The sequence below is a fragment of the Mammaliicoccus sp. RAM2 genome, assembly GCF_045897195.1.
Classification (GTDB): Bacteria; Bacillota; Bacilli; order Staphylococcales; family Staphylococcaceae; genus Mammaliicoccus; species Mammaliicoccus sciuri.
In genome coordinates, this window is the sequence record NZ_JBJNWI010000003.1 from 115,343 (window position 1) to 230,685 (window position 115,343).

108 protein-coding genes and 1 riboswitch (1 of these 109 cut by a window edge) are annotated in these 115,343 nt (G+C 32.7%); of the genes, 40 read left to right on the forward strand and 68 right to left on the reverse strand.

The genetic code is table 11. The features are described from left to right. On the reverse strand, positions 1–816 hold the beginning of the coding sequence (locus tag ACJTHF_RS05715) for an SdrD B-like domain-containing protein (RefSeq protein WP_232156863.1). Its footprint begins 3,630 nt before the window's first position; 816 of the gene's 4,446 nt are visible here — the first part of the coding sequence; its start codon is at positions 814–816; its stop codon lies beyond the left edge, outside the window. A 359-nt stretch (positions 817–1,175) separates the two neighbouring features. After that, positions 1,176–2,615, reverse strand: a complete 1,440-nt coding sequence (locus tag ACJTHF_RS05720; RefSeq protein WP_232156865.1) for a 6-phospho-beta-glucosidase — start codon at positions 2,613–2,615, stop codon at positions 1,176–1,178. 143 nt (positions 2,616–2,758) lie between these two features. Here ACJTHF_RS05720 and ACJTHF_RS05725 point away from each other — a divergent pair, with 143 nt between their 5' ends. After that, complete coding sequence (locus ACJTHF_RS05725; protein ID WP_106417598.1) at positions 2,759–3,460, forward strand: GntR family transcriptional regulator; 702 nt, start codon at positions 2,759–2,761, stop codon at positions 3,458–3,460. A 40-nt stretch (positions 3,461–3,500) separates the two neighbouring features. Here the strand turns inward: ACJTHF_RS05725 and ACJTHF_RS05730 are convergent, their stop codons facing one another. Next, a complete protein-coding gene (locus ACJTHF_RS05730) occupies positions 3,501–4,091 on the reverse strand; it encodes a histidine phosphatase family protein (RefSeq protein WP_199186580.1) in 591 nt (196 codons plus the stop codon). A gap of 171 nt (positions 4,092–4,262) precedes the next feature. Between ACJTHF_RS05730 and ACJTHF_RS05735 the strand changes: the two genes are divergently transcribed. The 5 genes from ACJTHF_RS05735 (at position 4,263) to ACJTHF_RS05755 (ending at position 9,168) form a co-directional block, all read left to right on the forward strand. Continuing rightward, positions 4,263–4,898, forward strand: a complete 636-nt coding sequence (locus ACJTHF_RS05735; protein WP_025906904.1) for an FMN-dependent NADH-azoreductase — start codon at positions 4,263–4,265, stop codon at positions 4,896–4,898. A gap of 299 nt (positions 4,899–5,197) precedes the next feature. Continuing rightward, positions 5,198–6,046 (forward strand): AhlS family quorum-quenching N-acyl homoserine lactonase, encoded by an 849-nt coding sequence (gene ahlS, locus ACJTHF_RS05740; protein WP_232156867.1) that lies wholly within the window; start codon positions 5,198–5,200, stop codon positions 6,044–6,046. Between the two features lie 26 nt (positions 6,047–6,072). Beyond that, positions 6,073–7,203, forward strand: a complete 1,131-nt coding sequence (locus tag ACJTHF_RS05745; protein WP_208182632.1) for a zinc-dependent alcohol dehydrogenase family protein — start codon at positions 6,073–6,075, stop codon at positions 7,201–7,203. Positions 7,204–7,479: 276 nt separating this feature from the next. Beyond that, a complete protein-coding gene (kynU, locus tag ACJTHF_RS05750) occupies positions 7,480–8,763 on the forward strand; it encodes a kynureninase (RefSeq protein ID WP_078355200.1) in 1,284 nt (427 codons plus the stop codon). Between the two features lie 27 nt (positions 8,764–8,790). After that, a complete protein-coding gene (locus tag ACJTHF_RS05755; protein ID WP_058590670.1) occupies positions 8,791–9,168 on the forward strand; it encodes a GtrA family protein in 378 nt (125 codons plus the stop codon). A 51-nt stretch (positions 9,169–9,219) separates the two neighbouring features. Here the strand turns inward: ACJTHF_RS05755 and lrgB are convergent, their stop codons facing one another. The 4 genes from lrgB to ACJTHF_RS05775 form a co-directional block, all read right to left on the reverse strand. Beyond that, positions 9,220–9,921: an antiholin-like protein LrgB gene (lrgB, locus tag ACJTHF_RS05760; protein ID WP_058612607.1), complete on the reverse strand. Its 702-nt coding sequence runs from the start codon at positions 9,919–9,921 to the stop codon at positions 9,220–9,222. Continuing rightward, positions 9,918–10,334, reverse strand: coding sequence for an antiholin-like murein hydrolase modulator LrgA (gene lrgA, locus ACJTHF_RS05765; RefSeq protein WP_058590672.1), 417 nt, complete (start codon positions 10,332–10,334; stop codon positions 9,918–9,920). Before lrgA ends, lrgB begins: the two co-directional genes overlap by 4 nt. 120 nt (positions 10,335–10,454) lie before the next feature. Next, positions 10,455–11,177, reverse strand: a complete 723-nt coding sequence (locus ACJTHF_RS05770; RefSeq protein WP_058612605.1) for a response regulator transcription factor LytR — start codon at positions 11,175–11,177, stop codon at positions 10,455–10,457. Continuing rightward, positions 11,177–12,931 carry a sensor histidine kinase gene (locus ACJTHF_RS05775; protein ID WP_232156869.1) on the reverse strand — a complete coding sequence of 585 codons (1,755 nt, stop codon included), beginning with the start codon at positions 12,929–12,931 and terminating at the stop codon, positions 11,177–11,179. The genes ACJTHF_RS05770 and ACJTHF_RS05775 overlap by 1 nt, the downstream gene beginning before the upstream one ends. Positions 12,932–13,063: 132 nt before the next feature. On the opposite strand from ACJTHF_RS05775, the gene ACJTHF_RS05780 reads away from it, so the two are divergent. Further along, the gene (locus ACJTHF_RS05780) at positions 13,064–13,846 is read left to right on the forward strand and encodes a putative hydro-lyase (RefSeq protein ID WP_107609314.1); all 783 of its coding nucleotides are present in this window, start codon (positions 13,064–13,066) and stop codon (positions 13,844–13,846) included. 242 nt (positions 13,847–14,088) lie between these two features. Here the strand turns inward: ACJTHF_RS05780 and kynA are convergent, their stop codons facing one another. The 5 genes from kynA to ACJTHF_RS05805 all read right to left on the reverse strand — a co-directional run bounded on the left by kynA (position 14,089) and on the right by ACJTHF_RS05805 (position 19,318). Continuing rightward, on the reverse strand, positions 14,089–14,931 hold the full coding sequence (gene kynA, locus ACJTHF_RS05785) for a tryptophan 2,3-dioxygenase (protein ID WP_025906919.1): 843 nt from the start codon (positions 14,929–14,931) through the stop codon (positions 14,089–14,091). 2 nt (positions 14,932–14,933) lie between these two features. Continuing rightward, the gene (locus ACJTHF_RS05790; RefSeq protein ID WP_078355204.1) at positions 14,934–15,554 is read right to left on the reverse strand and encodes a cyclase family protein; all 621 of its coding nucleotides are present in this window, start codon (positions 15,552–15,554) and stop codon (positions 14,934–14,936) included. A 125-nt stretch (positions 15,555–15,679) separates the two neighbouring features. Continuing rightward, entirely contained in the window at positions 15,680–17,041 is a 1,362-nt protein-coding gene (locus tag ACJTHF_RS05795) for a gluconate:H+ symporter (RefSeq protein WP_075578381.1), read from the reverse strand. Positions 17,042–17,065: 24 nt separating this feature from the next. Beyond that, on the reverse strand, positions 17,066–18,433 hold the full coding sequence (locus tag ACJTHF_RS05800; RefSeq protein ID WP_232179843.1) for a four-carbon acid sugar kinase family protein: 1,368 nt from the start codon (positions 18,431–18,433) through the stop codon (positions 17,066–17,068). Positions 18,434–18,442: 9 nt separating this feature from the next. Then, the gene (locus ACJTHF_RS05805) at positions 18,443–19,318 is read right to left on the reverse strand and encodes an NAD(P)-binding domain-containing protein (protein ID WP_107602961.1); all 876 of its coding nucleotides are present in this window, start codon (positions 19,316–19,318) and stop codon (positions 18,443–18,445) included. Positions 19,319–19,432: 114 nt separating this feature from the next. Here ACJTHF_RS05805 and ACJTHF_RS05810 point away from each other — a divergent pair, with 114 nt between their 5' ends. Both ACJTHF_RS05810 and ACJTHF_RS05815 read left to right on the forward strand, forming a co-directional pair. Then, the gene (locus ACJTHF_RS05810; RefSeq protein ID WP_058590681.1) at positions 19,433–20,035 is read left to right on the forward strand and encodes a GntR family transcriptional regulator; all 603 of its coding nucleotides are present in this window, start codon (positions 19,433–19,435) and stop codon (positions 20,033–20,035) included. A 69-nt stretch (positions 20,036–20,104) separates the two neighbouring features. Then, a complete protein-coding gene (locus ACJTHF_RS05815) occupies positions 20,105–21,313 on the forward strand; it encodes a S41 family peptidase (RefSeq protein WP_158259754.1) in 1,209 nt (402 codons plus the stop codon). A 95-nt stretch (positions 21,314–21,408) separates the two neighbouring features. Here ACJTHF_RS05815 and ACJTHF_RS05820 read toward each other — a convergent pair whose 3' ends face one another. The 3 genes from ACJTHF_RS05820 to isaB form a co-directional block, all read right to left on the reverse strand. Next, entirely contained in the window at positions 21,409–22,620 is a 1,212-nt protein-coding gene (locus ACJTHF_RS05820; protein ID WP_078355210.1) for an MFS transporter, read from the reverse strand. A 502-nt stretch (positions 22,621–23,122) separates the two neighbouring features. Continuing rightward, positions 23,123–24,736 (reverse strand): ribosomal protection-like ABC-F family protein, encoded by a 1,614-nt coding sequence (gene abc-f, locus ACJTHF_RS05825; RefSeq protein ID WP_078355211.1) that lies wholly within the window; start codon positions 24,734–24,736, stop codon positions 23,123–23,125. A 233-nt stretch (positions 24,737–24,969) separates the two neighbouring features. Beyond that, the gene (gene isaB / locus ACJTHF_RS05830; RefSeq protein ID WP_078355212.1) at positions 24,970–25,482 is read right to left on the reverse strand and encodes an immunodominant staphylococcal antigen IsaB family protein; all 513 of its coding nucleotides are present in this window, start codon (positions 25,480–25,482) and stop codon (positions 24,970–24,972) included. A gap of 614 nt (positions 25,483–26,096) precedes the next feature. Between isaB and ACJTHF_RS05835 the strand changes: the two genes are divergently transcribed. Continuing rightward, positions 26,097–26,834, forward strand: coding sequence for a transglycosylase family protein (locus ACJTHF_RS05835; protein ID WP_058590686.1), 738 nt, complete (start codon positions 26,097–26,099; stop codon positions 26,832–26,834). 79 nt (positions 26,835–26,913) lie between these two features. Here the strand turns inward: ACJTHF_RS05835 and ACJTHF_RS05840 are convergent, their stop codons facing one another. Continuing rightward, positions 26,914–27,474 carry an RBBP9/YdeN family alpha/beta hydrolase gene (locus ACJTHF_RS05840; protein WP_058590687.1) on the reverse strand — a complete coding sequence of 187 codons (561 nt, stop codon included), beginning with the start codon at positions 27,472–27,474 and terminating at the stop codon, positions 26,914–26,916. 18 nt (positions 27,475–27,492) lie between these two features. Beyond that, on the reverse strand, positions 27,493–27,855 hold the full coding sequence (locus tag ACJTHF_RS05845) for a helix-turn-helix domain-containing protein (protein WP_048540757.1): 363 nt from the start codon (positions 27,853–27,855) through the stop codon (positions 27,493–27,495). Positions 27,856–28,123: 268 nt separating this feature from the next. Between ACJTHF_RS05845 and ACJTHF_RS05850 the strand changes: the two genes are divergently transcribed. Continuing rightward, entirely contained in the window at positions 28,124–29,041 is a 918-nt protein-coding gene (locus ACJTHF_RS05850) for a nucleoside hydrolase (protein WP_058590688.1), read from the forward strand. Positions 29,042–29,549: 508 nt separating this feature from the next. Here the strand turns inward: ACJTHF_RS05850 and ACJTHF_RS05855 are convergent. Continuing rightward, on the reverse strand, positions 29,550–30,932 hold the full coding sequence (locus ACJTHF_RS05855) for an amino acid permease (RefSeq protein WP_058590689.1): 1,383 nt from the start codon (positions 30,930–30,932) through the stop codon (positions 29,550–29,552). Positions 30,933–31,145: 213 nt separating this feature from the next. Then, entirely contained in the window at positions 31,146–32,336 is a 1,191-nt protein-coding gene (locus tag ACJTHF_RS05860) for a CynX/NimT family MFS transporter (protein ID WP_107602964.1), read from the reverse strand. A 116-nt stretch (positions 32,337–32,452) separates the two neighbouring features. Here ACJTHF_RS05860 and ACJTHF_RS05865 point away from each other — a divergent pair, with 116 nt between their 5' ends. Then, positions 32,453–33,013: a helix-turn-helix domain-containing protein gene (locus tag ACJTHF_RS05865; RefSeq protein WP_107602965.1), complete on the forward strand. Its 561-nt coding sequence runs from the start codon at positions 32,453–32,455 to the stop codon at positions 33,011–33,013. A gap of 32 nt (positions 33,014–33,045) precedes the next feature. On the opposite strand, the gene ACJTHF_RS05870 is transcribed toward ACJTHF_RS05865, so the two are convergent. From ACJTHF_RS05870 to ACJTHF_RS05880, 3 genes are all read right to left on the reverse strand, one after another. Further along, the gene (locus ACJTHF_RS05870) at positions 33,046–33,906 is read right to left on the reverse strand and encodes a fructosamine kinase family protein (protein ID WP_058590692.1); all 861 of its coding nucleotides are present in this window, start codon (positions 33,904–33,906) and stop codon (positions 33,046–33,048) included. Positions 33,907–33,982: 76 nt separating this feature from the next. Then, positions 33,983–34,282 carry a winged helix-turn-helix transcriptional regulator gene (locus tag ACJTHF_RS05875; RefSeq protein WP_078355218.1) on the reverse strand — a complete coding sequence of 100 codons (300 nt, stop codon included), beginning with the start codon at positions 34,280–34,282 and terminating at the stop codon, positions 33,983–33,985. Between the two features lie 45 nt (positions 34,283–34,327). Next, positions 34,328–35,242: an LCP family protein gene (locus tag ACJTHF_RS05880; protein WP_078355219.1), complete on the reverse strand. Its 915-nt coding sequence runs from the start codon at positions 35,240–35,242 to the stop codon at positions 34,328–34,330. 163 nt (positions 35,243–35,405) lie between these two features. Between ACJTHF_RS05880 and ACJTHF_RS05885 the strand changes: the two genes are divergently transcribed. Genes ACJTHF_RS05885 through ACJTHF_RS05895 form a run of 3 tightly spaced genes read left to right on the forward strand, consistent with a single transcriptional unit; the run spans position 35,406 to position 37,675 of the window. Next, on the forward strand, positions 35,406–35,981 hold the full coding sequence (locus ACJTHF_RS05885) for a phosphatase PAP2 family protein (protein ID WP_078355220.1): 576 nt from the start codon (positions 35,406–35,408) through the stop codon (positions 35,979–35,981). Positions 35,982–36,031: 50 nt separating this feature from the next. Next, the gene (locus tag ACJTHF_RS05890; RefSeq protein WP_078355221.1) at positions 36,032–36,724 is read left to right on the forward strand and encodes a GNAT family N-acetyltransferase; all 693 of its coding nucleotides are present in this window, start codon (positions 36,032–36,034) and stop codon (positions 36,722–36,724) included. Between the two features lie 57 nt (positions 36,725–36,781). Next, positions 36,782–37,675, forward strand: a complete 894-nt coding sequence (locus ACJTHF_RS05895) for a VOC family protein (RefSeq protein ID WP_058590697.1) — start codon at positions 36,782–36,784, stop codon at positions 37,673–37,675. 47 nt (positions 37,676–37,722) lie between these two features. On the opposite strand, the gene tenA is transcribed toward ACJTHF_RS05895, so the two are convergent. The 6 genes from tenA to ACJTHF_RS05925 form a co-directional block, all read right to left on the reverse strand. Continuing rightward, complete coding sequence (gene tenA, locus ACJTHF_RS05900; protein WP_106417401.1) at positions 37,723–38,400, reverse strand: thiaminase II; 678 nt, start codon at positions 38,398–38,400, stop codon at positions 37,723–37,725. Between the two features lie 258 nt (positions 38,401–38,658). Next, entirely contained in the window at positions 38,659–39,390 is a 732-nt protein-coding gene (locus ACJTHF_RS05905; RefSeq protein WP_232157074.1) for an epoxyqueuosine reductase QueH, read from the reverse strand. A gap of 106 nt (positions 39,391–39,496) precedes the next feature. Further along, positions 39,497–41,110, reverse strand: a complete 1,614-nt coding sequence (locus tag ACJTHF_RS05910; protein WP_107601798.1) for a poly(glycerol-phosphate) alpha-glucosyltransferase — start codon at positions 41,108–41,110, stop codon at positions 39,497–39,499. 73 nt (positions 41,111–41,183) lie between these two features. Continuing rightward, entirely contained in the window at positions 41,184–43,214 is a 2,031-nt protein-coding gene (locus ACJTHF_RS05915) for a Mur ligase family protein (RefSeq protein WP_107602967.1), read from the reverse strand. A gap of 137 nt (positions 43,215–43,351) precedes the next feature. Further along, positions 43,352–46,138 carry a YSIRK-type signal peptide-containing protein gene (locus ACJTHF_RS05920; RefSeq protein WP_407812599.1) on the reverse strand — a complete coding sequence of 929 codons (2,787 nt, stop codon included), beginning with the start codon at positions 46,136–46,138 and terminating at the stop codon, positions 43,352–43,354. Between the two features lie 374 nt (positions 46,139–46,512). Continuing rightward, entirely contained in the window at positions 46,513–47,031 is a 519-nt protein-coding gene (locus ACJTHF_RS05925; RefSeq protein WP_153654030.1) for an NUDIX hydrolase, read from the reverse strand. 134 nt (positions 47,032–47,165) lie between these two features. On the opposite strand from ACJTHF_RS05925, the gene ACJTHF_RS05930 reads away from it, so the two are divergent. Continuing rightward, positions 47,166–47,945 carry a class I SAM-dependent methyltransferase gene (locus tag ACJTHF_RS05930; RefSeq protein WP_107602969.1) on the forward strand — a complete coding sequence of 260 codons (780 nt, stop codon included), beginning with the start codon at positions 47,166–47,168 and terminating at the stop codon, positions 47,943–47,945. An 86-nt stretch (positions 47,946–48,031) separates the two neighbouring features. Here ACJTHF_RS05930 and ACJTHF_RS05935 read toward each other — a convergent pair whose 3' ends face one another. The 13 genes from ACJTHF_RS05935 to ACJTHF_RS05995 all read right to left on the reverse strand — a co-directional run bounded on the left by ACJTHF_RS05935 (position 48,032) and on the right by ACJTHF_RS05995 (position 62,662). Further along, a complete protein-coding gene (locus ACJTHF_RS05935; RefSeq protein WP_107602970.1) occupies positions 48,032–48,379 on the reverse strand; it encodes a DUF2200 domain-containing protein in 348 nt (115 codons plus the stop codon). A 68-nt stretch (positions 48,380–48,447) separates the two neighbouring features. Next, the gene (locus tag ACJTHF_RS05940; protein WP_107602078.1) at positions 48,448–48,843 is read right to left on the reverse strand and encodes a PTS sugar transporter subunit IIA; all 396 of its coding nucleotides are present in this window, start codon (positions 48,841–48,843) and stop codon (positions 48,448–48,450) included. 18 nt (positions 48,844–48,861) lie between these two features. Then, the gene (locus ACJTHF_RS05945; protein ID WP_232156874.1) at positions 48,862–49,719 is read right to left on the reverse strand and encodes a PTS system mannose/fructose/sorbose family transporter subunit IID; all 858 of its coding nucleotides are present in this window, start codon (positions 49,717–49,719) and stop codon (positions 48,862–48,864) included. After that, positions 49,706–50,608, reverse strand: a complete 903-nt coding sequence (locus tag ACJTHF_RS05950) for a PTS mannose/fructose/sorbose/N-acetylgalactosamine transporter subunit IIC (RefSeq protein ID WP_048540851.1) — start codon at positions 50,606–50,608, stop codon at positions 49,706–49,708. Before ACJTHF_RS05950 ends, ACJTHF_RS05945 begins: the two co-directional genes overlap by 14 nt. 27 nt (positions 50,609–50,635) lie before the next feature. Beyond that, positions 50,636–51,112 carry a PTS system mannose/fructose/N-acetylgalactosamine-transporter subunit IIB gene (locus ACJTHF_RS05955; RefSeq protein ID WP_048540849.1) on the reverse strand — a complete coding sequence of 159 codons (477 nt, stop codon included), beginning with the start codon at positions 51,110–51,112 and terminating at the stop codon, positions 50,636–50,638. Continuing rightward, a complete protein-coding gene (locus ACJTHF_RS05960; RefSeq protein WP_107602971.1) occupies positions 51,113–52,897 on the reverse strand; it encodes a glycoside hydrolase family 35 protein in 1,785 nt (594 codons plus the stop codon). A 22-nt stretch (positions 52,898–52,919) separates the two neighbouring features. Beyond that, on the reverse strand, positions 52,920–53,861 hold the full coding sequence (locus ACJTHF_RS05965; protein ID WP_078355226.1) for a tagatose 1,6-diphosphate aldolase: 942 nt from the start codon (positions 53,859–53,861) through the stop codon (positions 52,920–52,922). Next, entirely contained in the window at positions 53,858–54,793 is a 936-nt protein-coding gene (locus ACJTHF_RS05970) for a 1-phosphofructokinase family hexose kinase (protein WP_107602972.1), read from the reverse strand. Before ACJTHF_RS05970 ends, ACJTHF_RS05965 begins: the two co-directional genes overlap by 4 nt. 12 nt (positions 54,794–54,805) lie before the next feature. Then, on the reverse strand, positions 54,806–55,906 hold the full coding sequence (locus ACJTHF_RS05975; RefSeq protein WP_078355228.1) for an SIS domain-containing protein: 1,101 nt from the start codon (positions 55,904–55,906) through the stop codon (positions 54,806–54,808). Positions 55,907–55,961: 55 nt separating this feature from the next. Next, complete coding sequence (locus ACJTHF_RS05980) at positions 55,962–56,672, reverse strand: GntR family transcriptional regulator (protein ID WP_058592184.1); 711 nt, start codon at positions 56,670–56,672, stop codon at positions 55,962–55,964. Between the two features lie 98 nt (positions 56,673–56,770). Beyond that, entirely contained in the window at positions 56,771–57,949 is a 1,179-nt protein-coding gene (locus tag ACJTHF_RS05985; protein ID WP_088592144.1) for a YbfB/YjiJ family MFS transporter, read from the reverse strand. 387 nt (positions 57,950–58,336) lie between these two features. After that, positions 58,337–61,465 carry an NEAT domain-containing protein gene (locus tag ACJTHF_RS05990; protein ID WP_232156875.1) on the reverse strand — a complete coding sequence of 1,043 codons (3,129 nt, stop codon included), beginning with the start codon at positions 61,463–61,465 and terminating at the stop codon, positions 58,337–58,339. 195 nt (positions 61,466–61,660) lie between these two features. Next, positions 61,661–62,662 carry an NADP-dependent oxidoreductase gene (locus ACJTHF_RS05995; RefSeq protein ID WP_048540835.1) on the reverse strand — a complete coding sequence of 334 codons (1,002 nt, stop codon included), beginning with the start codon at positions 62,660–62,662 and terminating at the stop codon, positions 61,661–61,663. A gap of 259 nt (positions 62,663–62,921) precedes the next feature. Between ACJTHF_RS05995 and ACJTHF_RS06000 the strand changes: the two genes are divergently transcribed. Together ACJTHF_RS06000 and ACJTHF_RS06005 are read left to right on the forward strand one after the other, a co-directional pair. Further along, positions 62,922–64,301 (forward strand): amino acid permease, encoded by a 1,380-nt coding sequence (locus ACJTHF_RS06000; RefSeq protein WP_078355231.1) that lies wholly within the window; start codon positions 62,922–62,924, stop codon positions 64,299–64,301. Between the two features lie 97 nt (positions 64,302–64,398). Continuing rightward, positions 64,399–64,686 (forward strand): putative quinol monooxygenase, encoded by a 288-nt coding sequence (locus tag ACJTHF_RS06005; RefSeq protein WP_058592180.1) that lies wholly within the window; start codon positions 64,399–64,401, stop codon positions 64,684–64,686. Positions 64,687–65,743: 1,057 nt separating this feature from the next. Here the strand turns inward: ACJTHF_RS06005 and ACJTHF_RS06010 are convergent. Further along, positions 65,744–67,237 (reverse strand): CoA transferase, encoded by a 1,494-nt coding sequence (locus tag ACJTHF_RS06010; RefSeq protein WP_232156877.1) that lies wholly within the window; start codon positions 67,235–67,237, stop codon positions 65,744–65,746. A gap of 126 nt (positions 67,238–67,363) precedes the next feature. Here ACJTHF_RS06010 and ACJTHF_RS06015 point away from each other — a divergent pair, with 126 nt between their 5' ends. Beyond that, positions 67,364–67,954, forward strand: coding sequence for a TetR/AcrR family transcriptional regulator (locus ACJTHF_RS06015; protein ID WP_142242764.1), 591 nt, complete (start codon positions 67,364–67,366; stop codon positions 67,952–67,954). Between the two features lie 27 nt (positions 67,955–67,981). Here ACJTHF_RS06015 and ACJTHF_RS06020 read toward each other — a convergent pair whose 3' ends face one another. From ACJTHF_RS06020 to ACJTHF_RS06035, 4 genes are all read right to left on the reverse strand, one after another. Beyond that, entirely contained in the window at positions 67,982–69,301 is a 1,320-nt protein-coding gene (locus ACJTHF_RS06020) for an Nramp family divalent metal transporter (protein WP_048540826.1), read from the reverse strand. Between the two features lie 129 nt (positions 69,302–69,430). Then, the gene (locus tag ACJTHF_RS06025; RefSeq protein WP_107602977.1) at positions 69,431–70,699 is read right to left on the reverse strand and encodes an MFS transporter; all 1,269 of its coding nucleotides are present in this window, start codon (positions 70,697–70,699) and stop codon (positions 69,431–69,433) included. A 196-nt stretch (positions 70,700–70,895) separates the two neighbouring features. Beyond that, complete coding sequence (locus ACJTHF_RS06030; protein ID WP_078355234.1) at positions 70,896–71,714, reverse strand: MetQ/NlpA family ABC transporter substrate-binding protein; 819 nt, start codon at positions 71,712–71,714, stop codon at positions 70,896–70,898. An 82-nt stretch (positions 71,715–71,796) separates the two neighbouring features. Beyond that, positions 71,797–71,902, reverse strand: a riboswitch (SAM riboswitch). Between the two features lie 598 nt (positions 71,903–72,500). Beyond that, positions 72,501–73,211 carry a MerR family transcriptional regulator gene (locus tag ACJTHF_RS06035; RefSeq protein ID WP_232156888.1) on the reverse strand — a complete coding sequence of 237 codons (711 nt, stop codon included), beginning with the start codon at positions 73,209–73,211 and terminating at the stop codon, positions 72,501–72,503. 287 nt (positions 73,212–73,498) lie between these two features. Between ACJTHF_RS06035 and ACJTHF_RS06040 the strand changes: the two genes are divergently transcribed. From ACJTHF_RS06040 to ACJTHF_RS06075, 8 genes are all read left to right on the forward strand, one after another. Then, positions 73,499–75,127 (forward strand): APC family permease, encoded by a 1,629-nt coding sequence (locus ACJTHF_RS06040; protein ID WP_078355236.1) that lies wholly within the window; start codon positions 73,499–73,501, stop codon positions 75,125–75,127. 305 nt (positions 75,128–75,432) lie between these two features. After that, complete coding sequence (locus tag ACJTHF_RS06045) at positions 75,433–77,460, forward strand: BglG family transcription antiterminator (protein WP_058592175.1); 2,028 nt, start codon at positions 75,433–75,435, stop codon at positions 77,458–77,460. A gap of 19 nt (positions 77,461–77,479) precedes the next feature. After that, positions 77,480–77,947 (forward strand): PTS sugar transporter subunit IIA, encoded by a 468-nt coding sequence (locus tag ACJTHF_RS06050; RefSeq protein WP_048540813.1) that lies wholly within the window; start codon positions 77,480–77,482, stop codon positions 77,945–77,947. 57 nt (positions 77,948–78,004) lie between these two features. Then, positions 78,005–78,283, forward strand: a complete 279-nt coding sequence (locus ACJTHF_RS06055) for a PTS sugar transporter subunit IIB (protein ID WP_078355238.1) — start codon at positions 78,005–78,007, stop codon at positions 78,281–78,283. Between the two features lie 84 nt (positions 78,284–78,367). Then, a complete protein-coding gene (locus ACJTHF_RS06060) occupies positions 78,368–79,627 on the forward strand; it encodes a PTS galactitol transporter subunit IIC (RefSeq protein WP_048540810.1) in 1,260 nt (419 codons plus the stop codon). Between the two features lie 20 nt (positions 79,628–79,647). Further along, a complete protein-coding gene (locus ACJTHF_RS06065) occupies positions 79,648–80,679 on the forward strand; it encodes a zinc-binding dehydrogenase (RefSeq protein WP_058592173.1) in 1,032 nt (343 codons plus the stop codon). 41 nt (positions 80,680–80,720) lie between these two features. Next, positions 80,721–80,879, forward strand: a complete 159-nt coding sequence (locus ACJTHF_RS06070; protein WP_088592136.1) for a hypothetical protein — start codon at positions 80,721–80,723, stop codon at positions 80,877–80,879. A gap of 26 nt (positions 80,880–80,905) precedes the next feature. Continuing rightward, the gene (locus ACJTHF_RS06075) at positions 80,906–81,943 is read left to right on the forward strand and encodes a galactitol-1-phosphate 5-dehydrogenase (RefSeq protein ID WP_078355239.1); all 1,038 of its coding nucleotides are present in this window, start codon (positions 80,906–80,908) and stop codon (positions 81,941–81,943) included. A 743-nt stretch (positions 81,944–82,686) separates the two neighbouring features. On the opposite strand, the gene ACJTHF_RS06080 is transcribed toward ACJTHF_RS06075, so the two are convergent. Together ACJTHF_RS06080 and ACJTHF_RS06085 are read right to left on the reverse strand one after the other, a co-directional pair. Then, on the reverse strand, positions 82,687–83,565 hold the full coding sequence (locus tag ACJTHF_RS06080) for a nuclease-related domain-containing protein (protein WP_119650233.1): 879 nt from the start codon (positions 83,563–83,565) through the stop codon (positions 82,687–82,689). A 104-nt stretch (positions 83,566–83,669) separates the two neighbouring features. Next, positions 83,670–84,176 (reverse strand): hypothetical protein, encoded by a 507-nt coding sequence (locus ACJTHF_RS06085; RefSeq protein WP_075578358.1) that lies wholly within the window; start codon positions 84,174–84,176, stop codon positions 83,670–83,672. Between the two features lie 117 nt (positions 84,177–84,293). Between ACJTHF_RS06085 and ACJTHF_RS06090 the strand changes: the two genes are divergently transcribed. Beyond that, positions 84,294–84,878, forward strand: a complete 585-nt coding sequence (locus ACJTHF_RS06090) for a LysE family translocator (RefSeq protein WP_232156891.1) — start codon at positions 84,294–84,296, stop codon at positions 84,876–84,878. A gap of 43 nt (positions 84,879–84,921) precedes the next feature. Here ACJTHF_RS06090 and ACJTHF_RS06095 read toward each other — a convergent pair whose 3' ends face one another. Beyond that, positions 84,922–85,707, reverse strand: a complete 786-nt coding sequence (locus ACJTHF_RS06095; protein WP_078355241.1) for a MurR/RpiR family transcriptional regulator — start codon at positions 85,705–85,707, stop codon at positions 84,922–84,924. A 112-nt stretch (positions 85,708–85,819) separates the two neighbouring features. Between ACJTHF_RS06095 and pfkB the strand changes: the two genes are divergently transcribed. The 3 genes from pfkB to lacD are packed head-to-tail and all read left to right on the forward strand — an operon-like array spanning position 85,820 to position 89,567. After that, the gene (gene pfkB / locus ACJTHF_RS06100) at positions 85,820–86,755 is read left to right on the forward strand and encodes a 1-phosphofructokinase (RefSeq protein ID WP_078355242.1); all 936 of its coding nucleotides are present in this window, start codon (positions 85,820–85,822) and stop codon (positions 86,753–86,755) included. 5 nt (positions 86,756–86,760) lie between these two features. Further along, complete coding sequence (locus ACJTHF_RS06105) at positions 86,761–88,635, forward strand: fructose-specific PTS transporter subunit EIIC (protein WP_232156893.1); 1,875 nt, start codon at positions 86,761–86,763, stop codon at positions 88,633–88,635. Beyond that, on the forward strand, positions 88,632–89,567 hold the full coding sequence (lacD, locus tag ACJTHF_RS06110) for a tagatose-bisphosphate aldolase (RefSeq protein WP_078355244.1): 936 nt from the start codon (positions 88,632–88,634) through the stop codon (positions 89,565–89,567). Before ACJTHF_RS06105 ends, lacD begins: the two co-directional genes overlap by 4 nt. Before the next feature lie 198 nt (positions 89,568–89,765). On the opposite strand, the gene ACJTHF_RS06115 is transcribed toward lacD, so the two are convergent. Next, on the reverse strand, positions 89,766–91,409 hold the full coding sequence (locus tag ACJTHF_RS06115) for an alpha-keto acid decarboxylase family protein (protein ID WP_232156895.1): 1,644 nt from the start codon (positions 91,407–91,409) through the stop codon (positions 89,766–89,768). A 214-nt stretch (positions 91,410–91,623) separates the two neighbouring features. Here ACJTHF_RS06115 and ACJTHF_RS06120 point away from each other — a divergent pair, with 214 nt between their 5' ends. Next, complete coding sequence (locus ACJTHF_RS06120; RefSeq protein ID WP_025906982.1) at positions 91,624–92,070, forward strand: MarR family winged helix-turn-helix transcriptional regulator; 447 nt, start codon at positions 91,624–91,626, stop codon at positions 92,068–92,070. A gap of 56 nt (positions 92,071–92,126) precedes the next feature. On the opposite strand, the gene ACJTHF_RS06125 is transcribed toward ACJTHF_RS06120, so the two are convergent. Both ACJTHF_RS06125 and ACJTHF_RS06130 read right to left on the reverse strand, forming a co-directional pair. Then, a complete protein-coding gene (locus ACJTHF_RS06125) occupies positions 92,127–92,348 on the reverse strand; it encodes a hypothetical protein (protein WP_048540559.1) in 222 nt (73 codons plus the stop codon). A gap of 7 nt (positions 92,349–92,355) precedes the next feature. Further along, the gene (locus ACJTHF_RS06130) at positions 92,356–93,531 is read right to left on the reverse strand and encodes a DUF418 domain-containing protein (protein ID WP_119650232.1); all 1,176 of its coding nucleotides are present in this window, start codon (positions 93,529–93,531) and stop codon (positions 92,356–92,358) included. A 134-nt stretch (positions 93,532–93,665) separates the two neighbouring features. Here ACJTHF_RS06130 and ACJTHF_RS06135 point away from each other — a divergent pair, with 134 nt between their 5' ends. From ACJTHF_RS06135 to ACJTHF_RS06145, 3 genes are read left to right on the forward strand one after another with little or no spacing between them, the layout of a single operon-like run. Beyond that, positions 93,666–94,325, forward strand: coding sequence for a response regulator transcription factor (locus tag ACJTHF_RS06135; protein WP_078355247.1), 660 nt, complete (start codon positions 93,666–93,668; stop codon positions 94,323–94,325). A gap of 4 nt (positions 94,326–94,329) precedes the next feature. Continuing rightward, positions 94,330–95,793, forward strand: coding sequence for a sensor histidine kinase (locus ACJTHF_RS06140; protein ID WP_078355248.1), 1,464 nt, complete (start codon positions 94,330–94,332; stop codon positions 95,791–95,793). 13 nt (positions 95,794–95,806) lie between these two features. Then, a complete protein-coding gene (locus ACJTHF_RS06145; protein ID WP_078355249.1) occupies positions 95,807–96,160 on the forward strand; it encodes a hypothetical protein in 354 nt (117 codons plus the stop codon). 224 nt (positions 96,161–96,384) lie between these two features. Here ACJTHF_RS06145 and yidC read toward each other — a convergent pair whose 3' ends face one another. Together yidC and ACJTHF_RS06155 are read right to left on the reverse strand one after the other, a co-directional pair. Beyond that, positions 96,385–97,143: a membrane protein insertase YidC gene (gene yidC / locus ACJTHF_RS06150; RefSeq protein WP_048540554.1), complete on the reverse strand. Its 759-nt coding sequence runs from the start codon at positions 97,141–97,143 to the stop codon at positions 96,385–96,387. Between the two features lie 29 nt (positions 97,144–97,172). Continuing rightward, positions 97,173–97,442 carry a hypothetical protein gene (locus tag ACJTHF_RS06155; protein ID WP_037590157.1) on the reverse strand — a complete coding sequence of 90 codons (270 nt, stop codon included), beginning with the start codon at positions 97,440–97,442 and terminating at the stop codon, positions 97,173–97,175. A gap of 169 nt (positions 97,443–97,611) precedes the next feature. Here ACJTHF_RS06155 and ACJTHF_RS06160 point away from each other — a divergent pair, with 169 nt between their 5' ends. Beyond that, the gene (locus ACJTHF_RS06160) at positions 97,612–98,535 is read left to right on the forward strand and encodes an ABC transporter substrate-binding protein (RefSeq protein WP_232156897.1); all 924 of its coding nucleotides are present in this window, start codon (positions 97,612–97,614) and stop codon (positions 98,533–98,535) included. Between the two features lie 160 nt (positions 98,536–98,695). On the opposite strand, the gene ACJTHF_RS06165 is transcribed toward ACJTHF_RS06160, so the two are convergent. The 6 genes from ACJTHF_RS06165 to ACJTHF_RS06190 form a co-directional block, all read right to left on the reverse strand. Beyond that, on the reverse strand, positions 98,696–100,060 hold the full coding sequence (locus ACJTHF_RS06165) for an MFS transporter (RefSeq protein WP_078355251.1): 1,365 nt from the start codon (positions 100,058–100,060) through the stop codon (positions 98,696–98,698). Between the two features lie 16 nt (positions 100,061–100,076). Next, positions 100,077–100,640: a cysteine hydrolase family protein gene (locus ACJTHF_RS06170; RefSeq protein WP_048540551.1), complete on the reverse strand. Its 564-nt coding sequence runs from the start codon at positions 100,638–100,640 to the stop codon at positions 100,077–100,079. 117 nt (positions 100,641–100,757) lie between these two features. After that, complete coding sequence (locus tag ACJTHF_RS06175; protein ID WP_078355252.1) at positions 100,758–101,729, reverse strand: FecCD family ABC transporter permease; 972 nt, start codon at positions 101,727–101,729, stop codon at positions 100,758–100,760. Next, positions 101,726–102,712, reverse strand: a complete 987-nt coding sequence (locus tag ACJTHF_RS06180) for a FecCD family ABC transporter permease (protein ID WP_078355253.1) — start codon at positions 102,710–102,712, stop codon at positions 101,726–101,728. Before ACJTHF_RS06180 ends, ACJTHF_RS06175 begins: the two co-directional genes overlap by 4 nt. A gap of 70 nt (positions 102,713–102,782) precedes the next feature. Further along, positions 102,783–103,721, reverse strand: a complete 939-nt coding sequence (locus ACJTHF_RS06185) for a helical backbone metal receptor (RefSeq protein ID WP_078355254.1) — start codon at positions 103,719–103,721, stop codon at positions 102,783–102,785. Positions 103,722–103,931: 210 nt separating this feature from the next. Next, positions 103,932–105,281 carry an amino acid permease gene (locus ACJTHF_RS06190; RefSeq protein ID WP_119650230.1) on the reverse strand — a complete coding sequence of 450 codons (1,350 nt, stop codon included), beginning with the start codon at positions 105,279–105,281 and terminating at the stop codon, positions 103,932–103,934. 242 nt (positions 105,282–105,523) lie between these two features. On the opposite strand from ACJTHF_RS06190, the gene add reads away from it, so the two are divergent. After that, entirely contained in the window at positions 105,524–106,501 is a 978-nt protein-coding gene (gene add, locus ACJTHF_RS06195; protein WP_119649068.1) for an adenosine deaminase, read from the forward strand. Positions 106,502–106,541: 40 nt separating this feature from the next. On the opposite strand, the gene ACJTHF_RS06200 is transcribed toward add, so the two are convergent. From ACJTHF_RS06200 to ACJTHF_RS06210, 3 genes are read right to left on the reverse strand one after another with little or no spacing between them, the layout of a single operon-like run. Further along, positions 106,542–106,931, reverse strand: coding sequence for a hypothetical protein (locus ACJTHF_RS06200; protein WP_232156899.1), 390 nt, complete (start codon positions 106,929–106,931; stop codon positions 106,542–106,544). A gap of 30 nt (positions 106,932–106,961) precedes the next feature. Continuing rightward, positions 106,962–107,351 carry a hypothetical protein gene (locus ACJTHF_RS06205; RefSeq protein ID WP_058592154.1) on the reverse strand — a complete coding sequence of 130 codons (390 nt, stop codon included), beginning with the start codon at positions 107,349–107,351 and terminating at the stop codon, positions 106,962–106,964. A 27-nt stretch (positions 107,352–107,378) separates the two neighbouring features. Further along, positions 107,379–108,008, reverse strand: a complete 630-nt coding sequence (locus ACJTHF_RS06210; RefSeq protein ID WP_078355258.1) for an NDxxF motif lipoprotein — start codon at positions 108,006–108,008, stop codon at positions 107,379–107,381. Between the two features lie 173 nt (positions 108,009–108,181). Here ACJTHF_RS06210 and bioB point away from each other — a divergent pair, with 173 nt between their 5' ends. Together bioB and ACJTHF_RS06220 are read left to right on the forward strand one after the other, a co-directional pair. Further along, complete coding sequence (gene bioB, locus ACJTHF_RS06215) at positions 108,182–109,144, forward strand: biotin synthase BioB (protein WP_078355259.1); 963 nt, start codon at positions 108,182–108,184, stop codon at positions 109,142–109,144. A 148-nt stretch (positions 109,145–109,292) separates the two neighbouring features. Further along, positions 109,293–110,654: a CitMHS family transporter gene (locus ACJTHF_RS06220; protein WP_106417845.1), complete on the forward strand. Its 1,362-nt coding sequence runs from the start codon at positions 109,293–109,295 to the stop codon at positions 110,652–110,654. Positions 110,655–111,121: 467 nt separating this feature from the next. On the opposite strand, the gene ACJTHF_RS06225 is transcribed toward ACJTHF_RS06220, so the two are convergent. From ACJTHF_RS06225 to ACJTHF_RS06240, 4 genes are all read right to left on the reverse strand, one after another. Further along, the gene (locus ACJTHF_RS06225) at positions 111,122–112,060 is read right to left on the reverse strand and encodes a mechanosensitive ion channel (RefSeq protein ID WP_048540541.1); all 939 of its coding nucleotides are present in this window, start codon (positions 112,058–112,060) and stop codon (positions 111,122–111,124) included. A gap of 206 nt (positions 112,061–112,266) precedes the next feature. Beyond that, the gene (locus tag ACJTHF_RS06230) at positions 112,267–112,596 is read right to left on the reverse strand and encodes an excalibur calcium-binding domain-containing protein (RefSeq protein ID WP_107609107.1); all 330 of its coding nucleotides are present in this window, start codon (positions 112,594–112,596) and stop codon (positions 112,267–112,269) included. Between the two features lie 154 nt (positions 112,597–112,750). Continuing rightward, positions 112,751–113,230 (reverse strand): GNAT family N-acetyltransferase, encoded by a 480-nt coding sequence (locus tag ACJTHF_RS06235; RefSeq protein ID WP_058592150.1) that lies wholly within the window; start codon positions 113,228–113,230, stop codon positions 112,751–112,753. 112 nt (positions 113,231–113,342) lie between these two features. Then, positions 113,343–113,672 carry a DUF4889 domain-containing protein gene (locus ACJTHF_RS06240; protein ID WP_025907313.1) on the reverse strand — a complete coding sequence of 110 codons (330 nt, stop codon included), beginning with the start codon at positions 113,670–113,672 and terminating at the stop codon, positions 113,343–113,345. A 192-nt stretch (positions 113,673–113,864) separates the two neighbouring features. On the opposite strand from ACJTHF_RS06240, the gene ACJTHF_RS06245 reads away from it, so the two are divergent. Continuing rightward, entirely contained in the window at positions 113,865–114,755 is an 891-nt protein-coding gene (locus ACJTHF_RS06245) for a fructose bisphosphate aldolase (RefSeq protein ID WP_058592149.1), read from the forward strand. 88 nt (positions 114,756–114,843) lie between these two features. Here ACJTHF_RS06245 and ACJTHF_RS06250 read toward each other — a convergent pair whose 3' ends face one another. Beyond that, complete coding sequence (locus ACJTHF_RS06250) at positions 114,844–115,272, reverse strand: IS3 family transposase (RefSeq protein ID WP_107609106.1); 429 nt, start codon at positions 115,270–115,272, stop codon at positions 114,844–114,846. Positions 115,273–115,343: the final 71 nt, after the last annotated feature.

Below are 115,343 nucleotides of genomic sequence, written 5' to 3' on the forward strand. Positions count from 1 at the left end.
TTTGTCATTTACTTCATTTGTTAATTGTTCTTCAGTAAAATTACCAAGTTGGTTATTTATTTTTGATTGTTCAATTGGCGTTTTCTCTGTTGTCGATTTTTCTTCAGTAGTTAGTGCTACTGTTGTAGGTTGCGATTCGATTTTTGGTTCTTCTTCTGGTGTTTTAACCATGGATACTTTTTCTGCGCTCAATCTTTCTTGTGTTTTAGCTTCTGGTGCTTTTTCTTCTATGCTCACTTTTTCTGATGTCTTAGTTTCTGGTGCCTTTTCTTCTGTGCTCGCTTCTTCTGGTGTATCAGTTTCTGGTGCTTTTTCTTCTGTGCTCGCTTCTTCTGGTGTCTTAGTTTCTGGTGCCTTTTCTTCTGTGCTCGCTTCTTCTGGTGTCTTAGTTTCTGGTGCTTTTTCTTCTGTGCTCGCTTCTTCTGGTGTCTTAGTTTCTGGTGCTTTCTCTTCTGTGCTCGCTTCTTCTGGTGTCTTAGTTTCTGGTGCTTTTTCTTCTGTGCTCGCTTCTTCTGGTGTTCTAGTTTCTGGTGCTTTTCCTTCTGTATGCTCTTGATTCAAAATTTGTTCTTCTGTTGATGTTTGTTTTTCTATATCCTCATCAGAATGACCATCGTCTTTTAAATTATTTGACTGTGATTGTACAGAATTACTTTGTTGCTCATCTGCTTTTGCCTCTTCACCTATCCCAAAAAGTAAAGTAGCACCAACCAAAATTGAAGCAGTACCAACAGTGAATTTTCTAATAGAATACTTATTGAGTCTATTAGGGATAAAATCAAGTCTTCTACTTCCTGATTTCCCTTTTTTGTTCATTCCACATTCCTCCTAAAATATCAATTAAATTATTGATAAGTCTTATTTATATTTGAGCACTTATCACAAAATATTATATTTTGCGATTTTAAATTATTCAATACTTAATTTTAAAAGAAAATATTTTAAAATAAAATTTGTGTTGTACAATGTTGTAATTTACAAATAATTATCTTGAGTATTTGTAAATTACATAAATAGAAGAAATTATAAAGTTAAATCTCCAATAAACTTGTGTGTATGTTTCAATCAAAAAAGAGCTCAAGACATTATTTACTGTCTCAAGCTCTATATTAAATTAGCAATATTGCCACATATGAAATTTCTGTACGTATACTTATATACATTTAATTATTTACTTAAAGTTCTTCACCGTTTGTATCGATGACATTTTTATACCAATAGAATGAGTTCTTTTTAGTACGTTTTAATGTTCCTTTTCCTGCATTATCTCGATCTACGTGAATTAAGCCGTATCGTTTTTTCATTTCACCAGTTGTAAATGACACGATATCAATTATACCCCAAGGTGTATAACCCATTAGTTCAACGCCATCTTCATCAACCGCTTCTATTGACGCTTCTATATGTTCTCTCAAGTAATCGATTCTTTCTTGGTCATCTATCGTACCGTCTTCTTTAAATTCATCTGTTGTACCGAAGCCATTTTCAACGATAAATAATGGTAACTGATAGCGATTGTACAAAGCATTTAAAGTATATCGTAAACCAATTGGATCTATTGCCCAACCCCATTGACTAACTTTAATGTATGGATTCTCTACTGAATTTGGTAATCCACCATTCACAATATTACCATCAACACTTTGTTCTGCATCATGTTTAACGACTGTAGACATATAGTAACTGAAGCCGATATAATCAACCGTTCCATTTCTTAAGATTTCATCATCGCCTTCTTGCCACTTAATGTCGTAACCTTTTTTCTCGAACATTTTTAATGCATAACCTGGGTAATATCCTCTTACTTGAACATCTAGGAAGAAATATCTCAAACGACTTGCAACTTCCGCTTCTAAAATATCTTTAGGATTACATGAATATGGATAAATAGGTACGTGAGAAATCATGTTCCCAATAACAAAGTTTGGATTAATTTCTTTACCCTTTGATACAGCAAGTGCACTTGCGATTAATTCGTTATGCGCAACTTGATATAACACTTCTTCAGCATCATCTTCTTCTGTTAAAGTGACACCAGAATTCGTCCATAAGAAAATAGGATTACTTGTATCCATTTGGTTATTAATCTCATTAAATGTCATCCAATATTTCACTTTATCTTTATAACGATTGAAGACAGTTTCAGCAAAATGCACGAAAAAGTCTACAACTTTACGATTTCTAAATCCACCATATTCTCTTGCTAAGTGTAATGGCATTTCAAAATGAGATAACGTTAATACAGGTTCAATGTTATATTTTAAAAGCTCATCTATCACATTATCATAGAACTTTAGACCTTCTTCATTCGGCTCTGTTTCATCACCATTTGGAAAGATACGCGTCCATGCAATAGATGTTCTTAAACACTTTAATCCCATTTCATTGAACAAACCAATATCTTCTTTATATCTATTGTAAAAATCAATACCTTCATGATTAGGATAATATTTGTCCGCTTCAACCTTTTCAGTAATTTCACGTGCTTTACCATGCTCACCAGCAGTCATCACATCGTGAACACTTAACCCTTTACCACCTTGATCATATCCACCTTCAAATTGATTAGCAGCTAAAGCGCCACCCCATAAAAAGTCTTTGTTTAATTTAGCCATTTAAATACCTCCGCATATTTTGTATACACTTACATTATAATTATACCGGTACAATTTGTAAAGATAGGTATAGATTTAGTTGGTGTTATTAATTTAACAAGTGCTATAATATGGGTAATATCTATCATAAAGTGGGGATTAATATGCTTAAGTACGAGCTTATTGCTGAACGTATTGAGTCGCTTATCAATAATGGGCATTATGAAGCTGGGGATAAATTACCAAGTGTTGAAGTTTTAAGAAGTGAATTTAACGTGAGCAAGAGTACGATTATCAATGCTCTCAAAAATCTAGAAAAAACAGGTTTAATCTATCAAGCTAGAGGCAGTGGCATCTATGTAAGAAATCCGAAAAGAGATGGATTTGTTAACTTATTTACTGCTGATGGATTTTCAGATGAATTTAAAGGGCACGATGTAACGAGTAAAATCTTAAAAGTCGTGGAAATTCAACCTGAAGATGATATTAAACAACAATTAAAGTTAAAAGACAATGATACTGTTTATCTTGTAGATCGCATTAGATATCTTGATGGAGAAGTATTCTGTATTGAAACTTCTTATTTTAGTAAAAATGTTGTCTTATACATGAATGAAGAAATCGCCAATGGTTCTATCTTTCATTACATTGAAAATAACTTAAAAGTCAAAGTAGGATTCACTGATATATATTTCAATATTGGTAAATTAAATAAAGAAGATGCGACACACTTAGAACTAAATGAAGGTGATCCTTCGTTAGAATATGAACAAATATTCTACACTAGCACAGGTATTCCTTTCGACTACTCTAAAATCATATTCCATTATGAAAATTCTAGATTCTATATACCTTCAATTAAATAATAGAACGGGACAGACATCATGAGCGATGACTGTCCCTTTTTTATGCCATTTCTGTCGGATTAATGGCTTGTACAAATTTAAATGTATTGTCTTCAAATTCAAATTCTAGTATGCAACAATTGGAGAATTTCACTTCTTTAACTTTTTCAAATGGTAACCATAATTGTAAAAACATATATAATGCTCCCCCATGACTTACTGCTAAAATTGTATTGGCTTCGTCTGTATTCATAATTTCTGTTAATGTTTCATTCATCCTACTTTGCAGTTCTTCACTAGACTCACCGCCATAATCAACAAAGAAGTCTCCATAAGAAGTTTCACCTGGCTTATGTGGAGGATTTAATGTTTCACTTTCAGCTTCATAAAGTCCGAAGTTCCATTCTTTCAATCCTTTTAATCTTATATATGGCCTTTCTGGACATATAATTTCAAGCGTATCACTCGCGCGTTCTTGTGTAGATGAGTATAACGATTCAAATGTAATATTCGATTCATCGAAATATTTTTTTGCCATACGTGCTTGTTCAATTCCTAATTGTGTTAAAGGTGAATCAGATGCACCTTGAATTTTTTTCTTCTCATTAAATAATGTTTGTCCATGTCTCATTAAGTATAATTTCTTACTCAAAAACCATCATCCCTCTTATCAAATTATCTTTCATTACATTTATCCTACCATTATTAAAACTTAAGTGTAAAATAACATTTATTTTCATGAGCATTCCTATTGATTTGCTAAAAAAAATAAGTATAATAATTATAGTTAGTTTAATTTTTATCGCAGAGGAGAAATATTATTATGTCACAAGTATTATTTATTACAGCTCATCCACATGATGAAACTGTTTCTTTTTCAATGGCAACAGCGAAATCATTTATCGAAAGTTATAAAGCTTCAAACCCAAATGATGAAGTCGTTCATATCGATTTATACAATTCATACATTCCACAAATTGATGCAGATGTATTTGCTGGTTGGGGTAAATTACAATCAGGACAAGGCTTCGAAGAACTTTCAGAAGGCGAACAAGGTAAAGTACGTCGCTTAAACGAATTAAGTGATCAATTTGTTAATGCAGACAAATATGTATTCGTTACACCTTTCTGGAACTTCTCATTCCCACCAGTTATGAAAGCATACTTAGATTCAGTATCAGTAGCTGGCAAAACATTCAAATACACAGCTGAAGGTCCAGTTGGTTTATTACCAGATAAAAAAGCATTACACATTCAAGCACGTGGTGGATACTATAGTGAAGGTCCAGCAGCTGACTTAGAAATGGGTCACCGTTACATCGGACAAATGATGAACTTCTACGGAATTACTGACTTTGACGGTTTAATTGTTGAAGGCCATAATGCTAACCCAGAAAAAGCAGAAGAAATCAAAGCAGACGCAATCGAACGTGCAAAAGCATTAGGACAAACATTCTAATTTAATATTGTAATATTGAACCTGAGTCATCATGCGATGACTCAGGTTTTCATTTATCGGCCTGTAAAGCTCGTTTTCGGGTCGATATTTTATTTTATCGGCCTGGTAATCCTTTTTTCGGGTCGATATTTTTATTTATCGGCCTGGTAATCCTTTTTTCGGGTCGATAAATTTTTTTATCGGTCCATATTCCAACCTCATCACCCTATTCATTCTCTTTTACATTTGTCTTTTTGATTGTTCTTGAAAACGATTACAACTATAATGTAATTATACACTAAAGATTGAGGTGATGATTTATGGTAAATGTAAATAATCAAGGAATAAAGCTTTATGTGCTCGATAATGGTCGTATGAGAATGGACAAGAATCTAATGATTGCTGGGTCTAATCAAGCTACTTTGGATAATCCTAATGCACCTAATGAAATGTTTGAATTCCCTATTTACACCGTATTTATTGATCATCCTGAAGCAAAGATTTTGTTCGACACAGCTTGTAATCCTAACTCTATGGGGGAAAACGGTAGATGGATTAACCAAACTCAAAAAGCATTCCCTTATACTGCTGATGAATCTTGCTACTTACCTAATAGACTTGAACAAATTAATGTCGATCCAAGCGAAGTTGATTATGTCGTAGCTTCTCACCTTCATTTAGATCATGCGGGTTGTCTTGAATATTTTACAAACGCAACTGTAATTGTGCACGATGATGAACTTAATGGAACGATGCAGACTTATGCGCGTAACCAAAAAGCTGGTGCTTATATTTGGGCGGATATTGATGCTTGGATTAAAAATGATTTAACATGGAAAACGATTAAACCTTATGAAGATAATTTAGAAATTGTTAAAGGTGTTAAAGTGCTGAATTTCGGTAGTGGTCATGCATGGGGCATGATTGGATTAGAAGTAGAAACTCAAGAACTCGGCACACTTATACTGGCTTCAGATGCTATTTACACAGCTGAAAGTATGGGAGACATTTTAAAGCCACCTGGTATTTTATATGATTCAATTGGCTGGGCAAGATCTGTTGAAAAGATTAAAAAACTCGCTAAAGAGAAAAATGCACAAATTTGGTTCGGCCATGATGGCAATCAATTTGAAGACTTTAGAAAATCAACAGATGGATATTACGAATAATGTTAATCATATAGGAGTGAAAGCTAATGAAGACACGAGCAGCGGTATTGCACGAAATGGGTTTACCTAGTCCATATTCAGAAAGTAAACCGTTAAAAATTGAAACACTTGAATTAAATAAACCGAATCAAAATGAAGTGCTCATTAAAATTGGAGCGGCAGGTTTATGTCATTCAGATTTATCTGTTATTAATGGAAGTAGACCACGCCCTACTCCTATGGCACTTGGACATGAAGCGGCAGGAGAAATTATTGAAATTGGAGACAACGTAACAAACTTTGAAGTTGGTGATCATGTTGTCTGTACATTTATTCCAAACTGTGGTCATTGTCTACCATGTAGTGAAGGTAGACCTGCACTATGTGAGAATGGCGCCGCTTCTAATGAGCAAGGAGAACTACTTGATGGTGGCATAAGACTACATAATGATGAAGATAATATGCATCATCACTTAGGAGTTTCTGGCTTTGCAGATTATGCTGTTGTTTCGCAACACTCTATCGTTAAAGTTGATAAAGACATTCCTCTTGAAAAAGTAGCCATATTTGGATGTGCTGTTATTACAGGTATAGGTGCAGTTATTAATACAGCACAAGTAAAACCTGGCAGCTCAGTTGCAGTTGTTGGATTAGGCGGTATCGGTTTGAATGCAATTTTAGGCGCTAAATTAGCTGGAGCAGGAGAAATCATTGCATTAGATATTAATCCAGGTAAATTTGAATTAGCTAAAAAACTCGGTGCAACTGCAACTTTTAATTCAGGAGACGATGATGTTGTTGAACAAGTTAAAGAATATGTAAAAGGCGGCGTTGAATATGCATTTGAAACTGCCGGTGTAGTGCCAGCAATGGAGGTTGCTTACAAAATCACTAAACGTGGTGGATCAACAGTAACAACAGGATTACCAGACCCTAAACATGAATTTTCATTTCCACAAGTTACTTTAGCAGCAGAAGAAAGAACCATCAAAGGTTCATATGTAGGTAGCTGTGTACCAATGAGAGATATCCCAAGATTTATCGCGCTTTATAAACAAGGTCGCTTAGATATTGATTCATTACTAACAGACACGTTGGCTCTAGATGAAATTAATGAAGGATTCGACCGACTAGCAAAAGGAGACGCCGCAAGATTAGTAGTCAAAATGAATAATTGATAACTGAGATACAAAATATGGACCGATAATTTTTCGTATCGGTCCAGAAACTCCATTTTCGGGTCGATAATTTATTTTATCGGCCTGAAAACTCCATTTCCGGGTCGCTATTTTTATTTATCGACCTGAAAATCCCAATCCCAACCTCACACTTCCTGATCTCACACCCTTATCCTACATCCACCCATCACAAATATCATTATCTTTGTGACTTTTACATGGAAAGTATACAATTATATTTAAAGAATGATTCATTATTTATAAGGGGATGAACAAATGGATACTTCATTTAATACAACAAAAGAATTTGCCGAAGCTTTGGATAAAGCGGATGTGTTATATCATGTTCGTGATCGATTTTATATACAGCCTAACGAAATTTACATGGATGGGAATTCTTTAGGTCTTGCTTCTAAAGATGCTGAGGCATCATTACTCAATGCGTTAGAAGATTGGAAAAAAGAAGGTATCAAAATTTGGAATATTGAAGACAGCAAATACTATCATTATTCTAAGCACATTGCTTCAAACATGGCGCCATTAATTGGTGCCAGTCCTGAAGAGGTAGTTGTCGTTGGTAGTACGACATCCAATATACATCAAGCTATCAGTACTTTTTACGAACCGACTAAAGATAAATACAAAATTTTAGTTGATGACTTAAACTTCCCTACTGATCGTTATGCAGTAGATAGTCAAGTACGTCTAAAAGGATTAGATCCAAACGATGCAGTTAAAGTTGTTAAAAGTTCAGATGGTGTATTCATTGATGAAGATGCCATTATTGATGCAATGACGGATGATGTTGCACTTATTCTATTGCCTACTGTACTCTATCGAAGTGCCCAAGTATTAGACATGGCAAAAATTACAATGGCTGCAAAGGAACGTCAAATCATCATTGGATGGGACTTATGTCATGCAATCGGCGCGATTGAAATGGACTTAACTCAAATTGATGCAGATTTTGCTGTATGGTGTACATATAAATATTTATCAGGTGGACCTGGTTCAACTGCCGGATTATATATCAATAAGAAACACTTTAATCGCAGTCCTGGTACTGCCGGTTGGTTTGGGAATAAAGACGAAACACAATTCCAACTTAATCATACATTTGAACATCAACGAGATGCTTCAGGGTGGCAAGTTGGAACGCCAAATATTCTATCTATGGCACCATTAGAAGGTGTGCTTAACATTTTCAACGAAGTTGGTATGCATGCTATTAGAACAAAATCACTTCATATTACGTCATACTTAATGTATTTAATTGATGAAAAGTTAACCGATTATGGTTATTCAGTTGGGAACTTACGTGATGATTTTAAACGAGGTGGACATGTATGTTTAGTACATGATGAAGCATATAGAATCAGTTTAGCGTTGAAAGATAAAGGCGTCATTCCTGATTTCAGAGAGCCAAATGTTATTCGATTAGCACCTATTGCTTTATATACATCTTATGAAGAAGTATATAAAGTCGTTGAGATTTTAGAAGAAATTGCACAAGACCATTTATACGAACAATATAGTACTAAACGTGGCCTGGTCGTATAATAAATCGCGTACTTAAGGAGTAACTATATGTTCAAGAAACACGGTGAAATGATTCGATTTATACTTGTAGGTGGCATCAATACAATTAATTATTATTGGATATATTTATTATTATTAAAAGTGCTCGACATTCAATATTTAGTAAGTCATATATTGAGTTTCATAATAAGCTTTATCATTTCATTTTATTTGAATTGTTATTTTGTTTATCGTGTTCAACCTACCGTAAAAAAATTCATTCAATTTCCTATTACTCAAGTTGTAAATATAGGATTACAGACATTATTATTATTTGTGTTTGTAGAATTACTTCATGTAAACGAAACTTTTGCACCATTTATCGGATTAATTTTTACAATTCCTATAACGTTTATATTATCTAGATGGATTTTAGTAGATAAATAAAACGACAAGCGCCTGTAACATGTTTATGTTACAGGCGCTTGTCATTTTTTCCTATAATAAGAACATAACAAAGAATGGAACGACTGCTACCACTACAATACCAACTAGAACAAGTGAAATACTGGCCATTGATTCTTCTACTTCACCTAATTCTTTTGCTGCAGCGACACCGAGTGTGTGTCCACTTGTACCTAAGGCTAATCCTCTCGCAATCGGATTTGTAATATTAAAGAGTTTCAATAATTTATTACCTAATGCCATAATAATAACGGCGTTTAAAATTACGGCTAATGATGTGAGTTCTTTAATACCCGAAATACCTTCAGAAACTGGCAATGCAATTGCAGTTGTTGCTGCTTGTGGTAACATTGATGCGATAATATCATCACCAAATTGGAATGATTTCGCTACAATATAAATAATAACAAGTGCTGCTACTGTTCCAATCGCAATACCACCCATGATATGATGCCAATGTTTTTTAAGTACTTCACGTTTTTTGTATAAAGGAATTGCGAAACAAATTGTTGCCGGTTCTAAGAAGAAATTAATAATATCTCCACCTATTTTATAATTTTCATATGGTATACCTGTCGCTTTTAAAAATACAATGCCACCAACCATACTGAAAAATAATGGTGCAAACAAGAAGAATCCATTTGATTTTTTAAATAAATAAGTACCGACTAAGAATAATGTTACAGATAATCCGATACCGAAATATGGTGTATTAAGGCCAAAATGTTCCATCATGCATAATCACCTGCCACGCGTTTATTGTTAATTTCTTTCGTACTTTTAGCTGATTTTTCACTTGGTTTAATAATCATTTGTGAAAAGATACCCGTACAAACAAGTAATAAAATTGTAGAAATAATAATCAGTAATATGATAAGTATTGGACTCGTACTTAAAATTCCTAATGAGTTGATTACTGAAATACCCGCTGGAACGAATAAGAATCCGATATTATTCGTCAATGCTGTACCAACCGCTTCTACTTGTTCTAACTTGATAACACCTGTCGTCAATGCGATAAACATCAGCACTAATCCGATAACAGATGCCGGCATTGGTATAGGCATAAAGCTTTCTATGACATGTGAAATTAATAATACAATTGATATTGTTAATACTTGATGAAAGAAGTTATTGACTTTTTTCATTTTGACAACCTCCCGAAGTAATCTCTTAAGGTTATCTTAATATGAAAATCATTTTTTAAAGCGTTTTCAATGCGAAATGCAATAATTGACCTCTAAGTTACAAAATTTATACTCTGAAAATTATACTAACCCTATTTCTGATTTAAACGACTTCATATATGATCGACTAACTTGTAATTTGATGTTCCCCGTCAACGTCACTTGATACGTCGAATTAAACCAATGTTCAACCGATTGTATATGCCATTTATTGATAATACTAGCACGATGAATACGAATAAATTTAGCGTGACTGAGCTTTTTCTCATAGAAACTGAGTGGCTCGTTTGTCGTATATTCATTGTCAGTCGTATTAATCGTCGTAATACCTTGGTTGACAGATATCGCAATAATATCATCTACATTCAATACATAAATACGATCATCGATTTCAATAGGTAAGACTTCATCATGATTGACCGGTTTCGGATCAACCGATTGTTGTGTCTCGATATTCGTGATTTTGTTAATCGCTTGTTCAATTCTTGATTTCTCAAATGGCTTCAAGATATAGTCTGTTGCTTCTAATTCAAATGCTTGTACAGCATATGTGTCATGAGCAGTTGCAAAGATAATATGCGGAACATGTTTCATTTTATTGATTTTCTTCGCTAAATCTAATCCACTTTCTTCCATCAAATTAATATCTAAAAATATAACATCAAATTCGTATGACAATAGCTGTTCCAATGTCTCTTCAATATTCTCTGCTTCTTCAATTTGACTAAATGAACCAATTTGATTCAATAAATATTTCAGTTCATTACGTGCTAAAGGTTCATCATCAACAATTAACGCATGCATTACATTTCCTCCTCTCGATATTTGTGTGGAATAATCGTACATACTTTCGTTCCTTTATCACTTGAATCGAATTGTAATTCTGCATGATTTCCAAATAATCCTATTAATCTTCTATTTAAATTCTCTAACGCACTTCCAGTTCCAGACTGAGAGGCAACCGTTGTCTTACCTAAAATAGCGATTTTATCTTCATGAATACCTTGCCCGTTATCTCTTACACATAATTGAATCGATTGATGATTACGAATCACTTTAACCCAAATACGATTATCATTTTTTCTACTTGTAAAGGCATGTTTAATCGCATTCTCCACTAATATTTGTATAACAAAAGGTGGCACAAGTGCAGAATAATGTTCTTCGGGTATATCAAATTCAATTTTAAAGTGATCGGGATATCTCGCTTGTTCTAAAGCAATATAAGCACGTACTTGTTCTAATTCTTTTTCAATAGTAATTGTATTATTTCTCGCACCTTGTAAATTCGAACGGAAGAAATGACTCAATTGTAATAGTAATTGACGTGCTTTCTCATGATCAATTCGAACCAATGCTGAAATCGTATTAATCGCATTAAAAAAGAAATGTGGATTAACTTGAGCTTGTAACGACTTAATTTCAGCATCTTGTAATAATTTTCGTTGTGTTTCAACAGCACCAAGTTCTAACTGACTAGAGAATATTTTAGCGAGCCCTTCAGCTAGTTGTTTCTCTACAAATGTTAAATCATGATGATCTGTAAAATATAACTTCAATGTTCCTACAATATCATCATGTACATATAACGGAATAACGATCGCCGCTTCAAGTGGACAGTTCGGATGTTGGCACCCTATATCTTTACTAGAATAGACTTCTTTTTGTTGACCTGTTTCAATAACCTCTTTAGATAAATCGGTAATAATCGTCTTATCAGGTGTGTGATGATCACTAGCTACACCAACATGTGCCAATATATGCGTCTTATTTGTAATAGCAACAGCAGAAACTTTCATGAGATCTTTGATAACTTTTGCGGATTGATGTGCAGATGATTCTGTTAATCCTTCTTTAAAATAAGGCAATGTCTGATTGACGAGCTTTAATACATCATGCGTTTGGATTGCTCTCATTTGTTCTTCTTGTTTAACTGTCGAAATAATTATAGACATAAATATCGCAGTACCTAATCCATTAATGATAATCATTGGCAATGCAATGAGTTGAACAAGTTCCCATGCATCTGCTTTTTGAGATGAGAATATCAATATACAAATCATTTGAATAACTTCCGTAGATGCACCAACTAACGCACTTTGTTTCACTGATAAATAACTTTTAGACTTCATTGCTTGTGCACCAAAGTAACCAGCGACAAGTCCAATGACGATAGATGATATTAAATATGTATATGCATCTGCACCGCCAATATAAACTCTAAAAACACCTGATAGCACACCTACAAACAGACCTACAAATGGACCACCTATCAATCCTGAAACGCCTATAGTTAACACACGTGTATTCGCAAGTGATACTTCCGGACCGAGATGTAAATAAATCATACTCGAAACAATTTCACCATTATGAATCGCTACACCTGTAAAATTAGATAGTAATGCAAATGATGAAAATACAATAATCAATCGCCATTTTACATACCATTTATCACGCTCACCCATCATATTTTTAAAATAAGTGGTATTCATTAATATGTATGCGACGAGTATAATTAAACCAACACGTTCTAATAATAAGACAAATAAATTTAACATATAAACACCTATCGTTTCTTTACTATTCTATACGTTCATACCAACAAATAGTTTACCATATGATTGTTAGAAATCTCAGAATAATGTTTAAATGATATAATAAGATGAACCATGCAGAAAGGGGATAATATGATGAATTTACAAACTGCATCACCAAATGAAATTAGAGCAAGTATAAGACAACGCGCCTTAACACGACCAACTAGTGGGATGGCTAAAGGGTATGTCCAAGCAAATGTCGTCATCTTGCCTTCTAAATATGCCTATGATTTTTTGAAATTTTGCTTTAAAAATCCTAAGACATGTCCATTACTTGATGTATCCGAAGTAGGATCACCGTCATTTAGTAAATATGGAAAAGAAGCGGATATTAGAACAGATGTTGGATTGTACAGACTTTATAAAGATGGCAAATTCGTACAAGAATACGAAGATATTAAAGCGTTGTATTCAGATGATATGGTCAGCTTCTTAATTGGATGTAGCTTTACATTTGAACATGCTTTGCTTGAAGCGGGTATTCCAGTACGTCATATTGAAGAAAATCATAACGTTCCGATGTACATAACAAATATACCTGCTGAACCAAGTGGTACTTTTAAAGGAAACATTACAGTAAGCATGCGACCTATGACGATGGAAGAAGCAATTAAAGCTACTGAAATCACAACACATTTCAAAGAAGTACACGGTACACCAATACATATTGGAAATCCAAGTGAAATCGGTATCGGAAACATTGACCAACCTGATTTCGGTGAAGCTGTAACAATTAAAGACGGAGAAGTTCCTGTATTCTGGGGATGCGGTGTAACACCACAATCCGTAGCATTAGATGCCAAACCAGACATCATGATTACGCACGCACCCGGACATATGTTTATAACAGATATTAAAGACAGTGAAATGAGCTAGAATTAGAAGGACTTTGAAAGCAGAAAGCTGAGGCAACGTTAATTGTCTCAGCTTCATTTTGTTTCTGGACCGGTAATATTTTTTATCGGTCCATATTTCTTGTTTCTGGACCGGTAAATTTTTTTATCGGCCTGGAAATCCCATTTTCGGGTCGCTACTTTTATTTATCGGCCTGATAATCTCGTTTTCGGGTCGATATTTTTATTTTTAGGCCTGGAAATCTCTATACTTCTATTCTCAACTTATAGTTCTGTACGCAATTCCCACAATTCAGGAAAGAAGTTCTGGTCAATAACGCGCTTTAAATAATTTACGCCTGAACTTCCACCCGTTCCTGTTTTGAACCCTATTATTCTTTGTACGGTTTTCATATGTCTAAATCGCCATTGACTATATCTATCTTCTACATCTGTTAATTTCTCTAGTAGTTCATACAATTCAAAGTATGCGTCTGATTGTAAATATATTGCTTTAAAAGCTTCTTTGACTGAATCATTTCTCATATAATTCTGTGTAACTTCCCTATTTAACACTTCGGAATCTATGTTAAATCCTGCTCTATGTACTGCTTTAATTGTTTCATCATAAATACTTGGTCGTTCTAGTTGTGTTTTCAGCTGCTGATAAATATTTGGGTCTTTTTCATAGATTTTTAAAGCATGTGTTGTTTTATATCCTAAGCTATATTCAATCATTCTATTTTGAAAAGATTGAAATCCTGAAGAATTTCCTAAATCATCTCTAAATTTCAAATAATCACTTGGTGTCATGGTTGATAATACTTCCCATACTTGAATGAGTTGTTTTTGTATATTACCTACACGAGCTAATTTTTTAAATGCTTGTTTATATTGATCAGATTTAATATCATCACTTGCAGAATTTAATTCATGAATAATCAAGTTCATCCACAGTTCTGATACTTGATGGACAATTATGAATAATTTCTCATCGTGCGCATCTGTTAATGTATGTTGTGCTGATAATACTTTATCTAAACCTAAATATTCACTATAAGTCATGTCCTTCGAAAAATCCGTCTTCACACTTTCCCCTTTAAGTGATTCATCTTGAAATTCGCTCACAACTACTCCCCCTTTTTAGAAATGACCGCTCTTATTGGTGACCCGTCTGCACCTACTATATTTAAAGGTAATCCAATGAAATTATAATAACCTTCTGAAACATTTTCTAATAATAGATTTTCAATATTAATGATGTCGTATTGATTAAATGCATGATGATTGTCTAAAGTTTTAGAGTCGATATCATCTACTGATGGCACGTCTATACCAAATACTTTAATCCCTATTGAAGATAAATATTGAATGGCGTCTTCTGTTAAGACAGGTACTGACTCTGGGAACACTTCAGAATGTGCTTCTGATTTAGTCTTAATCATAATAATAGTCCCTTTAATCTCAAATTGCTTGAGTATTTCCTGGGTTATTAATGTTTCATCCATAATTTCAATTAATGTTGCATCCCCAATTAAACGATTGACGTCAATTTCATGAACCTTGATACCTTTTTCATCAAAGTGATATGGCGCATCCATATGTGTGCCTATATGTGTGCTTGTTGAAATACTACCAATATTTACAGAACCCGTTTCTTCTTTAGTCGCTGAAAGTTTAAAATGAAAAGGCTCATCACCTGGCCAGTGTGCAATATTGTTCGTCAATTGCTGTGTAATATCAATCCACATAATCATGCTCCTTTATTAATGTAATCGCTACCATATTACCTTTTAATACAACTTTTGTACATTAATTTGTAATGATGAAAAAAGTAAAGGCCAGGACATTTACCTATGTCCCAGCCTTTTTATAGTTATACGATTAAATTGACAATTAATATTAATATCAATCCTAATACAGAAAGTACAGATTCTAGAAGTGTCCATGTTAAGAATGTTTCTTTAATTGTTAAACCAAAGTATTCTTTGAACATCCAGAATCCTGCGTCGTTTACATGTGAGCAGAATATACTGCCTGCACCAATAGCAAGTACGACAAGTGAAATATTCACATCTGAAGCTTGTAATAATGGTAATACAATACCTACTGAAGATATTGCTGCTACTGTTGTTGAACCAAGTGCTACCCTTAATAAAGCAGCAGCTAACCATGCTAAAAATATTGGTGACATTTCTGTACCATGGAATATTTCTGAAATTGTGTCACCAACACCACCATCAATGAGGATTTGTTTAAATGTACCGCCCCCACCGATAATTAAAAGTAACATTGCTATTGGTCCAATAGCTTCTTCAAATGATTTCATAATCGTTGTCATATTCTTAGATTGTTTAATACCCATTGAATATATCGCAAATAATACAGCTAATAACATTGCTGTAACTGATGAACCTAGTAGGTACACGATAGATTCAAACCAGTTTGTTGGTTCTTGATCATGACCAGTTATGAGTTGAACTACCGTAGCAAATAACATTAAGATAACTGGGAATAATGCTGTTAATAAACTGATACCAAAGTTCGGTAATTTTTCATTACTAAAATCATTAATTTTCCCAATACTTGCTGTGTTTCCTTTCTTTTCAAATGCTACAGGTGCTATAGCATAAGCAAATTTAGGGAAGATCCCTCCAACTATGATTGCTAAAGGTACACCGATGATAAGACCATACATCAGCACTTCTCCAATATTGGCATTAACCGCTTCTGATATCGCTACTGGACCTGGATGCGGCGGTAGGAATCCGTGCGTTACGGCAATTGAAGTCGCCATTGGAATACCAACTTGTAAATTAGATATTTTCATTCTTTTAGCCAACGTAAACACTAAAGGAATTAATAACACAAATGCAACTTCTAAAAATAAAGATATCCCGATAATAAATGATGCAATAATCATTGCCCAAGTTACATATTTTTTACCAAACGTATTAATCAGTGTATCTGCAATTCTTGTTGCACCACCACCGTCAGATAATAACTTTCCTAAAATCGAACCTAATCCAAAAATAATCGCAATATGACCGAGTGTATCGCCCATACCTTTTTCAATGGTTTCCACAATTTTATCAAGTGGCATACCTAAAATAATACCTGTTAACATTGAAGTGATAATTAAAGCAACAAACGTATTTAATTTAAAGTACATAATAAGCGCTAATAAAATTAATACACCAATTACAACACTAATCAGTGGCCAGTATTCTCCCAACATTTGAATCCCTCTCTCTTTATATATTTAACGATTTAATTCATATACACTGCTTAAAGTTTCTTCATCTCCGACATTTCCTGGGAATATAACATAAGGTATATTTTGATATTTCGCTTCAGGACCTGTTAGCCATACTGGAACCCCTTGTGTAATTTGACCGATGACTTTTGCTTTTTCAATTTTTAACCCTTTTGTCGCAACATCGCTTGAAGTTATACCACCTTTAGCGATAATAAACTTCGGCTGTACATCTAAATTTGAAACGATTGATACTAAACTATTTGAAATTGCAGTAGAAATACTTAAATTATGTTGCAAATTCTCAGTTCTAATAACATCTCTTGACGTATAAATGACAACATCTTCACCGTTATCAATGTATCTTTCAACGAGTTGTGTCATATCATCAACATAAGCTTGTAAATTGGATGACGCTATTTGCGTAACGTCAAATTCTATTTCACTAATAAATGAATGGTCTAATAAATATTTCAGTTGATCTGATGACTTTTTAACATGTGAACCAACAACAATAATGCCACCATTATCATTTTCTTTATACGAATTTAAATTGATAATTTCTCCAGGTGTTTCACAAATTGCTTTAACAAAAGATGCTGCTGTTCTAAAGATAAAGCGTTTATCATGTTGTGCTAAAAATACAGTCAAACAAGCTACAAAGAAATCCATATCCTCATCATTTACAGCATCTACAACGACTAGATCAAAGTCATTTAAATTTGAAAATACATTAAAAATCGTTTCTTTATCTCTTTGTCGTATGTTTTCTAATGTGATGTGATAAACTTCGTCAGATTGAATTTCGCCATTACTTTTTTCGCTTATAAAGTCATTCATATGTTTAGACTTAAATCCAAATGTTGTATCTTGTGCAAATTCACTTCCAGATACCGGGATATATTGCTCGCCTTCTTTAAGATAATGAATGCCTTCATATGTATATCTACTACCTTCAAAGAAAGCTGGAATATAGAATACAGCATCAAAAGCTTGGTCACTAGACTCACTTAACACTTTAGGTTCTATATAGAAATGACCTCTTAATGTAGAATCTCCTCTACTAATAATTAAATAAGGAATATCCAATTTATTAGCTACTTTTTGTATGTTAGCGCTTACCTCTTGGTGTAAAGAAATCGTCTCTTGCTCGTTTAACGCTCTAGAATTTGTCAAAACGTAAAACATATTATGGGATTGAAGGAAGCCATCTTCAATCCATTCCTCAGTCCACTTCGTATATACAGGCAAATCTTTAACTGTTTGAGTGCCTGTAGGATCATCATCTAGTACGATAATTTTATATTTTAAATCTGCTAAATGCTTGTTTATATCATCATGCTTAAATTCATTTATTAATTCTTTTGTTAACATCATTATCACCTACATATTATTTATTTTTTCGAAGTATTCAATGATACCAGAATGGTCATTTAAACCATTGCCTTGTGCAACTTCTGATTTATAAATTTCTTTAATTTGATTAACAACTGGTAATGTTAATCCTGCTGTATCTGCTGTTGACGATACATTTTTCAAATCTTTTAAATTAATATTTAAAGTGCCACCTGGTTTATAATCTTGTTCAATCATTTTAGGGAATTTCGCTTCCATAACTGCTGAACCTGCTAAACCATTTTTGATTGCTTCATGCATTTCTGTCAGGTCAATATCAAATTTCTTAGCGAGTACTACCGCTTCAGACAATGCTGCAATATTTGTATTCACGATAATTTGATTTGCCAATTTAACGACACTACCAGAACCAACGTGACCAACTCTTACAACAGATCCAGCAATTGGACGAAGCACTTCTTTAATATCTTCTAATAATCCTTCATCACAACCTACCATTACAGCTAGTTCTCCTGTAATCGCAAGTGGTTCTCCTCCACTAACTGGTGCATCTACATACTGAATATCTTTTTCCCCAAGTACTTTACTAATTTCTAAAGATTCATTGGGTGTTAATGAACTCATATCAATAACCATTTTGACATTCATTTCACTTTGGTTTAATACTGCCGTTTCACCACTGTATAAAACTGATTTAACAATAGCGCCATTAGGCAACATCGTAATCATCACTTCAGCATCTCTAGCCATTTCTTCAATAGATACAACTTTCGCACCTAATGCTGTTACCTCTTTTTCAGCTTCTTTATTTAAATCATTTACTAATACATCTTTATTAGCTTTGATTAAGTTTTTCACCATTGGCTTACCCATAATACCTAATCCAACAAATCCAATTTTCATTTTTATGCTCCTCTTCTGTAAACGTTTACAGGTATTGTATACCAAAAATTAATAAATGTATACATTTTATTTCAATTTTTTTTATAGTAAGATGAAGTTAACGAGGTGAGAACGATGGCAAATAAGGAATTATCCATATATCAAAAAATTAGAAATGACATTATAAATGGTGACTTAACACAAAATGAAAAAATAACAGAAAGCAAACTTGCACAGAGATATCATGTTAGTAGAACACCGATAAGAGAAGCTATAAAACAACTAGAATTAGAATACTTCATAAGAGACGGTTATATTTATGTACCAACAGTAGAAGAATATCGAAATATCTTTGAAATGCGTATTTTAATAGAAACACACGCAATTAAAAAAGCGAGTATCGTATTCACTCAAGGCGATATTGAAGAATTAAAAAGCTATGCATCAATTGGAGACGACAAAACTGAAGAAGAAATCATACAAATTAACGATCAATTCCATCAAAAAATTATGAGCGCCACAAAAAATAGTTTTATAATAGATACGTATAGTAAATTAAAAAGTTATATATACCTATTCAGTAAAACAGTTATCAATAAAAAGCGCCCAGGTCTTATAGAAGAACATCAAAAAATAGCAGAAATGCTAGAAAAAAGACAAACCGAAGCGGCAATAGAACTCATGAAAGAACACTTATTAAACGACTTAGAATTCAGTCTATACTATTTGAAATCATAGGAAGAAATAGTGTGGGAAGAAGGTTAATAAACAATAATCAACTATATTAAAATGAATGGAGTGCATCATATGACATTAAAAGAATTTAACATCATTGAAAATCAACTCATTAATGAATATGCAGGTTACTTTGATAAAAAAGAACTTATAACACAATTTCCATCTAAACTTTCTAATATAAATGAAGAAGAATTTTATTTTTACATGACTAAATATTTGAATAAATTTCACGATCCACATCTTAAATTAGTTGATTTTAACGGACTTTATCCAAATATAAGAGTCCAATTATATAATGATCAATTATATGTAATAGACTCCAGAAATCCACAAATTCCAACGGGTACTGTAATTCATAATTTAGGTTCATACTCAATCGATTATATACTTGAAAATGATCATGATTTATTAAAATCAAGTAACCCAGAAAGAATGGAATGGTCAGACGTACTTAAAAAATATAAATATATCGTATCGGATTCTAAAGAAATATCTATTTTACAAAAAGATAAACCGGATTTCTTTGAACAATCATACATTATCGAAAATAAAAGCACCTATATTTATATAAAATTCACCGACTTTATTGATCATTTAAAAATCTCTAATTTAATAGATAAGCATAAAAACCTACTTTTAAATGCGAAACAAATCATTATTGATGTGCGAGGTAATCGCGGTGGTTCAGATTTAGCTTATTTAAAGTTATTACCTTATTTAACAAGCGAAAGTATTACAATAACTGATGATACGCCTTATTATCATAGATTTACAAAATCTTATTGCGACGAAAGAATACATACAATTTCTGAACTCATAAAACAAATGCCAGATTCAGATGATCTCGATGAATATAAATCAATTTTAAATCTATATAAAGATAACTACGATAAAGGGTTTGTTAATATCAATAACAATCCAGAATCTGACACAATTAAAGGTATTCAAGAAAAGTGTCCAGATGTAAAGGTACTAGCGGATTTTGAATGTGGAAGTTCAGGAGATAACTTTGTGAAATTTGCACATGAATTTAAAAATATCGAAATTATAGGTAGACCTACTAAAGGTATGAACGATTATAGTAATATCATGTTTATCGATATTAACGGTAAATACAAATTAAGCGTCCCACACTCTAAAGACGGAAATGTAGATTTAGGTAAAAGTATGGGAAAAACAGGTATACCAGTAGACCACTATATTTCATGGACACCAGAAGAACTAGAAAAAGATATTATCTTAGAAATAGCTATAAATAGATTTACTTCGCTTACATAAATGAGAAATGTTGGTCTAACGATCTTGTTTTTGTTTTATTCAAACATAAAATAAATGGTTGAAAATGATTAGTCTCTTACATTAATTATTAAGGATTATTCATTTCCAACCATCTTTTTTTGTCTTTTTATAAATACAAATGTAGATAAAATTATGGTAATACTATTTATAATAATTGCAGCGTAAGCTATATTTAAAATGTCGACTAAGTAACTAAAAATCATAACTATTATTGGAGGCGGTATTCTTAGTGCTAGTGACCTAAAACTACTAACTCTACCTATAAATTCATTGCTTGTTTCTCTTTGAATAAACGTATTAATAAATATGACACTTAAACTTGAAGTTATACCTGTTAAAAATATTAACAATACTACAAGTATTGTATTAGATATTAATACTGTTAATATCACTAATACTGAATACATCACGATTAATAAATAATTTATTTTGCTTTCTTCAACTATTTTTAAAATATATGATGCGCAAATTGTTCCTATTATTGAGCCTATAGAAAAACTAATCATTAAAACTGATAAACCTATTGACCCTAATTTTAATTGATCAGACATTAAGACAAATATTAAACTAATAGGAGCAACAGATATATTAATAATGATTAAATAATATATAGATTGTTGTAATAAATTTGAACTTCTTCTTAAGTAACTAAAAGATTCTGATATACTTCCTTTAATTTTTTTATCAATGATTTGTTGAGAAAAAATTGGAATATATGCTATTTTCATAAGTATTGCTCCACCTAAAAATAATAAGCCACCTAGAAAAAGTGTGTTAATTAATCCTAGTGAATCAACAAGTAATCCCCCTAATAATAATCCAAAAATATTACAAATATGTTTGATAAATTCAGCCGAGCTATTAGCATTTATAAGTTTTTGATTACTTATCGTTTTCTTAATTGTTGCTTGGAAGCTTGGAAGATAAAAAGAAGTTAGTATAGCCAAAATAAAAACTAATATGTATAACAATATAATGTTTAACAAATCACTTTGAATAATATAAAAAATTAGCCCTGATAGCATTAGAAGAATAAAGCGTGATAGATTCGTTATGATTAAAATTGATTTATTATTATATGAGTCAGCCAGTGCACCAGAATAAAAAGAAAAGATTATAATTGGTAAAACTTGAAAAAGTGTTAATAAGCCCACTAAATACACTGAATCTGTATAAACATATAAGCTCCACAATACAGCTATGCCTAATAAAGATTCACTAATTCTCGTAAGAGCTAAAGAAGATAATATCAAATAAAAATCATTAATTTTTAAAAATTTCTTCATATATACTCGCTCCATTTCTGATAAAAGTGAGTGTTACCAGCCTGTTGAATTCGTTAGACTTCTCTATATTCCAACTATATATTTAATTTTACATATACGTTTGCATATAGCATAAAAAAATTATTTGATTATACAAAAGCATATAAAATCGTTACTTCTTAAAAAATATAATAGACTAGAAACATGATTTGTTCAAATCATCTTAGAAACAGCTACAAATACATTTACTTCGCATTAAATTTAAATAAAAATGTTGGTCTAACGATCTTGTTTTCCACTCTTGAACGTTAGAATTTCTAACGATCTTGTTTTCCATTCTTGAGCGTTAGAGCGACATTTTTTCTGTTTTTTTGCTGGTTCTCACGCTCTAACGATCTTGTTTCGTTTTCTTGGACGTTAAAATTTCTAACGATCTTGTTTTCCACTCTTGAGCGTTAGCCTGTCCAAAATCCTATACAAAATATGAAAAGCGACGCCTATTTCGGGCGTCGCTTTATTTGTATCATGATAACTTCTCTTTTACGTAATCATAATTTCCTTCATATTTTGTTAATTGTTTATCTTGTAGTAAATACGTTATATCAAATAGTTTATTTAAAAAATATCGATCGTGTGATACGGCTATTATGGTACCTTCGTATTCTAACAGTGCTTCTTCTATTGTTTCTTTTGAATCTATATCTAAATGGTTTGTTGGTTCATCAAGTATGAGCACGTTAAAGTCTTGATTAACGATTTGTGCCCACCTTAGTCTCATTTTTTCTCCACCACTTAAACTTTCAACTGTGTTAAATACATCTTCTCCATAAAACATAAATTGTGCAAGTATGTGTCTTGCTTGTCCTTCTGTTACATTCACAACATCTCTAAAGGTTTCTATGACTGTTTGATTTTCTATATTTTCAAATGTATGTTGAGATAAGTAACCTATTCTTAAGTTTGAAGCACAATGAACTTCTCCATCGTCTGGTTCTATTTGCTGCATCATCATTTTCAATAGTGTACTTTTCCCTGTACCGTTGTTACCTATAATGGATACGTGTTCTTTTCTTCTAATAAGTAAATCGATATCTTCGAATAGTATATCTTCATACATTTTAGAAACTTTTTTGAATTCAATCACATCGTTTGAGACACGTTGTCCTTCTGTTAAGTTTACATTCATTTTTTTATTTTCTAGTACTGGCTTATCTAACCTCTTGATTCTATTTAATGCTTTTTCCATACTTTTCGCACGTTTATACATTGCTGCATTGGGTGGCTTTGCTTGACTCGCCCATAACCTTAATTGTTTAATGGAATCTTCCATTTTTTTAATTTTCTTCTGTTGTGTCTGATATGCTTCAAATTCACGTATTATGCGTGCTTCTTTTTCTTTAACAAAATAACTATAATTACCGTGATAAATGTGCAGATGTCCTTGATCGATTTCTAATATTTGATTGACTGTTTCATCTAAGAAGTATCGATCATGTGATACGATCATAACTGCACCATTATATTGTTTAATAAAATCTGCTAGCCAATCAACAGAGGAAATATCTAAATGATTGGTTGGTTCATCTAATAATAGTAGTTTAGGCTGTTGCAATAATATTTGAGCAAGGCCAACTTTAGTACGTTCTCCTCCAGAGAGTTTCCCCCACGTTTGATTTAATAATTGATTAATTTTCAAACCATGACTGACTCTTCTTATGAGTGCGTCTCTTTCATACCCACCTATTTCTTCGAATGTTTCCTGTAATGCGCCATATTGTTTTAATAATCGTTCTAAATCATTCGTATTATTTGCCATTTCATCTTCTAAAAATTTCATTTTTTGAGAGATGTGATTAATTTCTTTAAATACTTCTGATAAACATTCATAAATTTCTTTATCTTCTTCATACTGTGGTAACTGGTTTAAATAACCAATTGAAATGTTCTTTTGCCAGCTTATTTGCCCCTCTGTCGGCACTTCGACACCAGCCATCAATTTCAATAATGTACTCTTACCCTCACCATTTCTTCCAACTAGTCCTACACAATCTCCTTCATTTAAGTCATATTTAATATCCTCAAAGATGAGATCACCTGTGTAAGACTTTGATAGTTTAGACATATTAATAATATTCATTTTGCTTCCTCCAAAATCGGTCTATAAGGAAGCTGGTGTTAGACATTCCTTATAGCTATATTTTTCTTCAAAAAAGACATACTCCGCCAATTTTGGAAGAACATCCGCAAATTTGTTGCGTACGATTAAGAAAAATCTGCAACTATGAGCTAAAAGAAACATCTAAAACACCTCCGTTCGTTTAAGTTAGTTTCATTATATAGTTGTGTAAATAATAATTCAATGTCTTTATGCTATTTTAAATTCTCACCAATATTAACAGTTGTGACGTAATTATTATCTATTGTAAATATGATAAGATTGCCACCTACTAGAAATCTATATTCTTCTCCGTTACGAGTTTCTTCTATAGTATAATCATTTCCGTAAGCTTTAAGAATTTGTGCTTTTGAAATGTGATGCTTTTTCACTGGGAATTTAGCACTTGCAGCATATTCTTCTTCATATTTTCCACCGAAATAGAATGTTTGATCATATGATGTTCTATGCGTATAAATATTTCCTTCATAAGATTGTGGCTGAACGATTCTATAATTATTCATTGTAACGTTCTTATACACTAAAGCATTGATGAAAGCTGAATCTAAAATAAAACTACCGTCATGGCCAGTGTAACCTTTATAAGTGTAGTAAGGTGTTGTTGCTGCTTCAACCTCATGACTGTCTTGACCAGGAAAATCTACAATACCAAAAATTGTTCCGAAAGAAATTCCTGTTGCAATTGTTAATTTAGTTAATTTATTCATTATCATCACTTCCTTTTGGTATAATTGTACACCTTAATATTACAATAATATTACAAAGTTATCAAAATCATTACACAAAGGGATTGTAGGTATACCATCAGTAATATTACTGACAATTCAGTCTATTGTCGACATAATCACTCTGAAGCATACGCGGACTAAATATAGAAGCATTATAGAAAACATCCAATTCTTACTATGAACTTTTTATAAACAAAAAAATATTGATTCATTTTACATATCTAAAATTTTACATTTTTATTCTCTGAACTTATTTCTTAGTAATGAAATCGAATTTAAAATTTTATATACCTCCTTTCAAAACCGACATGAAAGGATTCTATTTCATTATATAAAATCCGACTATTTTATCATCCAATTGTATACAATCGGTAAATATAAGTGTAATATTACAAAATATAACAAGTGTAATTTATTATTACATTATTTCTTCTACATTGTAATCTTTTGTTATTTGACTGTAATTTACAAAGCCTCTATATATGTTATTGTTGTCTTGTCCCATTTTTAGGGAAGAATTTTTAACTAACAAAGAAATTATCATCTTAAAAAAGATACTATAAATAAAAAATTATTCGGAGGGTTTTAAAATTATGAAAAAAGCATTTTTAACTTCATCATTAGCAGTAGCAATCGGAGCAACAGGTGTTGCATCTACACAAGTAGCAGACGCAGCTGAACAGGACGTAAATAAAGAGCAATTAGCTCAATTAGCTCAATCTAATGCACCAGAACTTAATGAACATGCGATTCAAGAAGGCGCATATAACATTAACTTCACATTAGAAGGTTACGAGTATAACTTCCAATCAGATGGTCAAAACTTTACTTGGGAATACCATGCAACTAATGCAGCTGACTCTGAAAGCACTCAAGCTCCTGTAGCTGAGCAACAACAACCAGTAGCTGAAGAAAACGTAGCTGAACAAACTCCAGCTCCAGCAGCAAACAACACAGCTAATGAACAAGCAACTCAAGAAGCACCTCAACAAGTAGAAGCACCAAAACAAGAAACACAACAAACACAAGAAACTACTACACAAACAACGCAAACATCTACAACTTCATCTTCAGCTTCTGAAGGTTCAAGTGTAAATGTTAATGATCACTTAAAACTTATTGCTCAACGTGAATCTGGCGGAGACTTAAAAGCTGTTAACCCATCTTCAGGTGCAGCAGGTAAATACCAATTCTTACAAAGCACTTGGGATTCAGTAGCACCAGCAGAATATAAAGGTGTATCTCCAACAGAAGCTCCAGAATCAGTACAAGATGCAGCAGCTGTTAAATTATACAACACTGCAGGCGCTTCACAATGGGTAACTGCATAATATAAAAGCAGTATTAAAATTTTATTCAACACATTAATCCAACGCCCCCGGCAATAGCCGGGGGCGTTTTTTGTATATTTTATTTATTAAACATATCATTTACGATTTCAGCAACTTCTGGAAACTCAGTATAACCGTCTGAATCACAGAAATGGCCAACATGCTGAATGATAACTTCTTCAGATTGAAGTCTTTCTGCTAATCGCTCACTTAAATGACGTGGAACTAAACGATCATGAGATGCTATGACACTTACAATGTTTGGGACTTGTTTAATAATCTTTTCAAAATCTACTTGTGTTTGATCCATATAAGCATCAATTTTATTTAAGTTAGGAATCTTTTCATAAAAGCCTGCTACAAGAACAAGTCCTTTAACATTCCATTCTCCTTCATATCTAGATAGGTAATCTAATACCGTCACTACACCTAAACTATGTGCAACGATTACATTATTTCCACTCGATATATCTACTTCATCTAATAAAGTTTTATTCCAATCTTCTAACACAGGGTTTGATGAATTAGGAAAGTCTAAAATTTTACTATCTATATCTTCAAATTGTTCTGTTAACCATTTAAACCAATGCTTTTTACTGTCTGCAGTATAGCCATGTGCTATATATAATTGTTTATCCATATTCATCACCTCTTCTGTTTATTGTACGAGTGCATTAATGATACCTATTATAATACCTCCGAATGGAAATACGAGCCACCAAAATCTTGATAAGAACTCCCATCCGTTCATCGGACGATCGTAATAATTTTGATTATGATTAGGTTCATTTCGATAAGTCTCAATAATCGTGTGCTTTAAATTTTTATCCCCTTTGATTAACTCATCTAAAGATACATCAAAGATATCACTCATTTGCACCAATATATCTATACCTGGATATACTTTACCGAGTTCCCATTTAGAAACACTTTGTCTTGTGACATGTAATTTGTTAGCGAGTTCTTCTTGAGACCATCCATTAATTTCTCTCTCTTCTTTAATTTTAGCTCCAATATTCATATCAACCAACTCCTTATGTTTACTATATAACGACTACTTTAAAATATCCCGATACTATAGTTTGCACCCCAAGCAACTTGAAGTTGCAAACGCATAATAATAACCTTTAACACCATTATATACTTTTTTAACAATACGTCATTTATTTTTAAGAGGGTACTCTGCCTTCTGTCTTATTTTCAAAAAGGGTTAATAATCGTTCATTCCGTAATTATAATTGTACTTTGTTATACTATATATATATCATACCGATAAAGGAGCGAACAACATGACAATCCCGATTATTATAGACACGGACCCTGGAATAGATGATATTATAGCGATTTCTGCAGCACTACATAGTAAAGAATTAGATGTTAGATTAATCACAACTATTGGAGGTAATGTAGGCATTAAACGAACAACTCAAAATGCATTAGATATTGTAAATTACTTTCATTCAAATACGCCAGTCGCTAAAGGTGTAGATAAACCACTCATCAATACACTTGAAACAGCAGAACATGTACATGGTCAAAATGGTATAGGTAATGCTCAAATTAAGACCACTTTACATAATGAATTACTAGAAGAACATGCTGTTATCGCAATGAGAGATACTATCTTGAATTCTGAAGAACCTATTACGCTCGTACCAATTGGACCACTAACTAATATAGGGCTGTTATTCTCACTATTTCCTGAAACTAAAAAAAACATTAAACGAATCGTGTTAATGGGCGGTGCAGCAGTTGGTGGAAATGCTACGCCAGTTGCAGAATTTAATATTTTTGTAGACCCACATGCAGCAAAAATTGTCTTTGATCAAGATATTCCCATCGTAATGTGTGGACTTGATGTAACGAGAGAAACTATGATCAATAAAGATGATTTAAATATCATTCAAACACAAGGAGATTTTGGTAACATCATTATAGATATGTTATCTTCATACAACGATGTAAATGCCGGCGAAGAACATGAACATATCATTCATGACTTATGTACAATTTTCTACTTATTATATCCAGAAATGTTTACAACACAACGTGCCAATGTATCTGTCATAACTGAAGGACAAGCAGCAGGATGTACATACACTGAATTTAGCGATGAAGGAAAAGTCGAAGTATGTATGCATGCACAAAATAAACAATTCCGAGAAAAATTTGTAGACTTTATTAAAGCAATACATCAAAATCAATGACCATACATTATTCATATTAAAAAAAGAGACAGGTGCATTAAATGTGCCAGTCTCTTTCATATGGAAAATGTGAGGATGAGGAGTGAGGAGGCTCTAAGTTGCTTGTTTGGGCAGTCTTGATAAATACAAGGTCCTGAACATTGCTTGTCACGCCTCACTTGCAATATTCAGCCTCCCAACATTGCTTGTCACGCCTCACTTGCAATATTCAGCCTCCCAACATTGCTTGTCACGCCTCACTTACAATATTCAGCCTCCCAACATTGCTTGTCACGCCTCACTTGCAATATTCAGCCTCCCAACATTGCTTGTCGCTCCTCACTTGCAATGTTCAGACCTCCAACATTGCTTGTCACACCTCTCTTGCAATGTTCAGCCTCCCAATATTGCTTGTCGCAGCCCACTTGCAATGTTCTCCTTCCTATCAGCATCGCCCTCACCCCATATTTCTGAAAAATACGAAAAAGCGTCTAGAACATTTCTGTTCCAGACGCTTTATGTTAAAGGATTAATATTCACCTTTATCTTCTTTATGATAACCTCTTAAGAAGTATATGATTGCCATTACTGATAAGAATACAATACCGATAATAACAGAAACTCTTGTTTCTGAATTGAACAACATACCAATTAATACTAAGATAAAGAATCCTAATGTTAAATAGTTAGAGTATGGTGCAAATGGCATCTTGAATGGATGATCTTTAATTTCATCTGAATGATGTCTTCTAAATTGAATATGACTAAATAAAATCATAAACCAAGGAACCATACCGGGTAGTATTGATGCACTGTATACATATACAAAGATATTTTCAGAACCATCAATTACTAATGGTAATACGATATTTAAAATAACACCTACAAAAATACCAATTGAAATAGCTAATACTGCAAAGAATGGTACCCCTGTTTTCATTACTTTAGTGAAAATACGAGGCATTTGTCCTTTTTGAGCTAATGTATAAACCATACGGCTTGAACTGAATATACCTGAGTTACAACCTGACATTGCTGCTGTTATAACAACGAAGTTAATTAATCCTGCAGCAATCGTAATACCTACTTTTGCAAATGTTGCAACAAATGGACTACCTACGTTACCTAATTGATCCCATGGATAAACTGTTACAATAACGAAAATTGCACCTATGTAAAAAATTAAAATACGCCAAATTACACCATTAACGGCTTTTTTAATATTTTTCTGTGGATCTTTCGTTTCACCAGCTGTAATACCTATTAATTCAACACCTTGATATGAACCTACAACCATTGATAATGCAAAGAAGAAACCTACGATACCTTTAGGGAAGAAACCACCATGTTCTGTTAAGTTTCCTAATCCTATAGCATTCCCGCCATTTCCAAGTCCAAAGAAGATTAGACCGAAACCAGCTATAATCATTAAAATAATTGTTACAACTTTAATCATTGCAAACCAGAATTCAAATTCACCGAAAGCTTTAACTGACGCTAAATTTGCTGCAGCTAAAGTTACAACTACTATTACCCCTGGTATCCACGTTGGTAGATCTGGCCACCAGTATTGCATATATTGACCAACAGCGATTACTTCACTCATACCTACTACTATCCACTGGAATATGTTACTCCAAGCTGTCACATAACCAGCTACTGGATGTAAATAATCACTCGCATAGTTGGCGAATGATCCTGTAGTTGGATACAAATAAACTAATTCTCCCATTGCTCTCATTACTAAATACAAGAAAAGGCCTGCTACTAAATAAGCGAGTATTGCAGATGGTCCCGACCATTTTATAGTGCTTGAAGCACCCATAAACAAACCAACACCTATTGTTCCACCAAGTGCAATCATCTGTACTTGACGTGAACTCAGACCCCTTTTTAAATGATTGTCTTCCATTCTTTCGTGTCACTCCTCATTAAAACTTTTCAGTTAAGATTTATCTATTTAATTTTATTCAAACTTCATGGGACAATTATACTATAAATAATCAGAAAATAAAGCACTACTAGAAAGCGTTTTCCTTTTTTTATAAAATTATATGTATTTTGTTCATAATATTGTAATTTATTTATAATTAATTAATAGAAATAAAGAAAACGAGACATTAATTTAATGTCTCGCTCCTAAAGTTTGTTCTATTGTGATGTTTCTACCAGCACGTGATCCTATAATCATAATGATAATTGAAGTAATAAGCAGTATTCCAAACGACGTATTCCAACTGTTTGTAGCATCGTGCAGTATACCGAATAGTAATGGACCAATCGCAGCAAATAAATACCCTACAGACTGTGACATACCTGATAATTTGGCTGCCGTTAAACCATTTTCTGTTCTTAATCCAAAGAATGTATTTACAAGACCAAATGCCAAACCACTGGCAACACCAATCAATATAATACCTAAAAATGCCCAGTTAGGTTGTAACATTAATGTTAATATACCTAATACGAAGAGTAATCCCGTCACAAAAGTAATCAGAACTTGGTTCTTCAATTTTTCAGCAAATATAGGTGTGACAAAAGTTAATGGAATAATGGCTAATTGAAGAATAGATAAATAAATCCCCGCTTCATTAATCGGTGTACCATGACTTAATAAAAATTCTGGTAACCAATTTATCAATGAATAAAATATCATTGACTGACCACCCATTAATAGCGTAATTTGCCATGACAATGGTGATTTCCAAACATTTATATTTGTCGTGGTTTGAGAACTATTAACCGTTTCATGTTTATTTAACTGGAATGACCATGTAATAATACCTATAAACGTTACAATACCTATTAAACTGATTGCTATGTTGTAGTTAAAATGTTTAACAAGTGGTGCTGTAACATATGATGAAACACTTCCAAATATATTCATCACAACTGTGTAATAACCTGTCATGATACCTATACGTAAAGGGAAGTTCATTTTAATAATACCTGGCGTTAACACATTTCCAAACGCAATACCTACACCTATTAATATCGTACCGACATATAACCAAGACACGCCTGTAATCGCTCTTAAAGCAATACCTACACATATTAATATAAGTGCTCCAAAAACTGTACGCTCTAATCCGAATTTGTGGCTAATTTTAGCAGCGAATAGTGAAATAACCGCAAATGAAAGTAACGGAATAATCGTAATTAAACTGACAGATGTATTGGATAAATTTAAAGTATCTTTAATTGAAGGTAGCGCAATCCCTACTGAAGTAATAGGTGCTCTTAAACTTGCCCCAATTAATAAGATGCCAATAAATAATATTAAACTTTGTTTTTTATTTCTATTTATATGATCCATCTTTTTATTATCTCCTTAAACTGAATTTCTGTTATACTGTTCTTAACGTTCGTTATAAAGAACACATTATATTGTACATCGCGTTCGTTATAAAGTAAATAGGAGTGTTTATATTTATGAAAGATATCCATACAATTGTTGCGCATAATTTATCACAGTACCGAACATCGCAACAATTAAGCCTAAGTACAGTATCTAAATTGACAGGTGTTAGTAAAACAATGCTCAATCAAATTGAGAATGAACAATCTAATCCTACCATTACAACTTTATGGAAAATAGCAAATGGCTTACATTTACCTATATCCGATTTAATTTCTAACAAAGAAGATAACATTAATTGCGTGTCTAAATCAGACATCACACCTATATATAACGATAATCAATCCGTCACAATATACCCATATTTCCCATTTAATATAGATAAAAATTTTGAAATGTTTAATATGATTTTACTCAGTGGAGCTGAAATGATATCAGAAGGACATCACAATGGATCTGAAGAATATATCATTGTTCATAGTGGCATACTTGAAGTCGATATCAATGGCGTTAAACACACAGTTCGTCAAGATGATGCTATCCGTTTTGAATCTGACGTTACACATACTTATCGTAATATCGGTAAAGAGGATGTTCATTTAACAGCAACTATACAATATCAACAACATAAATAAAGGATTGGGATAAATTTTTATCCCAATCCTTTTTACTTATCATTTAATATATCATCCATTGTTCTCTGAACACTACCTGCATACATTGAACCAAACTTCACTAAGTGCACCATTAATAAGTATAGTTCATAAAATTTAATTCTTTCATTTGCACCCTTACTTAATGGTAATGCTTCATCATAAGCTTTATAAAAGGCTTCCGTGAAACCACCAAAGACTCTCGTTGCTCCTAAATCAAATTCACGATCTCCGTATAATGGAGAAGGATCAAATAATGCAGGTTCCCCGTTAGATAAGAACATATAATTGCCTGCCCACAAGTCTCCATGTAGTAATGAAGGTTTGCTTTTATGTTCTGTTAAGGCTTCAATAATGACTGTACGTACTTGTTCAAATTGTTGAAGTTCGTCCTTGGACCAAAGTCCTCGCCTTACAATTTCGTCTCTCAGTTGATCTAAGCGTTGCTCGACAAATATATTAATCCATGTATCTTTCCAACCATTTTCGAACGTAATATCACTACCATGATAAGGTAAATGAAATCCAAATTTATCATCCTGTTGATAATGACTATGCAATTTCGCTACAAGTTTGCCGAGTTCACTTTGGCTACCTCGACGACCTTCTTCAAGATAACTCAATATTAAATATGCATCTCCTTTAATTTGACCATAACCTTTAACGACAGGTGCCGTAACGCCCGCTTCTTCAAATGCTTCTAATCCAGCAATTTCTGCAGCATAAAAATCTTCGCTTCTATTATGTTGAACAAGTAGAAAATCCGTTCCACTTTGCCTTTCAATTCTATATGCTTCATTCACATCTCCACCACTAACTGGTATGAGTTCTTTAATATCATCTATAGGTAATTGTGATTGCCAATCTTTATTCATGACGATCCCTCCTATGTGTTATTGTATTAAAAATTAATCAAACTTCAAAACAACAGCAATTTTATTATTATGTACCCTACTCAAAGTTTAATGATTCGAACTTATAAATCATCTGTAAAATCAACTCGCCATCTTTCGTAAGATGATAATAGATGTTCGGGGGCATAATCTCTTCAGTTCTAATATTTATAAGATTATTTTGCTTCAACAATTCTAGAGATGCTTTAATAATTTGATCATCCACTTTATCAAACACTGAAAGTAATGATTTTTCATCTCTTTCACAATCACTCATATAATTTAATAACTGAATACCGTAATTTTGAATAAGATGATTTATATTTTGTTCAATCTTCACTTCATTAATTGAAGTCACTTAAATAACCCCATTTCATATTAAGTATATTGATACATCAATATGTTAGCTTTTTAAATTATTTTTATACGTTTTCACAATTTGCTGTTTCGCATCTTTATCTGCTTCGAAATACCAAATACCATCACTCTCTATTTGATTCACACCATCGATAGATAACTTCTCAAAATATTCTGTAGCACTTTTATAGTCAGTGATCAGTTTTCTCGTGTCATTTAAATTAAAGCTTGTTGTAATGTTATCTTGAGCGACATTCATTAACTCATTAAAATTATTGACATTTAAATTATTTTTAAGCTTTTTACTTGTTGCTTCTATTACAATACGTTGTCTTTCTTGTCTTCCTTCATCATCTCCAGCACCCGCTTCTTTACGACTTCGTACAAAGTCTAATGCTTCTTGACCATTTAATTTCACTTTCTCTCCAGCTTTAAATTTTGTACCGTTAAAAGTAAATGATTTATTACTTTTAACATTTACACCGTCTAGGGCATCGATTGTCTTTTTAAAGCCATCCATATCTACTGTTATATACCCATCTATCGGTATATTGAATTCATTTTTTAATGTTTGTACTGCTGTTTTTGAGCCACCGTATGCATATGCATGTGCGACTTTATCATGACTACTATATCCAGGAATATTTACTGCCATATCACGTGGAACACTAACGAGTTTCGTTGTTTTAGTTTTAGGATTGATTGAAGCTAACATAATTGAATCCGTTCGTTCACCTATATTTTCAGATTCTCTTTCTTTGTTAGAATCTACACCAAAAATCGCGATAGAAATCGGTTTATTGTTTTTAATTTTTTCTTTCACGTGTTTTGTATCTTGTTTATTAATCGGTTGATAAACTTTGTTATTTATATTAATGGCCTTTACTGTTACAAATATACCAGTAATTAAGACGAGAGCTGCAATTATAAGTGTTACTTTACCTTTTCTTGTTAGCTTCATAGCCACACTCCTATTTTTTATTTATAATTACCATGATAGCACTTTTAAGTAGATTACTAAATGATATTTAGGTAGTCCTAAAGTCCTATTGTCTAAAATTATTTTTATATTTACAATAGAAAATAAAGTCTAAATATTCACGCTCAAAGGAGCTTTACGCACAATGAAGAAAGATTCCAAGCTCATTATTTGTTATGCTATTTTATTAATTTTAATCGTGTCATTGATTTTTACAAATTATATAAATCCTATTGATCAGTATGTCTATCAATTTATACAAACCGAAACATTAGCATTTAGATTACATAATTACTTATCGATTATTTCATTTTTATTTTCACCTTTACATAGTGGTATATTAATATGCATATTATTAATTGGATTATACTTTTATAATAGAAGAAATTTGCTTCAGTATTTCATTTTCTCTTTCTCATCACTATTTATCGGAACAGCGTTAAAGTATATTATTCAACGACCAAGACCATCTGATTTAATTGATGGATACAGCTTTCCAAGCATGCATACACTAACGTTATTTGTAGCTATTTTTCTAATACTTGCGTTATACAATCATGTAACGGTCAAATGGATTACTGCTATATTAATTTTATCTATGATGTGTTCAAGAATTTATTTAAGTGCACACTTCTTTTCTGATACTGTCGCAAGTCTAATCATTGTTCATTTAGTTTACTTAAGCGTTACTAAATTTATGCATCAGTCCTCGCGCTTGTAAATTTCACCTCCTTTATTTTATGCTATGATAAAAATAAAGGAGGATTTTTTATGAGATATAATACTTTTAATCAACCAATTGGTGATGAAATCGAATCATTTAAAGAACCAAATATGCCTAGTATTGATATGCTTGAAGGTAAGTACAGTAAACTTGAACATTTAAATGAAAGTCATATCGATCAGTTATTTCCTTTATTATGTTCATCAGAAAATGATGCAAACTGGACTTATTTACCTCATGAACCGATTCATGATAAAGCTTCATTTACTCAATTAATCGAAGAAAGAATCATTTCTAAAGATCCTTATTTCTTTGCGATTGTCGACAAAGAAACACATCAAGCATTAGGAATAATGTCACTTTTAAGAATTAATCCTAAAGCTTCAACGATAGAAGTTGGCCACATTCATTATTCATCACTACTAAAAAGAACGCGAATTGCTACTGAAGTACAATATTTACTTGCTCAATACGTTTTTGAAACTTTAAAATATAGACGCTATGAATGGAAATGTGATAGTTACAATGCACCTTCAAAACACGCTGCCGAAAGACTTGGTTTCAAATATGAAGGTACTTTTCGACAAGCACTCGTATATAAAGGAAGAAACCGCGATACAAATTGGTTCTCTATCATAGATAAAGGATGGCCATCTATCAAAAAGCAATATGAAGAATGGCTAGATGAAAGTAATTTTAACCATGATGGTACACAAATCAATAAACTCTCAATGAACTAAATGTTTATATTTATCACGATGGGTATAATAAATAAAAAGGATTGAGGAGATGAAGAAATGAATAATCAAAGAATTGTTCCGCATTTATGGTTCGATAATGAAGCGCAAGAAGCCGTCGATTATTATATGCAAACTTTTCCAGAATCAGAAATCATTTCAGATGTAACGTTTACAGATACACCATCCGGAGATGCAAAACAGCTCACTTTTAATATTTTTGGTTATAAATTTATGGCAATCAATGCAGGTCCTTATTTCACAAAAAATCCTTCCATATCATTTACAGTTCTTTTCAATCAATCTGAAGCAGCATTGCTCGACAAGGTTTGGACTGCACTTGCACACAACGGGAAAATTATGATGGAACTTGATACTTATGACTTTAGTGAAAAATATGGCTGGTTGGAAGATCAGTTTGGTGTTTCATGGCAACTCCTCATTACAGATCAACCATTCGACGATCGTATTAGACCATCATTTATGTTCATTAATAATAATGTAGGTAGAGCTGAAGAAGCGATTAACTACTATACAAGCGTATTTAAAAATAGTGGTGATATTAGTAAATTTTATTATCCAGAAGGCATGGATCCAGACAAGCCAGATACACTCGCTCATGCCGAATTCAAATTAGAAGACCAATATTTTGTCGCACTTGATAGCGCACATAAACATGAATTCAACTTAAATGAAGGTATTTCATTAATGCTATTTTTAGAAGACCAACAAGAAATTGATTATTATTGGGATAAATTATCTGCTGTACCAGAAGCAGAACAATGCGGATGGGTTAAAGATCAATTCGGTGTATCTTGGCAAATTGTCCCTAAAATCATGGATCAAATGGCAGAAGAAGGAACACCAGAACAAATCAGTAACGTTACAAAAGCATTTCTTAAAATGAAGAAATTCGATGTAGAAACTTTAATAAAAGTCTATGAAGGCAAATAATAGTATTAAAAAGACAGAAGCGTTGTGCACGCTTCTGTCTTAATTATTTATTTAACCGGTACTGGCCATGTTTCTAGATGTTCAGCCATATCCCAGAACATATATTCATAGTAGCTTGTTTTAACGATAATGTCTTCTAAGCGTTGTAATTCTGCTTCAGTCTTACCTTCTGCAACTTGATCCATCAACTGTATACAATCTTCCTTGTACTGACTAAATTCGTCTGAAGCATACATATTGATCCATTCTCCATATAAAGGATGGTCTGATGCTCCTTCAATTTCAACTAATTTTAACCCTATATAATTATAACTCCAAGTACATGTCAAAATTGCTGCAATAACATTCTCTATACCACCTTGTTGTGCCATATTCAACATATAACTCGTATAGCCAACAGTCGTTTGAGCAGGTTCTGTCTCTTCTAATTCCGCTTCTGTAATACCAAATTGCTTAGCATAACCTCGATGTAATGACATTTCAGTATTTAATGTACCATTCGCTAAATCAGCATAAGTCGCCATCATTTTTAAGTCAGTTGATTTAGCTGCACCGATTGAAAATAGTCTCGCATATTCGATTAAATATATATAATCTTGTTTCAACCAATGTTTAAATTTATCTTGATCTAACGTGCCATCACCTAATCCTATAATAAAAGGATGTTCCATATAAGATTGCCATATGGGTTCAACTCTATTGAATACTCTATCTGTAAATTTCATTTATAAATCCTCCTTAATAATAAAAACGTCTGGGACATAATATAGATACCCAGACTTATTATATATATATTGGCAGTAGATGACTGAATTGAAATGCGCTTGTACCAAACTTTTTCAACTCTAGTCATCCTTGCCAGGGCGGGACTACGAAATCTTTTTATATAAATTAGATTTCTGTCCCGCTCCCCAGTGGTTTAAAATTATTTAATTTCTATACTCTTTCAACATATCTGTTTTATCATAGGATTGCAAATAAAATTACATGCAACTTTTATTACATGATTCTAAATAAGCTTTAGCCTGTTTATTCACTTCTTTAAAATCTATACCTTGCTTCATAGCTGCAAACACACAACCACAATAGCATTGTCTAAAAATTTCATACTCATTGCACATTTTAATCGATCTTTCATACCCCTTGTTTTTCTTAAAATCACTCGGTAAATAGTAAACATGATATAAATCTTGAACATCCATACCAAGTTCATTTATCAATTGTGCATTTTTCTTAGGTGATAACGTTAACGCACTTGCGAAATAATCATATCCAAGATCAGCTGCCGCTTCTGCAACGAGTACTAAACGCATTTCGAAACAAGCCGTACATCTTAGCCCACCTTCATTTTCATCAGCTAACTCTTTACTTTTAACCATTTTCATAAATTTATGAGGTTCATAAGCCGATTCAATATATTTAACATTTGAATTTGTACGCTCATTAAACTGTTCAACAAACGTTTCTTGAACTCTCGCCCTACGTTCATATTCACTTTTCGGATGAATATTTGGATTAGCAAAATAAATCGCAACATCTGCATATTGTGTTAATAACTCTAACGTATAAGTACTACAAGGTGCACAACAACTATGAATTAAAATAGACGGTCTTGTTTCAGAACGTTCCCATTCAGAAATCATTTTACGCATAACCTTATCATAATTAATCTTTTGATTTTTCATCTTAGCAATAATACCATCAGCTGAAATCACCATATCCCTAACCATTCCTTTATACAAAAATTGTCATTTTTACAATATTTTATAACATACAAAAGATGATAGCAATATGATGATCACAGATAGTGAGGGGATTTATTTATCCTTTAAAAACTTTCTGATATTGTACATATCCAGATAAGTAATGTTCAATGTCATCAATTCTTACTCTATAGCCATGGTGTTTAATAAAGAATGAATGAAGTATCCTTGAAGGATTCTTAAAATACATCGCAACTTCTGGATAGAAAAACCCTGTTCTTTGATAATCTGCACGTTTATGAATGGTAGCTATAAATTTCTTTTCATCTAAATGTTGTTCTACTAAAGATTCATAACCTGATTCTTTAGCATATTCAACTAAGTGATATGTAGCCATCAACATTTCTAAAAATGTTGGGAAAGTTGTTTCTCTTTGGTACATATAATCTAAATAGCTAGACACATTCTGTATACCGAATTTAAAATATTTTTCTTGTGGATCGATTTGTACAAGTTCATTCGTACAATAACCTAACCAATGATCGTGATACTTCCAATAATCTTTTTGAATAAAACGTTCAAATAGATTTTTAACGATATTTAACCATTTTTCATTATGATCTATTTGGTATAACCTTAATAAAGCTAATGCTGCTTCTCCATCGTAATATATAATTCTATATTGTTCCTTTACAGTTAATTCAGGGTAGTTAATAACATGTACTGTTTTATCATCTTCGCCTATCATCGTTTCAATACCACGTGCCACTTTTTGAGCAGCTTCAAGATATTCTTTTTTATTTGGATTATGTTTTAAATATTCACAAATTGCGAATATAAACGCAGCATTCTGACCTAATTTAATTTCATTTACATTTTTAGTATCGTCAAATATATGACCTAAGCCATCTGTTTCATATAAATAATGATTGATTAAATAATCTATAGCTTTTTCTGCAATTGTGATATCTTCATTTAAATATGTTAAGCCTTCTATTAAAGCATATGTTGATGATGAATGTCTTAAGTTATTGTAAAATGCTATGTTTTTATCGAAATGTGGAAAATACCCGTAATGGTACTTGCCATCTTCACCAATTTCATTACTTAAATAATGTGTACTATGTTCAATCATCATATCGATTTCACTACTTAAGTTGTCTATTTCTCTTAGACCTTTTGTGTAACCTCGCTCATCAAGAGCATACACATCATTATCCTCTATAATATAACCTTTTGTATAAAATTTTCGTACACGTTCACCTTCGTATTGTTGATGACTATAACGTACTTTAATACCTTTATACTTTTTCAAATAATTATTAATATTGTCTTCAGATAAAATGAATGATTTTTTATCTTTTGATAGTCTAACAAAAGCATTTGCATTAATTTCATCTGATAAAAATGCATATTCCCAATTGTCATCTAATGCTATTCCGTAATCAATATAGTTTCTTCTTGTATTGATTAAATCGTCTTTTAATATATCAAAATCTATCACTTCTTCTTCTATAACAAAATCAAGCTTTACCCAATTAGCGCTCTTTCCAGTTTTCTTTCGAAATTCTTGCGCTAACTTCAAAATATTTATTTTAATATTATTTTGAGTCTTAAAAACTCTTACGATTGCCTTTTGGTACTGATTGCCTATACTTACAAAGCTAACATCATGTTTAGGATATGTTTTATGCATCTCAAGAATTCTATCTATATCTTTACTTAAATTCATATTTAATCCCCCATTATTTGTGCTTTTATACTATTATAGCAATTCTATTCAATAACCTTTAAATATTTTTATATTATTTATCACTGATGTCTGAAGTATAAATTAACGTATAATCACCTTTATTAATAATTCCGTGTTTGTATTGATCTCCGAAAACAAATTTATGATCGTTACTTAATAAAATATCTTTATGTTTAATATATAAGTTGTATAAATCATAAACAGTGAAGGATTGTCTTTCTTTTTTTCTATACCTACCTGTTAAATTAACGACTGCAGATTTTGACAAATTATAATTATGAACAAATTCATTTATAACCTTCAATCTATCCTTTTCTTTATCAAATAATAAATCTGACAGTTGATAAATTAGTGAAGGATGAGGAGAATCAGACATCGCATTAATAACATCATTCACTGAAAATGATGCACCTTCTATGTAACGCCCTTTATTAGTTGCCCATTTTTTTAATTGTACATTTTTATTCTCAATATTTTTACCTTTTGCATAGATGTAATAAAGTACTGACGCTATTCCACTTATTGTTGAAGAATTTTCAGCATTGTATGTTTCGACTATTTGATCAGTTTTATTTGAAATTTTTAGATATGCGTATTGATTGAACTTCTTACCTGTAGGATAATCATTCTCTGACAAATCTGTATTAAATTTTTTAAGTTCTATAGGTAACTTTTGAGCAATTTTAGGAAACTGAGTATCAGTAACTGATGATTTTAGTAAAATCAATGAATCTTTGTTAGCCATGTATAATAAATCTTTCAACAATAAATCAGGAGCGTTATACCACGTTATATTTTTATTCTTTGTATTATTTACAATTACTCTCGTTTCATCATCTAAACATAATACATAATCTGCTTTCGACTCTTCGATATATTTAATTAACTTTTTATGGATTTCTTTTGATTGAGCACCTAAGTCACTTATTTTACCAATAGCTATTATTTTATTACCTGAGAAATACTTACATTGACTGTTAAAAGCTTCAATTGCATTAATCATTGCTGGTAATGACGCATTGTGTGTATCATCAATCAAAGTAATTGTATTATTCTGTGATTCTACCTCTTTTATTTCAAGTACTTTTTTGAATGATTTAAATTCTTTTAAATGGTTTAAACAACTTGATAAATCTACTTTTAAATTCATTAAACACAGAACTACTGCTATTGAATTTTCAATCATTCCTAAACTTAAAGATGATAATTCATAATTAATGTTCTCTTCTTTAACTTTTAATTTAATATCTGCGTAACCTTTTTTAATTGAGTATCCTACAATTTCTATAGTTCCTTTATTCTGCTCCAGATCATAAGTCATGATATTATCTGTTGCTTTCTGTGCATTTACTATTAAAATATCTGAATGCATTGTACCTTGATTAATGATTGCTATACCTGAATCCTTCAATCCATAAAAGATTCTACTTTTAAAGTTTGCTATATCAACCTCACTACCTATAGTCGATAAATGCGCAGAACCTATTCCCGTTACAATAGCTATATCTGGTTTTAATATTAATGAAAAATTGCCTCTATTATTTAAAGCATTTAACGAAACTTCAAATATTGCAAAATCAGGATTACTTGCTAATTTGCACATTTGTAATAAAACAGCACTTCTCGTATTACTATTAGCTCTATTTTCTAATACTTTATAATTTTTCAAAGCTTGCGCAACCATAAGCCTTGTAGAACTTTTACCCATTGATCCTGTAATAGCTATAATCGGATTCTTATAATTTTCTCTTATTGTTACAGCCAAAGTTTTGAGTGCTTCAATACTATTTTCAACTATGATTTGAGGAATTTTGAAATTGAGTCCCTCTATGTATTCTTCGGTTATGATAAGACCGATATTTTTAATGTTTTTATTAATTTGTTTATTCCCATCTGTTAATTTACTTTTTCTTCCAAGAAAATTTGACCAAGAATTTGAACTAATTGAAAAGAAAGCTGTTTCTGTATTATTTAAATGGATAGCTTGATATTCAAAATTAGTAATAATTTGTTCTTCTTTACCTGAAGGATCTAATATAGGTGAATTAAGAATATTAGAAATTTCTTTTATTGTGTATTTCATTAAATAAACACCCCTAAATATTAATAGATAATAGCAATCATAGGTTTAGATTATATGTAACTATAAATTCAATTGTTATAAAAATTGAGGCCAGGACAAACTATGTTGTCCTAGCCTCAATCAAGATTCAGCAATCATTATTCTTTCTTTTTATATCTTCTTCTACTGAATAAGATAATCGATCCCAATCCTGCTAATAATGTTGCAAATAAAGTACCATTGTTAGATTTTTCTTCTCCCGTATCCGGTAATTTATCATCATTTTTCTCGTTATCAGTAACTTGACTTTCTGAGTCAGTACTTGTAACAGAAGTAGAAACATTACTATTAGCCGAATTAACATTTCTTAGATCTTGGCTATATTCATTATTGTTTGTAGTTAAACCAGAATCTCCATCTAAGTCACTAACATCAACTAAGTTATCATTTGCATCTAAATCATAACCACTGCCAGCGTCATTATCGACATTAGAAGTTGCCTCCAAATCACTGTCTGCGTCCGAGTCACTATCGGCATCCGAGTCACTATCGGCATCTGAATCAGAGTCTGCATCAGAATCGCTGTCCGCATCTGAGTCACTGTCCGCATCTGAGTCGCTATCTGCGTCGGAGTCACTGTCTGCATCGGAATCACTATCTGAGTCAGAATCACTGTCTGCGTCGGAATCACTGTCTGAGTCTGAGTCACTATCTGCGTCGGAATCACTGTCTGAGTCTGAGTCACTATCTGCGTCAGCATCTGCGTCAGCATCGGCGTCGGAATCTGCGTCGGCATCCGCATCCGCATCCGCATCTGCGTCGGCGTCGGCATCTGCGTCTGCGTCGGCATCTGCGTCAGCGTCAGCATCGGCGTCTGCATCTGCGTCGGCGTCAGCGTCGGCATCGGCATCTGCGTCTGCATCGGCGTCAGCGTCGGCATCTGCGTCGGCGTCGGCATCTGCGTCAGCATCGGCGTCTGCATCGGCATCGGCATCTGCGTCAGCATCGGCGTCGGCATCTGCGTCGGCATCTGCGTCGGCATCAGCATCGGCGTCGGCATCTGCGTCAGCGTCGGCATCGGCGTCGGCATCGGCATCCGCATCAGCGTCGGCATCCGCATCGGCATCTGCGTCGGCATCGGCGTCAGCATCGGCGTCAGCATCGGCGTCGGCGTCGGCATCTGCGTCAGCATCTGCGTCAGCGTCAGCATCTGCATCAGCGTCCGCATCCGCATCTGCGTCGGCATCGGCGTCAGCGTCTGCATCGGCATCGGCGTCTGCATCTGCGTCTGCATCTGCGTCAGCGTCGGCATCTGCGTCAGCATCTGCGTCGGCATCGGCGTCGGCATCCGCATCGGCGTCGGCATCTGCGTCAGCGTCGGCGTCAGCGTCAGCGTCGGCATCGGCGTCGGAATCGGCATCGGCATCGGCGTCGGAATCGGCATCGGCATCAGCATCGGCGTCGGCATCTGCGTCAGCGTCGGCATCTGCGTCAGCATCGGCGTCGGCATCTGCGTCTGCATCCGCATCGGCATCCGCATCGGCGTCATCCTCAATAATTATTGAATCCGAATCACCACTACTTGCTAATAAATCAACATTTATGAGCCCTGATCCAACTGCTGATTTAAAGTTATATTCATGTCTTCCTGGTTGATCAGAATCTGGCAAAATACCACCAGCTGTTAGTGCATTTAAATCTAAAGTTAAAGTATAAGTTATTCTACTAGCCAAAGATATTGCTGCTAATCTTGGTGCTTGACCATATATTACCCCTGTGTTTGGATCAATATTTATATCATTCCCTGTTATTGATCCTGTTCTTCTTGGCCCTACTAACAATGTGGGGGGTAAATCATAATCAATTTTTACAGCGTTTCTAAAATTAGGGTCTGACATTAATGTTCTAAATTGAGGTGGCAATTGAAAAGTCGGATAAGTAGAGCCTAATGCTACATTTAAGAGTGGACTCCCTTCTAATTTCAATTGTAACTTCCCATCATTATGGGATGCATCTAAATTCATATCACCAAGTAAATTTACATCAATTAAAGCATTTGTGCTAATATTCCCTATTCTCTTATTTGAAGCTTCGGTTTGTGTATTATTTGTCATAACTTTTGATGAAGATTCATCTTTTGATGTTTCTACTTTTTCGGTTGTATTTTTTACAGACTCATCTTCTTTGGTTTTATTATCAGAAGCAACATCTTTTTCTGAGTCTTTATTTGCATCTATGTCTTCTTTTGTTGCATCTTCTTCATTACTTGATTCATCAGCATTATCACTATCTGTTTCCTCTGAATTATCTTCTAAGTCACCTTTTATAGTTGTATCATCTTCAGATGTTTCCTCAGAGTCAGTTGCACTATCTTCATCTGCTTCTGATGTAGTAACTTCTACATTTTGCTCATCAGTTGAAGAATCTTCTGATTCATTCCCTAGTTCAGTTTGATCTACTGTTGTTTCTTCTGAATTTTGATTATTTGAATCTTTTAAGTCATTATTACTTAATGGATGCTCTCGAGACGGTTGACCGTCATATGTAGCTTCCCCTTGATCATTCGTTACTTCTTCATTATTTATTGCTTCGGATGAACCTTCTGCAACATCAGAGGTATTACTATTCTCTTGTTGTGAAGTTGGTTCTTGAACTTCTGATTCATTTATTTCAATTCCCGTATTATTGCTCGTAACATCGACTTTCGAATCTTGCTCAGTTGATTTTAAAGTCGATTGTTGTTGTTCAGAATTTAAACTCCTTTCTTTTATTGAATCACTATCATCAGAATCATCTGATGCATTACCCAAAATCTTGAAAGATGTTTCATAATTATTTTCGCTTGCTTCTACTGTATTTAAACCTGAGTACAGCGTTAAACCTATTAAAACTGATCCTGCTCCTACTGTGAATTTGCGTATTGAGTACCTTCTCTTTTCTCTCATATATTACTCCTCCCAAATTATTTAAATACAACTTAATATTACTATAAAATTTTAATTTTGCACCATATTTTTTTATTTAAAAACTAACATTATACAATGTAACTATATTTATATAAGTTATTTTAATTGTTATAAAATTACATTTAAGGAGTAAATAAAATTAATTAGACCATTTAATAGTATTTATATATTTCTAAATATATATCATTTTATATATTTAGAAAGAATTTTTTATATATACAAATTCTGCGCGAGACATATTTTGAGCGAGTGAGTACTAGTATAATAAGTTAACTAATAATAATCATATTATTTTGAAAACTTTATCTGAATAATAAAATTTTCAAAAAAAAAAGAAACAGCTAAACTGTTTCTTACTCACGTATTGTTCCTAAACCGATATTCATTTCAAATATAAATTCTATAAGACTATTCCTATATGGAATAAATAAACCTTCTTTAATCATGTCTAATAATTCATATTTTGTAACCCATTTTACTTCTTGTACTTCTTCTGTTGGAAAGCTTAGTTTCTCTATATTTATATCTTGATGCACTATGAAAAAATCATCATATCCGTCGTCAAAATTAATTGTGAAATGTGGTCTTCGATTAGTTAAATCTAATTGAATACCTAGTTCTTCATATGTTTCTCGTTCTGCTGCATCTCTATTTGTATCACCTTGAACAGCACTACCTCCTGCTGAAAAGTCCCACTTACCTGGCCATCCTTGTTTGTCATCTCTTCTTTTTTGTATTAGCAATTGTCCCTGTTTATTAATAATACAAACATGAATCACAAGATGATATCGATTAGCAGGCACTTCATTTCCTCTTGTCATCGTTTCATTTAATAACTGCCTATTTTCATCGTATAAATCCCAATTCTCCATTCTCACCACTCCGTAATCATAGTAATCATATTTTATCATATTGAAATTAACACCTTGTTATAGCTATTCATAAGTTATGTGTATTATTACAACCATTCATTTAGGTGTATGGTGTATGGAAAGGGGATGATATTTTGAATAATATTTTTCATGATGAGCAGAATAAGTATATGTATAGTGGACGAAAGGTTGATTATAAATGGGTATCTTTGATAAGTAGCATCATCAAACAATCTAATGTTGATATGGATGATGCACTAGACATTGGTTCTGGTGGCGGCATTTATACAAATCAATTAAGTGAATTTGGATTCAAGCATGTCTTAGGTATAGACCAATCTGAAGTAATGATCGCATCAGCTAATGAACAAGCTTACAATAACCATATACAATTTGAAGTTGGAGATATTTTCAATAATCATTTAGCCAACCAGTCACAGAATTTTATACTTTCAAGAGCACTCATTCATCATATTCAAGATTTACAAAAAGCTTTTTTAGAAACAAAGCGTATTCTAAAAGATAACAGCATATTTGTTATTCAAGATCGAACTATTGAAGATTTAGCGATTCCTGCTTCTTCAAACAATCTACGCGGATATTTATATGAGCATTTTTCAAGACTTCGGGATTTTGATTCAAAGAGAAGACATTCAGAAGTAGATGTTACAAACGCATTGTATGATGTTGGATTTAATAATGTTGAAACTTTAAAAATTAATGAAATTAGACAATCATATGCAACGATAGAATCCTTACAGCATGATTATTTATCAAGAAAAGGTCGTAGTATTCTATTTGAATTATCAGACCAAGAATTAAAATCATTTGTAGCACAATTTCCCAAATATGTAGGAGACGATTCTCCCATAATAGAAAAAGATCAGTGGACACTTTGGGTAGCATATCATTAAAAAAGCATGGGATATTATCCCATGCTTTACACTTCTTCGGACTTTTGTTACTAACGGCTGCCTTATCCCATGCTTTTACTACATATTCACCTAAATATGTTTTCTTTTTTCTTACCTCTTGCTAACTCATCTATTAATTTGTCTAAGTATCTAATTTCTTGCATAAGTGGTTCTTCGATTTCTTCAACTCTTATGCCACATATGACGCCTTTGATCAGTTTTCTATTTGGATTCATATTTGGTGCTTCTTCAAAAAATGTTCTAAAATCAGTTTTGTTTTCTAATTTCTGATCTAATGATTCTTGACTATAACCTGTTAACCAAATGATGATTTCATCTACGTCTGCTTTTGTTTTACCTTTTTTCTCAGCTTTTGTGACGTAATGTGGATAAACATTTGATACTGGCATGTCATATATTTTTTCATTCTTCATTATGCATCCCTCATTTTTATCTTTACTCTATTATAAAGGTAACAGCATTTCTTGACTAATTTTTATCGTTATTCATCATCTTCATCTAAGCCTTGTAGTAAATCATTTACTTTTACGATACTTTTTTGTGTTTCATTAATGATGTCCGCTTCTTGATTCAGCATTTCTCCATTTAAATATGCAATAACCATAGGCAAGTTCATTCCAGCATATAAATCAAACTGTTTTCCAGTCATTAAAGTTTTAGAAATGACATTGGCTGGTGTACCACCTAGTAAATCTGTAAATACAGTTACTTCTTCATCAGTGATTGCTGCTAGTAATTTCTTTTCAAAGTCTTCTTGTCCTTCATCAGGCAAAAGTGCAACAGTTTCAATATTATCTTGTGGTCCTAATATCATTTCAACACTTTCTTTTAAACCTTCACACATTGAACCATGACTTGCTAAAATTAATTTTCCCATTGTGAAAACTCCTATTGATTAAATTTTTGCTAATACGCCTAATGCAGATAATATAACCGTTACAATGATAACGATAAAAATTGCACGCGTTGAATTCATATGTTTTTTGCCTAATAACCAATAAACACCTAGTACAATTGCTAATGGTAATAATTTTGGTAAAATCATATCGACATTATTTTGAATATTAACGGTTAAATCACCAATTTTTGGTTCCCATGCAAATTGAACTTTAACCATCGTGGCGACGAGTGCTCCGACCATAAATACTCCGAGCAATGTAGCAGCATTTGTTAATGATTCGAGTTTATGTTGCATCGTTGTTACTAAAGATATACCTTCTTTGTATGCAAATTCTAATTGTTTCCATCTAAAGACCATAACGGCAATTTGTGTTGCTAACCATATAAAAGCACCAAAAGGATTTCCGTTAATCGCCATATTGGCAGCTAACGCCCCAAATATAGTTGGAATTAATGAACCGAATATAGAGTCACCTACTGCTGCGAATGGTCCCATTAAACCTACTTTCATACCACTTACAGATTCTTTAGATTTAATCTGTTCTTGCTCTTCCATCGCGACATCAATACCCGTCACAATTGTGTTGAAAAAGTTACTCGTATTGAAGAACTGAGCATGTGTATGCATCATTTCTTTTAGTTCTGGTGTATTGTCACCATAAATTTTACGTAATTGTGGAAGCATAATATATAAATAACCAGAACCTTGCATACGTTCATAGTTCCATCCGGCTTGGAACCCTAATAAACTTCTTCTATTAATTTGTCTAAAATCTTTTTTAGTTAATTTATACTGACCTTCTGATATGACATTTTGTTCTTTAGGATCAACATTTTGATTATAGTTCGTCATCTTCAATCTCCCCTTCATCATCATTTTGAGAATTAGAAGTATTCATTTCTCCAGGTTGTACTGGTTTTGCTAAAGAAGTACGTTTGTATTCCATTGCAGCAAACGAAAATCCAATTAACGCAATGGCTAACATAGGTAGAGGATTGAATACAGTATCAAATTTCTTATCAAGTCCTGAAACAGCTGTACCTAAACCGCTCATACCATCAAATACTGTAGCTAATAACGCTGTTAATACAAATCCTAAAATGAAATACATATAATGTTTCTTAATAGGTAAGTATCTTAATAAGATTGCAAAACCGACTGCTGGTAGTACAGCTCCTGCAGTTGTTAATCCATCTCCTAGCCACTTTAAGTCGGAGTTTAAATAGTTCACAACTGTCTTAACGACAGAACCGCCGAAAGCTAATGCTAAGAATACTGGAATCATTCTTGATAATGCCCATGGAATAATACCTGCAATATAATAACGTTCAATGCCTTTATAATCCATTTGTTCGATTTTTGCGTCTATACGATGTGCAAAGAATGTGTTTGTAAATCGAGCTAGAATATCTGTTTGAATCATCAAACTCGCAACAGGTACAGCTAATGTTGCAATTGCTTGAGTCGGCTGCATACCTAATGCAACTGAGAAAGCTACCGCTAAAATTGTACCTGAGTTCGCATCAATTCTAGATGCACCACCGAATGTACCAACACCTAAAATAGTTAACTGCATGCTACCACCGATAATTAAGCCAGTTGTTACATCTCCCATGATTAACCCTGCAATTAAACCAGCGAATACGGGTTGACTTATTGAAGAATAAAGATGAAGTTCATCCCATATTTGATAACCCGCATATAATGTTAAAAGCAGAACTTGCCACCATAATATTTCCATAATTAAAAACCCCTTTTTGTTTGAATATTATTTAATCAATGACATGAAATCCTCACTGTTATCATTTGGAACCATTTGCGAAATAATTCGAATACCTTTGTCGTTAAGCTGTTTAAACATTTCTATATCTTTATCCGTAACATTAATCGAACGCTTGATTGATCTTGTTTCCTTCGTTTGAGACATATTACCAACATTTAACTCATCAATTTTCACACCGTAGTTTACAAGTTCTAAAAATTGATCAGGTCCTTTGGCAATCACCATTAATCTTTGAGAGTCATATTTACCATTTAATATGTTATCCGCAGCCTTTTTAACAGGTAATACACTTAATTTAACACCAGCTGGCGTTGCTAATTTAAGCCCACTTTTATCCACTGTACTTTCTGCGACAACATCATCAATAACCATAAGTCTTGTAATATCTAGCTTTGTCGTCCACAAATTTGCTACTTGCCCGTGAATCAGCCTACCATCAATTCTATTCGCTATAATTGTCATTTAAATCTCTCCCTTTTTTTGAATAAATTTAGGTTCTTTCACCAAATTAATTTCTTGGTTATATGTTCCTTCAGTATCAAAAATAATAATTTCATTTTCCCCTTCATGAAGCAGTGTTTTTGATATATATAGGGATGCTGTTGGTCCAACATTCCAATATCTACCTATATTCACGCCATTCACTAATACTACGCCTTTAGAGAAAGCGCTTACATCAATGTGCGTATTGTTTGCTTCATTTAACATAAACACATACCTGTAAAATGCAGGTGTATCTTTAATCCATTCTTCTTCAAAATGCTCCTTGTTTAGTTGCTCTAATTGAATATGGAATTGTTCATAGTCTTGAACAAAGTGCAAATCTTGCATTAAACCTTGTCCTAAACCTTTTCTTTGTGTACTTGCAAGCAATTTATATCCATAATTTACACGTCCCATATTTTCAACGAGTATATCAATTTGAGGGTCTTCTGATTGTAATTCAGCTTCAAAAGTATCCCCGATTTCTTGTTGATAGGCCGTATAAACATGTTCACCATCTATATACATCTTTACTCTATCTCTTGCATCAACAATTCTAAATTTTTCAATGGATGAATCTTTGTGTACTTTCGTGCGATAAAGCATGTAACCAAGTCCATCACCCGCTTCTTCCATCGTTTCTGGATATTTAGAAGTCGTCTTGTACGATATTTCATCTAGAACATTAAACAAACTGACTTTATCCTGTAGTTGAATATGTTTCAATTCAATAAAATCTTTTATTAACGGTTCTGCTTGTTCAATATGTGGTATTTCTTCTTTGAGCATTTTCTGCAAATCATAATACTTTTGAGTCGGATTGCCCATTTCATTAAGCGGTGCATCATAGTCATAAGAAGTAATTTGAGGCAAGTCTACCGAACCTCTAGCTGAGCAACCGTTCCAGAATCCATAATTCGTACCACCATGAAACATATATAAATTGATATGTCCTTGTTGAACGGCAGTTCTTACTTCAGCAACTAAATCATCACTTTCTCGTTTAATAATGTCGTCGCCCCATCGATTAAACCAACCATCCCAAAATTCCATACACATGAGCGGCCATTTTTTCTGAAATTCATCATGGAATGATTTTAAATTTTGAAAGTTTATATCAGTCTTAGATCCAAAGTTAGCGGTTGGTAAAATATGATCTTCAGCCATACTGCCTGCCCTCAAAGTTTGTGCCCATCCGCCATCAGATGTAAATAGTGGCACTGTTGTACCATGTTTAATCATTAAACCTTTAATCATATTTAAATATGATTTATCTTCACCGAATGAGCCATATTCATTTTCAATCTGCATCATAATAATCGGTCCATTATGATCAATTTGTAACGGCTTTAATATTTTAAATAATTGTGCATAATATCGATCTACTTTATCGATAAATCTTTGGTCTGATGAACGAATTCTCATGTCTTTGTAATTGAGCAACCATGAAGGTAAACCTCCAAACTCCCATTCTGCACATATAAATGGAGATGGTCTTATAATCACGTATAGACCTAATTCTTCAGCCAACTGAATAAAGTGTTGAATATCTTTTTCGCCACTAAATTCAAAGTGTTCTTCCCGAGGCTCGTGATAATTCCACGGAATATAGGTTTCAACTGTGTTAAAACCGAGTGCCTTTAAATTGTATAATGAATGATACCAGTCATCCTTAGGTACTCTAAAATAATGAATAGCACCAGACAATATTTGAATAGGCTTATCATCTAATAAGAAATCAGTGTTAATTTCAAATTTATGCATCTTTACACCACCTGTTCTTTGTTTATCTTATTGGAGTTGCTGTCTTCTGTATGATGTTATTGAGCGTCTCTAAATTATGAATGCCTTCACTGTTCAACCATTCTTTAGCAGCTTCTTGACCTTGTTCTTTGAGTACAACAGTTCCACCTTGCCATGTTGCACGTCCGCATAATACACCATTGAAATGCGCACCACTTTCATGTGCAAAGACAAGTGTATCTTTAAATTGTTGTGAAGTTAAACCCCCACTTAAATATATGTAAGGTATTGAAGTTGCTGTCTCTTGCTCTTTAAAATATGATGCCGCTTCATCTTTACTAAAGACATATTCTTCTGCAAAACCTTCGACATAGTTCATATTAACGGGTGTTTCAACTTTAAGTACATCGACGTTATACTTTTCATCACTAAAAGCTTTCATCGCCTCTATCACTTTATGTGGTCTTACTTTAGCAAATGACCCGCCTTTTACATCACCTATTTGATCATCATAAGTTAAGATTTCTAATAGGAACGGAATATTCTCTTCGACCGTTTCTTGTCCAACTTGTTGTACTAAATCTTTCTTTACATTGTTAATATCGTCCGGTTCATCAACATCATAATAGATGAGTAATTTAATACCGTCAGCACCCATCTCTTTTAATTGTTTAACAGATAAACCTTCAACTAATCTTGGTAATCTACCAACTACTGATTTATCGTATCCTGTTTGTTCATAAGCTAAAATTAATCCAGCGTCTTTAGCCTTAGCTTGTATGCCCTCTTTACCATATTCAGGGTCTAATAAAATACTAGAACCACTTGGTGAAAGTGTTTCAGATACAAGTTTTTTAAATAATGCAATATTGTCATCCGTTCCTTGTTCACCTAGTAATCTTTTGAGTGCACCTCTTTGGTCAACAGCAATTGCAGCGAATATCCCTTTGTCATCGACGAGTTTATTAATATCTTTAATTGTCATCCTAATTTCTCCACTCCCACTTTTTTGATTAAATCATCCACTTCTTGTTGAATGATTTTTCCCGTTGTAGCTTGCATCGCATTTGAAGTACCACATGCTAAAGCTGTTTGAATTGTCGTTACAGGGTCTAAATCATGCTCCACACTATAAGCGATACCTGCTACAGTAGCATCTCCTGAACCTACAGGATTAACCGCATTTATGTTTGGTAAAGTTGCTTTGTAAATCGACTGTTTCAATTTAATAATCGCACCTTCAGAACCAAGCGTTACAAATACATCCACTTCTTTAAATAACTGATTTGTTTTTAGAATCTTGATAATGTCTTGGTGACTTAACTTCTTTTGATGAACTAAGTCTTCAAATTCTGATTGATTAGGTTTTATCGCATGAATATGAGCACACTGTCCTAAAATTCCTTTTAACGATTGTCCATCTATATCGACAATGTTATAACTATTCGTTAATGTATTTAAAATTTTGATCATATATGCGGTCTTTGACTGATTTATTAACTTTGGTGTACTTCCGCTGATGGTTACAACTTTGTACTGATGCGCAATATCCGTTAATTGCTTAAGATACAATGCTTGGGATGCTTCAGATATTTCAGGTCCAGCTTGAAGAATTTCAGTTTGATGTTCACCATCGTTAATCGCGATACACTGTCTTGTATTGCCTTCTATATCTATGAATTGAAGTTGAATATTTCTTTGTTCGAGTTGAGTTTGGATCCATTGTCCATTCGCTCCACCTAAATAACCTGTAGCTGTCACGTCTGCACCTAAATCATTCAGTACTTTCGTCACATTTATACCTTTACCGCCAGCATTTTTAATCATTTGTGTCGGTCTATGCACTGCCCCAATTTCAAGACTTTCAACTTGATAGCTGATATCAATAGATGGATTTAATGTATTTGTCAAAATCATTCTTCTCACCCTTTAGCTATATGGATATATTGTTACCCCTTTAACAACACGATTGATAAAGCCATCTGGACTCGGATTATCAGGATTCAAGCCAAGTTCGACAGATTTTTTGCTTGCTAGTAATTGACCAAACATTAAATAAATCAGCCCTATTTCAAAGTCATTATAATCCTCGATATTTGGTATTTGTGTACTTTCATCTGAAGATTGACCATCTAAAATAAGCAACTGGTACTTATCTTTAACTTTGTTTACTTCATTTAATAAGTCACTTTCATAGTCTCGTTTATATGTTTCATTACTTCTAAGTAATATAAAAATAGAACCTTTCTTTAATCCTGCTTTTGGACCATGTCTAAACCCTAATGTCGTTTCTCTAGCAATCTCAACATGACCACCTGTTAGTTCATTTAATTTTAAGCTGACTTCTTTAGTAAGCTCACCTAACAAGCCAGTTCCTACGTAGAATACTTTTTCAAATGATTTTTGTAATGTTTGATCTGCTAGTTCTTCCAAATATTCGAAAAGCGAATCTGCAGTATCATAAAAGTCATTTGTAATCGATCCGTTAAATAATAAATAACCTGCTACAAGCATTGAAGAAAAGCTTGATGTCATGGCTAATGATTTATCATTTGTTTGTTTAGGAAGTATGACTTTAAAAACATGTTTTAAACTTTCTTCAGTTGCTAAATAACCACTTTTATTATTTGTGATAAATAAATGATGTACTTTATCTGATAACTGCTCGATTAAATCAATCGTTGCTTTCGTTTCAGGACTGTTACCAGATCTAGCAAATGACACAATTAAATACGTCGTTTCTGAATCTATATACGTATTCGGACTCGTAACAAAGTGTGTCGTTGGCACAGATTCAAAATCCCACTTAGGCATTTGTTTCGTATCAATTGCTGTTTTTAAAATATCACCGACATACGCAGATGACCCTGCACCCGTAAATAGTACCTTTAACTTCCCAGTTGTATTTTTCTCTATATCTTTAATGAATTCATCAAAATCTAATTTAGTGTCTCTAATAATCTCTTCTGTTAATTGCCACATTTCAGGTTGTTGTTTTATCTCCGAATATGTGTCTGTAGTGTTTAACAATACTTTCCCCTCCAATATTGGTAATGTTGTCATAACCAGTTTGTATGTATAAAGACTATATTAAGTCTACTGTGTACTTATAGTCTTTACCGCTTGCAACACTCTCTGTGTATTCAATAATCTCATCATTTACAAAACTATATCTTTCAATAAACATACATGGATCATTAACATTTTTCTCTAAATGTTGCGCTTGTTCTTTAGTTATATTTTTTGCTGTTAATGTTTCATAAGCATGATTGATTTGAATTTGGTAATGATTGTTTAATGTTTCGTATAATGAAACTTCATTAAAATCAAATCGATCTAACCCTTCGCAATTCTTTAAAGGTAAGTAACTAGTCTCAAATACTAACGGTTTATCGTTGGCTAATCTTAACCTCTTAAGTTCATACACTTCTTGAAATGATTTGAGCTGCATTTTTTCTTGAATATATATACTTGGCTTTACTCTTTGAATACTTATTACCTTTGTACTTGCTTTGTCACCACTTTTTTCAACTTCATCTTTGAAGCTATAAAGATTGTTCATCTTCTGATTATATTGATTACCTAATACAAAAGACCCTTTACCATGCTCTCTTTGAATTAAACTTTCTGCTTCTAAGTTATCAAGCGCTTCTCTAATCGTGATTCTGCTAACATCGTATTCATCGCAAAGCTTTCGTTCTGAAGGTAACTTGTCGCCTTCTTTGTATTCACCAGAAATAATCTTATCTTTAATTTTTGCATAAACTTGATAATATAAATGTGTATTTTTTAACATCTCAATCATTCCTATTCTAACTGGTTATAACCAGTTTTAATTATAAATCATTTTCTTTAAAATGTAAACGCTTTATAAAAATGTATATTTGCACTACTCTAACTTTTAGGTTGATATGGTCTTATGCTCATAAATATCGCTACAAGAGCGAGTATTAATAAGGAAGATGCAAATATCAATGCACCGTTATAGTTATTAGAACTTCCGATAAGGATACCTGCAAAATATGGTGCCACAACTTGTCCGAGACTATATATAAATGTAAGTAAAGCGACTAAATTTCTTCCTGAGACAGCACTCATGAGTTGACCACGAGACATAAATAAAGTCGTTAATCCTAAGAATGTCCCACCAAACAGACATGAACTTATGATTAAGGCTATAATATTATGCGAAAACACTGGTAAAATCACGCCGATAATTTGAAGAATGAAAGCTAAATATATCGCTTTAATAAATCCAATCTTATTGCCTAAAATAGACCACAATACACATGAAGGTATTGCTGCCATACCAACAAACATCCAACTAAGTGCTGCGTATTCTTTTAAATCAGGAATAGATTCAACAATCGCAACTAAGAACGTACCTGTGACAATATATCCTGCACCTTCTAATAAATAAGCAATTGAAAAACATACCATAAACCATTTTGTATATAATGCGCTATTTTGATCATTTATATGTATTGCCTTTTGTTCTAAGTTGACAGGTTCTTTAATTTCTTTCATAAAGAATATAACTATAAAACCTAATATTAATGAAGCGATGCCTAAGATAATCCATGTTGATGCCCAAGTATTATAATCCGTATAAATTTGAATAAATATACTACTTGTAAATATACCAATCCCTACACCACTATATAAGAATCCAGATAAATGAGATTTCCCACCTTTATTTAAAGACTCGAGCACAACATTTGAAGCTAACACAAATACAGTACCACTTGTAATGCCAGCAATGAATCTTAAAATATTCCATACAAGAAAACCTTGCGTAACACCCATTAATAGAACAGAAATAATATTGATTAATAAATAAATTTTTAAATCCACCACTTTACTTTTAATAATTAAAAAGGTCGGAATCATCGCACCAATTAAATATCCTAAGTAATTTACCGTAGCCAGTAAACCAGCATTTTGGTTTGTTAAATGAGTCGCCTTTTGCATAAAAGGTAAAATAGGCGTGTACGAAAATCGCCCAATTGCCATGACAATAAATAGTGATAACATTCCTAGTAGTAATTGTTTATATGCTTTATTTGCTGACAATTTATGCACCTCATTTTCTATATTTAAACATTATTATCCTCCTCATAGCATTAATATACAAGATGAATTTATAGCAGAAATATGAGGAAAATGAGGAGAATTATTGGTAATGAGTGTGGTAAGGGCTCTTGTGAACACTTCTGGCTAACTTGTTCATAACGGGGGCGTTAGTTACAAAACTCGAACGAAGTGTTACTATGGATAGCCTTAATTACAAAACTCGGCTAAAGTGTAACTAACACACTCAGTATTTGCACTTTCAGCCAAAACTGCTCGTAACGGTATCAGTATTTGCACCTTCAGCCAGAACTGCTTATAAAAAATGCCAACAAAATCACAGTTGTGACTTTGTTGGCATGATACGAGACTATTATTTAGGTCTCATTTTTATTTACTATTTTTTGTTTTTCTTCTACCTATGAAGAACAATGAAGCTAATCCAGCTATAAGTGATCCAAATAATGCATATTGTGTATTATCAAGCTCACCTGTATTTGGTAATTCATTTTTATTTTCTTGTTTCTTAGCTTGTTCTTTTGGTTGCTCAGTTGTCGCTTTATCTTTACTTAATTCTTGTTTTGTTGATTCAGTTTCTGCTTTTTCTTTATTTGGTTCTTGTTTTGTTGCTTCAACTTTATCTTTGCTTGCTACTGGCTCAACTGATTTTTGTTCTTCTTTATTTGTGTTAACTTGTTCTTTTGCTGGTTTAGTTGTTGATTTAGTGCTTACATTAACAACAGGCTCAGCTTTTTGATCTGGTTTAACTGTTGGTTGTTGGTCTTTAGTTGGTTCTTGTTTTTGATCAGTTGTTGGAGCTGTTTTTTGATCCAGTGTTGCTGTTGATGGCTGATCTTTTGTTGGCTCTTGTTTATTATCTGGAGCTGGACTTGGTGTTGGTTCTGGACTTGGTTCCGGACTTGGTTCTGGTGTTGGTTCCAGACTTGGTTCTGGTGTCGGTTCTGGACTTGGTTCAGGAGTCGGCTCTGGACTTGGTTCTGGTGTCGGTTCCGGTCTTGGTTCCGGTTCTACTACTGATACCCCTGGAATAGCTTTATCAAAAATAACACGTGTTGTGTATTCTTTATCAGTATTATCATAAGGATTGACGATACGTGATTTAGATATTAGTGATGTCACACCTGATGGTACTTCAACTTTCACAATACGCTTCTCACTATCTTCTGCTAATATTGTTGTATTTAGTTTTTCTTCACCATTATATAATTCGAAATTTTTCCAGAATTCAGGACGTAATAATGTGAACTTAATAAATGTTTTTCCATTTTCATGGCTTACTTTTGAAGGATGTTCAAAAAATCGGTCTGTTATTGAAGTTGAATCATTATTTTCTTTTTTTACAACGAAACCAAAGTCTTCTCCTTCATTGTCTGCAGATACAGTAGTTCCGTCTGTATTAGTTGGCTCCGAACTTGGTTCCGGTGTTGGTTCCGGACTTGGTTCTGGAGTCGGCTCCGGACTTGGTTCTGTATTGTCAGTAGCTTCTCCTAAGTCTTTAATTCTTACATGGTATGAACCTTCGTAATCAATATTTGGTGTTATTAAATGAATTTTAATGATTGCATTATAGAAATCTTTACCTTCTACAATTGGGAACAAGATTGTTCTTGTATCTTTTTCACCATCTTTGTTAATTGTGATTGGGCGTTTATAACCATCTTCACCTTCAACTTGGAAATCTTTCCACATTGAATCATGTTTTAAAGTAATGGCTAACATTTTCTTACCGTTATGCTCAACTACTTTAGCAGGATGTTCAACTTCAAAGTCCATATGAGATTGATCTTCCTTAGAACTATGTAATACTTTAAAGTTTCTGTCTTTCGCTTTTGAAGTATCTACATTTGTAACTGGTGCTTTTTCAAATTCTGTTACTGCAGATTCTAATTCTTTAGCTAATTTATCTTTAAGTCCTTTTAATTCTTCTTGAAGTTGTGGTTTTTCTTCATCAGAAACTTTATTGATTAATTTCTCTAGCTCACGAACTTTATCTTCTAAAGTAATAGCTTTATCATATTTCTCTCTATCTTTCTGTTTCTTATAATCATCTGCCGTGGCATAATTAGATGCGTCTTTAGTTATTAGTTTATCAAATACTATATGACCAAGTTCAAGTTCAGTCTTACTATCAAGTGCAAGTGCAGTCCCTTTTACTTTTAATTCTTGCGTATTTTTATTAACTTTAACTCTTATAGTTGCTACTTCGTTATTAGTATCATATGAAACAACTTCATAGTCTAACTTTTTATCGCCATCAAATAAATCAAACTCAAGCCATGTAGAAGGTGCATCTACTCGTAATTCTAGAAGAGGTTGATCACCATCAAAAACAATATTTGCCGGATCTTTAATCATAGCACTATAGTAGAACATTTCTGAATTATCTTTAGGATTAATAACTTTAAAGTTAATTGGTCGTTTTTCACCATCAACTGGTTTATTATGAATTTCTTTGTTTTTAACACCTTCTCTTAATTTAGAAGTTTGCTCTTGATCTGCTTTAGGTGCCTCTGTATCAGATTTTGGTGTTTCCTCTTTCGGTGCTTCTGGTTCTACTTTTGGTGCTTCTGGAACAGCTTCATCAAAAATAACGCGTGTTGTATATTTGTTATCATAATTAATAAATGGTACAACGATATGTACTTTTGATGTAAGTTCTGAAACGCCTGATGGTACTTCAACTTTAACAACACGTTTATCATCATTTTCTTCTAATGTTGTCATATTAAGTTTTTCTTCACCATTATATAATTCGAAATTTTTCCAGAATTCAGGACGTAATAATGTGAACTTAATAAATGTTTTTCCATTTTCATGGCTTACTCTTGAAGGATGTTCTAAATAATCATCCATTACTGATTTTGCATCTTCTGCTTCTTTCTTTACAATAAATCCAAAGTCATGTGCTTCATTTTCTTCAGATACAGCACTTTCCTCTTTATCGGTAGTCGCTTCAGTTGTTGCATTGTCTTCCGCTTCATCAGATCCAACGGCTGATTCTAGTGTTTCATCTTCATGAGATAGGCGTGTTTCATTACTTGAATCTGTTGTATCAGATTCTTCTTTTGCTTCAGATTCTTCTCCCGAAGTTGTTCCATCATCTGCAGTTGAATCGTCTGCAGATACACTATTTGCACTTGCATCATCTGCATTTACATCTGATGAGTCAGTCGCATCAGAACCTTGAATTTCTTCAGTTACACCGTCATTACTTTCTGTTTCATTAACTACATTTTCTGCAGCTGGTGCTTCTGCTGTTTCAGCAGCCGAAGCATCGTCTGCCGCTACTGGCTCACTTTGACTATCTTCAGTAGTAGCCGCCGCTTCATTTACTGTATCAACTTTATCTTCCATTGCATTAGCTGTTTGACCTGCTCCCAAAAATAGAGTCGCACCAATAGCAATAGAAGCTATTCCTCCCGACAATTTTCTAATAGAAAAATGATGTTGCTTCTTAATTGTTGAACGATTCTTGTTGTGCTCGTGTTGTGTTGTCATATTCATCTCTCCCGTAAATTAAAATCGATAATGATAATCGTTATCATTTGTCAATTCAAAATTATACCATCTAATCAAAATTTTAGGAATATACAAATGGATATTTTTGTCATTTTTTGTTAGATTATACTCGTCTAAATGAGGCATAAAAAAATCAGCTTAGGATATGTTCATCCTAAACTGATTTCACATTTTTTATTCAGCTACTTTTATAACTTGTTTACCAAAATTATCACCAGTAAATAACTTACGGAATGCATTTGGAATTTGATCAAACCCTTCGTCTATTGTAACTTCGGATTTAATTTTCCCTTCTTGTACCCATTGTGCTAACTGTTCACTTGCTTCTTTAATATCTTCATTAAATTGTGCAACAATGAATCCTTGCATCAATGCTTGGCTTTTAATCAATGTTTGTTGAATACGTGGTCCAATGTCTTCGCCTTTAAGATTGTATGAAGAAATTGCGCCACAAACTGGTATACGTGCAAATTTATTTAAATGTTTAAACACTTCATCTGAAAGTGCACCGCCAACATTTTCAAAATAAACATCTATACCATTTGGAACTGCTTGTTCTAATGCCTCAGCAAAATTATCTTTCTTATAATCTATACCTTCATCAAAACCTAATGTTTCAGTTAAGTAATTTACTTTCTCTGATCCACCTGCAATACCTACTACGTGCGCACCTTTCAACTTAGCAATTTGTCCTACGACAGATCCAACCGCACCGGATGCAGCTGAAACTACAACTGTTTCTCCTTCTTGAGGTTTACCAATTTTCAAGAGTCCTTGATAAGCTGTCATACCAGGCATACCGAGTACACTTAAGTATAGATATAACGGTACTTCATTTGATGGAATTTTAGTAACATATTTTTCATTGATTGTTATATATTTTTGCCAAGGTAAAATACCTGTTACAATATCGCCTTCTTTAAGGTCAGAAGCATTTGATTGAACGACTTCTGCAACGATATGGCCGTTAAATGGTTTATCTAATTCATAAGACTGCGTATAACTTTTAGAATCATTCATACGTCCTCTCATGTATGGATCTACAGAAACATATATTGATTTTAATAACACTTCTTCATTATTTGGTTCTTTCACTTCTATTTCTTCATAACGAAATACATCATCTTGAGGGATACCTTCAGTTCTTTTAGCTAATACAATTTGTTCATTTTTCATGGATTATCCTCCTCATTTATAAAAAGTAATTACTTACTTTACGCTTGTAAATATTAAACATGATTATGAATTGAGTCAAACAGTCTGTTCGTAATTTAATTTTTTTATAACTTTTATCATATTTTATTTATAATTCACTAAATCTTCAAATTAAATACATAATAATTCCTTTTTTAAGACAAAATTACACTAATTGAATTATTTAAACATATAGAATTTTTAGACAAATCTCTGTATAATTGTCTGCCGGAGGTGCAACATGAATCAATTTTTCAAGAAGAAAGAACACCTTTCTTCTCAATCAAATAAAAAACTTAAAAAAACACTCGGCGCTTTTGATTTAACCATGCTTGGAGTCGGAGCTGTTGTTGGTAGTGGTATTTTTATTTTACCTGGTGAAATATCTTCAACAATAACTGGACCTGGAATTATGCTTTCATTTATTATCGCTGCAATTGGATGCGGTTTAGCAGCTTTATGTTACTCTGAATTTTCATCAAAAATTCCTCAAGCTGGTAGTGCCTATACATATAGTTATTATGTTTTTGGTGAAGGTATTGCATGGATATTAGGTTGGGCATTATTACTTGAATATGGTTTAGCAATCGCAGCAGTCGCAAGTGGCTGGTCTTCATACGTCGTTAATTTACTATCTGGTATGAATATCCATATTGTAAAAACATTATCTGGTTCATATGACCCATCTAGTGGTCATTATTTTGATTTACCAGCATTTATTATCATTATGATCATTGGCGCATTATTAATTATTGGCGTAAAAGAATCTACACGTATCAATAATATTATGGTTATTGTCAAAATAATGGTTGTCCTACTCTTTATAATAGTAGGTATTTTTTATGTTAAACCTGATAATTGGAGTCCTTTCTTACCATTTGGTTTCAATGGTGTGTTAACAGGTGCTTCAATGGTGTTCTTTGCGTATATTGGATTTGATGCAGTATCATCTGCAGCTGAAGAAGTTAAAAATCCTCAAAAGAACATGCCAATCGGAATTATTGGTGCATTAACGATTTGTACCATTTTATACATTATTGTTTCAGCTGTACTTACAGGTGTCGTACCATATCAAAATTTAGAAGGTGTCGGTGCACCAGTTGCATATGCATTACAATCCATTAATCAAAATTGGATAGCTGGATTCCTGTCAGTAGGTGCAATCGTTGGTATGACAACAGTTATCTTCGTCATGTCTTATGGTGGAACGCGTTTAATATTCGCGATGAGTAGAGATGGTTTACTACCAAAAGTCTTCTCTAAAACGAATCAAAAACAAACACCCGTACAAAATACTGTCATACTCACGTTATCTATGGGAATCGTATCAGGTCTTGTACCTTTATCGGAACTCGCTTCACTAATTAATATCGGTACATTATTTGCATTTTGTACAGTTTCAATAGGCGTTCTGTTCTTAAGAAGAAATCGATCATTACCATCAGAAGGTTTTAATGTACCTTTATATCCCGTATTACCAATCGTATCCTTTATAATCTGTTTATACCTGATGACAAACTTAACACGTACAACTTGGATTGCATTTATTATATGGTTTATTTTAGGTATTATCATGTACTTTACGTACGGAATAAGACACTCAAAATTAAGAACCAAATAAAATTTTCAATTCCAAGATTTCAAAATTTACAATTCTATCGCTTTCTGTCATGATTCAAATATAGAAATCAAATTGATAGAGAGAAAGAGGTTATCTTATGTTAATCATAAATGCGAAGTTTGAAGTTCAAGCACAAGCAGTTGAACAATATGAAGCATTGATTAAAGATTTAGTAGCATCATCAAGACAAGAAACCGGAAATATCGGTTACGAACACTTCAAATCAACTGAGTCAGACAATACTTATTTAATGTATGAAATTTGGGAAAGCCAAGAAGCTATAGAAACACATAATAATAGCGAACACTTCCAACAATTTATTAAAAGTGTGAAACCATTATTAGCCGGCCCTTCAGATATTAAAGTAAGTGCAAGCAAAGAATAGAACCTATTCGTAGCTGAAGAATTCTATAAATAAGCGAATAAGCATACCACTTATCTGAGAAACTCAGAAAACAAAGTGATATGCTTATTTTTGTATGATTATGTTGGACTAACTATCATTATTTCGAATTCTGGTAATTAGGTGGGCGCTCACTTAGAGACATTTCTCGGAATTCTGTCCCTAACAGTACCTCTTACGGACATTTCTCGGAATTCTGTCCCTAATGACATCTCTTACGGACATTTCTCGGAATTCTGTCCCTAACGACACATCTTACGGACATTTCTCGGAATTCTGTCCCTAATGACATCTCTTACGGACATTTCTCGGAATTCTGTCCCTAACGACATCTCTTACGGACATTTCTCGGAATTCTGTCCCTAACGACACATCTTACGGACATTTCTCGGAATTCTGTCCCTAACTGCTCCTCTTATGGACATTTCTCGGAATTCTATCCCTAACAGTACCTCTTACGGACATTTCTCGGAATTCTGTCCCTAACGACACATCTTACGGACATTTCTCGGAATTCTGTCCCTAACGACACATCTTACGGACACTTCTCGGAATTCTGTCCCTAACAGTACCTCTTACGGACACTTCTCGGAATTCTGTCCCTAATAGTACCTCTTACGGACACTTCTCGGAATTCTGTCCCTAACAGTACCTCTTACGGACATTTCTCGGAATTCTGTCCCTAACAGTACCTCTTACGGACATTTCTCGGAATTCTGTCCCTAACGACACATCTTACGGACATTTCTCGGAATTCTGTCCCTAACGACACATCTTACGGACACTTCTCGGAATTCTGTCCCTAACAGTACCTCTTACGGACACTTCTCGGAATTCTGTCCCTAACAGTACCTCTTACGGACACTTCTCGGAATTCTGTCCCTAACAGTACCTCTTACGGACATTTCTCGGAATTCTGTCCCTAACGACACATCTTACGGACACTTCTCGGAATTCTGTCCCTAACAGCACCTCTTACGGACATTTCTCGGAATTCTGTCCCTAGTGACACGCCTAACAAACTAAATTCAACCAATTTCTACTTCCAAGCTGGTTTATCTGATCCTCTGACCATCAAAACTGTATCGTAATGTCCTGGTGTTTCACTCATTTCTACTTGATCTGTCACACCTACATAAGTTCCAAGTGGTGTTTCTGCTTCAAATTGTTCTGGCGCTACTGCACGATGTTCTTCATTACTATTTGCTACTTCTTGTGCATAATCTTTATCAAATATACCTAAAGACATTAAATACGCAGACACTTTACTTAATGATACAGACACACTATAACTACCACCTTCTACTGCTCGTCTTTCTAATGCTTTAATTGTACCGAGTTCTAACAACCATGAAATAACGTAATCATTTACAACGACAATTGGTGGCAATGCGGGTTGTTCATCTGTTCCTTCTAAACTCATAACACCTGTGACACTTCCTGCCGTCTGATCAAATCCATTTCTATCTGACCATGGTCCTGCATGTCCATGTAAATTAACAGACGCATGTATGATACCGGATTTCTTCTCTGCTAATGCTTCAGCTGTCACATTATATTTTTCCATAAATCCATGTCTTTTATTGATGAAGAATATATCTGCATCACTTAACAATTCATCAAATTTATCTCTATGTGACTGTTGATTTGTGATATCTAAATAAGTTGAACGCATTCCGACATTAGAAGTTAAATACATTGTTTCTACTTCTAACTCAGTTGGTCGCCATACATTGAGTACGTCCGCTCCATGAAGTGCTAAACCTCTACCTAGTCCTGCTCCTGCTATAACATGCCCCATTCCTAATGCTCTTATACCACTTAATGGTTGTTCTGGGTTCTCAGTGAATGGTATCGGTTCAGATTCTCCTATTTTCTTAATTTCAATCAGTTCTGATTCTGCAATATATTTAAACTGTTCTTCTTCAACAAACTCTTCAACAGAACGTACGAGCGGCATCACGATACCTTTTTTAGAACCCGATTCCTCTAATTCTTTACCATTCCACTGTTTAATCGCTTTAGTAACCGCTTCTTTCGTTCCTCGACAATCTAATAAATCCAATACATGTTCTTTAGCATTTGGATAAGGGTTTAATGGCATTACCCATCTATTATCTTTCGTTTCATAAAAATTAAATCTAAATGGTGTATGTGGATCTTCTTGACCTTTTGCTGGAAATCCATTTAATGTTTCCCATTTTCGTTCGTAAAAAGGGGATAACCTTTTTAATGCTTTTCTAATATCGACATGAATATCTTGTCCTTTACCACCTCGAACTTGCCATAAATGAGCTAAAGCGACTGATTTAGCTGCCAATCCCAATCCTGCTAATCCGGCAATTCGTAATGTACTTGGTAACACTGGATCTTTACCATAGAATGTAACGTTGCCACCACTATCTGCAGTCGTATAACCAACTGAATTAAGAATTTCTTCTAAAGCTGCATTTAAATCAAAGTGATCGTCAGTTACTCTATTCTGTTTATTATTTAACAACGTTTCTTTCAACATTTCGGCATCTTGTTTCAATATGTTCTCCTCCAATATTTTTCATATTATTATTATAAAAATGTTCGACTTAAAAAAACAATGTGTGTAAAATGAGAAAAGCAACACATTTTCAAATTATGTTGCATTCATAAGAAGGTGAATGATTTGGACAAGAAACAAAAACAATCCAGAAACAAAATACAGAATGCATTGTTAACATGTTTAAATACAACGAGCATTCAGTCCATAACAGTTAAACAGTTATGTGAAGAAGCTCAAATCAATCGTTCAACGTTTTATAGACATTATCCATCAATTGATGCATTAACGTCTCATACGATATCAAGTTACTTTCAATTACTATTCGGTGAGCCTTATAAATTTTATTTAAAACATCACAGCATTAGCGAATCACAATTCTATATTGCTAATAATATCTTTAGCCATATATCCCACAACGCATTTTTCTATCAAACGATGTTCAAACACTACCCTAATTTCTATATTTTGCTTAAAAATCATATTCATCAAAGATATATTATCTTTTTCGAAGATACTGGCGTTCAAAATGACATGATATTAGATAAAGACATTGTCGCTGAATATGTTGCGGCGGCTTATGCAGGTATGATACAAGGATGGGTCATTAGAGCATTAGACACCCCACCTGATGAAATGGCACAAAGATTAATCACACTTAATTCGACAGGTCCCATCAAATTATTAATAGACGCAGAGAAAAAGCCAAGGCAATAAAATCATTTGCCTTGGCTTTATTATAAATTACATAAATTCTGATATTGTTTCTACTATTAAATATATATTAAGGACACTTAGAACTACTGCGAGTATCCAAGATATAATATTAACCCATCTTTTATTGACGAATTGTTTACCCATGATCTTTGGATTACTTGTCGCCATGATTAATGGAATAATACTAAATGGTAAAGCTAAACTTAAAAATACTTGTGTGAAAATTAATAAATCTTCTATTTTTGTATCGCTTGATCCATATAACCACAAACATAGAAATACTGGTATAACTGCGATAACTCTTGTAATGATTCTACGTACCCATGGTTTAAGTTTAATTTTTAAGAAACCTTCCATAACAATTTGTCCTGATAAAGTACCTGTTATTGTAGAATTTTGGCCTGAAGCTAATAATGCTATCGCAAACAGTGTACTCATAACAGCGCCACCTATAGCACCGCCTACATGAGAGTGACTTAAAGCATCATATAAATCAAAGAATCTACCTAAAGCTTCATGACTACCAAAGAATAATGCTGCGCCTAATACTAATAATAAGCAATTAATGATAAACGCAATTGTTAATTGAATATTAGAATCTATTGTTGCATATTTAATCGCACTTTTTTTACCTTTATCTGTTCTTTCATAATTTCTAGACTGAACAATTGATGAATGTAAATATAAGTTGTGTGGCATAATCGTTGCACCAATAATACCTAACGCAATGTATAAAGCGCCTTTATTCGTAACAATTTCAGAACTTGGTAAAAATCCTGCCATTAAGGAACCAGCATCAGGTGAAGATAGATACACTTCAAACATAAAGATAATAAGAACTGTAAATATAAGTACACCTACAATTGCTTCTATTTTTCTAAATCCGAGTTTAATAATTAAAAGTAAAAGTAAAACATCTAATACTGTGATCGTTACCCCTAAAGTCAATGGAATGTTAAACAGTAAATTTAAAGCAATAGCACTACCAATTACTTCAGCAATATCAGTTGCCATAATTGCTAACTCTGCTAAAATCCAAGCAAATACGCCTAAAGACTTATTAGTCATATGCTCTGTAACTTGTGCTAAATCCATCCCACTTGCTATACCTAATCTTGCACACATGCTTTGTAACAGCATTGCAGATAAACTAGATATTAAAATCACAAATAATAATATATAACCGTACTGAGCCCCACCAGACATTGACGTAATCCAGTTACCCGGATCCATATATCCGACTGCTACAAGCAAACCAGGACCTAAATACATTAGGAACTTTCTAAAAGCATTTGCTTCAGCATCAAAAGAGACCGTACTATTAATTTCTTCTAAACTTTTGTCCATTTCTAACACCTCTATATCAAGAGGATATACCTATTTATCTAATTTGTAAACATTTTAATTAGGGTAACCTAAACTTTTTGTTATAAAAAAGAATCCAAAGCACATAATGTGCCTTAGACTCTTAAAATATTATACATTTTCTTCTTTTACTAAAGGATTGTCAGGTTTAATAAAGAACCACATGATGATTGCGAAGACAGCAGGTATTAACATCAATAGTAACGTAGAATTCCAACCTATTCTATCAACTAATAGTCCTACTAAAAATGGGCTTAAAAATCCTCCAATATTTCCCCATAAGTTCATCCATCCAGAAACAGTTCCAGCAAAGTTACGACCTAAGTCTGTAGCAGTTGCCCAGCTCATACCCATTGATGCACCAACTCCAGCTAGACAAATACAAAAACCAATTATACATAAATATAAATTATTTGTAGTTAATGCGAAGAATAACGAAATACAAAATACTATGAATCCTAATATAGCAATTATACTTCTAGCTACAAATTTTGATTTCCCTAATGATAAAATTTTATCTGAAATTGTACCACCTAACATAATTATTACAAACATTGCTAACCAAGGTGCACCAGCGATAAAGCCCATCTCTTTAAAATTAACATGGTATTGTTCATGTAAATATGTAGGTAACCAGTATAAAAATAATGTAATGACAAATTGTACAACGAAATATTGTGCAGCAATTGCATAGAAACTGAAACGTTTGAAGAATACATTCCAAGGTGCAGTTGTTTTACCTGTATTTACAACGTCACGTGTTTCCATAATAAATCTTTTTTCAGCTTCATTAACCATTTTATGTTGCTCTGGTAAATCTTTAGCAATAATTACCCATAAAATCGCAATTAATATACCCACTAATCCGAAAATATAGAATACTGCTTGCCAACCAAACGCGTTCATAATTGCGATTGTAACAATTGGTGCTATTACTGGACCGAAGTATGAACCTGCTAATAATGCAGAAGATGCACGACCTTTTTCATTCTTATTAAACCAGTAACTATTAAATACAGCATTTGATGGATACATTGGCGCTTCACCTACACCAAATAAGAAACGTACAAAGTATAGTAAGCCATGATTTTTCACAATACCTGTAAGAATTGTGAAAGCACTCCACCATAATAATGCGATTGTTAACATTTTCTTAGGACCAAACTTTTCAGCTAATATTCCTGAAGGTACTTGCATTAAAGCATAACCAAGTGAGAAGAATGATGCTAATAGCCCGAATTGAGCTTTACTCATATTTAAATCTTCCATCATAGGTCCGGCGATAATAGAGATGTTTGAACGATCCATATATGCGATAATTCCTATAATAAAGAATGCAATTGCAAAAAACCATCTTATATTAGTTCTTTTTTCTTTCATAAATATCCAACTTTCTTAATTAATTTCCCTTCAAATTCATGCGGTCATATGATGACTCTATTTATTAATAAGTTGAATATAGCACAAACAGGAAACGCTTACAACATAAATTTTAAAGATTTATAATATTATTTCATTGTGAATAAATACACAAATATATAAAATTAAAACCCAGACATATGCCTGGGCTCATGTATTATTCTTTTTCATATGGAATAACATTATCACCATATTCATCTTTAATATATTTCTTCATTTCTTTAGACTGAAGTACTTTCAGAAGTTCTTGGAATTTCTTATCATCTTTATGACCTTCTTTTACAGCTAATATATTCGCAAATGGTGATGATTTATCTTCAATTGCTATCGAATCTTTTACTGGATTCAGTCCATTATCAATTGCATAGTTTGAATTCATAATCACTAAATCACCTTCACCACTGTTATATGTTTTAGGTAAAAATTCTGCGCCTTGTTTGTTATTAAAGTTCAAATTCTTTTTATTTTCTATAATATCATCAAATTTAGCATCTTCAATTTTCACCTTTGGATCTATTTTGATCAATCCTTCATTAACAAAGAATGATAAAAATCTTCCTTCTTCTGCTGGGTTGTTAGACACGTAAATTGTTGCGCCATCAGGTAAGTGTTTCAAATCTTTATGTTTTTTACTATAAACACCCATTGGCGTTGTGAAAACTTTTCCTACCTCTTCAATTTTATATCCATGTGTTGCTTTTTCAGCTTTTAAGTAAGGCACATGTTGAAATAGATTTGCATCGACGTCACCTTTATCCAATAATTTGTTTGGCACTTTATAGTCGTTTACTGTTTTAACTTCTAAGTCATAACCTTTTTCTTTCATTTTTTCCTTCGCATGTTCAACTACATCGCCATGCGGAGCCGGAGAAGCTGCTACCGTAATCTTTGTATTTTCACCTCCACTAGATTTCCCACACGCAGATAATAATAAAATAATACCGATAAAACTAACGAACTTTACGAGTTTCCTCATATGTATACACGCCTCTTTCCAAAATAAAATTTAAAATAAAAAAACTTCCCCTAAAAAAATTAGAGAAAGTTAGATAAACCTCCTCTCATCTTCAAAAGTTTAGACAAACTTTATGTGAATTAGCACCTTTCCAAATAGAAGGTTGCTGGGCTTCATAGGGCACATCCCTCAGCCACTCTTGATAAGAGTCTTTTATTATTTTTATTAATCCTATCATTGTACTCAAGATTAGTCAATTTAAAATTTTATACCGGAGAATGAGGGGATGGTTTGGATGGCGGTGATAAGAGCATTAAGATATGTGAGTTTGGTGAAAGTTGTGGGTAATATAGGTATGAAGCCATGACTTAGTCCATCTCTTGGCTTTATTCAGTACTTAAGCCATGACTTGGGCCATCTCTTGGCTTTATTCAGTACTTAAGCCACGACTTGCCCTATCTCTTAGCTTTACTCCATACTTAAGCCATGACTTGGGCCATCTCTTGGCTTTATTCGGCACTTAAGCCAAGACTTTCACCATCTCTTGGCTTTATTCAGTACTTAAGCCATGACTTGGGCCATCTCTTGGCTTTATTCAGTACTTAAGCCACGACTTGCCCTATCTCTTGGCTTTATTTAGTACTTAAGCCATGACTTGGGCCATCTCTTGGCTTTATTCAGTACTTAAGCCATGACTTGGACCATCTCTTGGCTTTATTCAGTACTTAAGCCATGACTTCCCCATTTTTCTATACTTATCTCTCAAATCTTCTTTAACTACGCGACTCTATTAATCGAATTCTACTATTATTCATGTGTCTCGATACAAAAACTTTCTACATTACAATGTGGACATAATAGCTTTCTTGTTTGATAAGTATGATTAGATTTGAACCATTCTGAGAAAATCGGTTTAAATTCATTTTGGCAATTTAGACATAAGTAACTTACAACAGCATAATATTTTTTAACGGCAAATGCTGCATACAATAGTACGAACGGATAAACGATGATAACTGGCTTCCATTTTTTCTTTGTTATCGCCATGGCAATGCTTGTATTTTGGCCAATACCGACAATCATAGATACAAACATAAATTTACTTCTAAATTTTTTCATTAGTTGATGCTTTTTAGATTTATTTTTTAAATTCAAGATATTAGATACTGGATATTCGCTTTCTTCATTTATATTCTTTTTAATAAACTGAATTTGTTTCAATTGGTCACTTTCGTTTCGAATATTTTCCTCTAGCTCAATGATTTTTTCACTTAACAGTACATTGAGTGTGTTGATAGACTCATTTGATTTCAACAAAGCTTTAATTTCTTTCAAAGAAAAATTCATATCTTTCAAAATCAACACAATCTTTAATTGATTCAAATCCGCTTCTGTATATAATCTTCTATTATTTTCTGATGTTTCACTTGGACTGACAATTCCTTTCTTATCGTAATACTGTACTGTACGAACTGTTATATGACATACCTTGGCTACTTGTCCTGTAGTCATTTGCATACTAACCACTCCTCGTATTATTAGATTTTATACTTATATTCTATTTTATGACGTAGCGTCACAATCAACTTAAAAATACAAATTAATTTACTTTATAGCCAGTCAGACTGCCGGAACTCTAAAAACCTTTCATCTCCATAAAATTGGTATATACAGCCATTTGAAAACGTTTGATATTTACAACGAAATTTGACTATTAATTTCATAAGCGTATAATATTGACCCGTGCTTTAATTTTAACAATAAAAACAAATAAAAATTGATTAAAAATTAGAATGGGAGATTGGATGAGTAATCATAACGAAAACAAAAAAATTAACCTGACCCAACTCGTACTATTAGGACTTGGTTCATTAATCGGTTCTGGATGGTTATTTGGGGCATGGGAAGCATCATCAATTGCAGGTCCTGCTGCAATTTTATCTTGGATTATAGGCTTTGTTGTTATAGGATCTATCGCTTATAACTACATTGAGATTGGAACAATGTTCCCACAATCAGGTGGTATGAGTAACTACGCGCAGTATACACATGGTTCACTGCTTGGTTTCATAGCATCATGGGCTAACTGGGTATCATTAGTAACGATTATCCCTATCGAAGCTGTATCAGCTGTTCAATACATCAGCTCTTGGCCATGGGATTGGGCTAAACCTACTAGCCAACTTATGCATGATGGTTCAATTAGTAATATTGGATTATTTGCAGTATTTATTATCATTATTATTTTCTCATTATTAAATTATTGGTCAGTTAAACTATTAACATCATTTACAAGTTTAATATCATTCTTCAAATTAGGTGTGCCACTTGTAACGATTATTATGTTAATTATTTCTGGATTTGATACAGGAAACTATGGTTCGTCATTAGGAGAATTTATGCCGTATGGTAGTGCGCCAATATTTGCTGCTACAACAGCATCTGGTATTATATTCTCATTTAATGCCTTCCAAACAATTATTAACATGGGATCTGAAATTCAAAATCCTGAAAAGAATATCTATCGCGGTATCTTAATTTCACTTTCTTTAAGTGCTGTATTATATATTATTTTACAAAGTACGTTTATCACATCTATGCCAACAGACATGCTTTCTGAAAGTGGTGGTTGGAGCGGTATTAATTTCGACTCACCATTTGCTAACTTAGCCATCATATTAGGTTTAAACTGGTTAGCTATTCTATTATATTTAGAAGCCGTTGTATCACCATTTGGTACAGGTGTTTCATTCGTAGCGATTACTGGTCGTGTATTACGTGCAATGGAGAAAAACGGTCATATTCCTAAATTCTTAGGTTCTATGAATGAAAAATACAACATTCCACGTGTCGCAATTGTATTTAACGCTATTGTCAGTATGATTATGGTTTCATTATTTAGAGATTGGGCAGTATTAGCAAGTGTTATCTCTACAGCAACACTTGTTGCATATTTAACTGGTCCAACAACTGTTATTTCATTAAGAAAAATGGCACCGAATATGCATAGGCCATTCCGTGCGAAAATGCTTGGCTTTATGGCGCCATTTTCATTCGTTGTTGCATCACTCGCCATATATTGGGCTATGTGGCCAACAACAGCACAAGTTATATTTATTATTATTTTAGGTTTACCAATTTACTTCTTCTATGAATATAAGACAAATTGGACAAATACTAAAAAACAAATCGGTGGGAGTATTTGGATCATTGCATATCTTATCATACTTGCTTTCTTATCATTTATCGGAAGTAAAGAATTTAACGGACTTAATTGGATCCACTACCCATATGATTTCATCGTCATTGCAGTTGTTGCACTTGTATTCTATAAATTAGGTACAACAAGCTACTTTGAAGGTATTTATTTCAAACGCGCGAAGAAAATTAATAAAAAAATGAAAGAAAACTTACCTGACGAATCACAAGAATAATTATTATTTAAAAGCAATCGCTAATCGAGCGATTGCTTTTTTTATGTTCTTATCCCCTTTTCACTCCTTTCTTCACATAAGTTATCCCTACTATGTATTCAATTTTAATAATATTCATGCATTTGTAATTATTCGTTGTGTCTTACAAACGTTGTCATATCAGAATAATCACAAAGGTGTACACAAAAGTTAATAACATTTGTGATTAAAGCTTGTACAACTCTTTGATGACCTGTGTTAAATTATGATTAACAACAAAGGAGGTATTCAAAATACAAAAAGAAAACTTTAATATCATTTCAGAAATGATTAAAAACCCAAAAGTAAAAGGCAAAGACTTAGAATCAATGTTTAACATTTCACGAAGACAGCTTGGGTACAGGATTCAAAAGTTAAATGACTGGTTTAAAGAACATGATTATCCGGAAATCGAACGAACTAGCCAAGGTTATTTTATCGTTGATGACACCATTAAAGATTTTCTTAATGTTCCAATTGAATCCACCTATCAAGAGAATGAGCAGGTATATACGGCATACCAACGTGCACACCTCATTTTATTGATGTTGTTTAGTGAAGAAGAAGGCCTTTCATTAAATCACTTCTCAATTGATTTAGAAGTCAGTAAAAATACCATTCTAAATGATATTAAGAAATTGAAAGAACTTCTACAACCATACGAAGTTAATCTGAAATATAGTCGTACTAATGGTTATTACTTAGCTGGTAGTGAATTTGAAATTCGAAGACTTCTTATGAGGCTCATCGATAAAGTCTTTACAATGCATATTGCTCAGTCTGATATCATCAAAAGTTTAAGTATTATTGATGAAAAAATTGAATTAATCAATAAACAAATCACTAAAATCGAACAATATTTAGACAGAAAATTCATTGATCAAAGTACACAAACATTACCTTATAAACTTTATTTAATTTTACGAAGAATTAAGCATGACAAAATTGTTTCATCATTTTCTATAGGATACGATGATTTATCGGATACGAAAGAATATCAAGCAACAGAAATTTTGACATCGAACTACCCAAATATTCCAAGACAAGAAAAGTTATTCATTACTTTACAGTTGCTGTCTACGAGTGTTCAGTGGTCAGATGTCAGTGATGTTCAACATATTCCAGAACTCAAAAAGGCACTTATAGACATGATCGTACAATTTGAAAAAATTACTTTTATTAAATTTAACGATCGAGATTCTTTGATTAACCAATTAATGCTTCATATGGAACCTGCTTTTTACAGAATTCGATATCAATTATCTGATGTAGAAGGTTTAGAAAATTCCTTAAAAGAAGATTATAAAGAACTCTTTCATCTCGTTAAATTATCTTCAAAACCTTTAGAAAAGTTCTTCGGGCAATCATTACCCGAAAATGAAATTGCTTATTTAACCATACTGATTGGTGGCAGTTTAAGAAGGCAAGATGAAGAAATTGAACAAAAAGTAAAAGCTGTCGTTGTTTGTACACAAGGTACATCCATTTCTCAGCTCATGTTACAAGAGTTGCGAAGTGTATTCCCTGAATTTATATTCCTTGATGCTTTATCATTACGTGATTTCAATCAGTATGAATTAGACTTTGATATCGTCTTTTCACCGATGCATATCATGACACCTAAAAAATTGTATATCACGAAAACGATTTTAACTGCTCAAGAAAAACATGAACTACGGCAACATGTATTCGGTCAATTAAATAATACGATGGAAACAGAAATACAAGTCGAAAAAATGATTTCGGCTATAAGAGAACATGCAACAATTCATAATGAATCAGAGCTTTTCAAAATCGTAAAAGCACAATTTGAAGATACGTATGCATATTCATCGGTTAAAGCATCAACATTATCTATCAATAGTACTTTGAACTTACAAGATTTATTACCAACCAATCATATTAATTTTGTAGAGCGCGTAGCTGATATTGGAGAAGCCATTCAATTAACGGCTAACCCGTTAGTAAGAATGAAATATGTCGACCCGCTCTATGTAGATAAGATGCATGCAGCATTTGATGATACGTATATGGTTATTAACCAAAATATCGCAATCCCTCATGCTGATGGTGATCAAGTCGTTCATAGAACTGCAATGAGTATGTTGATTCTGAAAGAGCCACTCGAGTTGAGTACTGGATTAAAGGTTCATATCTTCGTAGCAATCGCTGCTACAGATAAGTTCAAACATTTAAGACCACTACTACAACTAAGAGATATGTCTCAAGACGATAAAGCTATACAACAAATTGTTCAAACAGATTCAAAAATTGATGTATATAAAATCATTCAACACTTTTCAAAAATAGATTAAGTCAAAGGGGTTGCATAATATGCAAGATTTAAAGATCGATGCTTCTAACGTCATTCTAGATTTAGAAGCTAAGACAAATGTTGAAGCGTTGAGTAAGTTGTCAGAGGTCATGTACCAAAATAATTATGTTAAAGACACTTACAAAGACGCAGTGATAGAAAGAGAAAAATCATTTGCAACTGGTTTACCAACTGTATATTGCTCAGTGGCAATCCCACATACCGACATACAACACGTTCAGACGAGATCAATAGGTATTGCAGTACTTAAAGAAACCGTTCCATTTGTCATTATGGGAGAAATTGAAGAAACAACAGACGTGAAATTAATATTCATGTTAGCAATGGATAAAGAAGATGCTCAACTATCATTATTACAAAAATTGATGGGAATCTTCCAAAACGATCAATTACTTGAATTGATTGCCAATGCACAAGATAAACAAACAATTGTAGATGCAATAGATAAAGAATTAAGCGAAGTATAAATAAATTAACAGGAAGAGTTTGATGTACACATCGACTCAAATTAGGAGGAAATTATTATGAAACAAGTATTAGTAGCATGTGGAGCAGGAATCGCAACGTCAACAGTGGTTAACAACGCAATTGAGGAAATGGCTAAAGAACACAACATTAAAGTAGATTTAAAACAAATCAAAATTTCTGAAGTTGGTGCATACGCTGAAACAGCTGATTTATTAGTGACAACAGCAATGACGCAAAAAGAATTCAAATTCCCAGTTATTAACGCACGTAACTTCTTAACAGGAATCGGTGTTGAAGATACTAAGAAAGAAATTTTAGACGCTTTACAAAGTTAAACAAATTCAAAATTAAAAACTAGCATGAGGTTGGAATAAATCATATTTCATCCTCATTCTTCTAAAAAGAGGATGGTGTAGGGAATGAATGGTTTTGTAAATTTTATTCAAGCATTTCTTGATTTAGGTGCAACGGTAATTTTACCGATTGTCATATTCTTATTAGGGTTATTTTTCAGACAGAAAGTTGGTGCAGCATTTAGATCTGGTTTAACGATTGGTGTTGCATTTGTAGGTATTTTCTTAGTAATTGATTTACTTGTAAATAATTTAGGACCTGCAGCACAAGCAATGGTTAAAAATTTAGGCGTAAGTTTAAATGTAATCGATGTAGGTTGGCCTGCTACATCATCAATTGCATGGGCATCTGTTATCGCTGCATTTATTATTCCTTTAGGTATTGTGATTAATGTCATTATGTTATTAACTAAAGCAACTAAAACAATGAACGTTGATATTTGGAACTTCTGGCATTATACATTCTGTGGTGCAATGGTATATGCCGTTTCGGGAAGCATTTGGCAATCATTAGTTGCTGCTGCATTATTCCAAATCGTCTGCTTAAAAGTAGCTGATTGGACTGCACCAATGATGAGTAAATTCTATGATTTACCAGGTGTATCTATTGCAACTGGTAGTACGATTTCTTATGTACCTGGTATCTTCCTTGTTAAAGGTCTTCAAAAAGTGCCTGGTATTAACAAATTAAATGCTGACCCAGATACAATTCAAAAACGTTTCGGCGCTTTCGGTGAATCTATCTTCGTAGGTTTAGTACTTGGTTTAGCAATTGGTTTATTAGCTGGATACAATGCTGGTGACGTTATTAACTTAGGTATGTCAATGGCTGCTGTTATGGTCTTAATGCCTCGTATGGTTAAGATTCTTATGGAAGGTTTAATGCCTGTATCAGAATCAGCTCGTACTTGGTTAAACAAACGCTTTGGAGATCGTGAAATTTATATTGGTTTAGATGCTGCGGTTGCATTAGGTCATCCAGCTGTTATCTCAACTGCTTTAATCTTAGTACCTGTAACTGTATTATTAGCTGTTATTTTACCTGGTAACCAAGTATTACCTTTTGGTGACTTAGCGACAATTCCATTTATCGTCGCATTCATCGTAGGTGCAGCACGCGGTAATATCATACATTCAGTTATCGTTGGAACAGTGATGATTGCTATTTCACTATATATCGCAACAGATGTAGCACCTATCTTCACAAGCATGGCTGACGGTACAAATGTGAAAATGCCATCAGGATCTTCACAAATTTCAAGTCTTGACCAAGGTGGTAACATCTTAAACTATATTATCTTCAAGTTCTTTGCATTGTTCAACTAACATTAAGGGGATGACTTTAAATGAAAGCATTAGTAAAAACAGCACCTGGTTTTGGTAATTTAGAAATTTTAGATAAAGAAATTCCAGAACCAAATGAAAATGAGATAAAAATAAAAGTTCATTATGCCGGTATTTGTGGTACAGATGTTCACACTTATGAAGGTCATTACAATGTAAACTTTCCTGTAACCCTTGGCCATGAGTTTTCTGGAGAAATCGTTGCGCTTGGTGATAAAGTTGAAGGATTTGAAATTGGTGATCGTGTAACGTCTGAGACAACATATTATATTTGTGGTGAATGTGAATACTGTCAATCTGGAGACTACAATTTATGTAATCATCGTAAAGGTTTAGGTACGCAACAAAATGGTGGCTTCACACAATATCTTGTAGCAAGAGCAGCAAGTGTTCACAAGTTGCCTGACAATGTTTCTTATAAAGCCGCTTCTATGACAGAACCTCTCGCTTGTGCACATCACGCAGTGTCTAAAATTGAAATTAATCAAGGTGATACTGTTATCGTTATGGGACCAGGACCAATTGGCCTACTCGTCGCACAAGTCGTTAAAAGTAAAGGTGGAAAAGTCGTTATAACTGGTTTAGATAACGATAAAGCTCGTTTAGCAAAAGCAGAAGAATTAAATTTAGATCATGTTGTGAATATTCAACATACAGACTTAAAAGAATATGTTAACAACATTACAGACGGATACGGTGCAGATGTTGTATTAGAATGTTCTGGCGCTGTACCTGCTGCTAAACAAGGTCTTGATCTATTACGCAAAAAAGGTCTATATGTCCAAGTTGGTATTTTTAAAGATCCAGAAATACCTTTTGATTTGGAAAAAATCGTTCAAAAAGAAATTAGAGTTGTAGGTAGTAGAAGTCAGAAACCTGCCGATTGGGAACCATCATTACAACTCATGAGTACTGGACAAGTAAATGCAGAAGCACTTGTTACTGCTGAGCTTGATATTACTGAATGGGATGAAGGTTACAATCACATTAAAGGCGGCGAAGGTATTAAAGTATTACTTCGCCCTATCGAATAAACAAATAATCTTTTTAAAGATAAAAAAGGAGAATGTTGATTATGGTTGAACACATGTTAGATTTTATGCTTGGGCCAATGAGAGGTATTACACAATTCTATATGGATAATTTACTCGTATGTAATAGTGCTGTCTTCTTAAGTTATTTCGGTTCTAAACTTTTCAAGAAGAAGAAAGTGACTTCAGAACAAACCTCATAATATAAATAGAGGGGAGGATAATACTTTTGAAAGCCTTAAATTTATATGGTATTGAAGATTTAAGATTTGAAGAAACAGCTGTACCAAAGATAGATGCACCAAATGATGTCATTATTAAAGTTAAAGCAACGGGTATCTGTGGATCAGATACCTCCCGTTACAAAAAGCTTGGACCTTACAAACAAGGTATGACGTTTGGACATGAATTTTCAGGAATTGTTGAGGAAGTTGGTAGCGACGTATCGGGGTTAAATGTAGGAGATGCTGTAACAGGATGCCCCGCTGTCGTATGCCATCAATGCCATTACTGTGAAAAAGGTGAATACTCACGTTGTGAAAATTTATATGTGATTGGATCATATGAACCTGGTTGTTTTGCAGAATATGTGAAACTCCCAGCAAACAATGTACTTAAAGTACCAGACAATGTAGATTTAGATACTGCAGCAATGGTCGAACCTTCTGCAGTCGTTGCACATGGATTTTACAGAACACATATGAAGCCGGGTGCAACTGTAGCTGTCATGGGATGTGGAAGCATTGGGTTACTAGCCATTCAATGGTCGAAAATATTCGGAGCAGCTAAAATAATCGCAATAGATATTGATGACCATAAGTTAGAAATCGCTAAACAACTCGGCGCGGATTATACGATTAATTCTAAAGAAACAGACTTAGATGAGTCTATATTTGCAATACCTGAAAAAATTGATGTTGCTGTTGAATCAGCAGGATCACCGTTTACAATAGGACAAGTGCTGACATTACCTACTAAAGGTGGCGAAGTCTTACTATTAGGTATTCCATATTCAGATATCGAGATTCATCGTCAACATTTCGAAAAGATATTAAGAAATGAGCTGAATGTCATCGGTTCATGGAACGGTTTATCTGCCCCATTCCCAGGAGAAGAATGGGCAGCTACACTACATTATATGTCTACAGGAGAAATTGATGTAAAACCCATTATCTCCGATGTACTTCCTTTATCAAAAGGACCAGAAACATTTGATAACTTAGTAAACAGAAAGAAACAATACGATAAAGTAATCTTCCACCCATAAATAAACATAACCATATATCAATAATACCTTAAGAAGGGACAGGGGCACACATGGTGCCCCTGTTTTTGTTGGTGGATGAAGGGGGGGAAGGTAGTTGGGCGGTATTGATTGCAATGTTCGATGCTCCAATGTTGCTAGTCAGCCATCACTTGCAATGTTCAACACTCCAATATTGCTAGTCAGTCACCACTTGCAATGTTCGATCCCCCAATATTGCTAGTCAGCCACCACTTGCAATGTTCGATCCCCCAATATTGCTAGTCAGCCATCACTTGCAATGTTCGATCCCCCAATATTGCTAGTCAGCCATCACTTGCAATGTTCGATCCCCCAATATTGCTAGTCAGCCATCACTTGCAATGTTCGATCCCCCAATATTGCTAGTCAGCTTCCACTTGCAATGTTCGATACCCCAATATTGCTAGTCAGCTTCCACTTGCAATGTTCGATCCCCCAATATTGCTAGTCAGCCATCACTTGCAATGTTCGATCCCCCAATATTGCTAGTCAGCCATCACTTGCAATGTTCGATGCTCCAATGTTGCTAGTCAGCCATCACTTGCAATGTTCAACACTCCAATATTGCTAGTCAGCTTACACTTGCAATGTTCGATCCCCCAATATTGCTAGTCAGCCACCACTTGCAATGTTCGATCCCCCAATATTGCTAGTCAGCCATCACTTGCAATGTTCGATACCCCAATATTGCTAGTCAGCCATCACTTGCAATGTTCACTTCGGTTTTATTGATTTTTATAGTATCTTTTTGGATTCTTATTTGTACTTCTAAAATACTTTTCACACACTCTTCTTATAGTGTATTTATTCTCCACCCCACACCATTTTTGTGCTTCTGATAAAGTAAAAGACTCCCCTTTACACAAATTAAGTTCTAATAAATTAAACAAATACACATTTTGTCGTATGTCTTTGAAATCACATAATCTACATTTCAGTTTTTTCTTTCGTTCTTCTACCTCAATCGTATTCAATCTCTTACATTTTGGGCATTTCAATCCTGAACTTAAACTAGCCATCGGGACTTTTTTAATATTGTTATAAAGATGTGAAAAGTCACTATGCTCTTGTTGAAACATATGTAAGATATTAGCATTTTCTATAGTATGATTATTTTTGAACATATATTTAAGTTTGTGTAATTCTGTTGGTAGTAGGATATTGAAATGATTTGGCATTGTGCCTTTTAAAGTGAATTTGGGGTTTGAAAAAATAAGAAAGGAATGTAAGGGTTTATTAATATTCAAGTGGGATATTAAATGATTCAATTCATGATTGGCTCGTCGCAGTTGCTGAAAAGGTGTATAAAACATGTTTCCAAATTCGTTCATAAGCTGACCATCTTTAATCGTATAATCTCCAGAATAATGTTTAACCTCAAAGTGACATATAGCATCATCCGTTACAATTAAAAAATCAATTTGAACGCGATTTTTGTAGTTTATATGAAAATCATATAAATAATGAAGATCTGGATATTCATCAAGAATACCTTTAATGAAAAGTTCACCCTCCAGACCTTTAATATAGTTCCTCGTATCTTCATCAAGTTTATCTTGAATGATACGATTTTTGAGAGCCAGTAAGTATGTTTGACTGTTCATCGATGCACCTCCACAATTCTTTACAATTATTATAGAGAATGCGCAGGAAAAGATAAACTAAAATACTACAGTTCGTTATACTTAATTAGTAAACCTATACAACATTAACTTTCCTGCAGTTTATCACAAAATAACTTAGTGTCATATTTAGACTTTAAGATTATCCATTCATTTTGATTACTATATTTATCTTTTAAATCAAGTAATCTTTTATCATGATTGTCTTTAAAATTCCAAACAAATTTAATAAAACTCCAACTCACTCTTTTAGGATTTCCCCCTTCAGATTTTCTATAAAAACTTTGAAGAAACCTTTTAAAAACTCTAAATATACAAATTGCTCTACTATAATTTAACCAGATTACAATGTCAGCTTTCTTCATTCTCAACTCCAAAGTACTGTTATAATTGCCATCAATAATCCATTCATCTAATTGAATAATATTTTTTAATATTTCTTCAAAAGTCTCACTATCTATTGTTTTGTTACTATTTTGCCATTTTATTTCATCTAAATGATATAAAGGAATTCCTAAGTTATTATGTAATTTATTTGATAATGTTGATTTACCTGAACCTGGACATCCAATAACCATAATACGTTGTTTCATACTTTCACCTTCTTTTTATAAGATTTATATATTCTCATCCCCCGACACCAATCATTTACAATCCCTCCATCTATCGATACAATACACACAATAGTTTAACTCGAAGGGGCGTTTTATATGACTTTATTATCTATGACGATTTATGCAATTGTTTCTAGTTTCACGCCTGGACCAAATAACATTATGTCTTTATATTATTCTAAACAAACTGGTCTGCGAGGTACAGTACGTTTCTGTATCGGTGTTGCGCTTGGCTTTTTTTTATTACTACTCGTATCTAATTTCTTTAGTTCTGCTTTGTATCACCTGTTCCCTAAAATACAATTATATATGAAGATTTTCGGGGCAATTTATTTACTTTATTTAGCATACAAAATTGGAACGAGCAAAGGTACGGATGCTCAATCATTTAGTAATAGATACAATAATATTAAATTTGGTATGTTGTTACAGTTCGTAAATCCTAAAGGTGTGATTTATGCGTTAAGTGTTGTAGCTGCATTTATAACGCCAAACTATGAACATTTCTCTATCCAAATCATCTTAATTACATATTTAGCACTCATCGGATTTCTATCCTCTTTCAGTTGGAGTGTCTTTGGTTCAATCTTTAAAAAGTTTATTAATCAACATGAATTAGAATTTAATATCATAATGGCACTACTTCTCGTTTATACTGCCTTCTCCATCCTCTTCACATAAAAATGCCCCCTAATCCATGATTGATGGTAAAGGGGGTATTTTACTAACTGTTTTGATCATTTCTTATTACATATGCATCCAAAAGTATTCTGGATAAAACTTGTAATGGTAACCGTGACCTAACTTCATATTCAGGTAAATAATTTTTATCAGATTTAAATCCTAATAAAATGATATCGCATAGTTCATATAGTCTACCTTCTTTATTTGTTGTTAAACAAATTGTTTTGACGTTTAAGTTTTTACAATATTCAGCAGCTTCCACCAGTTCTTCTGTTTCACCATTCAAAGAAATAAATATTACTAAATCATCTTTTGTAAATGTTTTTGATTTTATGCGAATTATGTTCGGATCTTTATGCTCCTCAGTATATTTATTTAGTAATTGCAGTTTGATTGTCATTTCATTTGATATATGTTCTGAAAATCCTCTTGCAAATATAGTAACTTTTTTACTGTATTTAATCGCTGATATAGCATCCTCTATTATAGAAGATTGAATGTATCTAATAGTCTTATCAACTTCTTCTTTATTTTTAATAATCGCAGTTTGTATTTGACTATCAATGTATTCTACTTGTTCCAATGATTTTGGATTGGTATTAGAAATCTCTGTTGCAATTTGAAACTTAAAATCCGTAAAACCACTGTAGTCTAGCTTTTTCATACATCTTACTATCGTTGAAGTAGATACATTAGCATCTTCGCTCAATTTAATAATAGAAAGATTTACCATATCAAGATAATTTTTTTCTATATAGTTAATTAAGTATTTATCACTATCACTTAACTTACTATAAAAATATTGTACACGTTGTTGAAAATTCATGTTAACCCTCCTTATGTAAATATTTTCACTTTATTTTTACTATATCATAGAAAGTGTAAACATTTTCATTCTTGCTCATGCCATAATCATTATTAAGAAAGGATGTTTGCTTATGATATACACTTGTACATTAAATACAGCTATTGATATGTTCGTTCATATGAATGATTTTAAACCTGATTATGTAAATAGAAGTATTTATGATGAGTTTCAACCTAATGGGAAAGGTGTTAACATATCTGTAATTTTAAGTAAATTAGGTACTCCTAATATCGCAACAGGATTTGTAGGAGGATTTAGTGGGAAATTTGTCAAAGATGAATTAGAAAAAATGAAAATTCAAACAGATTTTATTGAAGTAGAAGGTAATACTAGAATTAATGTATTTCTTAAATCAAACCAGGGTGAATATAAAATTGTTAATTCGGGACCTACCATTAAGAAAAATGAGATAAATTTATTATTAGCCAAAATAAAAAATTTGAATAGTAATGATATTCTTTTTGTTTCTGGAAGTCTTCCCAAAGGCATTGATGGTGAAATTTTATTAACAATTGCCAAATTATCAAATTCAATAGGATTTAAATTAATTATTGATACCAGCCATCCTATTCTAAAAGAAATTATTAAATATAAACCGTTTTTAATCAAACCTAATGAAGAAGAGTTACAAAACCTTTTCCCTATCCATGATCTAAAATCTGATAAAGACATCGCATATGTATCCAATCTACTTATTAAAGAGGGTTGTCAAAATGTTTTAGTATCTGTTGGAGAAAATGGAGCATATTTTTTCAATAAATATTGTAGTTATCATTGTACTGCTCCTAAAGGTGAAGTTTTAAATACAGCTGGAGCTGGAGATACAATTTTAGCAACATTTTATCATACTTTGCAAGAGACTTTAGATGAAGCTACTGCTCTTAAAAAAGCTGTTGTTGCCGGTTCTTCTACGGCATTTAAATCAGGACTCACAGATTTTAGCGATACCGAAGAATTATTGAAAGAGATTAAAATTTCAACATTAAACGTTACTAAACAGGGGTGATATTTATGAAATATCAATTTTTAGGAGTTACAGGATGTCCAACGGGAATAGCACATACTTTCATGGCAGCTGAAGCACTAGAAAATGCTGCCAAAAGTAAAAACGTAACAATTAAAGTAGAAACACATGGGCAAAGAGGAACTGAAAATGAATTTAGTAAAAAAGAAATTGACGAAGCAGAAGTCATCATTATTGCAGCTGATAAAAATGTAAATATTGATAGATTCAAAGGGAAGAAAGTTATTAACGTTTCAGTATCTAAAGGTATTAAACAAGCAAATCAGTTACTCGATCAAGCTATTTCAGGTGATGTGGCAATTTATCAATCTGAGAATAATCAATTAGATAATTCTAAGCATCAAGAAAATACTTCGTCTAATATGTGGCATAAAATATATGTTCATTTAATGAATGGTGTTTCGCATATGCTTCCTTTCGTAGTAGCTGGGGGTGTTATGACTGCTATATCATTCATGTTTGGGATATACTCCGCTGATCCAAAATCTGACCAATACAATGTAATCGCTGAACAAATGAACACAATAGGCGGCTTAGCTATGGGTCTAATGGTTCCTATACTAAGTGCATATATAGCACAATCAATAGCCAATAGGCCTGGTCTAGTTATAGGTTTTATCGTTGGTATGATAGCTGATACAAATGGTACAGGATTTCTAGGAGGTATTGCAGGAGGTTTCTTAGCTGGTGGCATCGTATTATTATTACAAAAATCTCTAAAAGACTTACCTAAATCATTAGATGGTTTGAAAGCAATATTTTTACTACCTGTTTTAGGTATTTTTATCGCTGGCTTTATAATGTGGTATTTATCAATACCTATGGAATTTATTAATAAAGGTATGATGGATTTTTTAGCAGGTTTCCAAAACTCAAATCCAATAATTTTAGGTTTAATTGTCGGTATAATGTGTGCGTTTGATATGGGTGGACCAGTAAATAAAGCAGCGTATGTTACAGGTACTGCTCTATTAGCACAAGGTAACCATCTTTTCATGGCTGGAGTATCAGCTGCATGTATAGTTCCTCCATTAGCAACTGGATTCTCAGTATTACTATCTAGAAAATATTACAGTCAATCTGAGACGAGTGCTGGATTAGTCAACTTTTTACTTGGTTCAACACATATCACTGAAGGTGCGATTCCATTTGCTGCTAAACGACCATTTATTATTATCCCAATACTTATGGTTGGCTCTTCTATAGCTGCAATACTCACATATATGTTGAAAGTTGAAGTTCCAGCCCCACATGGTGGATTTATAGTATTGCCTGTAGTTACTCATCCAATTTTCTGGGTAGTATCAATAATTATTGGTGCTCTTGTTGCTGGAATATTGATGTCTATCGAACAAAAAAAATATGTTACTAAAAGTAATGAGTCTGATGAACAACCTAAAATCATATCTACTAACAACTTAGTAGACAGTAAACGAGTTTTCTTAAATAAATCTTTCAACAATAAAGAAAGCGCTTTAGAGTTTATTGCCCAACAATCAGTTGAAACAAATGTTTCAGATAGTTTCAATTCTGTCTTTGAAGGTTTGAAAGCACGTGAATCAGAAAGTAGTACGGGCATGGAGAATGGTATAGCTATACCTCATGTATCAGATAAATCAATTAGTAACGCAAGTCTAATTGTCATTAAAATGGATAATGAAATTGAATGGCCATCTTTAGATGGGAAACCTACTAATTTCTTAATAAGTATATTAGTACCTGAAAATAATGGTGAGGCACATTTAAATATTTTAGCTAACCTATCTAGAAAATTAATGGATAAAGAATTTACAAATCAATTAATATCTTCAAATTCAAAAGAAGAAATCGTAAATCTATTAAGTGGAGTGAATAAGAAATGAAATCCTTAAAAAAACTAACTAACAATAAAGGCATTATTACTGCATTAGCTATAGATCAAAGAGGTGCTTTAAAAAGAATGATGGGCGAAAATATTTCAAATACTGAAATATCTAATTTTAAAGAATTAGTCTCAAATGAATTAACACCTTATGCATCATCTATATTATTAGATCCTGAATTTGGTAAAGAAGCAGCTAATATAAGAGATGAAAATTGTGGTTTAATTATGGCATATGAAAAAACAGGTTATGATAAAAAAACACCAGGAAGATTTCCTGACTTAATTCCAAATTGTTCAGTCAAAAACTTGAAATCTAAAGGTGCAGATGCCATCAAACTTCTAATCTATGTAGACATTAATGAGTCAGAAGAAATAAATAGTCAAAAAGAAGCTTTTGTAGAAAGAGTTGGTAGTGAATGTGTATCAGAATCATTACCTTTTTTCCTAGAAATTTTAACATATGATGACTCTATTGGTGATGAAAAGGGAATTGAGTTTGCTAAGATAAAGCCATATAAAGTGATTAATGCCATGCGTCTTTACAGTGAATCAAGATTTAATGTTGATGTACTAAAAGTAGAAGTTCCAGTTAATATGAACTTTGTAGAGGGATATGCTAAGAATGAATATGTTTATACAAAAGAGGAAGCTGCTGAATTCTTCCTGGAACAATCTAATGCTACCAACCTACCGTTTATATTTTTAAGTGCTGGCGTGTCATCACAATTATTTATAGATACATTAAACTTCGCATATAAGTCAGGATCTAAGTTTAATGGTGTATTATGTGGTAGAGCTACATGGAGTGATGCTGCAAAAGTATATGTAGAAGATGGTATTAATTCCTCAAGAAACAAACTGAAATCAACCTGTAAAAATAATATTCTAGAATTAAATAAATTAGTTGAAGAAATTGCTACACCCGTCTAACCCTTCTCCATCCTCTTCACATAAAAAAATGGGAGCGGGACAGAAATCTAATTTAGATAAAAAGATTTCCTAGTCCCGCCCCGGAAAGGATGACTAGAGTTGAAAAAAGCTTGCTACAAGCGCATTTTCAACTCAGTCATCTACTGCCAAGATACTAAAAGAGTCAGAGACGTTACATTATGTCCCTGACTCTTTGTATTAACTATTTTGTTTTGAGAATGCTTGTCCGATTGCGTCTAGTTTTTCTGGTGCGTCTGAAACGCCCATTTTCACTTCTATGAAATGCATTTGATTAGGTTCATTGTTAATTTTTAAGAATACATTTTCTAAATCGGCAGATGTTTCTACGTCGTGTACGGCTACTGTATCTTTACCGCCAAATACGGCTGGTAACATTTTGTAGTCCCACATTTGAATATCATTATATAATTGGTGTTCGCCGTGGATTTTTCTTTCAACTGTGTATCCATCATTATTAATAACAAAAATAACAGGTTTAAGGTCATTTCTAATCATTGTTGATATATCTTGTGCTGTTAATTGTAATGAACCATCACCAATTAATAGGATATTTCTTCTATATAAATTAGACATTTGTGTACCGATTGTTGCTGGTAATGTATAACCGATTGATCCCCATAATGGTTGTCCAATAAATGTATTATCTTTGTATAAGTTAAGGTCATACGCACCGAAGAATGAAGTACCTTGTTCTGCTAAAATTATATCATCTAATCCGATAAAATCTTGCATCATTTTAAAGTAAGTTTCTTGTGTGAGTGGTTCATTATCAACTGTGTAATCACCTTTTTCTGGACGATTATTTTCTGGGAAATGTGCTTCATTTTTATATTCTATATCAAGTAATCCGTTCATTAGACTTGGTAATGTAAATTTTGATGAAGTTGTATCATTTAATTTGAAATCTAAATGATTGATCATTACGACATCATCAATATCAAATCCATAAGAATAACCTGCAGTCGCTGAATCTGTTAATTTAGCACCAATATTTAAAATAGCATCACTGTTATCTACATAATTTCTAATATCTTCTTCTGCGATACTACCATCATAAATACCCATATAATAACGACTTTCTTCATTAAATGCACCTTTACCTAAAGAAAGTTGTGCAACTGGAATTTGTGTTAGTTCAACAAAGCGTTCTAATTCATCATGTAATTTAAAGCTATTAATTTCATGACCAGTAATGATAACAGGTTGCTGAGCTGTTTTTAATTTTTGTTGTACCATTTCGATGTATTGAGAAACATCTTGATTGATTATTTCGGCTGGTTTGAAAGCTTCTTCAACTTCAATTTCTGCTTGTGCTACATCGATTGGTAAATGTATATGGACAGGTCTTTTTTCAGCTAATGCTGCATTAATTAATCTTGGAATTTCAGTCTGAGCATTTTCTACTGTTATATAACCTTGAGCAGTTGTAATTTCTTTAAACATTTTTCTATAACTATCAAACTTACCTTCACCTAATGAATGGTGAACATATTTACCCGCTTCTTCAACAACTGTTGTTGGTGCACCTGTAATAGCTATTACTGGCACGCGTTCTGCATAAGATCCTGCAATACCATTAACTGCACTTAGTTCACCAACTCCAAATGTAGTGACCATTGCACTGATACCATTCATTCTTGCATATCCATCCGCAGCATAACTTGCATTTAATTCATTCGTATTGCCTACCCATTCCATATCTTCTCTACTTACAATATCATCTAAAAATGCTAAATTAAAATCTCCAGGAACACCAAATACTTTTTCTACTCCTACTGTACTTAATGAATCCATTAAATATTCCCCAACACGTTTTTTCATATCCGATTCTCCTTTTCTATTTTTACGAATCAATTTAAGTCAATATAGTTGACCTATTAATGTAAAAAATAAACCTTTGATTAAATATCAAATGTTTAATAATCCCTATAACAATTCTTAGTATATACCTACTTTGAAATTAAGTCAATATCATTGACCTAAAAATGAAATTTTAACAACTATCCTTTATAATAGTTGAAAAGGAGTCGACACGATGGATAATAAAAACAATTATGATCATATGCTTTTTTATTTCGCGTACAAAACATTTATCAATACAGCTGACGATATTATTAAAAATCATGGCATGAACAGACAGCATCATAGATTTTTATTTTTTATAGATCAAATGCCAGGTATAACAATTAAAGATTTATTAGATACACTTGAAATATCTAAACAAGCATCCCACGCTTCATTAAAAAAATTAAAAGAAAAAAAATTAATTAGATATGTAGATTCTGACAATGATAGACGTGTAAAACATTTATACCCTACAGAAGAAGGTAGTGCTTTAGTTCATAAATTGAACCAAGCGCAAAATGAATTATTACAGCAAACGTTTGAAGAAGCTGGTACAGAGTGGCATGATTTTATGGAACACCTTGCAAGTATGAAAAGTGGATTTAAAAATGTTAAATCTATTAAGCCAAAAGAATAGCAATCAAAAAAGGGAGCTGGACAATACGTCCTGCTCCTTTTCTTTATATATTTAAACTAATCACTTTGTCCATATGTACGCAATGAACTATAAACTACAATACAGATGAAGTATAAAATAACAATGATAATGAAACTATATGGCACATGTTCTAAATAGAACCAGCTTAAATGCAAATTAGTAAATTGATTCAGCTGCTGAATGACATATCTTGCAACTAATAGTCCTGAAAATACGACAAATAATATGCGTGCGACTTTCTTAACTATTTCTATCATTATTATTTCATCTCCTTTTTCCTACTTTAATTTTCCAATGTGTAAACATTCGAAGTATATATTCTAGCGGACCATATCGCCAATGCTTTTGATACCATGATGCTAAAAGCATTTGTAATACATAAATTAAAATAAAACTAATCGTCGTCACTAAAAGTACATCTTTTCCGAAGAATCCTAATCCATAGCCATATAATATGAGTGTTCCGATAATACTTTGTAAAATATACATAGATAACGACATTTTACCGAGACTTTCAAACCCTCTAAATATTACGTTTTGTTGATACGTTTGATATAAGTATTTAAATAAACAAATAAAGCCAATCGCTAACAATATACCGAATATCATTGTGATACTCTCAGCCGCATTTTCATTCGATAACCATAAATAAGAGGACTTCCCTAATATCGATACTGGTATAAGATATATAAACCATTTAGAAATGCGTTGGTCTTCGATACGTTTTTCAAACCATTTATATTTAGATAAACATATGCCTAGTGTGAAATATGGAACTTCTATAAAGAAAATCATTACAAATAACCATCCTATATTATCGCCAAGCATTGATTTTAATTGCATTAATTGTGGATCTTTAATATTGTCATCCGCTTCACGAATGTCCCAATAACTACCTTCACTAAATAATGTTTTAACTTCGTGCACATACGAAGCTTTATCACTTGTTTCAATAATAGGACCGGAAGTATCAAATAAAGAAACAATCGACAACGCTAATATCATCCCAAATCCAACGATCGTAACCCATTTAAAAAATTTACGATTCAATGATATAAATGGAATCACGATTAACATTGATAGTGCATAACCAAATAAGATATCTCCTTCCCATATAAAATAAGCATGTAAACTACCTAATATTAATAAGAATATGGCTCTTCTTAACAGTTTAATTCTTGGACGTTTAATTTGTTTACTTTTCATAGATTGATAAAGCTTATCTAAAGAAAATCCAAATAAAATCGCAAAAATAGGCATAAAGCTACCTTCAAATATAATCTTGATAACATAATAAATGGTTTGATTCACACCACTTAAATGATATTGATCTATGTACAATTGCCCTGTTAAACCAAATTGAAAAATTAATAAATTGGCCATAAATATGCCAAATAAACTAAACCCTCTTAGTGCATCAGCAACTTCTATTCTGTTCATTCTATTCACCTCACATATTATATTAGCAAGTTAAAATAAAATCTGACTTATATAAACCTTAAATCTGACTTAATTTTACATATACCTGTAGATACATATAAAATGAAAATATACAATTATATAGAGGTGTAAAAATGACTGCCAAAATATTAATAGTAGAAGATGACTTAGATATACAAACATTGATAAAAATATCCTTATCCAATAAACAATTAGGTGATATATATTTAGCAAGTGACAAACCAGAAGCTGAAGCGAAATTAAAAGCGCATCGCTTTGATGTCGTGTTGCTTGATTTAAACTTAAAATCAGAAAACGGCTATGAACTCGTCAAATATATTAAACATGAAGATACAAAACTTATAATCGTGACAGCGAAAGATTCAGATTTGGATGTTTATAAAGGGTTTGAAAATGGTGCCGTAGATTATGTGAAGAAACCATTTGATCCTATTGAGCTTGCTTATCGCGTATCTGTACATATTAAAAATATCAATACGCATCACAATAAGAACTTGCAAGTCAATCTAGATACAACTGACGTCATTACAAATAATAAGAAAGCTAATCTGACTTCAAGAGAGTATGACCTTCTCGCATATTTTATTAAAAATAAAAATCAAGTTTTGACGAAGAGTCAAATATACGAACGTGTATGGGGGTATTCCATAAGTGTGGATGACAATACATTAATGGTACACATTCGAACATTACGCAAAAAAATAGAAGATGACCCGAATAATCCTCAACTGATACAGACAGTTCGAGGTAAAGGTTACATATACAGAGGTTAATGAAATGAATAAAAGGTTCACATGGAAATTCACGAAATACATTTTTATTTTTCTTACGATTACTTTTATTATAGGTGTTATTGGCATATGGCTTTTCTTTACAAACGTTGTAAAAATTGCTTATTCCGATATAGAAGAAGTTGATGATTTTTATATGGATTTTTCAATATCAAATGAAGAAAACGGCTATAAACTAAATGATGATTTAAAACAAAAATTAAAAGACAATCATGTTCAGTTGTATATTGTCGATAAAGATGCCAATGTCCTTTATCCTAAAAAACAAATGAATTTAAAAAATAAAATTATTAAAAACTTATACAATACACAAGCCATTCCTTTTAGAAGCGATGACTATAGCGTTATATTAATTTATCCAAAATCGCACAACCATCACATACATTCAATAGAAGAAATTGATACTAAAAAATTAATAAGTAGCTTGTATATCAATAATTACAATAAGTATTATCATATCGAAAAGGATAATCAATTAACATTTATAGATAATCCTGCTTATCATAAAGTTCAATATACAGATGAGTTTAATGATATCGAAAACAAGACATTTAAATTTTTAGCCCTATCTTATTTGTTATTACTTTTACTCAACATGATTTTAGTAATCATTTTCGCATTTATCATTTCTAAAAGACTTTCTAAGCCATTATTCTTCTATACGGATTGGATAGAAAACCTTTCTAAAGGTAAATTGTTTAAACCAAGCTCCAAACACTACAACAAAAGAAGCAAAAAATTATTTAAAGAACTGAATGATTCTGTAGAAAGCTTAAACCTACAACTGACTGAAGATAAAATTTATCAAAATCAAATTAATTACTACCGCGAGAAATGGCTTAATCAGCTATCTCATGATTTAAAATCACCTTTAACATCTATTTATGGTTACGCCAAACTATTATCATCAGAAGAAATAGATACTAAGAAATATGCAATTTTAATTTCAGACAAAGCTGCATATATGACTGAGTTGATTGATAGTTTAAACAATAACTTCAGATATGAAACAGATCAAATGACCATTCATAAAGAATCATTCGATATTACAGAAACATTAAAGCAGCTGAAAAGGACCATACAATACGACAAACTTGAAATTATCAATCAGTTAACAGAACAAAGATTTTATGGCAATAAACTATATTTTGAACGTATGATGATGAACCTTATAGATAATAGTATCGATCATAATAAACGTAACCCAAACATTGAAATCAACATTAAGAATATAAATGAAGGTTTAGAAATTAATTATAAAGATGACGGTGTTGGCATAAGTAAGACGACAGAGAAACATATGCTTCATTCAAATTACACCACAAAAGACAACAAAGAAGGACACGGTATCGGTTCAACGATCATTATGGATTGCATCACATTTCATAACGGAACCTTTAAAATTATGCCCACTACAAAAGGTGTAAACTTCAAAATCCATTTAAATTAAGGAGCTGGGAAGGATGAAGGAGAAGTTGTTTTATAGTGTGACGTATGGATTGTATATGATTTCAATCCTTGTATTAACCCAACTTATTATCTTCAACAAAGTGGATTTAGCGACATTAATTGGTGCAATAATAGGAATATCAGTAGCTACACCACTAGTTTTAGAAAATAATAAATATAAAAAAGATAGATATAATATCTTTACTAAAGAATACTTAATACAGTTTAGCTCATTAATTATCGCATTCATCTTAATTAGATTATTTGTTTCTTCCGATTACAGAATATACCCTATGATGGTGATTGTTGTTATTTTGATTACATATGAAATCATTAAGAGAAGAAAGAAAAAGAAGCTCGAGAATTGAGCTTCAGGTGTTTAAGTCACTAGACAAATTGTATTTTTTCATGATATTCTATAATCAAATAAAGGTAATGTGCTGGAACACGTTACCTCAACAAGCCCGTTTAAGTGACGGTATCTGTACATAATTTTAATAACCTTCTATATGCACGCTAAAGCGAATAGAAGGTTATTTTTTATGTTTTTTATTCATAAAAAGACGCTCAATTCTTGAGCGTCTTTTGTTATTTATGAACTTGTTTGAAGTTCGTCTTCGTGATAATTAAAGTACTTATTAGATATATATTGTTGAACGATGAGTACGATCGCACTTGCACTCCAATATAATGGCAGTGCTGCTGGTGTGCTCATACTTACAATAAATATCATAATTGGACTGATATACATGATGTATTTCATTTGTCCTTTTGATTCTTCTGGTAAATATTTTGTTGATAAATATGCTTGTAATAAATAGAGTGCTCCGGCAATCAGAGCCATAAATATATTTGGTGTACCAAGGTTAAACCATGCGAAACTATGACTTGCAAGTGCATCATTATGAGATATTGCAAAGTACAATGCCATTAGTATCGGCATCTGTATAATCATTGGTAAACATCCCATATTTAAAGGATTTACGCCATGTTCTTTATATAAAGCCATCATTTCTTGGCTATATTGCGCACGTTCTTGTTCATCTTTAGCTGATTTCATCTTCTCATTAATTTCATCCATTTGTGGTTTTATTTTCTTCATTTTAAATTGCATTTTCTTCTGTCCTTTAAAAGAACGCAACATAAACGGCATAACAATTAGTCTTACACATATGGTAACGATGATAATGCCAATGCCGTAACTATTATTAAAGAATGATGCAAAAAATTTAATCAAATAAATGAATGGTTCTACTAATGAAGTATAAAATACACCACCTTCTTGTGGTGCACATCCACTTAGTAATATCGATACTGCTAAAAATGCTAAAACTGTATATAATTTTTTCAAAATTTCTCCTCCAATATATTAATTATGCGTTAATATATTGGACTAGCGTCTTCTTCATCGACGGTCTTGGATAAGCAACGTGTTCTCCACCTTAAAATAGGGACTATCCATTCAAAAATGTATTGATCCTCTACTTCAGTTGAAAATCTTACAATCCAATCTTTGTGGAGCTTGATGTTTGCTTGCATTTGCAAGTAGACAAACAAGAGCGTTAATAACACAGGAATGAAATAATGTATGCTAAATGCAACATAATTAATTAATATTTCTTCACCTAATAAACCTATGAGCCATTCCATTACGCCTTCACTCCTTTCCAATCGAATTTACTACGTTAAATATACATGGTAAAAATATGATATTCAAATAATTGCACTCTTTAAATTTTACAAAACCTATTGTATAATCACAATATTTTGATACAATTGAGAAAGATTATCAATATCAATGAATTGGGGAGGTTTTTTAATGAAAAAGGTATTAATTTTAGTATTAACGTTAATTTTATTTGTTGCAGCATGCGGGAACAACAATGACAATAAAGATTCAAGTAGTAAGAAAGATTCAAGCTCTGATACAAAGTCGTTTACGATGGATAATGGTAAGAAAGTTGATGTACCAAAAGATCCTAAACGAATTACAGTATTACATCCTACATATGTCGGCGCATTAGTTAAGTTCAAACATACACCAGTAGCAGTACCAGAATTTATTAATCAAAATAAGGTACTTAAAGATGTTACGAAAGATGCTAAAAAAATAGATCAAACAAATGTTGAACAAGTTGCAAAAACAAAACCAGATCTCATTATTACAAGTGCACAAGACAAAAACCTTAATAAACTCAAAAAAATTGCACCTACCGTTACTTTTGATGCAATGACTTCTACATATAAAGATAATACAACTAAATTAGCAGAATTAGTCGGCGAAGAAGACCAAGCTAAAGAGTGGATTAAAGAATGGGATAAAAAACTTAAAGATGATAAAAAAGATTTAGAACCACTTACCAAAGGAAAAACAGCAACAGTCTTACAACAAACACCAAAAGGACTTATGGCATTCAGTGATGAATTAGGTAGAGGTACTGAAATTTTATATAGCGGTTGGGGCTTGAAACAACCAAAAGACCTAAAAAAAACAACAGAAAAAACAAATGCTATCACAATAACACCTGAAGAATTCGATAAATATTTAGGTGATTTTGTTGTAATCGCAGCAAACGGAAATCAGAAAGCACCATTCGAAGATACAAATGTTTGGGCAAATACAGAAGCTAAGAAAAATAATCACGTCGTTAAATTTGATGTAACAGAAACTCAATATAACGATCCAATTTCATTAGAAAAACAAAGAGAAATATTCTCAAAAGCCTTTAAAGAAATGAAATAAATATGAAAAGAGCTAGGATAAATGTCCTAGCTCTTTTTTGATGAGGAATGTGAAATTTGGTGGTTTCTTGGCTTTACTCAGTACTTAAGCCAAGACATCTAACTTAAAGCAACCACTCCTAAACACACTCCCCTCTCTCTAACATCAGACAACCCGCAGTCTACCTTGTGCTTAATGAACGTCTACTGACAAAGGTTAGAATGATGATAACTATGCCAATCAGCATACAGAATAGACCTAATTCATGTATACCATTTGTGATGTGGTCACCTTTGAATAAAGTACTAATGAGCGTGGATGATACGATTGCACCGATATACATCGCAGTTCTTAATAATCCTGCTGACATGCCTATCATTGATTTTGATGCTTGATGATAAAGTGCATTTTGATTTGCTAAATTTAATAATCCTTGTGGCACACCAAAAATTGCAGCTAATAATATTAATATCCATAATGGTGTATCGGCATGAATAAATTGGAAGCCTATCATTGTTATGAGTGCACAAATTGTGCCTAAATATAGTTTGAACTTAATTGATAGCCTTGTACCTGTTAATTGTGCCATAAAAATCCCAACCAAGAATTGAGGTAACATCATGAGTCCTGCATGTGCTGCAGTCAATCCTCTCCCCTCTTCTAGCCATTGAACATATCCATATAGCACACTATAAGAAATAACAGCTGTAAGAAGTGATCTTATATAAGTATTATTTAAAGCACCATTGTGAGCAAGTACTCTTAGATCAATAAATGGTTTTTTAGATTTGAGTTCCATGATAATAAAAGTAATCAAACTGAACAGTCCAATTATAAATAGATAAAAAATGGATTGATCTGGCTCCATAAAGAAAATCATCCATGTTGTTAAAGTAATTGTAAACAACGTTATACCTATAAAGTCTATCTGTTCTTTTAATGCATTTAATTTCTTTGGACTTTCAACTTTTGGATAATATAAAAATCCAAATACGAATGAAAGGATGGAAAGTGGAATATTGACTAAGAATATAGCTTGCCAACCGCCACTATGAATTAACAAACCACCGATTGTTGGACCAATAACAGAAATCGTCTGATTGGATATAGATAGCATTGTTAATATTTTACTTGGACTATCTTTACCTGTGCGCTTGCCCTCATAACTGATTAAATACATTGCTGAAGGATAACCTGCACAAGTACCAATACCTATAAGAAATCTTGCTAATACTAATCCATAAAAAGATGGTGTAAAAATCGCAATCAAACTCGCTACTCCTACTAAACTTGTAGCAAATAAAAATAATCCTCTTGGACCAAATATATCTATAAGTTTACCTATAACCGGTTGACCAATACTTGTTGCTAAATATAACGATGACACAAGCCATGTTGTTTGATAAAAAGGTATACCGAAGGCTTGTGCAATTGGTATAAGTGCAACAGCTAACATAGAAGAATTAATCGGATTCAATATTGATCCTAAAATCATCGGTGGGTATAGTTTCGTATTAAAGGCTTCTTCACTCGAAACTTGACGCATAAAAATTATCTCCTATCTATACGATTGTATTTGACCATTCTATCGTCTCAGTTACTTCCGCATACCTAGGAAAAATCTTATGAATTAGAAATTGATGTGTTTCAATATCTCTGTCTGTCATCGCATCTGATAAGACTGTTAATTCAAAGTCTTTATCTGCCGCTTCAACTAAAGTAGATAACACAACACCACTTGTTACAACACCTGTTAAAATAAGGTGATCCACTTGCATACCACGCAATAACACTTCTAAATTACTACCTGTAAAAGCGCTAAAGCGATGTTTTGTAACAACGACTTCATCTTCATTTGGTGCAAGTTCGTCTATAATTTGAGTTGATGCGTCATTCACACTCATTTGTTGTCCACTTGCTTTAATACGTGAAAATGATTTGTTGTAAGGCGACACTTCATAAAATCCTTTTGAAAAAGCTACTCTCACAAAAATAACTGGGATTTGATGTTTCCTAGCACTTTCGATAGCCTTTTTATTTTTATCAATGATTTCACTCGAATTAGATAAGCTACCGACAATACCATTTTGCATATCCATTACTAATAAAGCAGATTGATTAGACACACTTACACTTCCTTAATATTCTTTTTAATGCAATGTTATCACAGCAATATTTCTCAAGAAATATTTTTGCCTATCAAAGAGCCGAAACAATCATGACTGTTTCGGCTAAATAACTCTCTATACACTTTGAGATTTTTTTAATAAATATAAGAAATAAGGTGCACCTATAATGGCTGTTACAACACCTGCAGGAATTTCGAGTGGAGGAAACAACCCTTTACCTATTGCGTCTGCTACTAATAGGAATATTGAACCTATTAAAGCTGACAATGGTAACAATTTAATGGCTTTTGGTCCTGCTAGTAGCCTTGCTATATGAGGTGCAATTAATCCTATAAAGCCAATTGTTCCTGTTACTGACACAACAGAACCAACACAAATTGCTGCCATTACAAGATATACATTTCTAATGAGCGATACTTTTTCTCCTAAACTGACAGCAGATTCATCTCCTAAACTTAATATGTCAATTTTACGAGCAAATAAGAAAATAAGCGGCAACACCACAACTCCAGGTATAAAGAACCATAAGTCATCATAATTACGTCCCCATACACTTCCTGACAACCACAATAATGTCGTATTAATATTGTCTGGATATCTGATCATAAAATATTGAAGACCTGCCTGACATATCGCACTTAAAGCAACACCTATTAATGCTATTGTGTATGTACTTGCTTGGAACAATTTACCGATAAGCATTATAAGCATGATGAGTACAACTGCACCAATAAATGAAGCAATACCTAAGAAATAAAATGGTAGTGCTGGTAACAATAATGTTTGCGCAACCGCAAACAATCCTGCACCTTTTGTGACACCAATAATATCTGGCGATGCTAAAGGATTTCTCAGTATGCTTTGGACAATTGCTCCAGATACACCTAATAAGCCTCCACCAATCAATGAAATAATCATTCTTGGCAATCTATAATTATAAACGACAAAATCATAATCATCTGAAAAACCAATAAATGTAGATATAATCTTTGATATACCTATAAACTGAGAACCAACTTGTAGATTAATGAATAATGCGACCAATAGTACGAGTGAAACGATGATATATTTCCATTTAAGTTTCATCCTTTTTGAACACTCCTTCCATTTTTACATAAGTAAAGGAAGAATGGACCGCCTATTAAAGCTGTTACAATCCCAACGGGCGATTCATAAGGATATGCAATAATATGTGATAACGCATCTGAATATACGAGTAATACCGCACCAATCAGTGCCGTTAATATAATATGTCTTTCATAACCGCCTCTAATCAACCTCTTAGATATATGAGGTGCAATTAACCCTACAAAACCAATTGGACCTGCAACAGATACAGATGAACCTGCTAAAATAATAACCATCAATCCAAATACGATATAAATCAGTTTCTTATAAACACCTAAACTTGTAGCTAAATCATCACCAAGTGAAATAACCGTTAAATGTCTCGCTAACATAATGGTGATAATCGTACCGATTACAAACCATGGTAATAAGACTTCCACACTATCCCAATCTTTACCGTTTAAAGAACCTGTTAACCAATATAGAATATCTGTGGCATTTTCATTCATTAATATCAATACTTCAGTGACCGAAGATAGTAACAAATGAATGGTCATACCCGCTAAGGCTAAACGAACTTGATTATTCTCATGTCCATAAATAAAGGTATAAACAATCACGCCACCTAAAATCGCACCAATAAAGCCAATATACGCATTTTGGTTACCATTATAATCAGGAAAGAAAACCAATGCCGCCACAAGCACCAATGAAGCACCAGCATTAATACCAAATGTTTGAGGTGAAGCAAGTGCATTCCTCGTAATACCTTGCATGATTGTACCTGCTAAAGCTAAACTCACGCCAACCATAATCGCAACTAATAGTCTTGGTAGTCTTACCGTTCTAATAATTAATGTATCTTTCGAGTGATCATTATGTAATAAAGCATGAAATATCGTTTTAAAACTCATAATTGATGAAGCAAAGCTTAAATTTATAAAAATCCCTAAAATTAAAATTATGACTGATACTATAATGATTACTGTTTCTTTTTTCATAACATCACCAACTCAACTCAGAAATAAAACAATGAACGGACAATTGTATGTACGTTCATTGTTCAAGTATTTATTTCTTTTCGTTATATTTTTGTAAATCTTTTATGATATATTCATTGGCATTGATACCTCTGAATCTCGTCCAGAAGTCTCTATCTACTTGATATATTTGACCTTTTTTATATGCTTTAAGGTCTTTCCAAATCGCTTTTTCTTTCCAATCATCTGTTATTGGATTCTTTTTATCAGTTGTAAAAATGATTTTATCCGGATTAATTTTAGATAAATTTTCTAAATTAACATCTTCATATGCATTTTTAGATTCTACAGCATTATCTAATCCCAATTTCGTTAATAGCTGGCCAGCATAAGAAGTAGATGTATGAGCTTGAAATGCATCTTCTCTCGCAACTGCAATCAATACTTTTTCACCTTTGTTTTCTTTAGTAGTTACTTTATCTTTAGCTTTTTTAATTTTTGCATCTTGATCTTCAAGTAATTGTTTAGCTTTATCTTCTTTACCTAAAGCTTTACCAATTGTTTTAAATGAACCATTCACATCATCATAGCTTGCTTCTCTACTTTTCAATACAAGTGTTGGTGCAATTTTCTTCAAGTCTTCACTTATACCTTTATGACGTTGAACATCCGCTATAATCAAATCTGGTTTAAGTGAACTGATAGATTCTAAGTTTGGTTGTTTACGCGTACCAACTGATGTATATTTCACATCTTCACCATATAATTTTTTAATAATTTCTTTCTTATTATCGTCCGCAATACCAACTGGTGTATTGCCAAGATTTTTAACCGCATCTGCAAAAGAATACTCTAATACGACAATATTTTTAGGATTCTTCTTAACTTTTTGAGTACCTAATTCATCTTTTATTTCTATCGTTTCAGATTTCTTAGCACCTGCTTCACTACCTTTATTATTGCCACACGCTGCTAGAAACATTGCCGAAACAACTAATACCGCCATAAAAATTCTTGAATATTTATTCATGATGTCCTCCTATTAATTGATAACTGTTATCAATTATATAATATTCAGAAAATGATGTCTATAGTCAATTTTGAATATTTATTTTATAAAACCCTTTATTTAACTGTTATATAACAATTCATAGTTATCAAATAACTTTACTATAATTTTAATTCAGACTATAAAAAAATACATATGCAAATAAAATGCACATGTATTTTTATTCATATATTATGGCTTTTTAATAAATGCGTACAAACTAACAATCGCGATAAATACGATTCCGATTATGACTGAAATTCGTGTTTCACCATTGAACATCATACCAATAACAACCAGTATAAGCATAATAATTGTGATAATATTACTGACCGGCGCGAATGGCATTTTAAATGGATGGTCTTTAATTTGTTCTCTCTTTCTAAAATTCATATGACTAATTAAAATAGCGAACCATGGCACCATACCTGGAAGCACACCTGCGCTGAACACATATACAAATATATTCGTATCTTTACCTAATAATAGTGGTAATACAATATCTAAGACGATTCCGAAGAAAATACCGATAGATACTGCGATAACAGCAATATGAGGGACACCATTTTTATTCGTTCTATAGAATATTTGAGAAATTTGTTTTTGTTTAGACAACGTATAAAGCATACGACTCGTACTAAAAATACCAGAGTTACAACCTGACATTGCTGCTGTAATTACAACAAAGTTAATAATTGTTGCAGCAGCTGTAATACCTACTTTTGCAAATGTTGCAACAAACGGTGAACCAATTTGATTCACTTCATCCCATGGATAAACCGTTACAATAACGAAAATCGAACCGATATAGAATATTAATATTCTCCATACAACACCGTTAATGGCTTTTACAATATTTTTCTGTGGATCTTTCGTTTCACCGGCAGTAATACCAATTAATTCGATACCAATATAGGAACCAAATACAATAGATAATGCAAAGAAGAAACCACTTAGACCACCAGTAAAGAAACCACCATGATCCCATAAATGACTAACACCAATCGGATTAAAGTTATTACCTATTCCGAAAATTATTAAGCCTAAACCTGCAATAATCATTAATATAATCGTTACGACCTTTACAGCGGCAAACCAAAATTCAAATTCACCAAACCACTTAACAGAAACTAAGTTTGCAGAAAGCAATATAAGAACGACAGCTAAACCTGGTATCCATGAAGGTAAATCTGGCCACCAAAATTTAAAATACGAACCTACTGCTATAACCTCACTCATACCGACAATAATCCAATTAAATGTACTACTTGCAGCTGTTACAAATGAAAATGACGGATGAATATAATCATTTGCAAACTTAGCAAATGAACCTGTATCTGGATAAACGTAAACCATTTCACCTAAAGCTCTCATAATTAAAAATACAAATACACCTGCAATCGCATAAGCTAATAACACGGATGGTCCTGTCCACTTAATCGTACTTGATGCACCCATAAATAGACCAACACCAATTGTGCCACCAATCGCAATCATTTGCATTTGTCTTGACGTTAACTCTCTTTTTAAATTATTATTCATGTCTGACCCTTCTTAATATGTATGTTCTAAATTTTCAACCTATAATTATTAAAATATTCTATAAATATAGCATTTTTAATAATTGGATACCAAGAATTTTCAAATAAAAAACTAATATTTTCATATATTCAATCACAAAATCTACACATTTGTGCTAAATACTACCAGATATTTCTGAAATTGTTTATAATATATAACTATATTTAAAAATCATACTCATAGATAAAGAAAGGATATTCCTAATGTCTACAATAAACGAAGTAGCAAAAACAGAGTTACACTGTCATTTAGACGGATCTGTCAGCATCGAATTAATCCAACAACTCGCACGAGAACAACATGTATCTATTAATTTAGAAGATATTCAAGTAGATCAAAATTGTGAAAGCTTAGACGACTACTTAAAATCTTTCGACACCATTTTAAAAGTGCTACAAACAAAAGATAGCTTAGAAAAAGCTGTTGTCGACGTCGCACGACAAGCACATCACGACAACGTTAAATATATAGAAATCCGATTTGCACCACTTTTCCATACAGATAAAGGCTTAAACATTGAACAAATATTAGAAGCTGTTAACAACGGAGCAATCGAAGCTGAACATACATATGATATTAAAGTCAATTTGCTAATTTGTGGCATGCGACATCACGACAACCAAACAAACATCGACCTATTTAAATCAGTAGACCAGTTAAATACAAACAATCGTCATATTGTAGGTTTTGATTTTGCAGGTCCTGAAGAAGCCTTTCCAACAAAGGTCATACAGGAAGCTATACAACATTCTACAGATTCTGGCCATTACTTAACATTGCATGCCGGTGAATGTGGATGTATACATAATATAATAGAAGGAATCGAACTCGGTGCACGAAGAATAGGACATGGCGTTGCAGCAATTCAAGATAATCAAGCATTATCATATATTAAACAACACAACGCATTATTAGAAATTTGCCCAACGAGTAACTTACAAACAAAAGCAATCCAATCAGTAGAAGAACTTAATATTAGAAAGCTCATAGAGCAAGGTATCCCATTTAATATTAATACAGATAATAGAACAGTTTCGAATACAAACCTAAACCAAGAATATCAACTCTTGTACAACCATCAGTTGTTAACAATACCAGAAATGAAAGCCATTAATATTAAAGCAATAGACCATGCGTTTATATCAGACATTGAAAAAGAACAATTAAAGACGAAATATTAAAATACCAAAAGGCTGAGACAGATCATACTGTCCCAGCCTTTTAAGTTTCTTGATTGTTATTTACATGATTCTTTTTTATGAAATATTTATTTTCAATAATGTCAGTAATGAATAATACAATAAACCAACCAAAAATATATAATGGATTCGTAAATTGATTATTCTGGTACATACTCAATATGTATAATGACATTATTACCAAAAATATTATCATTACAACTAATCTAAATATCATAAATTTCTTGAAATCTTTAGCTTTTTCTCGTCCTCTCAACCAATCTCTAAATAAAGCAAAAATAATAAAAAACGGAACTAAACAAATAAGTACTTGTTCAAGACTTAGGAATAAACCTAATAATAAACTTAAGGCAATAATTAGAAATACAAATACCCCCGTTAATAACTCTCTATTTTTAATTAACTGTTTCATCATACACCCACCATCTTTCAAAATAACCTTTTAGCTTTTATCCAATTTCGTGTTCATATTGTTTTGTTTAAGGAAATATTTATTTTCAATAATGTCAGCGATAAATGATATTATAAGCCATGCAAACAAGTATAAATACTTTACTTCTTCTCGATACATACTTAAAAAATATTGAACCAATAATACAACACCTATTAAGAGTACAATTACCCTATAGGTCATAAAACGTTTTATGTTCTTAGCTTCTTCTACACCTCTTAACCAATCACAAAATAGCACCAATAATATACAAAATGGAACCATGAAAACGAGCATTTTCGGAACTGACATAAATGAATATAGAAGTGCTCCAATTACAAAGATTAAAAACAAGCTTGCTCCTCTTATTAGTGTTTGATTCTCTAATAATCGCTTCTGCATACAACCACCACCTTTCAAAATAACCTTTTACCTTTTAAACGCATTCGTCTTCACATTGATTTGTTTAAGGAATTTTTCTATTTTTGCTTGTTGTCTGCCATTTACATTTTGACTATCTGGCACGATATCTTTTATGTCTTTTGTTGAAATGGTACCTTTTTCTGCTTTATCTTCTATTTTTTGCACTTGTTGGTCTAAATTTTTAATTGTTTGATTGTAACTGGTAAAGTATTGACTAATTCTATTTGTTTCTTTTTGATAACCTTTTGGGAGTGTATTATTTTCTATATAATTTGAGAAGTTCTGGTCATTCTTTTCTAAAAGTTTTCTACCTTCTTCTAATTGATCTGCTTCTCTCTTCGTTAAAGGTTGTTCGTCCCATACTTTTTCTTCAATCTTTGTTGTCACTTTATAAATACTTTCATTTGTATCTAAATAACGTTGAATACTTTTATGTATTTCTGACTTTGATAATTTTTCATTTGTTAAATCAGATTCAAATACAACAGTTGGCAACTTTGCATTTTCATGTTTATTTGCCTTCTGTTCTGATTGATTGTGCTCATTATCTTTACTTGCTGAACTTTCTTCGTTTCCGCATCCTACAAGCAATAAAGCTAAACTACTATATATGATGACTGACTTAAACTTTTTCATTTTATCTCTCCTATATATAATTTAAATCTTTCAGTATATATGCTATCACTAGTTCATTGTAATTTCTACCATATTTTAGTAATCAGCACTTAATTGTTAATCTTTTAATAATTTAGGTTTACAATAAAGAATATTATTAGTATTCTATTAATAATTAAAGAGGGGGAATTTTAATGACTTTAGGAAATAACATCATTAATGGTCATCACTTAACTTTTGATGAGGCTTTAAAAATTTATCTAGATGAATCGATTGATACATTAACACTTGTTCAAGAAGCTTATAAAGTTCGATATCATTATTATGGTAAAAAAGTAAAACTGAATATGATTTTAAATGCCAAAAGTGGTATTTGTCCTGAAGACTGTGGTTACTGTGGTCAATCAAGAGATGTTAAACAAAAATCTCAACGATATGCACTTATTCCAGAGAATCAAATTGTCGATGGTGCTAAAGTGGCTTCTGAAAATAAAATTGGAACATACTGTATTGTTATGAGTGGTCGTGGTCCTAGTGATAAAGAGGTTTCTCACATTACTGATTCTGTTGAACAAATTAAAAGAAATCATCCTCAACTTAAGGTTTGTGCTTGTCTCGGATTAACAAATGAACAACAGGCAGAGTCCCTTAAAAAAAGTGGTGTAGACCGATATAACCATAATATAAATACTAGTGCTAATTATCATGATGAAGTTGTGACAACACATAGTTTTGATGATCGCGTAAATACAATTAATATAATGAAGGAAAAGAATATCTCTCCATGTTCTGGTGTGATTTGTGGTATGGGTGAATCTGACGAAGATATTATCGATATGGCTTTTACATTGAATCAATTAGATGCTGATAGTATTCCAGTCAATTTCTTACACCCTATAAAAGGTACGAAATTTGGTAGTATGGATGACTTAACGCCTATGAAATGTATTAGAATTCTATGTATGTTTAGGCTCATTAATCCTACGAAAGAAATACGTATTGCTGGTGGTCGTGAGGTAAATTTAAGAACGCTTCAATCATTATCTCTTATGGTAGCAAACTCTATTTTTGTTGGAGATTATTTAATTACTGGTGGTCAACCAAATCAAATGGATTATGACATGATTCAAGATTTAGGATTTGAAATTGATTATTAAATTATTATTAGAATTTTCAATTTATTATATTATTTTTTAATGTAAAATGTTATAATAAACATATGCTTTCTATTACACTTTAATGTGTTGTAGAAAGCTTTTTAATTTTTAATAATGTAAGCGCTATATTGAACTGAGGGGGATAAAAATGGAAGAACCAAATACACTGCTGACAATAGTTGGACTCGTTATTATTATTTCAATTGTCGCAATGTTAATTATGAAGAAAATTAGTCCAGTTGTAGGAATGATTTTAATACCTGTAATTGGCGCATTAGTTATTGGTCATGGATTTGGAGATATTCGAAAATATGTTGAATCCGGTATTGATCAAGTATTTAATGTCGCAATCATGTTTATTTTTGCGATTATCTATTTCGGTATTATCTCAGATAGTGGTTTATTCAGACCTTTTGTTAGAGGAATGATTAAATTAACACGAGGTAATATTATTATCGTTGCGATTGTCACAACGATTATCGGTACTTTTGCACAATTAGACGGTGCTGGTGCCACTACTTTCTTATTAGCAATTCCTGCTTTATTACCATTATACAGGGCACTAAAAATGAGCCCATACTTATTAGTACTACTTCTTGCATTAAGTGCAGCAATTATCAACATGGTCCCTTGGGGCGGACCAATGGCAAGAACCGCTTCTGTCCTCAAAGTCGATAATATCAACGACTTATGGTATCAAGTTATACCTATTCAATTAGTCGGAATCGTACTCGCAATTCTATTCTCTATCTATTTAGGAATCCGTGAAAAAAGACGTATTGCTAAAGCTTTTCCTAATGAGGATGTTGTGAAAATCAATATGGATGAAATTATTGCAAACTATGAAAAAGACCAAGAAGAGAATGCTACTATTAAAGGTGAAGCTACAAAGCATACTTACATACTTTGGCTCAATTTAATACTTACAGTCATCGTCGTAGCTATGATGTTATTAGATATTGTACCGCCTGAATTTGCATTTATGCTCGGTGTTGCAGTCGCATTACCATTAAACTTTAGAGATGTCGATGAACAAATGGAGCGTATTAGAGCACATGCACCAAATGCCTTAATGATGGCAGCTGTTATATTAGCAGCAGGTGTATTCCTAGGAATACTTAATGAAACAGGTATGTTAGAATCGATTGCACTATCGTTAATTGCAATATTACCAACAGTTGTAGGACCATACTTACACATTATAATCGGTGTATTAGGTGTTCCTTTAGATTTATTAACAAGTACAGATGCTTATTATTTCGCAATCTTACCTATAGTAGAATCAACAGCCAGTCAATTTGGCGTTCCATCACAATCAACAGCCTTCTCACTCATGATAGGTAACGTAATCGGAACATTCGTCAGCCCATTCGCACCAGCAGTATGGTTAGCCGTTGGACTTGCAGAAATAAATATGGGTAGATATATCAAATACGCATTCTTCTGGGTTTGGGGTTTTTCCATCCTAATGCTATTTATCGCTATCTTGATGGGCATTGTTACGATATAGAATGTGATTTTTGAAAAAAGTGAGGATGTTTAGGGTTTATGCCATGACTTGGACTATCTCTTGGCTTTACTCAGTACTTAAGCCATGACTTTCGCTATCTCTTGGCTTTATTCACTACTTAAGCCATGACTTGGACTATCTCTTGGCTTTACTCAGTACTTAAGCTATAACTTTCGCTATCTCTTGGCTTTATTCAGTACTTAAGCCATGACTTTAGCTTTCTCTTGGCTTTATTCACACATTAAGCCACGACTTTAACTATCTCTTGGCTTTATTCACTACTTAAGCCATGACTTGGACTATCTCTTGGCTTTACTCAGTACTTAAGCCATGACTTCGACTATCTCTTGGCTTTATTCATACATTAAGCTAAGACTTGGGCCACAACTCTTGCCTTCACTCACCCATTAAATATTTTCACACAAAAAAGCTGAGACACGGATGTCTCAGCTTTTTCTAATCATCTTTTATTTGTCATTTGATTCAGCTTTACGTTCAATTTTTGATAATGTTTTTTCTGCAAATGACTTACCACCGATACCGAATGAGATAGCAAATGCTACTGCTACAGCACCTAAGATTAGTAAGAATGCTACATTAACAATGCTTTGAGCAAAGTTTAATTGATCTAATGTCATAAATACTGAAACGATGATTACTAAATATTTAACGATTTCAGATACGAATACGTTACCTGTAGATTTTTTAATTAATTTAGATAGTAAGTTGCCACCAATGAAACCAATTAATAAGATAATTGCTGCTGAAATTACTAATGGTAAGTATCCAATAATTGCTTCACCAATTGTATTTAATACTTCTAAATTAACTGTATTTAATGATTCAACAACAAAGAATAAACCAATGATTGTTGAAATTACCCAGCCTGCAGCTGAAGGAATATCAATACTTTCTTTATTCTCACCAAAGTTTACATAGTGATTATATTTACTAACATTTAAATTTGTTAATAAGTTTTTAACTAATGTACCTAATACTTTTGCGATGAATAAACCAACAACTAATATAACAATCGCAACAATAATTCTAGGTAAGAAGTCTAATACACTACCCATCATGTTTTTAATCGGTGTTGATACAGAAGTCATATTTAATGCATCAAACACTGATGGTAAGAATAATAGGAATATAATGAAGTAAGCTAATTTACCAAATGTCTGAATTAAACCTTCAGATCCTGATTTGCCACTTCCTGATTCAGTTAACCCCTTTTTCTCTAGCCATTTCTCAAAACCAACTGCGTTTAAACCTTTCACAATAATTGTTTTAACAATTACTGCAATTAACCAAGCGACAATTAATAATATAATTGCACTAATTAAGTTTGGTATGAATGCTATAATGCTGTCTAAAGCATTTAAGAATGAATCTGTTATTTTACTCATATTTAATTCCTCCTTTCTTGATATGTTACCCTAGTATAATAATACTAATCATATTTTTATAATAATTTTTGAATTGTTTAAAAAACTATTCTGAAAGCCTAAATAATTTGAATAAGTAATTAATATTTTAAAAAAAATAAACGAGCAGATGATCAAACATCTGCTCGTTTCACGTAAAACACAATCCCCTTTAATAATACTTCTACCTAGTATCTTTCACACGCAATTTTATCTTTATCTCTATCAAATTTTGGTAAATATGCACGATGACCATAAGTCACACCATTTGGAAATACTTTTCTTAAATCTGTGCAATTTTGATAGTTACGTTTTTCCTTAGCACCCGGTTTTTTGTAATTATATCTTTGGCTTGGTGGTAACTGTGTTGTTTTCTTTTTTACAACTTTCTTAATCGTTTTTTTCTCTACAACTTTCTTTGTAGCTGCATCAACTTGACTATGAATTGAAGGCATTGTAAAAGATAACACACAGATAATAGCTAGCAGTAATTTTAAAATATTATTTCTTGTTCTCATTTCTCTTCCCCTTTAATTTTTTATAAATATAGCACAATCGATTGTAATTTTCTACTATATTTAGCAAAATTATTTAAAATTATTTTCTTTTATTTTTTCTGGATTATTAATATAAAAAAAGTCCATGAACTTTAAAATTCATGGCAACTATGTATCATATTCTTTTCATCATTCTTACTTCTTTTAATGCTTTACTAAAATCACTTATTTTACCATCTTTTTTAAAGCCATGTTTTTCATAAAATTTAATCGTAGGATGATTATCTTCAAAAACCCAAAGACTTAATTCATCATATTTATCCTTCATTTCTTCTTCCGCTTCTTGCATTAAACGTGTGCCTATTCCTTGGTTTTGATATGCTTCAAGTAAGTAAATGACCATAATTTCACCACATGTATCACTTGTATCTTCATCTTTGTCTTTACCATACATTAGAAATCCAATCACTTCTCCATCAACCTCTGCAACAATACACGGTGCATTAAATTTATGGTGTCTTTCAATATATGATGATAACGTTAATTGATCCAAATAACTATCTGGAACAATTCCTCTATATGTCGTCAACCAAGACTCATAATGAACTTTAGCAATCGCTTCAATATCTGATTCTTGTTTATTTCTGATTAACATCACTTTAACCACCCACATTCTATAGAAGTTAAATGTAATTTTACTATAAGTGTCTATTAAATAAAATAGTAAAAGTCCGAGACATTCTCATTCGTCTCAGACTTTATATTCCTTACATTTCCATATCATGTATTTTCATCATTAAACCATGTGGTATATCATCATGTTTGACGACTTCTTTTTTATAAAATGTTTTGCCGTTATCGTTTGAAATTAATTTTACAAAATCACCTTTTTTAGGTTTGAAATCACTTGTTGATTCGATTTTGATATTTTCCGTAACTTCATTATTTTTCTCACTTACTACTTTTTCTGCAGTTGTACTATTCTCCATATATCCGTAGTAAGTACTTTTTTGCGTTGAAAATAACAATAAAGCTGCGACTGCTAAAGCTACGATAGCTAAGCCACCTATTAATAATATTGCTGATTTTTTATTCATTGAGAATCCTCCCTAATGTACATCATAATGCGTATAAGCATTTTATGAAATAATCACGCATCAATCTTCTTAAATTCGACATATTTATTTAGTATTTTTCTCTCTTAAAAAAATCATTAAAAGTTGAATAACTTGCGATAAATGGTAAAAATCATCATACTATAATTGAAAATATCTAAAGGAGTGGAAAAAATGAACCAAGAACAATTTGAAAAAATAAAAAATGGTAAAGGTTTTATAGCTGCACTAGATCAAAGTGGTGGTAGTACTCCAAAAGCTCTTAAAGATTATGGTATTGAAGAAAATCAATACAGCAATGAAGATGAAATGTATACACTTGTTCATGAAATGAGAACACGTATCGTAACATCTCCAGCCTTTACTTCTGAAAAAATATTAGGTGCTATTTTATTTGAACAAACAATGGACCGTGAAGTTGAAGGTCAATATACTTCTGACTACTTAGCTTCAAAAGGTATCGTTCCTTTCTTAAAAGTAGACAAAGGTTTAGCAGATGAAGAAAATGGCGTTCAGTTAATGAAAGTCATTCCTGGTTTAGATGAGTTATTACAACGTGCAAAAGAACGTAATGTATTCGGTACAAAAATGCGTTCAAATATTCTTGAAGCAAATCAAGAAGCTATCGCTAAAGTTGTAGAACAACAATTTGAAATTGGTAAACAAATTATCGAAGCAGGATTAGTTCCAATTATCGAACCAGAAGTGAACATTAATGCTAAAGATAAAGAAGAAATCGAAGATATCTTAAAAGAAGAAATCGCGAAAGAACTAGATAAATTAAACGACGATCAATACGTAATGTTGAAATTAACAATTCCAACAAAACCAAACCAATATAAATCATTAATCGAACACCCTAACGTTGTTCGTGTCGTTGCATTATCAGGTGGTTACTCAAGAGAAAAAGCAAATGAATTACTGAAAGAAAATGACGGACTTATTGCAAGTTTCTCACGCGCATTAGTAACTGACCTATTCGCTGGACAATCAGCAGAAGAATTTAATAACGGATTACAAGACGCAGTAGATTCAATCTATGACGCTTCAGTCAATAAGAATTAAAAACATAACAAAAGGCTTGGACAATTTATTAGTGTCCGAGCCTTTTTTATATTGGGGTTAAATAAAGTTTCTCAGTCTTCGTGCCCCTTTATTCTTTCTTATTTTCATGTGATTGCCCTTTTAAACCAAGTTCATTCATTAAACGTTGAATTCTCTTATGATTGACTGGTTTTCCTAATTCTTCTCTAATGTAATGATAAATACGTCTATATCCGTATGTCTCATTAGATTTATGATATATATCTAAAATATCTTTCTTCAATGCTTCGTTTTCTATATCTCTTTTAGATGGTTCACGATTCAGCCAATTATAATAATTCGATTTTGGTATTCCGAAAATTTGTAGCAGTTGTTTAACTGGATACTCACCTTTTAAATCATAAATTGTTTTATACGTAGCATTTTTGAAAGCTTTTTTGTCTTTCTTATTTTCCTCTTCCAAATATTTATCGCGCACTTTTAATACATATATTTCTATCTCTTTCTGTTCTTCAAGCGTTAATTTTTTTGCACTCATTTTATACACCTCAACTTCAGAGAATTTAAAATTAATTTGCTTTAAGTATACATATTTAATCGTACCTTTAC

Bases quoted from the DNA above. Each gene is read 5' to 3' on its own strand.
- ACJTHF_RS05970 (WP_107602972.1), bottom strand. From the start codon at position 54,793: ATGATTTTGACAAATACATTAAATCCATCTATTGATATCAGCTATCAA.
- ACJTHF_RS05915 (WP_107602967.1), bottom strand. From the start codon at position 43,214: ATGAAATACACAATAAAAGAAATTTCTAATATTCTTAATTCACCTATA.
- ACJTHF_RS05850 (WP_058590688.1), top strand. From the start codon at position 28,124: ATGACAATCCCGATTATTATAGACACGGACCCTGGAATAGATGATATT.
- ACJTHF_RS05895 (WP_058590697.1), top strand. From the start codon at position 36,782: ATGAATAATCAAAGAATTGTTCCGCATTTATGGTTCGATAATGAAGCG.
- ACJTHF_RS05860 (WP_107602964.1), bottom strand. From the start codon at position 32,336: ATGGATCATATAAATAGAAATAAAAAACAAAGTTTAATATTATTTATT.
- ACJTHF_RS06145 (WP_078355249.1), top strand. From the start codon at position 95,807: ATGAAGGAGAAGTTGTTTTATAGTGTGACGTATGGATTGTATATGATT.
- ACJTHF_RS05995 (WP_048540835.1), bottom strand. From the start codon at position 62,662: ATGAAAAATGAACAAATTGTATTAGCTAAAAGAACTGAAGGTATCCCT.
- ACJTHF_RS06000 (WP_078355231.1), top strand. From the start codon at position 62,922: ATGAATCAATTTTTCAAGAAGAAAGAACACCTTTCTTCTCAATCAAAT.
- ACJTHF_RS06245 (WP_058592149.1), top strand. From the start codon at position 113,865: ATGAACCAAGAACAATTTGAAAAAATAAAAAATGGTAAAGGTTTTATA.
- ACJTHF_RS06140 (WP_078355248.1), top strand. From the start codon at position 94,330: ATGAATAAAAGGTTCACATGGAAATTCACGAAATACATTTTTATTTTT.
- ACJTHF_RS06155 (WP_037590157.1), bottom strand. From the start codon at position 97,442: ATGGAATGGCTCATAGGTTTATTAGGTGAAGAAATATTAATTAATTAT.
- ACJTHF_RS05720 (WP_232156865.1), bottom strand. From the start codon at position 2,615: ATGGCTAAATTAAACAAAGACTTTTTATGGGGTGGCGCTTTAGCTGCT.
- ACJTHF_RS06055 (WP_078355238.1), top strand. From the start codon at position 78,005: ATGAAACAAGTATTAGTAGCATGTGGAGCAGGAATCGCAACGTCAACA.
- ACJTHF_RS06125 (WP_048540559.1), bottom strand. From the start codon at position 92,348: ATGATAGAAATAGTTAAGAAAGTCGCACGCATATTATTTGTCGTATTT.
- ACJTHF_RS05735 (WP_025906904.1), top strand. From the start codon at position 4,263: ATGTCACAAGTATTATTTATTACAGCTCATCCACATGATGAAACTGTT.
- add (WP_119649068.1), top strand. From the start codon at position 105,524: ATGTCTACAATAAACGAAGTAGCAAAAACAGAGTTACACTGTCATTTA.
- ACJTHF_RS06020 (WP_048540826.1), bottom strand. From the start codon at position 69,301: ATGGACAAAAGTTTAGAAGAAATTAATAGTACGGTCTCTTTTGATGCT.
- ACJTHF_RS05940 (WP_107602078.1), bottom strand. From the start codon at position 48,843: ATGGGAAAATTAATTTTAGCAAGTCATGGTTCAATGTGTGAAGGTTTA.
- ACJTHF_RS05820 (WP_078355210.1), bottom strand. From the start codon at position 22,620: ATGAAGAAATTTTTAAAAATTAATGATTTTTATTTGATATTATCTTCT.
- ACJTHF_RS06200 (WP_232156899.1), bottom strand. From the start codon at position 106,931: ATGAAACAGTTAATTAAAAATAGAGAGTTATTAACGGGGGTATTTGTA.
- ACJTHF_RS06070 (WP_088592136.1), top strand. From the start codon at position 80,721: ATGGTTGAACACATGTTAGATTTTATGCTTGGGCCAATGAGAGGTATT.
- ACJTHF_RS06220 (WP_106417845.1), top strand. From the start codon at position 109,293: ATGGAAGAACCAAATACACTGCTGACAATAGTTGGACTCGTTATTATT.
- ACJTHF_RS05880 (WP_078355219.1), bottom strand. From the start codon at position 35,242: ATGAAGCTAACAAGAAAAGGTAAAGTAACACTTATAATTGCAGCTCTC.
- ACJTHF_RS05780 (WP_107609314.1), top strand. From the start codon at position 13,064: ATGAATTTACAAACTGCATCACCAAATGAAATTAGAGCAAGTATAAGA.
- ACJTHF_RS05845 (WP_048540757.1), bottom strand. From the start codon at position 27,855: ATGAATATTGGAGCTAAAATTAAAGAAGAGAGAGAAATTAATGGATGG.
- ACJTHF_RS06060 (WP_048540810.1), top strand. From the start codon at position 78,368: ATGAATGGTTTTGTAAATTTTATTCAAGCATTTCTTGATTTAGGTGCA.
- ACJTHF_RS05865 (WP_107602965.1), top strand. From the start codon at position 32,453: ATGAAAGATATCCATACAATTGTTGCGCATAATTTATCACAGTACCGA.
- ACJTHF_RS06250 (WP_107609106.1), bottom strand. From the start codon at position 115,272: ATGAGTGCAAAAAAATTAACGCTTGAAGAACAGAAAGAGATAGAAATA.
- pfkB (WP_078355242.1), top strand. From the start codon at position 85,820: ATGATATACACTTGTACATTAAATACAGCTATTGATATGTTCGTTCAT.
- ACJTHF_RS06235 (WP_058592150.1), bottom strand. From the start codon at position 113,230: ATGTTAATCAGAAATAAACAAGAATCAGATATTGAAGCGATTGCTAAA.
- ACJTHF_RS05755 (WP_058590670.1), top strand. From the start codon at position 8,791: ATGTTCAAGAAACACGGTGAAATGATTCGATTTATACTTGTAGGTGGC.
- ACJTHF_RS06045 (WP_058592175.1), top strand. From the start codon at position 75,433: ATGATTAAAAACCCAAAAGTAAAAGGCAAAGACTTAGAATCAATGTTT.
- ACJTHF_RS05815 (WP_158259754.1), top strand. From the start codon at position 20,105: ATGACATTAAAAGAATTTAACATCATTGAAAATCAACTCATTAATGAA.
- ACJTHF_RS05935 (WP_107602970.1), bottom strand. From the start codon at position 48,379: ATGAAGAATGAAAAAATATATGACATGCCAGTATCAAATGTTTATCCA.
- ACJTHF_RS05870 (WP_058590692.1), bottom strand. From the start codon at position 33,906: ATGAATAAAGATTGGCAATCACAATTACCTATAGATGATATTAAAGAA.
- ACJTHF_RS06005 (WP_058592180.1), top strand. From the start codon at position 64,399: ATGTTAATCATAAATGCGAAGTTTGAAGTTCAAGCACAAGCAGTTGAA.
- ACJTHF_RS05725 (WP_106417598.1), top strand. From the start codon at position 2,759: ATGCTTAAGTACGAGCTTATTGCTGAACGTATTGAGTCGCTTATCAAT.
- ACJTHF_RS06230 (WP_107609107.1), bottom strand. From the start codon at position 112,596: ATGAGAACAAGAAATAATATTTTAAAATTACTGCTAGCTATTATCTGT.
- ACJTHF_RS05790 (WP_078355204.1), bottom strand. From the start codon at position 15,554: ATGTGGATTGATATTACACAGCAATTGACGAACAATATTGCACACTGG.
- ACJTHF_RS06095 (WP_078355241.1), bottom strand. From the start codon at position 85,707: ATGAATTTTCAACAACGTGTACAATATTTTTATAGTAAGTTAAGTGAT.
- ACJTHF_RS05800 (WP_232179843.1), bottom strand. From the start codon at position 18,433: ATGTTAACAAAAGAATTAATAAATGAATTTAAGCATGATGATATAAAC.
- ahlS (WP_232156867.1), top strand. From the start codon at position 5,198: ATGGTAAATGTAAATAATCAAGGAATAAAGCTTTATGTGCTCGATAAT.
- ACJTHF_RS06115 (WP_232156895.1), bottom strand. From the start codon at position 91,409: ATGAAAAAACGTGTTGGGGAATATTTAATGGATTCATTAAGTACAGTA.
- ACJTHF_RS05835 (WP_058590686.1), top strand. From the start codon at position 26,097: ATGAAAAAAGCATTTTTAACTTCATCATTAGCAGTAGCAATCGGAGCA.
- ACJTHF_RS06065 (WP_058592173.1), top strand. From the start codon at position 79,648: ATGAAAGCATTAGTAAAAACAGCACCTGGTTTTGGTAATTTAGAAATT.
- lrgB (WP_058612607.1), bottom strand. From the start codon at position 9,921: ATGATGGAACATTTTGGCCTTAATACACCATATTTCGGTATCGGATTA.
- ACJTHF_RS06050 (WP_048540813.1), top strand. From the start codon at position 77,480: ATGCAAGATTTAAAGATCGATGCTTCTAACGTCATTCTAGATTTAGAA.
- ACJTHF_RS05965 (WP_078355226.1), bottom strand. From the start codon at position 53,861: ATGACAATTAAAGATATTAATAAACTCGTCGATGACAAAGGGATATTC.
- tenA (WP_106417401.1), bottom strand. From the start codon at position 38,400: ATGAAATTTACAGATAGAGTATTCAATAGAGTTGAACCCATATGGCAA.
- ACJTHF_RS06180 (WP_078355253.1), bottom strand. From the start codon at position 102,712: ATGAAAAAAGAAACAGTAATCATTATAGTATCAGTCATAATTTTAATT.
- ACJTHF_RS05770 (WP_058612605.1), bottom strand. From the start codon at position 11,177: ATGCATGCGTTAATTGTTGATGATGAACCTTTAGCACGTAATGAACTG.
- ACJTHF_RS05920 (WP_407812599.1), bottom strand. From the start codon at position 46,138: ATGAGAGAAAAGAGAAGGTACTCAATACGCAAATTCACAGTAGGAGCA.
- ACJTHF_RS06040 (WP_078355236.1), top strand. From the start codon at position 73,499: ATGAGTAATCATAACGAAAACAAAAAAATTAACCTGACCCAACTCGTA.
- kynU (WP_078355200.1), top strand. From the start codon at position 7,480: ATGGATACTTCATTTAATACAACAAAAGAATTTGCCGAAGCTTTGGAT.
- ACJTHF_RS05775 (WP_232156869.1), bottom strand. From the start codon at position 12,931: ATGTTAAATTTATTTGTCTTATTATTAGAACGTGTTGGTTTAATTATA.
- ACJTHF_RS06210 (WP_078355258.1), bottom strand. From the start codon at position 108,008: ATGAAAAAGTTTAAGTCAGTCATCATATATAGTAGTTTAGCTTTATTG.
- ACJTHF_RS05745 (WP_208182632.1), top strand. From the start codon at position 6,073: ATGAAGACACGAGCAGCGGTATTGCACGAAATGGGTTTACCTAGTCCA.
- ACJTHF_RS05795 (WP_075578381.1), bottom strand. From the start codon at position 17,041: ATGTTGGGAGAATACTGGCCACTGATTAGTGTTGTAATTGGTGTATTA.
- ACJTHF_RS06240 (WP_025907313.1), bottom strand. From the start codon at position 113,672: ATGAATAAAAAATCAGCAATATTATTAATAGGTGGCTTAGCTATCGTA.
- ACJTHF_RS06165 (WP_078355251.1), bottom strand. From the start codon at position 100,060: ATGCGTCAAGTTTCGAGTGAAGAAGCCTTTAATACGAAACTATACCCA.
- ACJTHF_RS06205 (WP_058592154.1), bottom strand. From the start codon at position 107,351: ATGCAGAAGCGATTATTAGAGAATCAAACACTAATAAGAGGAGCAAGC.
- ACJTHF_RS06105 (WP_232156893.1), top strand. From the start codon at position 86,761: ATGAAATATCAATTTTTAGGAGTTACAGGATGTCCAACGGGAATAGCA.
- ACJTHF_RS06185 (WP_078355254.1), bottom strand. From the start codon at position 103,721: ATGAATAAATATTCAAGAATTTTTATGGCGGTATTAGTTGTTTCGGCA.
- ACJTHF_RS05810 (WP_058590681.1), top strand. From the start codon at position 19,433: ATGGCAAATAAGGAATTATCCATATATCAAAAAATTAGAAATGACATT.
- ACJTHF_RS06190 (WP_119650230.1), bottom strand. From the start codon at position 105,281: ATGAATAATAATTTAAAAAGAGAGTTAACGTCAAGACAAATGCAAATG.
- ACJTHF_RS06085 (WP_075578358.1), bottom strand. From the start codon at position 84,176: ATGAAACAACGTATTATGGTTATTGGATGTCCAGGTTCAGGTAAATCA.
- ACJTHF_RS05890 (WP_078355221.1), top strand. From the start codon at position 36,032: ATGAGATATAATACTTTTAATCAACCAATTGGTGATGAAATCGAATCA.
- ACJTHF_RS05955 (WP_048540849.1), bottom strand. From the start codon at position 51,112: ATGACAATTATAGCGAATAGAATTGATGGTAGGCTGATTCACGGGCAA.
- ACJTHF_RS05840 (WP_058590687.1), bottom strand. From the start codon at position 27,474: ATGGATAAACAATTATATATAGCACATGGCTATACTGCAGACAGTAAA.
- ACJTHF_RS06120 (WP_025906982.1), top strand. From the start codon at position 91,624: ATGGATAATAAAAACAATTATGATCATATGCTTTTTTATTTCGCGTAC.
- ACJTHF_RS05910 (WP_107601798.1), bottom strand. From the start codon at position 41,110: ATGAATTTAAGTAAAGATATAGATAGAATTCTTGAGATGCATAAAACA.
- ACJTHF_RS05990 (WP_232156875.1), bottom strand. From the start codon at position 61,465: ATGACAACACAACACGAGCACAACAAGAATCGTTCAACAATTAAGAAG.
- ACJTHF_RS06090 (WP_232156891.1), top strand. From the start codon at position 84,294: ATGACTTTATTATCTATGACGATTTATGCAATTGTTTCTAGTTTCACG.
- ACJTHF_RS06160 (WP_232156897.1), top strand. From the start codon at position 97,612: ATGAAAAAGGTATTAATTTTAGTATTAACGTTAATTTTATTTGTTGCA.
- ACJTHF_RS06030 (WP_078355234.1), bottom strand. From the start codon at position 71,714: ATGAGGAAACTCGTAAAGTTCGTTAGTTTTATCGGTATTATTTTATTA.
- ACJTHF_RS05805 (WP_107602961.1), bottom strand. From the start codon at position 19,318: ATGAAAATTGGATTTGTTGGATTAGGTATTATGGGTAAGCCAATGGTG.
- ACJTHF_RS05980 (WP_058592184.1), bottom strand. From the start codon at position 56,672: ATGTTAAAAAATACACATTTATATTATCAAGTTTATGCAAAAATTAAA.
- ACJTHF_RS06175 (WP_078355252.1), bottom strand. From the start codon at position 101,729: ATGAAACTTAAATGGAAATATATCATCGTTTCACTCGTACTATTGGTC.
- ACJTHF_RS05925 (WP_153654030.1), bottom strand. From the start codon at position 47,031: ATGGAGAATTGGGATTTATACGATGAAAATAGGCAGTTATTAAATGAA.
- bioB (WP_078355259.1), top strand. From the start codon at position 108,182: ATGACTTTAGGAAATAACATCATTAATGGTCATCACTTAACTTTTGAT.
- ACJTHF_RS05885 (WP_078355220.1), top strand. From the start codon at position 35,406: ATGAAGAAAGATTCCAAGCTCATTATTTGTTATGCTATTTTATTAATT.
- ACJTHF_RS06025 (WP_107602977.1), bottom strand. From the start codon at position 70,699: ATGAAAGAAAAAAGAACTAATATAAGATGGTTTTTTGCAATTGCATTC.
- ACJTHF_RS05945 (WP_232156874.1), bottom strand. From the start codon at position 49,719: ATGACGAACTATAATCAAAATGTTGATCCTAAAGAACAAAATGTCATA.
- isaB (WP_078355212.1), bottom strand. From the start codon at position 25,482: ATGAATAAATTAACTAAATTAACAATTGCAACAGGAATTTCTTTCGGA.
- lrgA (WP_058590672.1), bottom strand. From the start codon at position 10,334: ATGAAAAAAGTCAATAACTTCTTTCATCAAGTATTAACAATATCAATT.
- lacD (WP_078355244.1), top strand. From the start codon at position 88,632: ATGAAATCCTTAAAAAAACTAACTAACAATAAAGGCATTATTACTGCA.
- ACJTHF_RS06130 (WP_119650232.1), bottom strand. From the start codon at position 93,531: ATGAACAGAATAGAAGTTGCTGATGCACTAAGAGGGTTTAGTTTATTT.
- ACJTHF_RS05855 (WP_058590689.1), bottom strand. From the start codon at position 30,932: ATGGAAGACAATCATTTAAAAAGGGGTCTGAGTTCACGTCAAGTACAG.
- ACJTHF_RS05950 (WP_048540851.1), bottom strand. From the start codon at position 50,608: ATGGAAATATTATGGTGGCAAGTTCTGCTTTTAACATTATATGCGGGT.
- ACJTHF_RS05960 (WP_107602971.1), bottom strand. From the start codon at position 52,897: ATGCATAAATTTGAAATTAACACTGATTTCTTATTAGATGATAAGCCT.
- ACJTHF_RS06080 (WP_119650233.1), bottom strand. From the start codon at position 83,565: ATGAACAGTCAAACATACTTACTGGCTCTCAAAAATCGTATCATTCAA.
- ACJTHF_RS06035 (WP_232156888.1), bottom strand. From the start codon at position 73,211: ATGCAAATGACTACAGGACAAGTAGCCAAGGTATGTCATATAACAGTT.
- abc-f (WP_078355211.1), bottom strand. From the start codon at position 24,736: ATGAATATTATTAATATGTCTAAACTATCAAAGTCTTACACAGGTGAT.
- ACJTHF_RS06135 (WP_078355247.1), top strand. From the start codon at position 93,666: ATGACTGCCAAAATATTAATAGTAGAAGATGACTTAGATATACAAACA.
- ACJTHF_RS06225 (WP_048540541.1), bottom strand. From the start codon at position 112,060: ATGAGTAAAATAACAGATTCATTCTTAAATGCTTTAGACAGCATTATA.